This window comes from Pseudomonas sp. EZ-C24 (genome assembly GCF_014525325.1).
Classification (GTDB): domain Bacteria; phylum Pseudomonadota; class Gammaproteobacteria; order Pseudomonadales; family Pseudomonadaceae; genus Aquipseudomonas; species Aquipseudomonas shirazensis.
Map to the genome: position 1 here is coordinate 228,566 of NZ_JACDIU010000021.1, position 112,869 is coordinate 341,434.

The following is a 112,869-nucleotide window of genomic DNA, read 5'->3' on the forward strand; positions in this document are numbered from 1 at the left end:
GTGCACGCGCTTCATGAAGCGGTGGAAGTGCGTGCGCATCTTCTGTTCGAACGGCAGCGCCTCATAGAAGGTGTCGACCAGATAGGTCTTGCCGCGCCCTACCCCACCCCAGAAGTACAAGCCCTTGACCGGGGCCTGGTCCTTCTTGCCGAACAGCTTGCCGAGCACGCCGGGCTTGTTGTTCTGCGCCGCGACCAGGTCGTCGTACAGACGCTGCAGATGACGCACCGCTGTTTCCTGCGCCGCATCATGGAAAAAATCGGGACGTTTGAGATCTGCTTGATATCGTTCTAAAGGCGTCATAATTCGCTGGCGAGGTAACAAAAGCGGGCCGTCACTGTAGCGACGGGCCCGCATAATGGCAATCAGACTTGCGGCGAAATGCCTCAGTCGGCTTGTGGCTGGAGCGCTGCGTGCAAGGCTTGCACGGCAGCGTCGCGCGCTAATGCATCGGCAAACTGCGGGCCTTCCGCGACCTGCTCACCGTTCAGCCACAGGGCAAAGCTCAGGCCGTCGACGCGCACATCGGCTTGACCACCCTGCTGCAGTTGCTTGCTCACCGCACCGGCGCTCTTGCCGTCGGCGAAGCTGCGCGACAGCAGCAATTGCTCGCCATCGGCGGCCAGCAGGCGGAAGCGGAAGCTGCCGTCTTCATCACGGAAGCTGACAAAGCGGGCGCTCTTGGCGGCCTTTTTCTTCACGTCGGTGCTGGCCTGGACACTGCTGCGGAACGAGCGCAGGCCGACCGCTTCACGCAGTTGTTCAAGGAACGGCGTCGCGCTCTTGCGCGCCTTGGCCGCGCCGGCCAGAAGGATGTCTTCAAGGTCAGCAGGACGTGCGATCAGCTGATGGTAATGCTCGCGTGGCGCGGCCAGTTGGCCGTCCAGCAGTTGGAACAGGCGTTGCTTGGCCTCGCCCCAGCCCAGCCCTTGCAGCAGTGCTTCATGCAGCTCTGCGGATTGCGCCGGGGTAGCGAACGCCTGGTACAGGGTGAACAGGTGCGAGCTGTCCGGGTCTTTCGCTTCGCCGGGTGCACGGGAGTCGGTGACGATGCGCGAGATGGCGTCTTTCATGTCCTTGGCGCTGGCGAACAACGGGATGGTGTTGTCGTAGCTTTTGGACATCTTGCGCCCATCCAGACCCGGCAGGGTCGCCACGCTTTCTTCGATCACCGCCTCGGGCATGGCGAAGAATTCCTTGCCCTGGCCGAACAGGTGGTTGAAGCGCTGGCCAATGTCACGGGCCATTTCCACGTGCTGGATCTGGTCACGGCCGACCGGCACCTTGTGCGCGTTGAACATGAGAATGTCCGCCGCCATCAGCACCGGGTAGCTGAACAGGCCCATGGTCACGCCGGCATCCGGGTCTTCGCCGTTTTCCAGGTTCTTGTCTACCGACGCCTTGTAGGCGTGGGCGCGGTTGAGCAGGCCCTTGCCGGCAACGCAGGTCAGCAGCCAGGTCAGCTCAGGGATCTCGGGGATGTCGGACTGACGGTAGAAGGTGACTTTGTCCGGGTCGAGCCCGCCCGCCAGCCAGGTGGCGGCGATCTCCAGGCGCGAACGCTGGATGCGCAGCGGGTCATCGCACTTGATCAGCGCGTGATAGTCGGCCAGGAAGTAGAACGAGTCGGCACCGGGCTGCTGGCTGGCAAGGATGGCCGGGCGAATGGCGCCGGCGTAGTTGCCCAGGTGCGGGGTGCCGGTGGTGGTGATACCGGTAAGAATGCGCGTAGTCATGGGTAATCGCTTGATCAGGCTTGGCTCAATTCGAGAGGCGCGGCAGCACCAGATCCTTCAGATCGGTCAGCTTGCCATGGAAAAAGTGTCCGCATTCTGCCACTTTCAGCAGCTCATGGGGGCGCGACAGGCTGTCGGACCATTCGTAAACCAGCTGAGGATCGACGACTTCGTCGCTGTCTGGCTGGATGACGGTCAACGGGCAAACCTGCGGCAGCGGGAAGTCGTCATTCAAACGCATCACAGCAGGTGCGATCATGAACAGCTGCTGCAGCGTTGCGCCCTGGCTTTCCAGACGCCCGGCAAGACTCGCGGCAACGAAACCGCCAAACGAGAAGCCCATCAGCACCAGCGGCAGCTCGGGATAGCTGGTCCGCACCCAGGCGGCGACGGCCTCGGCATCAGCCACTTCACCCGCGCCCATGTCATGGCCGCCAGCGCTTTGGCCGACGCCGCGGTAATTGAAGCGCAGCGTATTGTAGCCAGCATCGCGAGCAGTGCGTTGCAGGGTCGAGACCACCTTGTTGAGCATGGTGCCGCCCTGCACCGGATTAGGGTGGCAGATCAGCACTACGCCACGCGGCTCGGCCACTTCCAGCTGCAAGGCTTCCAGTTGGCCGCATGGGCCATCGATGAACAAGGGGGTTTCGCGGATAAGCAAAGCACTACTCCGTGACCTCGGAAGGGGTCGACTCGTCTAGCTGATGAATTCTGTTCTGAAATATTTGCGATCGTTCGCGGTATACAGCGCAGGTCTGAGCCGTTAACGTAAAGCAAAGCCGTTTATAGAGGAAGGACTCGTGGAACTCTCGCTCCTTGTTTGGTTGTTGCCGACCCTGGCCCTGGTCGTCGGCGTAGTCGTCGGCTTCGTCGTGGCCCGCCTGCTGCCCAACGCAGCGCCCAGCAGCACACAGCGTCAACTGGATGATATCCAGCAACGTTTCGACAGTTATCAAAGTGAAGTGGTCACCCACTTCAACAGCACCGCAGCCCTGGTTCAACGCCTGACCCAGAGCTATCAGGACGTGCAGGATCACCTGGCCGACGGTGCCAACCGCCTGGCCCTGGACGAGCTGACCCGTCAGCGTCTGCTGGCAGCGCTGCATTCGGAGGCTGCGCAAAGCCATCGCGATCGCCTGACGCCGCCGAAAGACACCGCCGAAGTGCCGCGTGACTACGCGCCCAAGACGCCTAACTCGCCGGGCATGCTCGACGAGAGCTACGGCCTCAAGCGCTGATCCGAGCTGTAAGCACTGGTTCTTCAAGGTTTTATTGCTGATGTTGGGGCTGCTTTGCAGCCCTTCGCGGGTGAACCCGCTCCCACAGGTTTTTGTGGGAGCGGGTTCACCCGCGAAGGGCCGCAAAGCGGCCCCTTTTCGATTCATGAACGAAGCCTGAGCCCGCTCAAACGCTGGCGCGCAATGCCTGCTCGATATCAGCCAGCAGGTCCTCGATATCCTCAAGCCCCACCGACAACCGCACCAACCCCTCGCCTATGCCGTGCTGCGCACGCTCTTCAGGGGTGTAGCTGGAGTGGGTCATGCTCGCTGGATGCTGGGCCAGTGACTCGGCATCACCCAGGCTGACCGCGCGGCTGAACAGCTGCAGGGCATTCATGAAGCGCCGACCGGCTTCGATACCACCCTTGAGTTCGAAGGCGATCATGCCACCCGGCAAACGCATCTGCCGCTGCGCCAGCGGGTACTGGGCGAAGTTCGGCAGGCCGGGATAATGCAGCAACTCGACCTGCTGCTGGCCCTGCAGAAACGCAGCCACCTGCGCCGCATTGGCACAATGCCGATCCATGCGCAGGCCAAGCGTCTTGATTCCGCGCATCAGCAGTGACGCATCGTGCGGCGACAGCACCGCGCCAGTCATGTCTTTCAGACCTTGCAGACGAACACGGTCAATCAACGCCTTGCGCCCCGCCACCAGCCCGGCAGTGATGTCGCCATGGCCACTCAGGTATTTGGTTGCCGAGTGCACGACCAGGTCCGCGCCAAGCTCCAGCGGCCGCTGCAGATAAGGTGTACAGAAGGTGTTGTCGACCACCACATGAATGTCACGACCGTGCACGGCCTGCGCTACGGCGGCAATATCGACCAGTTCCAGAGTGGGGTTGGCGGGCGACTCGAAATAGATCATGCGAGTTTTGTCGTTGATCGCAGCGGCCAGCGCCTGCGCGTCGTTGAGGTCGACGTGCCGGATCTTGACGCCGAACTCGCCGATACCGTGGTGCAGGAAGGCAAAGGTGCAGCCATAAAGCGTCTGGCCGACAAGCAGCTCATCGCCAGGGCGCAGCAAGGTCCACAGGGTGGCGGTGATCGCGCCCATGCCTGAGGCAAGCGCCAGCCCTGCCTCAGCGCCTTCCAGTGAGGCGATGCGCTGTTCCAGCAAGTCCAGGGTAGGGTTGGAAATACGGCTATAGAAATGCCCCGGCTGCTCCCCGGCAAAGCACGCTGCGCCATATTCGACCGTGGGGAAGGCATAGGTAGCCGTCTGGTAAATCGGCGGCACCAGCGCCCCGCCATGGGCGAGCGGATCGTAGCCGTGGTGAATGGCTCGGGTGGAGAATCCGGATTGGCGCTTGGCAACGTCCATGGCTACAGCCTCTTGTGGTTTGTTATAAGCTTATGCCAACGAACCAACGGTATTTTTCCAAAGTCGCCCAGCAAAATCGGCACCTGCGGGCATAAAAACAACAATTGACTCTCTGGAAGGGCAAGCCATGCCTACGACCCTTGACCGCACCGATCGCGCCCTGCTCGGCGCCTTGCAGGACAACGCCCGCCTCACGGTTTCCGAACTCGCCGATCGGGTTTCCCTGACCACTTCGCCCTGCTGGCGGCGGGTCAAGCTGCTCGAAGACAACGGCTACATCACTGGCTATCAGGCAGTGCTCTCGCCCAAGGCCTTGGGCTTTGGCGTGACCGCGTTCGTCAGCATCATGATGGATTCACATACCAAAGAGATGGCCTTGGCATTTGAGCGGCGATTGCTGGAAATTCCCGAGATCGTCGCTTGCCATAACGTGTCCGGACGCTACGATTTTTTGCTGGAGATTCTGGCGCGGGATCTGGAATCGTTTGGGGAATTTACCCGCGAGGTGCTGCAGCGGCTGCCTGGGGTGAAGGAGATCTATTCGAGTTTTTCGTACAAGGCAGTCAAGGAGCGGCGGGTGATTCCGGTGTCCGAGAAGCATATTTGAGGGCCCCACTGCAGCCCTTGCCGATCTTCAGGCACACGCAACAAACAAAAAACCCCGCCGAAGCGGGGTTTTTCAGTTACCTCAACGGGTCTTAGATAGCACCACGCTGACGCAACACTTCCAGCACCTGCTTGACGCCGTCTTCGACGCTGCTGCTCTGGGTATCGATAACCAGATCAGCATCCAGCGGCACATCGAACGGGAAGCTTTCGCCCGGGATGTTATCGCCAGCAGCGGCGTACAGGCCCTGCGGGTCACGCTCGCGGCACGCCAGTGGCGAAGCCTGCACGTAAACCGTGATCAAGCGCTCCTTGCCGATCAGCGCCTTGGCCTGTTCGCGGCCTTCGGCATCCGGTGCGACGAACGCAGCCAGGGTCAACATGCCGGCTTCGTTGAACTGACGCGCGACATGCGCGGCGCGACGCCAGTTCTCGGTGCGCCCGGCGCGGTCCTGTGGCAGGCCCTTGTTCAGGTCATGGCGCAGGTTCTGGCCATCGAGCACGTAGACCGCCCGGCCCATGTCGAACAGCTTGCGCTCCACGGCGTAGGCCAGGGTGCTCTTGCCAGCGCCGGACAGGCCGCTGAACAGCACGGTGGCTGGCTGCTGACCAAAGCGCAGAACGCGCTCTTCGGTGGTGACATGGGCCTGCTTGCCATGCTGACCAGTGCTGCCGTGCGGCAGTACCGGCGGTGCGATGATCATGCCGGCACCAACGGTGCCGTTGGTCAGGCGGTCAATGACGATGAACGCGCCCGTAGTGCGGTTGCTGTCGTAGCCGTCCAGCGCGATGGCGGAGTCGAGGCTGACCTTGACCCGGCCGATCTCGTTCAACTGCAGCGAACTGGCCGCGCCCTTGTCGAGGGTGTTCACATCGACCCTGTGGGTGATGCTGGCGATCGAGCCCGGCACGTAGCTGGTGGCGCGCTTGATGTCGTACTTCTTGCCCGGCAGCATCGGCTCTTCGGCCATCCACACGAGCATGGCGTCGAACTGGTCGGTCACCGGCGGCACGTTGTCGGCATGCACCAGCAGGTCGCCACGGGAGATGTCGATCTCGTCTTCCATGGTCAGGGTCACGGCCTGGCCTGGGCCGGCGTGCTCCAGTTCACCTTCATAGGTGACGATGGATTTGACCCGGCTGCTCTTGCCCGACGGCAGTACGACGATCTCGTCGCCCTTGTGCACCACGCCGCTGGCGAGGGTGCCGGCAAAGCCGCGGAAGTTCAGGTTGGGCCGGTTGACGTACTGCACCGGGAAACGCAGGTCGGTGAAGTTGCGGTCGGCAGCGACTTCGACGGTCTCGAGGATTTCCATCAAGGTCTGGCCGCTGTACCACGGCGAACGCTCGCTGCGATTTACCACGTTGTCGCCCTTGAGCGCAGACATCGGCACGAAGTGCAGGCTGCTCGGGGTCAGGTCAATGGCCTGCGCAAACTTCAGGTAATCAGCCTTGATCGACTCGAACAGCTGCTCGTCGAAGCCTTTGAGGTCCATCTTGTTGACCGCAACGACGATGTGCTTGATGCCCAGCAGCGAGGCGATGTAGCTGTGCCGACGGGTCTGGGTCTGCACGCCGTAGCGGGCATCGACGAGGATGATCGCCAGGTCGCAGGTCGACGCACCGGTGGCCATGTTGCGGGTGTACTGCTCATGGCCCGGGGTGTCGGCGATGATGAACTTGCGCTTGGCGGTAGAGAAGTAGCGGTAGGCGACATCGATGGTGATGCCCTGCTCGCGCTCGGCCTGGAGGCCATCGACCAGCAATGCCAGGTCGACTTCTTCGCCCGTGGTGCCGGACTTTTTCGAGTCGCGGGTAATGGCCTCGAGGTGGTCCTCGTAGATCATTTTCGAGTCGTGCAGCAGGCGCCCGATCAGGGTGCTCTTGCCGTCATCGACGTTGCCGCAGGTAAGGAACCGCAGCAGTTCTTTGCGCTCGTGCTGAGCCAGATAAGCGACGATGTCTTCGCTGATCAAATCGGATTGATGCGACATGGAGTAACCCTGAAAATTAGAAGTAGCCCTGGCGTTTTTTGTCTTCCATGGAGCCTGCGCCATCGTGGTCGATGACCCGGCCCTGACGCTCGGAAGTGCGCGTCAGGAGCATCTCCTGGATGATGTCGGTCAGGCTGTCGGCATCCGACTCCACCGCGCCCGTCAACGGGTAGCAGCCAAGGGTACGGAAGCGCACCTTCTTCTTGACGATGCGGGCTTTCTCTTCCTCGGAGAGGTGCTCGAGAATGCGCTCGTCGTCGATCATGATCAGGGTGCCGTTCTTCTCGATGACTTCACGCTCGGCGGCGAAGTACAGCGGCACGATCGGGATGCCTTCAAGGTAGATGTACTGCCAGATGTCCAGCTCGGTCCAGTTCGACAGCGGGAAGACGCGGATCGACTCGCCTTTGTTGACCTTGCCGTTGTAGACGTTCCACAGCTCAGGGCGCTGGTTTTTCGGGTCCCAGCGGTGCTTGCTGTCGCGGAACGAATAGACCCGCTCCTTGGCCCGGGATTTCTCCTCGTCGCGGCGCGCACCACCGAAGGCGGCATCGAAGCCGTACTTGTCCAGTGCCTGCTTGAGGCCCTGGGTCTTCATGATGTCGGTGTGCTTGGAGCTGCCATGGGTGAATGGGTTGATGCCCTGCGCCACCCCTTCCGGGTTGACGTGGGTGATCAACTCCAGGCCCATTTCCTCGACCATCTTGTCGCGGAAGCTGTACATCTCCTGGAATTTCCACTGGGTATCGACGTGCATCACCGGAAACGGCAGCTTGCCCGGGAAGAAGGCCTTGCGCGCCAGGTGCAGCATCACGGCAGAGTCTTTACCGATCGAGTAGAGCATCACCGGGTTGTCGAACTCGGCGGCCACCTCGCGGATGATGTGGATGCTTTCCGCCTCCAGCTGTTTCAAGTGCGTCAGTTTGTCGACCATGGCTACTCACGTAAAACGATCTTATGAACGGCCAGCGGGCCGTGTTCGAGCGAGCCACTTTAGCACAGCGACTGCTTCTATTTAGGCAGGCGGCTAGATCGAAACGGTCTAACCATATGACTTCCGGTTTGGGGCTTCAGCAGGTGTAGGAGCACGCAATCTGGCGCTCAGATCGGATTCGGGCAGTCGATGAACAGGTGCTCGACGGCGAAGCGCCGGGCCAGATAGTCACCCAGCGCCTGCACGCCATAGCGCTCGGTAGCGTGGTGACCGGCAGCGATGAAGCTGATGCCGTTTTCGCGGGCGCTGTGAAAGGTCTGCTCGGAGGCCTCGCCACTGATGAACAGGTCGACGCCCTGGGCAATCGCCGTGTCGATGTAGCCCTGACCGCCGCCGGTGCACCAACCGATCCGCCGCACCAGTTGCTCGCCTTCGATCAGCAACGGCTCGCGACCCAGTACCTCTTGCACGCGGCGAGCGAAATCACGCGCCGAGACTGGCTCGTCGAGCGAGCCGAGCATGCCTACCACCTTGGGATTGTTTGGCTCCAGGGGGCCTTCGACGGTGATGCCCAACTGATGCGCCAGTTGCACGTTGTTGCCAACCTCGGGGTGCACATCCAGCGGCAGATGGAACGCCAGCAGGCTGATGTCATGCTTGAGCAGCGTCTTCAGGCGACGTTGTTTGATGCCGGTGATGCACGGGTCTTCGCCTTTCCAGAAGTAACCATGGTGCACCAGCACCAGATCAGCCTCGGCTTCTACTGCCGCATCAAGCAATGCCTGGCTTGCGGTAACGCCGCTGACGATGCGGCTGACCTGGGGCCGACCTTCGACTTGCAGGCCATTGGGGCAGTAATCCTGGATCCGCGCGCTGTTCAGATAGCGTTCGGCTTCGGTGACCAGCGTGGTGAGGGCGACGGCCATGAAAAATCTCCTCGCAGTGGCATGTAGGCAGGGCGCAAGGCCCTATAATGGCGGCCATTATGAGCTGTCGCCGGCGCTGCGGATACCGCTGGCAGGCGCCCGCCAAACGCACGCCGACGATGCGCCGCAGTGGCCGTCGCCGCGCGCCGTGTTCAGGTGTATCATCGCGCGCGCCTCCCCGGGCCGCTCTGCGACGGCCCTGCCCTACTCCAGGATTGATTCGATGCTCAAGGTTCTGCGTTACTTTGGCTGGCCACTGCTTACCGGCATATTGATCGCCATGCTGGTCATCCAGCGCTTTCCCGAGTGGGTCGGCCTGCCCAGCCAGGACGTCAACCTGCAGCAGGCGCCGCAGACCACGCGGATCATGCAGGGCCCGGTGTCGTACGCCGACGCCGTCACCCTGGCGGCGCCAGCGGTGGTCAACCTGTACACCACCAAAGTGGTCAACAAGAGCGCCCACCCGCTATTCGAAGACCCGCAGTTCCGCCGCTTCTTCGGTGACAACCTGCCCAAGCAACGGCGCTGGGAATCGAGCCTGGGTTCGGCGGTGATCATGAGCCCCGAAGGCTACCTGCTGACCAACAACCACGTCACCAGCGGTGCCGACCAGATCGTGGTCGCCCTCAAGGACGGCCGCGAGACCTTGGCCCGAGTGATTGGCAGCGACCCGGAAACCGACCTGGCGGTGCTCAAGATCGACCTGAAGAACCTGCCGGCGATTACCATCGGCCGCTCCGACACTATCCACATCGGCGACGTTTCGTTGGCCATCGGCAACCCGTTCGGGGTTGGCCAGACGGTGACCATGGGCATCATCAGCGCCACCGGGCGTAACCAGCTGGGCCTGAACAACTACGAAGACTTCATCCAGACCGATGCGGCGATCAACCCCGGCAACTCCGGGGGTGCGCTGGTCGACGCCAATGGCAACCTGGTCGGTATCAACACGGCGATCTTCTCCAAGTCCGGCGGTTCGCAGGGTATCGGCTTCGCCATCCCGGTAAAACTGGCGCTTGAGGTGATGAAGTCGATCATCGAACACGGCCAGGTGATTCGCGGCTGGCTGGGGATCGAGGTGCAGCCACTCAGCCAGGAATTGGCCGAATCGTTTGGCCTCGAAGGCAAACCAGGGATCGTCGTAGCGGGGATCTTCCGCGATGGCCCGGCGCAGCGCGCAGGCTTGCAGTTGGGTGATGTGATCCTGAGCATCAACGGCGAGCCGGCGGGCGATGGGCGCAAGTCGATGAACCAGGTGGCGCGGATCAAGCCGACCGACAAGGTGGCGATCGAGGTGATGCGCAATGGCAAGCAGCTCAAGCTGATCGCCGAAGTGGGCCTGCGCCCACCGCCGGCGCCGGTAGCGCCGAGCGAAGAGAAATAAACAAAAGGGGCCGCAATCGCGGCCCCTTTTTGTATCAGTGCAGGATCTGGCTGAGGAACAACTTGGTGCGGTCGCTCTGCGGCCGGTCGAAGAAGTCATCCGGCGCCGCCTGCTCTACGATCTCGCCCTTGTCCATGAAGATAACCCGGTTGGCCACGGTGCGGGCAAAGCCCATCTCGTGGGTCACGCAGAGCATGGTCATGCCGTCTTCGGCCAGGCCCACCATGGTGTCGAGCACCTCCTTGACCATCTCCGGGTCGAGCGCCGAGGTCGGCTCATCGAACAGCATGATCTTCGGCTTCATGCACAGCGCTCGGGCAATTGCCACTCGCTGCTGCTGACCACCCGACAACTGCCCAGGGAACTTGTGCGCCTGCTCCGGGATGCGCACGCGCTCCAGATAGTGCATGGCGATTTCCTCGGCCTTGCGCTTGGGCATCTTGCGCACCCACATCGGCGCCAGGGTGCAGTTCTCGAGAATGGTCAGGTGCGGGAACAGGTTGAAGTGCTGAAACACCATGCCGACTTCGCGGCGGATCGCTTCGATCTGCTTGAGGTCGTTGGTCAGCTCGACGCCGTCAACGACGATGCGCCCTTGCTGATGCTCCTCGAGCCGGTTGAGGCAACGAATGGTGGTCGACTTGCCCGAGCCGGACGGCCCGCACAAGACGATCCGCTCGCCCTGACGCACGTTCAGGTTGATGTCCTTGAGCACATGGAACTGGCCGTACCACTTGTTCACGCCCTGCATCTGGATGATGCCTTCGGGGCCGGCAGGCTGCTTGATCGCTTCACTCATTTTGAAACTCCTAACGCTTGTGGCCAGTGTCCAGCTTGCGCTCCAGGTGCATGGAGTAGCGGGACATACCGAAACAGAAAATCCAGTAAACCAGGGCGGCAAACACATAGCCCTCGGTCGCCATACCCAACCAGGCCGGGTCTGCCGTGGCTTGGCGCACGCTGTTGAGCAGGTCGAACAGGCCGATGATGATTACCAGGCTGGTGTCCTTGAACAGGGCAATGAAGGTGTTGACGATGCCCGGGATGACCAGCTTCAAGGCCTGCGGCAGGATCACCAGGCCCATCGAGCGCCAGTAACCCAGGCCCATCGCCGACGCGGCTTCGTACTGGCCTTTGGGGATGGCCTGCAAGCCACCCCGTACCACCTCGGCGATGTACGCCGACTCGAACAGGATGACGAAGATCATCGCCCGCAGCAGCTTGTCGAAGCTCATGCCTTCCGGCATGAACAACGGCAGCATCACCGAAGACATGAACAGCACGGTGATCAGCGGAATACCGCGCCAGAACTCGATGAAGGTCACCGACACCGACTTGATCACCGGCATCCGCGAGCGCCGCCCAAGTGCCAGCAGAATCCCCAACGGCAATGCCGCGGCGATACCGACGGTAGCGATCACCAGGGTCAGCATCAGCCCGCCCCACTGCGAGGTCGGTACCTGGCTCAGGCCAAAGCTGCCGCCATGCAGCAGGAAGTACGCCAGGGTCGGGTAGACCAGCAGGTAGCCAATGCCGTAGGCCACCTTGCGCGGGAAGCGACGGATGAACAGCGGCGCAGCGCCGATCACGCCCAGCCACACGGTCAGGTCGACGCGCCAGCGCAGATCGCTCGGGTAATAGCCATACATGAACTGGCCGAAGCGCTGCTGGACGAACACCCAGCAGGCGCCCTCCTTGGTGCAGTCGGCGCGGGTAGTGCCGGTCCAGTTGGCGTCGATGAACGCCCACTGCAGCAGCGGCGGCACGGCCAGCCAGACCAGGTAGATGGCAAAGAAGGTCAGCAGCGTGTTGATCCAGCTGGAGAACAGGTTGGCGCGCATCCAGGCCACCACACCAACGGTTTTCACCGGTGGTGGCATATCAGGTTTGAAAACATGGGCGTTCATGCGCGACTCCTACCGCTCGATCAGCGCAATGCGCTTGTTGTACCAGTTCATCAGCAACGAGATGCTGATGCTGATCGTCAGATAAACCGCCATGGTGATCGCCATGACCTCGACCGACTGGCCGGTCTGGTTGAGTACTGTGCCGGCAAACAGCGAGACCAGTTCCGGGTAGCCGATAACGGCTGCCAGTGAGGAGTTCTTGGTCAGGTTGAGGTACTGGCTGGTCAACGGTGGAATGATCACCCGCAGCGCCTGGGGAATGATCACCTTGCGCAACGTCGGGCCTTCGCGCAGCCCCAGCGAACGGGCGGCTTCGGTCTGGCCGTGGCTGACCGAGCGGATGCCGGCACGCACGATTTCGGCAATAAACGCAGCGGTATAGATCGACAGCGCCAGGGTCAGTGCCATGAACTCGGGGATCAGCACCCAGCCACCGGCAAAGTTGAAGCCTTTGAGCTGCGGCACTTCCCACTGCAGCGGGTTGCCGAACAGCAGCACGCACATGGCCGGAATGCCGACCATCAGCGCCAGGCCGACCCAGAACTTGTGGAACGGTTGCCCGGTTAGCTCGAAGCGCTTGTTGGCCTGGCGCACCATCAGCACCACCGCGACAATGGCGACCACCAGCGAAACCACAAACGGCCAGAAGCCATCGGCCATCGACGCGCCCGGCATGTTCACGCCGCGGCTACTGATAAAGAACAGGTCATCGATATTGATGCTGCCGCGCGGCCCAGGCAACGCAGTGAACACCGCGAAGTACCAGAACAGGATCTGCAGCAGTGGCGGGATGTTGCGGAAGGTCTCGACGTAGACCGTGGCCAGCTTGTAGACCACCCAGTTGGAGGACAGGCGGCCGACCCCCACGGTAAAGCCGATCAAGGTCGCCAGGACGATACCGATGACACTCGCCAGCAAGGTGTTGAGCAGGCCGACCAGCAGCACCCGCGAGTAGGTGTCCGCTTCGGTGTAGTCGATCAGGTGCTGGGCAATGCCGAAGCCAGCACTGCGCTCGAGAAAGTCGAAGCCCGAGGTGATGCCCCGGTGCTGCATGTTGGTTTGGGTGTTGTGGATCAGGTACCAGCCCAGACCGACCACGCAGACCACCGTGAGGATCTGGAACAGCCACGCGCGCACACGTGGATCACTAAGGGAAAAGCCCTTGGGTGCGCCGATTTGATTTTGCATGAAGTGCCCCGGAAAAAAGGGATCAGAACAGCCTGCGGCGGCAGGATGCCGCCGCAGGTGCAGCCATCAGCGCACCGGAGGTGCGTACTGGATGCCGCCGTTGTTCCACAGGGCATTCAGGCCACGATCGATCTGCAGCGGGGTGCTCTTGCCAAGGTTCTTCTCGAACACTTCGCCGTAGTTACCCACTTGCTTGACGATCTGTACCACCCAGTCCTTGGGCAACTTGAGGTCTTTGCCGTATTCGCCGTCAGCGCCGAGCAGGCGGGCGTTGTCCGGGTTCTTGCCGGATTTGGCTTCAGCCTCGACGTTTTTCGAGGTGAGGCCGGCTTCTTCGGCATTGAGCATGGCGAACAGGGTCCACTTGACGATGCTGAACCACTCTTCATCACCTTTACGCACGACAGGGCCCAGTGGCTCCTTGGAGATGGTCTCCGGGAGTACCACGTAGTCGGTCGGTGCTGCCAGCTTGGAGCGTTGTGCGTAGAGCTGCGACTTGTCCGAGGTGAGCACATCGCAACGACCCGATTCCAGCGACTTGGCGCTCTCGTCGGAGGTGTCGAAGGTGATCGGGGTGTACTTCAGGCCATTGGCGCGGAAGTAGTCGGAGACGTTCAGTTCGGTGGTGGTGCCTGCCTGGATGCAGACGGTCGCGCCGTCGAGCTCCTTGGCGCTGGAAACACCGAGCTTCTTGTTGACCAGGAAGCCGATGCCGTCGTAGTAGGTCACGCCAGCGAAGACCAGGCCCATGCCAGCATCACGCGAGCTGGTCCAGGTGGTGTTGCGCGAGAGTACATCGACTTCGCCGGACTGCAGCGCAGTGAAGCGCTCCTTGGCGTTGAGCTGGCTGAACTTGACCTTGGTGGCATCGCCGAACACTGCAGCGGCTACCGCACGGCACACATCGGCATCGATGCCGACAATGTTGCCCTTGGCGTCAGGTACCGAGAAACCCGGCAGGCCATCGCTCACGCCACACTGGACGAAGCCCTTTTTCTTTACCGCATCCAGCGTAGCGCCGGCCTGGGCAAAACTGGTTGCACCCAGCGCGGCGGCAGCGGTCAGGACTGCCAGCGTGGTTTTCAACATCTTCATCTACAACCTCCAAATCGCTCTTGTTGTGTCGAGCCGGAATTGCACCGCACCCTTATGAGGCGCATCCGACCCCTGTTGGCTTGTTTTTGGGTCACGTGGTGCAATGGGCTGTTCTGTGACAGCCTTTGATCCAAACGAGGGGTGTTACCGTCGCCGGTTAATCCCTTCGCATCGGTAGATCCATAGCAAGGCGCGTACCACAGTTGCCGGCTTAAGCGTTTAAGCGGTCGTCAAGTAGTAAAAGTTGTACAGTTGCGACATCTTGTTAAGGCATTCGCTACCCCTGCCTTTTTTTAATGCACCTAATACGTACACGCGCACAAATTCGGAGCAGTTATGACCAACCCGTTGATTATCGAACCGCAAACCACCGCTGACGCCTGTGTGATCTGGTTGCACGGCCTGGGTGCCGACCGTTACGACTTCCTACCGGTGGCCGAATTTCTTCAGGAGCGTTTGCTCAGCACGCGCTTCGTCATGCCCCAGGCGCCGACCCGCCCAGTCACCATCAATGGCGGCTACGCCATGCCCAGCTGGTACGACATCAAGGCCATGACTCCGGCGCGCGCCATCGATGAAGCGCAGTTGGACGAGTCCGCCGAGCAGATCATCCAGTTGATCAAGGCCGAGCAAGCCAAAGGCATCAGCCTGGCGCGGATCATCCTCGCCGGGTTTTCCCAGGGCGGCGCGGTGGTGCTGCACACTGCCTATATAAAGTGGCAGGAAGCGCTCGGCGGGGTCATTGCCCTGTCGACCTACGCGCCGACCTTCAGCGCCGAGCACCAACTCAGTGCCTGCCAGGAGCGCACTCCTGCACTGTGCCTGCACGGCATCCATGACCCGGTGGTGATCCCGTCGATGGGCCGCACCGCCTTCGAGTACCTGAGCCAATGGAACGTCGCCGCGCGCTGGCAGGAGTACCCGATGGAGCATGAAGTGGCCGTGGCCGAGCTTGCCGATATCCACGACTGGCTCAGCGAACGGCTGCGTTGAACCCGGCCGGCAGGCAGCTGCCGGTGCATTCTCCTACGCCGCGCCCGAATCTTGCATTACACTGGCCGGCGTATATTCCTTAATCAAATAACGAGATGACCGTGCTGAAGGCACTGAAAAAAATATTCGGCAAGGGAGACGCCGCAGCGCAAACGGCTGCTCCCCAAGCCACTGAGACAGCACCCGCACCTGCGGTTCTACCGCCTGCTACCGAGGTTAAGCCTCACCCCGAGCCTGCCGTTGCTGCTGCGCCGGTTGTATCGCCGCGCAACGAAAAGCCTGCGCAAGCCAAGCCTCGCCGCGAACGCAAGCCCAAGCCACAGGCCAGCCTGTGGAAGCCGGAAGATTTCGTCGTCGAAGCTCAGGAAGGCAAGACCCGCTTCCACGACTTCAAGCTCAGCAACGAGCTGATGCATGCCATTCAAGACCTCGGCTTCCCGTACTGCACGCCGATCCAGGCCCAGGTTCTGGGTTATACCCTGCGCGGTCAGGACGCCATCGGCCGGGCCCAGACCGGTACCGGCAAGACGGCCGCGTTTCTGATTTCGATCATTTCCCAGCTGCAGCAGACGCCGCCGCCGAAAGAGCGCTACATGGGCGAGCCGCGTGCGCTGATCATCGCGCCGACCCGCGAGCTGGTGGTGCAGATCGCCAAGGACGCCGCCGACCTGACCAAGTACAGCGGCCTCAACGTCATGACCTTTGTTGGCGGCATGGACTTCGACAAGCAGCTCAAAGCGCTTGAAGCCCGTCACTGCGACATTCTGGTGGCCACCCCGGGCCGCCTGCTGGACTTCCACCAGCGCGGCGAAGTGCACCTGGACATGGTCGAAGTGATGGTGCTCGATGAAGCTGACCGTATGCTCGACATGGGCTTCATCCCTCAGGTCCGGCAGATCATCCGCCAGACCCCGCCGAAGAGCGAACGGCAGACGCTGCTGTTCTCGGCGACCTTCACCGACGACGTGATGAACCTGGCCAAGCAGTGGACCACCAACCCGGCGATCGTCGAGATCGAGCCGGAAAACGTCGCCAGTGAAACTGTCGAGCAGCACGTCTACGCCGTTGCCGGCAGCGACAAGTACAAGCTGCTGTACAACCTGATCACCCAGCAGAAGTGGGAACGGGTGATGGTCTTTGCCAACCGCAAGGACGAAGTGCGGCGTATCGAAGAGCGCCTGGTGCGCGATGGCATCAACGCCGCTCAGCTGTCCGGCGATGTGCCGCAGCACAAGCGTATTCGTACTCTGGAGAATTTCCGCGAAGGGCGCGTCACCGTGCTGGTCGCTACCGACGTTGCCGGGCGCGGGATTCACATCGATGGCATCAGCCACGTGATCAACTTCACCCTGCCGGAAGATCCGGACGACTACGTGCACCGCATTGGCCGCACCGGTCGCGCTGGCGCCGCTGGCATCTCGATCAGTTTTGCGGGTGAAGACGACTCGTATCAGTTGCCGGGCATCGAAGCCCTGCTGGGTCGCAAGATCAAGTGCGAAATGCCGCCTGAAGAGCTGCTCCAGGCGGTGCCGCGCAAGGCGCACTGATAGTCCGATCGCAGGCTCTGCCGAACTACCAGCGTTCGGCAGCCTGCTGATCGCTGTGCCTGCCCTCGACCCAGCGTGGTCCGTCTTCGGTGGTTTCTTTCTTCCAGAACGGCGCGCGGGTTTTCAGGTAATCCATGATGAAGTTGCAGCCATCGAAGGCGGCCTGACGGTGCGCGCTGGCGACGCCGACAAAAACGATCGGCTCGCCGGGCTGAAGCGTCCCTATACGGTGCAGCACCTCGACCTTGAGCAACGGCCAACGCTGCTCGGCTTCGACGATGATCTTGGTCAGGGCCTTTTCGGTCATGCCGGGAGCGTGCTCGAGAAACATCCCCGCCACTTCGCGGCCATCGTTGAAGTCGCGCACATAGCCGACAAAACTCACCACCGCACCGACGCCGGCATTGGCTGCGTGCATGGCATTGACCTCGGCGCCGGGATCGAACGCCTGTTGCTGCACTCGTACGGCCATGTTCAGCCTCCGGTCACCGGTGGGAAAAACGCCACTTCGTCGCCATCTGCCAGTGGTTCAGCCAAACGGCAAAGGTCCTGGTTGCGCGCGCACATCAGATTCTGTTCGGCGAGCACGGCATACTCCGGGCCTTTGCCAAGCAGTGCCTGGCGGACTGCTTCGACAGATCCGAAGTCACCCTCCAGGCGCTCACCGTCGCGCCCAAGCAGCTCACGGTAACGGGCGAAGTACACCACCTCGACGCTCATTGCGCAGCCGCCTTGAAGTCGCCGCTCTTGCCGCCGACCTTCTCCAGCAGGCGCACCTGTTCAATGACCATGCCTTTGTCGACGGCCTTGCACATGTCGTAGATGGTCAGCGCGGCGACGCTGGCAGCCGTCAGTGCTTCCATCTCCACTCCGGTCTGCCCGGCGAGCTTGCAGCGGGCAACGATACGCACGGCATCAACGCCATCGGCTGTGAGCTCGACCTTGACGCTGGTGAGCATCAGCGGGTGGCACAGCGGGATCAGGTCACTGGTCTTTTTCGCCGCCTGGATACCGGCAATACGCGCCACGGCGAACACATCACCCTTGGGGTGATCACCGTCGACGATCATCTGCAGGGTCTGCGGCAACATGCGTACCCGCGCCTCGGCCACTGCCTCGCGCTGGGTCACGGCTTTTTCAGTGACGTCGACCATATTGGCGCGCCCCTGGGAATCGAGATGAGTCAGCACTGCTCTGCTCCTGTGAAGGGAGCAGAGAGTGTAAACCTGCAAGTCAGCTTTTCGCAGCGAAAATAACCGGGCGGCGAACCGCCCGGCCAGATGGTTTACATATGCGACTCGGCGTACTCGGCGAGCACCGAGCGCGGAACACCCTGCAGGGTGATGTGCACGCCGTGGGGGAAGTCCTTGAAGCGCTCGGTCAGGTAGGTCAGGCCCGAGCTGGTTGCGGACAGGTAAGGGGTGTCGATCTGCGCCAGGTTGCCCAGGCAGACCACCTTGGAGCCAGCACCGGCACGGGTGATGATGGTTTTCATCTGGTGCGGGGTGAGGTTCTGGCATTCATCGATCAGGATCAGGCTCTGCTGGAAACTGCGACCGCGGATGTAGTTCAGCGATTTGAACTGCAGCGGTACCCGTTCAAGGATGTACTCGACACTGCCGTGGGTACTCTCGTCGTCCATGTGCAGGGCTTCGAGGTTGTCGGTGATAGCGCCCAGCCAAGGCTCCATCTTCTCCGCCTCGGTACCTGGCAGGAAGCCGATCTCCTGGTCCAGCCCCTGCACGCTGCGGGTGGCGATGATGCGCCGGTAGCGTTTGCTGACCATGGTTTGTTCGATGGCTGCCGCCAACGCCAGGATGGTCTTGCCCGAACCCGCTGCGCCGGTCAGGTTGACCAGATGGATATCCGGATCGAGCAAGGCGAACAGCGCCAGGCTCTGGTGGATGTCACGCGGTTTCAGGCCCCAGGCTTCCTGGTGCAACAGCGGCTCCTGGTGCAGGTCGAGCAACAGCAGTTCGCCCTCGCGGATGCCTTTGACCCAGCCGACGAAGCCTTGCTCGTCGATGATGAACTCGTTGACGTGCACCGACGGCAACGGGTCGGTCAGTTGTACCCGGTGCCAGGTACGGCCGCGCTCCTGACGCGTGTCGACCTTGTTGACGCGGTCCCAGAAGGAACCGCTGACCGAGTGATAGCCCTTGGACAACAGCGATACGTCGTCAACCAGTTGGTCGGTGCTGTAGTCCTCGGCGGCAATGCCGCAGGCGCGCGCCTTGAGGCGCATGTTGATGTCTTTGGTGACCAGCACCACGTCCAGATCCGCACGTTTGGCGCGCAGTTCCAGCAACTGGTTGATGATGATGTTGTCAGCGAGGTTTTCCGGCAGCAGGCGATTGGGCTCGCTGCGCGGGCCCATCAGGATCGACAGGAAGCCTTTGGGTCCGCTCTTGCCACGCTGGATCGGCACGCCCTGTTCGACGTCATTGGGTGACGCGTCGGCAAGGGTCTGGTCGATCAGGCGAATGGCCTGGCGGCAGTCGGCGGCGATGGTCTTTGTGCCCGTCTTGAGCTTGTCGAGTTCCTCCAGCACCGTCATCGGGATAGCGACGTGGTGCTCCTCGAAGTTGAGCAGGGCGTTGGGATCGTGGATCAGGACGTTGGTATCGAGCACATACAGGATTGGCTTGCTGGAGGAAGGGTTGCGTCCATGGTCATCCATACTCGGGCACCTTATGTCAGAACCGCGCGACGCATTCTGGCTGCGTCGCAGAGTGACGCCGTTCTCCCCGTATCCGCGTTGTTACGGGCGGGGGGCTCACCTGGCAAAGGAGGGTCTGGATGACGCCACCTGTGCTGCAGGAATCGGCTGTCTGGTTCTTTCATACCGCAAAAACGATGAACAAAAAAAGCTTTTTTACGTGTTGATGAAGTTTATTTTTCCGAATGACGATCCGACCTTGGCGAAGCCCCGGCATGGGTCTAGAGTCATATATCAAGCTCAATCGTCATCACCCGCCTGCGCCGCTCTGCGCCATTGCGCCAGCGTCTGCGCCACGCCCGTACTCCTTGCAGTCCTGCCAACCGATACCGCTCTGCACCGTGTGCTGCAGCAGCCACTCCAGCGCCGGCTGAGCCTTGCTCTGGTTGTCATGAAACTGGATAACGCCCTTGCGCCACAACAGCATCAGCGTCACCACACGCTGGGCTGATGCCTCGGCGGTCAGTGCGCCATCGTCCATTGCGTCGATATCCCACAACGACACCTGCAGCCCTTCGCTGGCCATGAACGCCTCACCATCGCTGCGCCGCTGGCCATAGGGCGGACGGAACAGCGGCACGTACTGCTCGGGCAACTCGGCCTGCACCCACGCCTGGCTGCGCCGCAGGGAATCCTGCCAACCCTGCCATTGCGCGTGGGAGCGATACTCCCAGCCCTGGATGCCGACACACTGCTTGCGGTACACGTCCTGCAATCGGCCAGCGCCGCTGTCGCGGCGCTGCTGCAGACGGTTGCCAAGGACGAAGAAGGTGGCGTTGAGTTTCTGCCGGCGCAGGTAATCGGCCAGGTTGTCGGTGCTGCTGCCCTGCCCGCCTGGTCCGCCAACAAAGGTCAGCAGGAACATCCGGTCATTCAGTTCATCGCCGTTGCGCTCGCGGCTGGACAGCCGTTCGATCTCGCTGCTGGTCTGCGGGAACAGCGCGGCCTTGCGCAGCTGTTCATCCAGGTAACGCCGATGGAAGCTATGGCTGGGTTCGGTCCAGCCGACATAGAACTCGCCGACATCGGCATTGAACGTGGCCGCCCGGGTGCGCAATTCGGCCATCGACTCGAGCGGATAGCAGAACGACGCATCCTGCTCGCAACTGCGCTGCGCCTGCTGGTAGTTCTGCCACAGCCGCTGCCACATCCGCGCCCGCACCGCACGCACTACCGGCAGGTTGACCTGCCTGAGCTGAAGCCGTGCCGCCAGCGCCGGCTCGTCGAGCATTTCGCTCTCCTGCAGCACTTGGGCAAACGACAGGATCTCGGCCCGCGACGCCACATCGAACAGCACCGGGCTGTCCAGTTGCTCAGGCCACAGGCTGCGATCAAAGCTGGCCGGGACGACCGGGGCGGCTTGCACGGCCAGGCTCAACACACTGGCCAGCACGGCCAAGGCAATGCGCACGATCAGATTCTCCATTTCATCCTGGCCGGCACTATAGCGCGACCCTCGTCGATGTTCTGTGACTATCGTCGGCATAGTTTGGACTTGCCCGGTTCAGCCCGTAGAATCGGCCCAATTCGATTTCAGGAGCCGACCCGATGCTGACGGTGATTTCCCCCGCCAAAACCCTCGACTACGACACCCCGCCGGTGACCGAGCGTTTCACCCTGCCGCAGTATCTGGATCACTCGCAGGCGCTGATCAGCCAACTGCGCGACCTGAGCCCGGCACAGATCAGCGAGCTGATGCACCTCTCGGACAAACTCGCCGGCCTCAACGCCGCACGCTTTGGCAGCTGGAGCGCAGACTTCACCCCAGACAATGCCAAACAAGCGCTGCTCGCGTTCAAAGGTGACGTATACACCGGGCTCGACGCCGAAAGCCTCAGTGAAGACGACTTCAGCTACGCCCAGGATCACCTGCGCATGCTCTCCGGCCTGTACGGCCTGCTGCGTCCACTCGACCTGATGCAACCCTACCGCCTGGAGATGGGCACCAAGCTGGCCAACCCACGCGGCAAGGACCTGTACGCCTTCTGGGACACGCGCATCAGCGAATGGCTGAACCAGGCACTGGCCGAGCAAGGCGACGACGTGCTGCTCAACCTGGCCAGTAACGAGTACTTCAGTGCGGTCAAACGCAGCGCGCTCAAGGCACGGATCATCAGTGTCGATTTCAAGGACTGGAAGAACGGCCAGTACAAGATCATCAGCTTCTACGCCAAGAAAGCCCGTGGGATGATGAGCCGGTTCGTGATCCAGGAGCGAATCGCCGATCCGGAGCAGCTCAAGCAGTTCGATGTGCAGGGGTACTACTACAGTGTTGAGCAGTCGAAGCCGGATCAGCTGGTGTTTCTGCGGGATCACCTGTAGGAGCGGCCTTGTGTCGCGAAAGGCCCGCAAAGCGGGCCCGGCGATGTCGGCGGCGAAGCTGAAAATGAGGGCACACTACGCGCGCCTTTCCGACCGGTCCGGCGTTCCGGCAAGGCCGCTCCTACACGCCAATGGAGGTGCTGACCGCCAGCGTCTTACTCCACCCAGACCCAACCCGCCTCCAGCCCTTGAACTTCGACGCCTTGCGGCACTGCGCGAAGAGGAGTGACGACAACATTGCGCCCTGGCTGATAGTCGTCCGCGCGATACAGCACGTAGTGGCCACTGCCGTCGTCAGTACGCAGCGCCGCTGCAGGCACCGCCAGCGCTTGCTCATTGCTGTACAGCAACACGGTCACCTGCGCGCTCATCCCCAGCCGAACGCCCAGCGCGACCGGGTCTGGCTGAGTATCCAGAGCAATCAACAAATCGAACCAGGCGCCCTGCCCATCCTCGGTCCTGGCCTGCTGACCAACCGCGACGACCCGGCCGTTGAGCGTGTGCCCAGCAAACCCCTCCCCGCTTACCTGCACGAACATCCCCTCGTGAACCTTGTGCAGATCGCTTTGCTCCAGTGCGGCGCGCACCTGTAACTGGCTCAGATCGACCAGCACAAACAGCGGCGTGCCTTGACTCGCCAACTGGCCGACTTGCAGCGCAAGTTGGCGGTCCTCGCTTGGCCGAGGCACCAGCAGCCCACTGAACGGCGCGCGTACCTCGCGCTGGTTACGTAACGCCGCCAACTCGCGCTGGCGCGCTTGAGCAGCGTCGAGTTCAATGCTCGCCAGTCGCAAATCTACGCCTTGCCCGCGCTCACGGGTTTGTCGCAGATGCTGCCTGGCATCAAGCAGGTCCTGCTGCAGCATCACCACTTGTTGCTGCAAGGCCTCCACTTCCTGACGGGCGACGATACCCCGGTCGAACAGCCGCTGCGTCTGCTTCAAGGCTGCCTGCGCGAGCTCCAGGCTGCTGCTGGCCATAGCCTGCGCTCGTTTGGCCTGGGCCATCTCCGAGCCGCTTGCCCAGGCTTGCAGCTGCCGCAACGCGCGCTGGCTCTGCAGCAGCTGCGCTTCAGCTTGGCGAAGCTGCGGGTCCAGTTCAGCAGTGTCGAGTACAGCAATGATTTCTCCCGCTGCCACCTGCTGCCCCGGCGCTATCGGCAGCGCCTGAAGCAGGCCGGCAAACGGCGCCGCCACGGTCACTTGACGAACAGCCTGAATCCGCCCGAGCACGCCAAGGCGCTGCTCGATGAGTTGCGGCTCGATCCGCAGCCATGAGCCGACGCTATTCTCGCTCACCTCTGCCGGCCAAGGGCGCCATGGGCTAAGCAGAAGGCAGCCAAGCACCAGCATCGAAATTGCCAACACCTGCTGCCTAGTCATTGATGGCCACGTCCCAGCTGTCCAATGTCGTGCCCAGAATCAAGTCAAGAGCGGTCTGCGCATTCAAATAGGCGATCTGCGCGTCCAGCCGTGCACTCTGTGCGCCGCGCAGATCGCTCTCGAAACTGAGCACCTGAAAGTTGCTCGACAGGCCGAGCGCTAGCTTCTCCTGTTCGATGGCGAGCTTGCGCCGTGACAGATCCAATGCTCGCCCGGCGATTTGCAACTGGCGCCAACTGACCTGCACTTCGCGCACGCCATCGACAACCTCGCGCTGCAGTTGCTGACGGGCGTCGGCCAGTTGCAAGCGTCGACTATCAACGGCGACTTGGGCCCGTACCAGCCCTTGCCGCCGGCTCAAGTCAGCAATTGGGATTTCCAACTGCAACCCCAGATAGTGTTCCCAGACCTTGCCGGAACTTGGCCGCTCACGGGCCTGGCTGGTAGCACCGATCAACGACAAGTCCCAGCGCTGCTGATCCTTGGCAAGGCGCAGATCGAGGTCTGCCTGCTGATCGGCCAGCAACTGCAGCAGATAGATCGGCTGCAAGGCTTCAGCCTGGGCTAAAGCCCGCCTCGGATCTAGTCCGGTCGGCTCGGCTTCCGCCTCTTCGCTAACGCGCAAGGGCGTGTCCAGGTCCAGAGCCAGTGCTTGCAGCAGCGCCAGGCGGCCAGCGTGCAGGTTATTACGACTGCCCTCCAGAGCCAGTTCCTGATTGGCCAGCTCTGCTTCGGCCTGAACAATCTCGAACGCGGCCATGCGCCCGGCGTCAATCAGCTCGCGGTTGACGGCAATCAGCTGGCTGGCCCGTTGCCGTGCATCATCGGTGATGTTTAGTTGTTCCTGCGCACGTAACAGGTCGCGATACAAGCCAATGATGCTGGTGATGGTGTGTGACACTTGATCTTTGAGGGCCAGTCGATTGGCCTGCTCAGCCAGTTCCGCCTGATGCAACGGTGCCATGGCTATGTCACGCCCTGCACCTCTGAGCAGCGGCTGGATCAGCATAAGGTTAGCGCCGTCACGATAACGCGGCCCAGCTGCATTGCCCCGAGTCTGGCCGTAGGCCCAGTCGAGACTCACGCGGGTGCCGTAAGCCGTCAGCACACTCGCGCTGGGCGTTAACTCCGCCTGGCGATAGCGATCGTCCTGATTGCGGTTGGCCTGATACTGCGCCTTGAAGGAAAGTTGTGGCGCGTAGCGGTCAGCTGCAACGCGCAGCTCGAACTTGTCAGCAATGCGCTGCAAGTAAGCACTGCGAATACTGCGGTTGTCGCGCAAGGCCAAGGCAATCGCGTCGCTCAGACTCAACACCAGCTCGTCACGAGCTGTAACCGCCTTGGCCGAAACCGCCCCGGGGATGATCTGGCCAGGCGAGCGCAAGGCGGCTGCGGTGATACCAGGCAGCAGGCACAGCAGCAGGCAGCAGCGCATCATCCGGTCATTCATCACGCAGCGCTGCCACGGGTTGCAGACGCGCAGCAGCCAGCGCCGGCTGCAGGCCGAAGAACACCCCGATCAGCAGCGCACTGACCACGCCCAGCGGTATCGACCAGGGATCAAGGGCAAAATCCCAGCCCGACAGCCAAGCGAACAACCAGGCGGCCAGTACCCCAACCATCGAACCAAGCACAGCCCCGCCACTTGCCAGAATCACCGCCTCGAGCAGAAACAACCAAGCGATATCCACAGGCCGTGCGCCGAGCGCCATACGTACGCCGATCTCACGCCGCCGCTCGATGACGCTCATCAGCATTACATTCATGACGCCTACGCCGCCAACCAGCAGTGCGATAGCGCCCAGGCCTGCCAACAACCAGCTGAACAGACGCGCCTGGCTGGCCATGCCATCAAGCAACTGCTGGGGTACCTGCACTTCGACTTCAGCGCCGGGCAGTTGCATGCGCAGATCACCGGCCAATTCATCAGCAGCAACGCGCACGCTTTGTGAATCGCGCGCCAGCGCCACTACCGCGCTGATCTGCGGTGCCGATGACAAGCGGCGCATGGCTTGCAGCGGTATCAGCAAGCCGTCATCGACCGCCACTGGCAGCAACGGGTTGTAGCCAATCGGAGCAAGGATGCCGATCACTTCGAACAGATAGCGACCCAGCTGCAACTGGTCGCCCACGCACGCCTGCAGTTGCTGCGCAGCGATCGCCCCCAGCAGCAGGTAAGGGCTGTGGGCGTCATGCTCTGACAACAACCGTCCCTGGTCGGCGGTCAGGTCGAGAACAGTGGCTAACGCCGGTGTACTGCCTGTGACCATGAGCGCTTCACTGATAGCGCCCAGACGCACCTCGACCGGCGCCATCGCCAGCGGCGCTGCGCTGATCAGCAGTGGTGAAACCGCTGACAGCTGCGGCGGCTGAACCGTCATCGCCGGGGTCCCGCTATCACGCTGCAAAGTGGCGACCAGCAACTCGCTGCCCATGCCTTGAAATAACTGCCGAGATTGCAAGGCGGCGCTATGGCCGACATTGAGCAACGCCACCACTGCGGCGCAGCCCACCGCAATGCCCAATAAGCCCAGCCAGGCGCGACGCCCCATCGTGCCTAGGTTTGCTATCGATTCGGCCAGCCGCTGAGAAGCGCTCGGCCCGTAATGTTCAGCGGGCATCGCCGACCTGCCCTGCCCGCACGTTCAAGCAGCGCTGCATGTGGCTGGCCATCGCCGGATCATGAGTGACCAGCAACAGCGTCACACCGCGCTCACGATTGAGCGCTTTCAATAGCTCAAGCACATCTGCCGCCGCTTCGCCATCAAGGTTGCCGGTGGGCTCATCGGCGAGTAACAACTGCGGCTCGCCGACCAACGCGCGGGCGATCGCGACGCGTTGACGCTGGCCGCCGGAAAGCTCGGCTGGCCGATGGCTCATGCGCGCCCCCAGCCCGACCGACTGCAGCTGCCGTCGTGCAGCGCATCTGGCCCGCAGCACAGGGATGCCGCGATAAAAAAGCGGCAAGGCAACGTTGTCCAGCACAGTCAAGCGCGGCAGCAAGTGGAAGCTTTGGAAGACGAAGCCGATGCTGCGGTTACGCATCATTGCCCGTTGCGCACCGCTGGCACCGGTCATGTTCTCACCACCGATCAGCACACGGCCCTGACAGGGTTCATCGAGCAGACCGATCAGGTTAAGCAGCGTGCTTTTGCCAGAGCCTGACGGGCCAACGATGGCGCAGGATTGACCATGAGCGATCGACAGCGAGACATCACCAAGGATCACCTCGCCGCCGAGTGAATGGTGGACGTGTTCAAGCGAGATGGCGGGACTCATGAGGGACTTGCCTCGTTGCCAAGACCTTTGGCGCTGCCCTCGTCGCCGGCCGCATCCTTGCGTTCATTAGCGGGTTTCCATTCGTTGGCCAACATATCAAGAAGAGACGTATTGAATTCTGGCCAGTCAACTTCCTGCACGTCCAGCTGAAGCATGATTTCCACTTCATAATTGCCGTAACGTGATTCCTCTATTGCTGGCAGCGCCTTGTAATATGCCAAGATTTCCTTAAGACCTTCGGTGCTTTTTCCTCTCTGCTGATACTCATCCCACATTTTCCCAACAACAGACTTTGACCATTCACTGTACTGCCGACCTGACTCAATCATCGCCGCCTGACGTTCATTAGTCGTGAACGAACCTCCTTCGTCATAGGCAATAACACTCAACTGCTGTGCACTCATGCCAAAGAATGGGTTCTCACTTCGACCATTGATAAAATCCGTCGCTTGCCGGGCACTTGCAAGCCACTGAGGGTCATCGCTGCCAGGTAATTCTGCATCATGTTTTGCTTTGTTGAGATCGTAACTTGCGCCATACACTTTTTCTCTGATGGATGCAGCCAAAGCGGTCAGTTCCTTACGGCTTAATTGACTGTCACGAGCACTTGCGCGTTGTTCAGCTGCACTCAGCCTCTGAGCAAGTGATGATAGGGTTTCCTGGCTGTTTTCGCTGACAACCACACCATTTACAGGTGAGCTTTGATCACCAGTATTGCGTGCGGAAACTCGTACCTCACTGGCGCTATTCAGGGTGAATTCATTATTCTTTATTTGCATCATGCACCTGTTCATTTCGAGCGCCCGCCTTGGATTAAGCGCACGCCCAGATCATGTGCAACCCACTCGTTACACCTGAGCGGGCGGCGCTGTTGGGTAAAACGCTACTTCATCACGAACTCAACTCGCCATGAGTAATTAGCAGCAGTAGCAGTAATGATCGCCGTACAGGTGGCTCCCCCAGACGGGGTGGCCGTTTTGGTCCATTCCGGCTTTTTTATTCCCCCGGGCAACACGCGCATCTGAAACGTGGTGCCGAAAGCACACGTCTTCTGACCGATCGTGTATCGCACCATAGCCGCGTTCACGTCAGGACTAATTACTCGCTGTACCGTAAAGTTATTGCTAGCCCCAGCAGGTACTTCTTCAGCGGGCTTTGGCTTGGCAGCCAAGTAAGTGCTGGACTCATTGGAAGTAACTATTTTCAGGGTCGCTTTCGCCGACCCCATGTTTTTGAATGTTACCTCTACAGGCGGCCCAGCATGCGCCAGCCCCACAGTGGACAGGGATACAGCGCCCATGATGCCTACCATCAGATTTCTCATATTGACTCTTCCCTATTGGGCAGCTCCGTGGATCGGATCTGCTGGGTGGCAGCGCGCACCCTTCATCGGATGGGCGCTGCTCACTGGCTGCTGAAGGTGACTTCTGATCCAAGGCTGCCCACGACGCTCCATCGTTCCAGGCCAGCACCTGCAGCTCATCCATCATCTCTAACGGCACCCAGCCTCAAACCCTTAAGGTTCGTAAGGTCTTGCTCTGTTACGGCATGTGAGCCCCATTGCAGAGCACCGCGTGATAGACGGGGCGGAGCGGCATTAAACGCCAAACATCAGGCGCCAAATAATCGACAAGCCAAGCTCGACGCCCCCGCGCCAGCAGACCGTTCGTAGTTTTTTGACGAATTTTGCAATTATTTTTCCGGTGATGGCATATAACCATCCCGCTGGGTTTTCACCCTTTATATACCGGGGTGAAACCGTCGCGTGCTATCACCATGCAACTATGCGCACTTAGATAAATATTTAGAAATCTTTCATTTCGTCAGTTTCGGTTCAGGAACTTTGCCCCCCAGGTGCCCCTCATAGGACCCGTAACGAATCTTCATCGCTGCATGTGAGAGATGACTTACAGATGACAAGCGGCAGGTACCTACTACCCGGCCGAAGAACTTAGGCGGACGCCACGGTAACCACCAAGCGCGCTGCCGGCTGAAGGAGATGCAAGCCCCTTAAACGTCCTAGTGGTTGATTTCAAAGGATTTATCCACTTGAAAGAACAAGCACAGCAGTTCGCCACGTAGCGCGCTGCAGTAAAGACGGCTGCATTTCAGGGCACGTTTTTTAATGATCGGTCTTTGACTGCCTACTTAGAGTGCACACCGTTGTGCACTCCGGATTTATTCATGCCTGCGTTCGGTGAAGTGTGCACTCGCCTTGGCAAAGTGCGCCCGAATTAATGCTGGTTAATCAAACCGGCCGGCACTTCCGTGGAAGAGTCGGCGTGATAAACACTTGAGGTGAAAGCGATGCGTATCAGCATTTTTGGTTTGGGTTATGTGGGTGCAGTGTGTGCAGGCTGCCTGTCGGCACGGGGCCATGAAGTGATTGGTGTGGATGTGTCGCAGACCAAGATCGACCTGATCAACAAGGGCAAGTCGCCCATCGTCGAGCCGGGCCTTGAGCAACTGCTGCAACAGGGCATCGCCAATGGCCGTCTGCGTGGCACCACCGACTTCGCCGAGGCCATCCGCGCCAGCGACGTGTCGATGATCTGCGTGGGCACGCCAAGCAAGAAAAACGGCGACCTGGGCCTTGAGTACATCGAATCGGTTTGCCGCGAAATCGGTTACGTGCTGCGTGACAAAGCCAGCCGCCACACCATCGTGGTGCGCAGCACCGTGCTGCCTGGCACCGTCAAGAACGTGGTCATCCCGATCCTGGAAGACTGCTCGGGGAAAAAGGCAGGCGTCGACTTCGGTGTCGCGGTCAACCCTGAATTCCTGCGTGAAAGCACCGCGATCAAGGACTACGACCAGCCACCGATGACTGTCATCGGCGAGTTCGACACCGCCAGCGGCGACGTCCTGCAAGCGCTGTACGAAGAGCTCGATGCGCCGGTGATCCGCAAGGACATCGCCGTTGCCGAAATGATCAAGTACACCTGCAACGTGTGGCACGCGACCAAGGTCACCTTCGCCAACGAGATCGGCAACATCGCCAAGGCGGTCGGCGTCGATGGCCGCGAAGTGATGGACGTGGTCTGCCAGGACACCGTGCTCAACCTGTCGCAGTACTACATGCGCCCAGGCTTCGCCTTCGGCGGCTCGTGCCTGCCCAAGGACGTGCGCGCCCTCACCTACCGCGCTGCCAGCCTCGACGTACGTGCCCCGCTGCTCGACTCGCTGATGCGCAGCAACGAATCGCAGGTGCAGAACGCCTTCGACATCATCGAGAGCCACGACAAACGCAAGATCGCCCTGCTCGGCCTGAGCTTCAAGGCCGGCACCGACGACCTGCGCGAGAGCCCGCTGGTGGAACTGGCCGAGCGCCTGATTGGCAAAGGCTACCAGCTCAACATCTACGACCAGAACGTTGAGTACGCCCGTGTCCACGGCGCCAACAAAGAGTACATCGAGTCGAAGATCCCGCACGTCTCGTCGCTGCTCAACGCCAACTTCGAGCAAGTCATCAACGACGCCGAAATCATCATCCTCGGCAACCGTGACGAGCAGTTCCGCGCCCTTGCCCAGCAAGCGCCGGCCGGCAAGCAAGTGATTGACCTGGTTGGCTTCATGAGCAAGCCCACCTGCAGCACCAGCCGCACCGAAGGCATCTGCTGGTAAGCCAGCCTGACGCGGGGCCGCAAGGCCCCGCTCTCTACTGAATTTCGTGACGGATGCCGAACATGCATAGGTTCCAGACAGTACTGATGCAGTGCGCCGGATGGCTGCTCTACATGAGCTTGCTCATGTTGATCGCCCTGGCCCTGCCCAGCGACATCTTCGACTCCGAGTCGAAGCATTTCATCTTCCTGGTCGGTGCGGTCGGCATCTGGCGTTACTCGATGGGCGCCACCCATTTCATCCGCGGCATGATCTTCCTGTATGGCGTCTATCCGTACCTGCGCAACAAGGTACGCAAGCTGGGCGACGACGCCGCGCCATCGCATGTGTACCTGATGGTCACCAGCTTTCGCATCGATGCGCTGACCACCGCGCAGGTCTACAGCTCGGTGATTCGCGAAGCGATCAACTGCGGCTACCCGACCACCGTGGTCTGCTCGTTGGTGGAAAAGTGCGATGAGCTGTTGGTGAAAAGCCTGTGGGCCAAATACAACCCACCAGAGCACGTCACCCTCGATTTCGTACGTATTGCCGGTACCGGCAAGCGCGATGGCCTGGCCTTCGGCTTCCGTGCCATCTCGCGGATGATGCCCGACCAGCATGCCGTAGTGGCCGTGATCGACGGCGACACCGTGCTCGGCGACGGCATCGTGCGCAAGACCGTACCCTGGTTCAAGCTGTACCCCAATGTCGGTGGCCTGACCACCAACGAATTCTGCGAAGTGCGCGGCGGCTACATCATGAGCGAGTGGCACAAGCTGCGCTTCGCCCAGCGCCACATCAACATGTGCTCGATGGCCCTGTCCAAGCGCGTACTGACCATGACCGGGCGCATGTCGATGTTCCGCGCCAGCGTGGTGACCAACCCCGAGTTCATCGCCGATGTCGAAAGCGACTCACTGATGCACTGGCGCCTGGGCCGCTTCAAGTTCCTTACCGGTGACGACAAGTCGAGCTGGTTCAGCCTGATGCGCCTTGGCTACGACACCTTCTACGTACCGGACGCGGCGATCAACACGGTCGAGCACCCGCCGGAAAAGAGCTTCCTCAAGGCCAGCCGCAAACTGATGTACCGCTGGTACGGCAACAACCTGCGGCAGAACTCGCGCGCCCTTGGCTTGGGCCTGAAGCGCCTCGGCCCGTTCACCAGCCTGGTGCTGTTCGACCAGCGTGTGTCGATGTGGACCAGCCTGCTCGGGCTGACTGTGGCGGTGATCGCCAGCCTGAAATTCGGCATGGCATACCTGCTGGTGTACCTGCTGTGGATCGGCATCACCCGGCTGATCCTGACGATCATGCTGCTGTGCTCGGGGCACAAGGTAGGCCCGGCCTATCCCGTGATCCTTTATTACAACCAGATCGTCGGCGCGATGATGAAGATCTACGTGTTCTTCCGCCTCGACAAGCAGTCCTGGACGCGTCAGCCGACTGCCCTCAAGCGTGACCTTGCCAGCTTTCAACAATGGTTCAACACCTGGTCCTCGCGGACCATGACCTTCTCGGCGGCCAGCATCTTCGTTGCTGTGCTGTTCATGGTCGTGTGAGCCCCTCCGGATCAGAACTAACAGGAACTTGAAATCGCCATGAATAACGCCGTCAACGTCAATGTCGTGCATGAGTCCGAAGCCCAGCGCCAACACGCCCGGGTGCGTATCCCCGCCAAGCTGCGTTTTGTGGACGGCAACCGTGAGCCGCAAGAGGCCAAGGTCGATGACCTGTCTGCTGGCGGCCTGTCCTTCCAGGCCAAGCGCGCACTGCCGATCGGCGAAGTGATCCGCGGTCGCCTGCAGTTCGTGGTCGACAACCTCGGCCTGTCGATGGACATCGAGTTTTTGGTGCGCACCAGCGACGCCGCCACCGGCCGTACCGGTGCGGAGTTCCAGAACCTCGAGCCACGCGACATCGCCACCCTGCGCCACATAATCACCTCGCACCTGTCGGGCGAGTTGATCACTGCCGGTGACGTGCTCAGTACCCTGCAACGCGACAACTTCACCAAGGCGCGCAAGCAGAAGGACGGCGGCTCGGGTCTGAGCGCGTTTGGCCGCCTGCGTGCCGTGACCGTGACCCTGGGCGTGTTCGTGGTCGGTATCGCCGCCTTTGGTTTTGTCGCCAAGTCGCTGTATGGCATGTACTTCGTCAGCCACGCCGAAGCCGGTGTGGTCGCCGTGCCGACCACCACCGTGACCATGCCCCGCGACGGCACCGTCAAGAGCCTGGTCGAAAGCGGCGGGCAAGTGGTCAAGGGCGCGCCACTGGCAAGCTTCAGCACCAGCATGCTGGACATGCTCAAAGGCCACCTGGACGACTCGCAGCTGGAGCCGGCCAAGGTCGAGGAACTGTTCGGCAAGCAACTCGCCGGCACCCTGACCAGCCCGTGTGATTGCGTCGTCGCCGAGCAACTGGTGGATGACGACCAGTACGCCAGCAAGGGCCAGCCGATCTTCCACCTGGTACCGCGCACCACCAACCCGATGATCGAGGCGCGCTTCAGCTACCGCCAGTTCGACGAGGTCAAGCCGGGCACCAAGGTTAACTTCCAGATCGCCGGTGAAGACGAAGTGCGCACTGGCCAGATCGTCAGCAGCGCAAGCCTCAACAGCGAAGACCTGGCCTCCGACATCCGCGTGCAGATCAAACCCGACGGTGCCTTGCCCGCCGAACTGGCCGGTCGCCCGGCAGCGGTCAACAGCGATCGCGGCCCTTCGCTGGATTGGCTGATCAGCAAAGCTGCGGCCCGTGGGCTGTAAGAGGATCTGACCATGAGCCTGTTCAACCTACCCATGGCGTCGCCCGGCGCGCGCCCAGCCACCTGGTGCTCACTGGCGATCGCCATTGCCCTGAGTGGCTGCGCCGGCCTGCCCGATCAGCGCCTGGCCAACGAAGCGCTCAAGCGTGGCGACACCGCCACTGCCGAGCGCAACTACAAGGCCTTGGCTGATCTCGGCTACAGCGATGCGCAGGTCGGCCTGGCCGATATTCAGGTGGCCACGCGCGACCCTGCGCAGCTGCAGCAGGCCGAAGCCACCTACCGCGCCGCCGCCAGCACCTCGTCGCGGGCCCAGGCCCGCCTTGGCCGCCTGCTGGTAGCCAAACCGGACAGCACCCAGGCCGAGCGCGAAGAGGCCGAAAGCCTGCTCAAGCGCGCCGCCGCCCAGGGCGAAAGCAACACCCTGATCCCGCTGGCGATGCTGTATCTGCAATACCCGCAGAGCTTCCCCAAGGTCAACGCGCAGCAACAGATCGAACAATGGCGCGCTGCCGGCAACCCGGAAGCGGGCCTGGCGCAGATCCTCCTCTACCGCACCCAGGGCAGCTACGATCAGCACCTGGATGATGTCGAGCGCATCTGCAAAACCGCCCTGAACAGCACCGACATCTGCTATGTCGAGCTGGCCACCGTCTACCAGAAACGCAACCAGGCCGAGCAACGCACTGCCCTGCTTGAGCAGCTCAAGTCGGCCTATGCCCGCGGTAGCGTACCGGCCAGCCGGGTCGACAGCGTGGCGCGGGTACTGGCTGATCGCAGCCTGGGCCAGACCGACGAGAAAACCGCCAAGGACCTGCTCGAGCAGGTTGCCCCGGCCAACCCGGCCTCCTGGGTCAGCCTGGCGCAGTTGCTGTATGACTTCCCCGAGCTGGGCGACACCGACCAGTTGCTGGCTTACATCGACAAAGGCCGCGCCGCCGAACAGCCGCGTGCCGAGCTGCTGCTGGGCCGCCTGTACTACGAAGGCAAGACCCTGCCAGCCGATGCGGCCAAAGCCGAAACTCATCTGCAAGCCGCCGCCGCTGCCGGCGAAATCAGCGCCCATTACTACCTCGGCCAGTTGTACCGCCGTGGCTACCTCGGCCAGGTCGAGCCGCAAAAGGCGGTCGATCACCTGCTCAACGCCGCCCGCGGCGGTCAGCTCAGCGCCGACTATGCGCTGGCTCAGCTGTACAGCGAAGGCCACGGCATCCGCCAGAACCCTGGCAATGCCTGGGTATTCGCCAGCCTGGCGCAGGCCAACCCGTCGCAGCAGTCGACCGAACTGCTGCAGCAACTCGATCAGCAACTGACGCCTGAGCAGCGCAGCCAGGCCCAGCGCCTGCTTGCGCAAGAGCAGCAGGCGCGCGGCAGCATGGCCAAAGCCGGCAACAGCATGATGGCCATTGAAGCCCTGCAAGACGATGAAGACGCCGAGGATTCCTCCCTATGACGCTCAACCCCTTCGTGAAGGCCGGGATCGGCCTGAGCTTCGCCCTGCTCTGGTCGTGCCCGACCTTGGCCGATATCACCGCCGAGAAGAACTTCGGCCTCGACGTGAAAATCACCGGCCAGTCGGAAGACGACCGCGACCTCGGCACCCGCTCCGGCGGTGATGTGCAAGGCCTGGGTCTGGACCTGCGCCCTTGGGTCTACGGCGAGCGTGGCAACTGGAGCGCCTTTGCCATGGGCCAGGCGGTCGCGGCCACCGACACCATCGAGACCGACACCCTGCGCCAGTCCGACGATGGCAGCACCGTCGACACCGCTGCCGACGGCCGCAAAGCCGACAAAAGCTACCTGGCCATGCGCGAGTTCTGGGTCGGCTACAGCGGCTTCACCGCCTACCCCGGCGAGCAACTGCGGCTCGGCCGCCAGCGCCTGCGTAACGACGACGGCATGTGGCGTGACAGCAACATCGAAGCGCTCAACTGGACCTTCGACACCACCCTGCTGCGGGCCAACCTGGGCATGGCCCAGCGCTTCAGCGAATACCGCACCGACCTCACCGAGCTGGCTCCGGAAGACAAGGACCGCACCCATTTCTACGGCGACGTTGCCACGCAGTGGACCCCCGGGCACTGGGTTGGCCTGCGCGCGCACCACACCCATGACAGCGGCAGCCTGAAAAACACCGGTGAGAGCCTCGACGGCCTGGACAAGCGCCGCACCGGCGACCTGACCTGGCTGGGCCTGGAAGCCAACAGCGATGCCTACAACTGGCGCAACCAGCACACCGTCAACTACTGGGGCAGCCTGACCTGGCTGACCGGTGACCGCGACAAGCTCAACAGCGAGCTGGTCGGCAACGAGCAAGTCGCCACCGGCAAGCAGAGCGGCGACGTCAATGCCTGGGCCACCGATCTCGGTATCCGCCTGCGCCTCGACCCGCAGTGGCAAGTCGGCGCGGCCTATGCTCGTGGCAGCGGTGGCGGCGGCAGCAAGGGTTCGAACAACTACGAGCAGACCGGCCTTGAGAGCAATCGCTCCAGCTTCACCGGCACCCGCTCACGGGTGCACCGCTTCGGCGAAGCCTTCCGCGGTGAGCTGGGCAACCTGCAGGCAGCCACCCTGTTCGCCTCCTGGCAGCTGCGCGACGACTACGACGCCAGCTTGATCTACCACAAGTTCTGGCGCGTCAACGGCCAGCAGAACATCGGCTCCAGCGGCATCAATGCGGTGGTCGATGACGAAGGCGTCAACCGCCCACTGGTCAACGGCGAGAAGGACCTGGGCCAGGAGATGGACGTGGTCGTCACCAAGTACTTCAAGCAAGGCCTGCTGCCAGCATCGCTGAGCCAGTCGATCGACGAACCGTCGGCGCTGGTACGCCTGCGTGCTGGCGTGTTCAAGCCTGGCGATGCCTACGGCAAAGAGGCCGACTCGTACATGCACCGCGCCTTTGTCGACGTGATCTGGCGTTTCTGACGTGCGCCGAGGACTGGATATGAACCTGCAACCCAAGCTTCGCTACAGCCTGCTCGCCAGCGCCCTGCTGCTGGCCGCAGGCGTGGCTCAGGCCGCCGAGCCAGGCACGGCCAAGGGCCTGCAGCAGGCCAAGACCTACACCGTGACCAGCGCGCCAGTCGAGCCGCTGCACATGGAGCCGCCCAAGCTGCCTGATCTGACTGGCTACACCGCGCAAGCGGTGCAAGCCAAGATCGATCGCAGCCGCAAGGGCAAGGTCAGCGTGCGCCGCATGCTTCAGGAAGAATCGCTCAAGGAATTCATCGGCGGCGACAACAAGGCCGCCGAGTGGGTCCAGCGCCAGCAGGGTATCCCCCAGGCGATCTTTGTCGACGACGGCCATGTCGACCTGACCGAGCTGAGCAAGCAAGTGCCCAAGCAGTACCTGAGTGAAGTGTCGCCGGGCGTGTATCTGGCACGCTTGCCGATCGTGGTCGGGCAGAAGGGCGTGCTGGAAATCAACGGCAAGGTCAAAGAGCTGCGTCTGTCGCAGGAGCGCGGCGCGTTTCTGGTCAACGACGGCAAGCTGTTCGTCAGCGACACCCAGGTCACCGGCTGGCGCGAGAAGGACGACGGCCCGGCCAGCTTCCGCTCTCCCAAGGAGTTCCGCCCGTTCCTGCTGTCGTGGGGCGGCACCGAGACCTACATCGTCAACAGCAAGATGGCCAGCTTTGGCTACTCGCAGTCCAAGTCGTACGGCGTGAGCATCTCGCAGTACACGCCGAACATGGCGAAAAAGATGGGCCGCGCCGAACCGACCGGCTGGATCATCGGTTCCGAATTCAGTGACATGTGGTACGGCTTCTACTGCTACGAGACCAGCGACTTCGTGGTCAAGGACAGCACCTACCGCGACAACATCGTCTACGGCATCGACCCGCACGACCGTTCGCACCGCCTGATCATCGCCGGCAACACCGTGCATGGCACCAAGAAAAAGCACGGCATCATCGTTTCGCGTGAGGTCAACGACAGCTGGATCTTCAACAACAAGAGCTACGACAACAAGCTCTCCGGGGTGGTGATCGACCGTAACAGCGTCAACAACCTGATTGCCTACAACGAGATCTACCGCAACCACACCGACGGCATCACCGTGTACGAAAGCGGCGACAACCTGATCTGGGGCAACAAGGTCATCAACAACCGTCGCCACGGCATCCGCGTGCGCAACAGCGTCAACATTCGCCTGTACGAAAACATCGCCATGGCCAACGGCCTGGTCGGTGTTTACGGGCACATCAAGGACCTGTCCGACACCGACCGCGACATCGCCCTCGACCCGTTCGACACCAAGGTCTCGCTGATCGTGGTCGGCGGCGAGTTGACCGCCAATGGCTCCGGCCCCTTGTCGATCGACTCGCCGCTGTCGGTCGAGCTGTACAAGGTGGCCATGCTCGCCCCGCGCAAAGCCAGCGGCATCAGCCTCAATGGCGTGCTCGGCGAGCGCCAGGACGAAATCCTCGACCTGCTGGTGCGCCAGCAGAAGGCTGTGCTGATCGACCCGGTTGAACGCCAGACCGAAATGATCGATTAAGGAATGCTGACCATGACCACTGCACCTTTGATGAAACTGCTCGGCCTGACTGCCGCCCTGCTGGCGATCAGCCAGGGCGTGCGCGCCGAACAGGTCCAGGCGCCGAGCTTCACCGCCGAGCCATGCTGCCAGCTGTGCCCGGAAGCGCACGACGCCAGCCGCTACACCACCCGCTACCAGCAGAACTTCACCACCCTGGTGCAGGCGCAGGGCGACTGGTTGTTCCGTACTCGCGAAGACCTGCGCACCGAGTTCAGCACCAGCGCTGCCGGCTACCAGCGCCTGCAGCAGGTGCACGACGCCTTCAAGAAACGCGGCATCGAGCTGGTGATGGTCTATCAGCCAACCCGTGGCCTGGTTAACCGCAACATGCTCAATCCGGCCGACAAGGCCGCGTTCGATTACCAGAAGGCGCTGGGCAACTACCAGGCCATGCTCAAGCGCTTTGCCAAGATGGGCTACACCGTGCCGGACCTGTCGCCACTGACCAACGAGCAGCTGGCGGCAGCCGATCAGGGCAAGGACTTCTACTTCCGCGGCGACCAGCACTGGACGCCGTATGGCGCTGAACGAGCGGCGAAGATCATCGCCAAGAGCGTGCAGCAGATGCCGGCCTTCGCCGACATCCCGCGCAAGGAATTCGAAACCCACAAGTCTGGGCGCATGGGCAAGACCGGCACCCTGCACAACGTCGCCGGCCAGCTCTGCGGCAGCAGCTACGCGGTGCAGTACATGGACCAGTTCGCCACCGAGCCGAAAGGCGCCGCCGGCGACGACGACCTGTTCGGCGACAGCGGCAATGCCGAGATCACCCTGGTCGGCACCAGCCACAGCGGCAAGAACTACAACTTCTCGGGCTTCCTGCAGCAATACATCGGCGCCGACGTGCTCAACGTCGCCTTCCCGGGCGGTGGCCTGGAAGGTGCGATGATCCAGTACCTGGGCAGCGAAGAGTTCAAGACCCACCCGCCGAAGATCCTCATCTGGGAATTCTCGCCGCTGTATCGCCTCGACCAGGAAACCATCTGGCGGCAGATCCTCGGCCTGCTCGACAACGGCTGCGATGACCGCCCAGCACAGATGAGCGCCAGCACCACGCTCAAGCCCGGCACCAACGAAGTCATGGTCAACGGCAAGGGCGGCGTGATCAAGGACCTGGTCAACCGCAACCTGCAGATGGACATCAAGTTCGAAGACACTTCGGTCAAGGTCCTGCAAGCGACCCTGTGGTATCTGAACGGGCGCCACGAGGACATCAAGATCGAAAAACCAGAGACCTCCGACACCGACGGGCGCTTTGTCTTCCAACTGCGTGAAGACGAAGACTGGGCCAGCCAGAACCTGCTCGCGCTGGAGCTGCAAGGCCCGGAACAAGGCACCCAGAAAGTCGAAGCCAAGCTCTGCAAACGCAACAACTTCGCCAGCCCTGCGCACACAGCGCAGGCTGGCCAGTGAGGCGCACATGATCAAGCCACGCACGACCTTCGCCCCTGCCCTGCTCGCCCTGGCCCTGTTTGCCGGCGCTGCGCAGGCCGAGCTGGTACCCCCACAGGGTTACTACGCCGGCATCGAGCAGATGAAAACCACCGACGGCAAGTTCCGCTGTGAACAGACGCCCAAGCCTTACACCGGCGCCTTGCAGTTTCGCAGCAAGTACGAAGGCTCGGACAAGGCCCGCTCGACGCTCAACCTGCGCTCGGAAAAAGCCTTCCGCGACTCGACCAAAGACATCACCACCCTCGAGCGTGGCGTCAGCAAGATGGTCGGCCAGTACATGCGCGACGGCCGCCCGGCGCAGCTCGATTGCGCGCTTGGCTGGCTGAGCCAGTGGGCGCAGGCCGACGCCTTGCTCTCGACCGATTACAACCACACCGGCAAGTCCATGCGCAAATGGGCACTGGGCAGCATGAGCGGCTCCTGGCTGCGCTTGAAGTTTTCCAATTCGCAGCCGCTGGCGGCGCACAAGGCCGAAGCCGAAGCCATTGAAAAATGGTTCGCCCGCCTGGCCGAACAGACCATCAAGGACTGGAGCGACCTGCCGCTGGAGAAGATCAACAACCACAGCTACTGGGCCGCCTGGTCGGTGATGGCTACTGCCGTCGCCACCGACCGCCGCGACCTGTTCGACTGGGCCGTGAAGGAATACCGCGTCGGCGCCAACCAGATCGACGAGCAGGGCTTCTTGCCTAACGAGCTCAAGCGCCGCCAGCGCGCGCTGGCCTACCACAACTACGCTCTGCCGCCGCTGGCGATGATCGCCAGCTTCGCCAAGGTCAACGGGGTCGACTTGCGCAGCGAGAACAACTTTGCCCTGCAGCGCCTCGGCGAAGGGGTGCTGGCCGGTGCCCGTGATCCGCGTCAGTTCGTTGCCCGTACCGGCGTCAAACAGGACATGAAAGACCTCAAGGTCGACAGCAAGTACGCCTGGCTCGAGCCGTGGTGTGCGCTGTACCAATGCGTTGGCGACACGCTGTCGCGCAAGCATGGCATGCAGCCGTTCGACAGTTTCCGCCTGGGCGGCAACATGACCCGGGTGTATGACCCGAGCGCAGCTAGCAACAAGTAACACTCATCCCTATGGGAGCGGGCTTGCCCGCGAATGAGGCACCGCGTGATGCCAGGCAAAGGCTACGCCTTTGTTCGCGGGCAAGCCCGCTCCCACAGGGTATTAAGTTGCTCCCCGGTCCAGGCTGGGGGGTTTGGGGGGCTGCTGCCCCAGCTACGTACATCCATCAGGAGAACGAGGATGGTCTTCTCGTCAAATGTGTTCCTGTTCCTGTTCCTGCCGATCTTCCTCGGCTTGTACTACTTGAGCGGGCAACGCTATCGCAACCTGCTGCTGCTGGTCGCCAGCTACATCTTCTACGCCTGGTGGCGGGTCGACTTCCTCGCCCTGTTCGCCGGCGTGACCCTGTGGAACTACTGGATCGGCCTCAAAGTCGGCGCCGCAGGCGTGCGCACCAAACCCGCACAGCGCTGGCTGCTGCTCGGCGTAGGTGTCGACCTGGCCATTCTCGGCTACTTCAAGTACGCCAACTTCGGCGTCGACAGCCTCAACGCAATCATCACCTCGTTCGGTTTCGAGCCGTTCATCATCACCCACGTGCTGCTGCCGATCGGCATCTCGTTCTACATCTTCGAGTCGATCAGCTACATCATCGACGTGTACCGCGGTGATACCCCGGCGACTCGAAACCTGATCGACTTTGCAGCGTTCGTGGCGATCTTCCCGCACTTGATCGCGGGCCCCGTACTGCGCTTCAAGGACCTGGTCGACCAGTTCAACAACCGCACTCACACCCTCGACAAGTTCTCCGAAGGCTGCACCCGCTTCATGCAGGGCTTCATCAAGAAGGTGTTCATCGCCGACACCCTGGCGGTGGTTGCCGACCATTGCTTCGCCCTGGAAAACCCTACCACCGGTGACGCCTGGCTCGGCGCCCTGGCCTACACCGCGCAGCTGTACTTCGACTTCTCCGGCTACAGCGACATGGCCATCGGCCTCGGTTTGATGATGGGCTTTCGCTTCATGGAGAACTTCAAGCAGCCGTACATCAGCCAGTCGATCACCGAGTTCTGGCGGCGCTGGCACATCAGCCTGTCGACCTGGCTGCGCGACTACCTGTACATCACCCTGGGCGGCAACCGCAAAGGCACCTTCAACACCTACCGCAACCTGTTCCTGACCATGTTGCTCGGCGGCCTGTGGCACGGCGCCAACATCACCTACATCCTCTGGGGCGCCTGGCACGGCATCTGGCTCGCGATCGAACGTGCGCTGGGCCTGGACACCAACCCGCAGCGCTTCAACCCGATCAAGTGGGCGTTCACCTTCCTGCTGGTGGTGACCGGCTGGGTGATGTTCCGCTCGGAAAACCTCGACGTGGCCGGGCGCATGTACGCCGCCATGTTCAGCTTCGGCGAATGGCAGCTGTCGGAACTCAACCGCGCCAACCTCACCGGCCTGCAGGTGGCAACCATGTTCATCGCCTACGCAACCCTGGCGTTCTTCGGCCTGCGCGACTTCTACCGCAATGCCAAGCCAACGCCCAAGGCAACCCCGGTACAGATCAACAGCGACGGCTCGATCGGCCTGGACTGGAGCCGGGTCATGGCCCGCGTGCTGGTGCTGCTGTTGTTCGTTGCCTCGGTGCTGAAACTCTCGGCGCAAAGCTATTCGCCATTCCTCTATTTCCAGTTCTGAGGCACGGACGACCATGACCCGGACACTTCGCATCACCTACTCGCTGACCTTCCTTGGCCTGCTCACCGGCCTTGGCGTGTGGTCGCTGAGCGGCGCTTCGAGCTTTCAGCGCACCGAGCAGATGACGGTGCTCAACGGCAAGCTGGCCAAGGCCGCCGAGACCCATTACGACGAGCAGTTCCCGATCAAGCGCCTGAGCACCAACCTGTGGGCCGCACTGGACTACAAGCTGTTCAACGAAGGCCGCCCCGGCGTGGTGCTGGGCCGCGAGCAATGGCTGTTCAGCGACGAAGAGTTCAAACCCACCGCCGGTGCCGACCAGCTGATGCAGGACAACCTGGCGCTGATCCGCGGCGTGCGCGACACCCTGCAACGCCAGGGCGTGCAGCTGGTGCTGGCGATCATCCCGGCCAAGGCGCGGATCTACTCCGAGTACCTCGGCGAAGAGCAGCCGGCCAGCCTGCATGGTGACCTGTACAACCAGTTCCATGCCCAGGCACGCCAGGCCAACGTGTTTGCCCCTGACCTGCAGGCGCCAATGGAGCAAGCCAAAGCCCGCGGCCAGGTATTCCTGCGCACCGACACGCACTGGACCCCGCTGGGCGCCGAAGTCGCCGCACAGACCGTGGCCGAAGCCGTGTCCCGGCAAAAACTGCTGCAAGCCGAACCCCAGGCCTACGTCACCGACGCTGGCAGCAGTGCGCCGTACAAAGGCGACCTGACCAACTTCCTGCCGCTCGACCCGCTGTTCAGCGAGTTGCTGCCAGCGCCGGACAACCTGCAAAAACGCACTACCCGCCCAGCGGCCGGCAACGCCGACAGCGGTGACGCGCTGTTCGCCGACAGCCAGATCCCGGTGGCGCTGGTTGGCACCAGCTACAGCGCCAACCCGCACTGGAATTTCCTCGGCGCGCTGCAGCAGGCGCTGCACAGCGATGTCGCCAACTACGCCGAAGACGGCCATGGGCCGTTGCTGCCGATGCTCAAGTACCTGCAAAGCGACGCCTTCAAGGATGCCCCGCCGCAAGTGGTGGTGTGGGAATTCCCGGAACGCTACCTGCCGATGAAAAACGACCTCAGCGGGTTCGACCCGCAGTGGATCGCGCAATTGAAGAACACCCGTAAATCCGAAGAAAACCTGGCCCTGTCGTCCAATCGGACGGAACACTGAAAGAGAGGAACACGCACATGTCCAACAAGCCATCTTTTGCCAAAGTCTTCACCCTCGCTGCGGGCCTGTCGCTGGCCTCGCTGCAAGCCTTCGCCGGCGCCGACGCCGCACTGTACGGCCCAAGCGCACCGAAAGGCTCAAGCTTCGTGCGCCTGTACAACGCCAGCAGCGCACCGGCTGCCGCCAGTGTCGGCAACACCCAGATCAAGCAGGTCGGCGCGCAGTCCAGCAGTGACTTCAGCTTCCTCCCGGGCGGCGACTACAGCGCCCAGGTCGGTGGCAAGTCGGTGCCGGTGAAGCTCGCCTCGGACAAGTATTACACCCTGGTCAACAACGCCAGCGGCAGCCCGCAACTGATCGAAGAGCCACCGTTCAAGAACAAGCAAAAGGCTTTGGTGCGGGTGCAGAACCTCACCGACCAGGCGCTGACCCTGAAAACCGCCGACGGCAAGACCGAAGTGGTCAAGCCGGTAGCGGCCCATGCGCGCGGCGAGCGCGAGATCAATCCGGTCAAGGTCAACCTGGCCCTGTACCAAGGCGACAAGAAAGTCAGCGACATCAAACCTGTCGCGCTGGAACGCGGTGAAGCCGCCGTGCTGTACGTCACCGGCTCCGGCAGCAGCCTGGCCCCGGTGTGGGTAACCCGTCCTGTCTCGACCAACTGATTTCTGCCTCTATCAACCTTTGGAGAAACATCATGATTCCGGTAATCCTTTCTGGTGGTAGCGGTTCGCGTCTGTGGCCTTTGTCGCGTAAACAGTTCCCCAAGCAGTTCCTCGCCCTGACCGGTGAGCACACGCTGTTCCAGCAAACCCTCGAGCGCCTGGTGTTCGACGGCATGCAAGCGCCGATCGTGGTCTGCAACAAGGACCACAAGTTCATCGTCAACGAGCAGCTGACTGCACTGAACCTGCAGACCCAGGCGATCCTGATGGAGCCGTTTGGCCGCAACACCGCGCCGGCCGTGGCCATCACCGCGATGAAGCTGGTCAATGAAGGCAGCGACGAGCTGATGCTGGTACTGCCGGCTGACCATGTGATCGATGACCAGAAGGCCCTGCAACGTGCCCTGGCCCTGGCCACCGTGGCGGCCGAGCGTGGCGAGATGGTGCTGTTCGGCGTGCCGGCGACCAAACCGGAAACCGGCTACGGCTACATCCGTTCCAGCCAGGATGCCCTGCTGCCGGAAGGCGTCGCCCGGGTTGCGCAGTTTGTCGAAAAGCCTGACGAAAAACGCGCCACCGAGTTCGTCCGCAGCGGCGGCTACTTCTGGAACAGCGGCATGTTCCTGTTCCGCGCCAGCCGCTTCCTCGAAGAGCTGAAAAAACACGATCCGGATATCTACGACACCTGCCTGCTGGCACTCGAGCGCAGCGAAGAAGACGGCGACTACCTGAGTATTGACGAAGCCACCTTCGCCTGCTGCCCGGACAACTCGATCGACTACGCCGTGATGGAAAAGACCCAGCGCGCCTGCGTGGTGCCACTGACCGCAGGCTGGAGCGACGTCGGCTGCTGGTCGTCGCTGTGGGATGTGCACGAGAAAGACGCCAACGGCAACGTCACCAAAGGCGACGTGGTAGTGCAGGACAGCCACAACTGCATGATCCACGGCAACGGCAAGCTGGTCTCGGTGATCGGTCTTGAGAACATCGTCGTGGTCGAGACCAAGGACGCCATGATGATTGCCCACAAGGACAAGGTCCAGGGCGTCAAGCAGATGGTCAACACCCTCGACAAGCAAGGCCGCAGCGAGACCCAGAACCATCTTGAGGTGTATCGCCCATGGGGCTCGTACGACTCGGTGGACATGGGCGGCCGCTTCCAGGTCAAGCACATCACCGTCAAGCCCGGCGCCAGCCTGTCGCTGCAGATGCACCACCACCGCGCCGAGCATTGGATCGTAGTGTCGGGCACGGCTGAAGTGACCTGTGACGAGAACGTGTTCCTGCTCACCGAAAACCAATCGACCTACATCCCGATCGCCTCGGTGCACCGCTTGCGCAACCCGGGCAAGATCCCGCTGGAAATCATCGAAGTGCAGTCCGGCAGCTACCTGGGTGAAGACGACATCGAACGCTTCGAAGACGTCTACGGCCGTAGCGCCACGCCGATCGAGCGCGGCGTTTCGGTGAAAACCATCGCCCAGTAATCCTTCCAGCCATACACGGTCCGTGTAGGAGCGGCCTTGTGTCGCGAAAGGCCAGCGTAGCTGGCCCGGCAATGTCAGCGGCGAAGCTGAAAATGCGGGGCCGCTACGCAGCCCTTTCGCGACACAAGGCCGCTCCTACACGCGACCGCGTCGTCCATGTCGCACCGTTTTTCACCCCCACCACTATTTCAGCTAGGATGTGCAAAACCCGCACACCCAAGGCTTGCCCTTCCCATGATCATCGGCGCCCTGCTCATCCTGACCTGGCTGGTCCTGCTCATTCGCTACCCGGCCAAGGCCCTGCCGATTTCCCTGGCCGCTGTACTCGGCCTCGGTTTGATCGCCCTCTGGGTTGCCTGGCAGGACACCCGCGAATCCAACCAGCTGGCCCGCCTCGACCTGCGCCTGCAATATGCCCCTGAACTGTGCCCAGCCGACCGCAGCCTGCGCGTGAGCATGAAAAACGCCAACAGCGTGCCGCTCACCGAACTGCGCTGGCAGGTCGGCGCCTACGCCCCCGGCGACACGGTCAACCTCGCCGAAAATACCTACAGCACGCCGCGCTATCGCGGCCCCGGCGACTTGCAGCCAGGCGCCGAGTGGAACGACTGCCTGCCACTGCCGCCGTTGCGCTCCGGCTACCGCGCGCAAACCCTGGAGTTTCGTGCCGAACGCCTGCAGGGCTCGTTTGCCAACTAGCCGCAGGCTGATTTGTCTGGGGTATGATCGAGCACCTTGCACAGCCCACAGGCCCCGCCATGCCCACAGTCCTGATCACCGGTTGCTCCAGCGGCATCGGCCGCGCCCTTGCCGATGCCTTTCGTGATGCCGGTCATGAGGTCTGGGCCACCGCGCGCAAGCCCGAAGCCGTTGCCCAACTGGCTGCAGCGGGCTTTACCGCGCGACAGTTGGACGTCAATGACAGCGCCGAGCTGACACGCCTCACAGATGAGCTGCAAGCCAGCCATGGCGGCCTCGATATCCTCATCAACAATGCCGGCTACGGCGCCATGGGCCCTGTGCTCGATGGCGGTGTCGATGGGTTGCGCGAGCAATTCGAAACCAACGTGTTCGCGCTGGTTGGGGTCACTCGCACGCTGTTCCCGCTGCTACGGCGTAATCGCGGCCTGGTCATTAACATCGGTAGCGTCTCTGGCGTGCTGGTGACGCCATTCGCCGGTACTTATTGCGCGTCCAAGGCCGCTGTGCACGCGCTGAACACCGCGCTGCGCCTGGAGCTGGCGCCGTTTGGCATTCGCGTGATGGAAGTCCAGCCCGGCGCCATCGCTTCGCAATTTGCCAGCAACGCCCAGCAGCAGGCTGAACACCTGATAGCGGCGGATTCACCGTGGTGGCCGCTGCGCGAGCACATCCGCGCGCGAGCGCGCGCCTCGCAGGACAAGCCAACGCCAACCGCCGAGTTCGCCCAAGGCGTGCTGGCGGCAGCGGGCAAGTCACCGGTGCCGGCCCTGGTGCGGCTGGGCAACGGCAGCCGGGCGCTGCCACTGTTGGCGTGGCTGCTGCCGCGACGTTTGCTCGACAGCATCCTGCGCAAGCGCTTTGGCCTGTTACGACCGCTCTGACAGCCAAGCCTTCGGCGGCGCCTCGGCGAACGCTTGCCAGCCGCCACCGAGCGCCTTGTACAAGCCGACCATCGCCTGCGAGACGGCCGCCGAGCTGTCGATCCACTGCTCTTCGCTGGCCAGCAGCGCCGTCTGCACCGTGAGCACGTTGAGAAAGTCCACCGCGCCTTCCACGTACTGCTGCTGAGCGGTGTCCAGGGCGATGCGGTTTTCGCGCACGGCCTCGGCCAGGTGATCGCGGCGCAGCTGGCTGGCGTTGTACAGGCGCAGCACATCGTCGATTTCATGCCAGGCGCCGAGCACCACCTTGCGGTAGTTCAGCGCGGCCTCCTGCTGCTGCGCTTCACGCAACTGCAGCGTGCCCTTGAGCCGGCCACCTTCAAAGATCGGCAGCGACAGTTGCGGGCCAAAAGCAAACCGTCGTGAGTCCCAGCCGCCAAAGTCCGCCAATTGCAGGGCCTGCATACCGACGTTGCCCGACAGCCGAATACGCGGATAGAAGTCCGCCTTGGCCACGCCGATGCTGGCAGTTGCCGCATGCAGGCGCGCTTCGGCCTGGCGAATATCCGGGCGGCGCTCGGCCAACTCCGACGGCAAGCCAACTGCAAAGCGCTGCTGCGGCACCGGCAGTTCGCCCGGCGCCAGCAGCTCGGCCTGCAAACTGCGCGGCGGTTCGGCGGCGAGCAGGCTGAGGGCATTGATCAGGTCGTCACGCCTCGCTTGCAAGGTAGGTAAACGCGCTTCGATCGAGGCAACCTGAGCGCTGGCCTGGGCGACATCCAGGCGCGTCGCGACGCCCTCGGCCTGACGGTCGCGGGACAGTTGCAGGCTGTGCCGGGCGACCTTGAGATTGTTTGCGGTCACCTCCAGCGTTTGCTGCACGGCACGCAACTGGATGTAATCGCCGGCGGTCTCTGCGAGCAGCGCCAGCAACACGCTGCGGCGGTCCTCCTCGGCAACTGCCACGCTCGCATCGGCAGCTTCCACCTGACGGCGCACCCGGCCCCACAGATCCAGCTCCCAGCCCGCAACCAGATCGCCCTGCCAAAGGTTGTAGGCCGATTTGCCGGCATTGCCGGACGGGTCATTCAGACCCTCGGCACTGTTGCGCGCGCGACTGTAGCCGGCATCCAGACCTAACGAAGGCGTCTCGTCAGCTGCAATCGTGCTGCGCAGCGCGCGGCTTTGCAGCAGGCGCGAACTGGCAATCTGCAGATCGAGGTTGTTGGCGGCGACGCGCTGGATCAGCGCGCTCAGCCTGGCATCGTGAAAACTCTCCCACCAACGCACTTGCAGCGGTTCGGCCAAGGGCTGGCTGGCGGCGGCCTCACCTTGCACCGGCGCCCATTGCTGTGGAGCCTGGCTGGCCGGGCGCTGAAAATCAGGGCCCAGGCTGCAACCGGCCAATGCGACAGCGAGCAGCAACGGGCTGAAGCGGACAAGTGCACTCATCGCGTGCTCACCTGCTGGCTGTCGAGCGAATCGCCTTGTGTGTCGATAGTGACCACCACCGACATGCCCACGCGCAGGCGCGACAGCAACGGCTGGCCATCATCGAAAACGATCTTCACCGGTATCCGCTGCACTACTTTGGTGAAGTTGCCGGTGGCGTTGTCGGGTTTGACTGCGGCAAAGGTCACGCCGGTGGCAGGGGCGATGCTCTGCACATGGCCTTTGAGGGTCACGTCGGAATAGGTATCGACGCTGATGCTGACCGGCTGCCCCGGTTGCACATGGGTCAGCTGGGTTTCCTGGAAGTTACCGACCACGTAGGCCTGCTCCAGCGGCACCACCGACAGTAGCCGGGCGCCGGGGGTGACATAGGCGCCAACCCGCAGGGCGCGCTCGCCAACCATGCCCGCTACCGGCGCAGTAATGCGGGTGTGCGACAGGTCCAACTGGGCCTTGTCGACACCGGCTTCAGCGCGCTTGAGCTGGCCATCGGCGCTGGCGACCTGAGCCGTGAGAATATCCACCTGCTTGCGCGTCGCTACCAATGCGGCCTGGCTGTTGGCTTGCTGCGCCCGCGCCTGATCGACCCGGCTGCGCGCTTGTTGCGCGTTCTGCACGGTGCCCGCGCCCTGCTCGGCCAGGCGGCCGTAGCGTTTGACCTCCTGTTCGGCAAACGCCGCCTGCGCCTGAGCCGCCTTGAACGCGGCCTCGGCCTGGGCGATCAGCGCAGCCTGGCGTTCGAGGGTGGCGCGCGCATCGGCGCTCTGCGCCTGGGCCACCAGCACCTGTGCCTGCGCGGCGGCCAACGCCGCCTCATAGTCGCGGGCATCGATGGTGGCCAGCAGCTGACCAGCCTGGACCTGCTGGTTGTCTTCGACCAGCACCTCCTGGATAAACCCGGCAACCTTGGGCGCCACCACGGTGTAGTCCGCGCTGACATAGGCATCGTTGGTCTGCTGCCGGTGATCACTGCCCAGCAGCCACGGCCCAACCAGTGCAGCCAGGACAGCCACGGCCAGCACCGAGCCGATGACGATAGTCTTGCGATTGTTGCTCATGTTCAGTGTTCTCGAATTCAGTCGGGTTCAGGCCACCGCGCGGGGTGGGTAAACCCGGGTGGGCGCAAAAGGAATCAGGCAAATCAGGACCACGGCGACGCAGGCCAGCAGCAGGTAGAGGTCGGCCGAGGTCAGCACCAGCGCCTGCTGGTGCACGCGCTGAGCCAGCCCGGCTGTGCGGACATCAAGCAGCGGTGCATTGCCCAGGCTGTCCACCAGGTGATTGGAATGAAAGTGCCGGCGCAGCGTGCCGACGGCTTCCAGCAGGCCCGCAGCGATCACTGCGGCAAGGCCTTTGACGGTGTTGAACCAGGCCGAAGCGAACGGCCCTTCCTGCGGCGACATGCCGTTGGTGGACAGCATCAGCAACGGCAGCACGGCCATCGGTTGGCCGAACACCTGCAACAGGTAAAAGCCGTAGAAATCATTGCGAATCCACTGCGAGGTCAACTGGCTGCTGCCCACACAAGACAGCGCCAGCATGCCCAGGCCCAGCGCCAGCACCCAGCGGCAATCCACCGCGCGGATGTTGCATAGCGCGGCCGTCAACGGCAGCGCGATCAGTTGCGGCATCGCCACCAGCAGCATCAGCGGGCTGGACTGCGCCGGCCGGTAGCCCTGAATCTGCGCCAGGTACGCCGAAGGGATCGAGCCCAGCCCGGACAACACAATCAGCACCCCGGCGAGGGTCAACAGGGCAAAACTCAGGTTACGCCGCGAGAGCATGCGCAACTGAAAGAACGGCACCGGCTCGGACCACTCGTTGTACATGAACAGCAGCAACAGCAGCAGGCCGCCGCCAAGCAGCCAACAGATCAGCGGCGAGTCCAGCCAGCCCCAGCGGTCGCCCAGCGACAACCCGAGGACGATGCAGCTCAGTGCAGGCAAGCCCAGCAGCACGCCGCGCCAGTTGAACTGCTTGAAGCGCTCCAGCCGCAGCGGGTCCTGCGGCAGGCCCCAGGCCACACAGGCCATGGCCAGCAGCGACGGCAGGATGATCTGCCAGAACGCCCATTGCCAGCCGACGTATTCGGTCCAGAGGCCCGCCAGAGGCGTGCCGAGATTGGGTCCGAAGGTGGCGGTCAGGGCATAGCAGGCCAGGCCATAGACTTTGATTCCCGGTGGCAGAAAGCGCAGCGCCACGCTCATCAGCATCGGCGGCAAGGCGCCTGCGGCCAGGCCCTGAACGATCCGCAGCAGCATCAGGCTGTGCAGGTTCGGCGCGTAGGGTTGCAGCAGGCCCAGCACGGCAAACACGGCTATTGCGCAAAGGGTGAAGCGACGCAGGGAAAAGGTCGTCGCCAGCCACGGCGAAAAGGCCATCGCCGACACCGACGCAGCCGCATACACCGCCAGCAACCAGGCGCCCTCGTCGGCACCGATGCCCATCGCGCCGCGAATGTCGTTCAAGGAAATCTTGGTGACCGCCTCGTTCAACCCGGCGCAGAGCACAGCCAGCAGCACACCGAACAGCCCGACCACCACGCGCAGGCCAAATGCGGCCTGAGCGGGGGCGGTAGCCGCAGGGGTGGCGGAAAGCGAGGTCATATCAGGGAAATCTCCAGCAACAAATTGCACTGGAGGCATTTTAAAAAGATCGAATGCTTACGAAAACTGACTTATCGCCAGCTTTAAAGTGCGTCAGACGCAATCCGCTTGTGTCTCGAGTTCAAGGTTCAAGCCCGCAACAGGCCTTCAAGGTCTGGCGCAGCCAACGGTGCGCTGGGTCGCTATCAAAGCGCGGGTGCCAGGCCTGCATGACATTGACCCGCTCCAGCGCCAGCGGGATCTCGAACGAGCGCAGCGGCAGGCCGAGCTTGCTGACACTGCTGAGAATATTCGCCGGCATCGGCAGGATCAGGTCCGAATCGGGCAGAGAAAACAACGCCGAGTGGAAGCTCGGGGTGATCAGCGCCACCCGCCGCTGCACCTTGCAGTGGGCCAGTTCGACATCGATCGGCCCGTTGGCGCGCCCCCGGCGCGATACGCTGATCTGTGGATAACTGGCAAAGCTCTGCGCGGTCACCGGCTCGGCGAAGATCGGATGGTCCTGCCGCGCCAGGCCGATATAGAAGGTCTGAAACAGGCTCTGGATCTTGATCTCCGGGCCCAGATCGACAGTCGAGCTGATGATCAGGTCGGTGCGCCCGTCACGCAGCACACTGTCGTCGTCCCCGCCTGGGCTTTCCGGGATGAAGCGCAGCACCGTGCGCGGTGCCTGCTCATGCATCATGCGCAGCAACTGCGCGCCGTACAGGGCAATGAACAGGTCATTGGTGCGGATGTTGAAGGCGCGGTCGAGGTTGGCCAGATCGACCGTATCGGCACTGCGAAAGACCTGCCCGGCCTGCTCCACCAGCACGCTGACCTGCTCGCGCAGGGCGAGCGCCCGTGGCGTCGGCACCAGGCCACGACCGGCGCGGACCAGAATCGGGTCACCGAGCGCATCGCGAATTCGCCCCAGGGTCCGGCTCATCGCCGCCGGGCTCAGGTTCATCCGCTGCGCAGCACCGACCACACTGCCCTCATCAAGCAAGGCATCGAGGGCAACCAGCAGGTTCATGTCCGGGAGTTGCATGGCCGGTTTCCGTGACTGTTGTGGGAATGTGCATGTTAACAGCTCGCACGATTGCGCCAGACGCAACGACGCCGTGCGTGCGGGGCCATTTATCCACAGCTGGCGCTCAGCTCAGAATGGCCTGCCGGCCACATCGCCTCGCGAGGACCCCCTATGCTCCGCTCTGTACTGATCGCCATCGACGCATCCCCTGCCACCAGCAACCTGCTGGCCCTGGCGCAACGCTTCTGCCGCCCCGATCTGCACCAGTTGCATGTGCTGCTGGCGATCGACTCGACCTTCGCCGTGCACGAGCAACCCGCGCCCTTCACCCAGGCTGAGCGCGAGGAATACCCCGCTGCCTGCGAAGAGCAGCAACACGCAGAGGCCGCCATCGCCGCCGCGGTACAGACCTTGCGCGCTGCCGGCTTTGCAACCGACGGCAGCCTGCGCGCCGACCAACCGGTAGACGCCATCGTCGCTCAAGCCCAAGCGCTGGACTGCGAACTGATCGTCATGGGCCACCGCCACCTGTCACGGCTGGGTCGGCTGCTGGATCCATCGATCAGCGCCAAGGTGCTGGATCGGGTCGAAATACCGGTGCTGGTGGGGGTGACGGATTAGAAGCTTGCGTCTGGTTCGAGTACGCCGGGGGCGCTGCGCACCCCTTTCGCGACACAAGGCCGCTCCTACGGGGACCGCGTAAGTTGATCGTGCGCGGTCACCTGTAGGAGCGGCCTTGTGTCGCGAAAGGGCCGCGAAGCGGCCCCAGCAGTAATGGACACTATGGCGTTCGCTACTTTCCACCTGGCCTCACCACCACCGTACAAGTCGTCCCCGCAGCCAGCAGAAACCCCTCCGGCACGGCATCGATATGAATCCGCACCGGCACGCGCTGGGCCAGACGTACCCAGTTGAAGGTCGGGTTGACATCGGCGATCAGCTCACGGCTTTGTGGGTTGTCGCGGTCGTAGATGCCGCGGGCGATGCTCTCGACATGGCCGCTGAGGCGTTCGCCACTCATCATCTGCAACTCGGCCTGATCGCCGACACGCACGTGCGGCAGCTTGGTCTCTTCAAAAAAGCCGTAGACCCAGAACGAGTGCTCGTCGACCACCGCCATCACCGGCTCACCGATGCGCGCATAGTCGCCGCGGTGGACGTTGAGGTTGGTCACGTAGCCGTCGACGGTGGCAAGGATGCGCGTGCGTTTCAGGTCCAGCTCGGCGGCGGCCAGCTGCGCAAGGGCCTGCTGGTAATCGGCCTGGGCCGAGTTGGCGATGTTGCTGGCGTCGTCACGGTTTTCCTTGGAAATAACCAGGTTGTCGAGGTCGGCCCGGCGCTTGGCGTTGACCTTGCGCATCTCCCAGGTGGCCTTGCGTGAAGCCACCAGCGCCTTGGCCTGGTCGAGCGCAACCTGGTAATGCTCGGCGTCGATCTGGATCAGCACATCGCCCTTCTTGACCCGCTGGTTATCGCGCACCGGCACATCGGTGACGTAGCCCGGCACATCGGCGGCGACATTGATGATGTCGGCGCGCACGCGGCCGTCGCGGGTCCACGGGGTAGTCATGTAGTGCAGCCACAGCTGGCGGCCGATGGCCACGGCTGCGACCAGCACCAGCAGGGTGGCGATCAGGCTGAAGAACTTTTTCATCGAGGGGTTCTCACCAGTAGACAGTCAGCGCCAGCGCGCCGAAGAGGCAGATGAACAGGCACAGGCGCAGCAGCGCCGGGTGCCAGAAGAAGCGGTAGCCGTCATGGCTGGCGATAAACCGGTCGAGGCCCCAGGCCAGTCCTGCGGCAAGCAGAAACAACAAGGTCATGGTCGGCATGTACACACCATGGAAGGCAATTTCACGGGGCATGCGGCAGTCCTTGCGCCAGTGGCGATTGCGGGTCGAGCAGCGAGCTGCGGATGAAGTGCAGGTAGCTCTGCGCACGGCGCAGCAGCGAGGTGTCGAAGTGCCGGGCGAACGGCTCGTCGGTGGCCTGCACGCGGCTGATGGCGTGGTCGACGGCGACCAGCGCGCGTTCATGGTTGCTGGCGCTGGGCTGCAGGAACAACCGCGCCAGGGCACGGCCCATGACTCGGATCGCCTGGCGCCACGGCTGCGACTCGGCATAGGCCGGGTGCACGGGCGCGTTGTGTTGCTCCTTGCGCAGCTCGATCACGGCGTGGCCGATTTCCAGCACGACGAACATCCAGCGCATCAGTTGGCTCTGCACCTGCGGCTTGCCGGCAGCCAGGCCGTAGGCTTGATGGAGCAGGTCGCGGGTGCGGCTGTCGAAGGCCGAACCGAGCCCGCGCAGGCGCCCACCGATGGCGAACAGCACCTGCTCGCGCAAGTCCTGCTCCAGCCGGCTCCATAACCAGCGGCTGTTCGGCGGCAGGATGATGGCCCCGGCGGCGGCGCAGACCAGCATGCCCAGGAGCATGCCGATGTAGTCGTTGATGAAGGTGTACGGGTTGTAAACAGTCAGGTTGTTCGGCACCGAGCCGATCGCGAAGAACACCAGCAGGCCGATCCCATAACCGGCATAGGCTGGTCGCGACGAGAGAAACGCGCCAAGCACGAACACCGGCGCCAGCACCATGCACAGCAGCGGGAAACCGTCGATCCAGGGGAACACGAAAAAGGTTTCGAAAAAGCCGATGAAGGCCCCGAGCAGCGTGCCGCAGGCCATCTGGAACGACATGCGTTTGGGGTTTGGCGAAGCAGCCGATAGACCGGCGGTGACGGTCGCGATCAGGGTCATCATCGCCCCGCTCGGCCAGTCGCTGAGCAGCCAATAGCTGCCGAGCAAGAGCAGTACCGCCGAGGCGCGCAGGCCGGCCGCCAGCGACACCAGCCAGTTGGTCCGCGACACGTACGGTTCGTCCCACTGCTCGCGCTGGTGGCTGTGCGCCGACAGTGAGGCGTGGGTCTGGGCATAGCTGAACATCTCGTCGACCAGGCGATAGAGCAGCTCAAAGGCCGTATGAAAATCGAGCAGCTCGGCTTCGCTGGGATGGGTTTGCAGATACTCGCTGCGCAGGCCGCGCACCTGGGCTTGCAGGCCATCTTTGTAGGCGGCCAGTTCGAGGGTCAGGCGCAATGCGTCGGCTTCGGTCAGGGCCCGGCCCACGTAGGGTTCGAGCAGCTCGACGAGGGTTTCCAGGCCCGGCTCGATGGCGCCGACAATCTGCAAAGGGCCGCGCGCGCGCAGCCGTTCGAGCAGTTGATGAAGGGCATTGAAGCGGGTGCTGATGGCCATGAACTCGCTGTTCATGCGCACCAGTCGGCCGCTGCGACGGCGCATGTGCGGGTCTTCGAAGGCGGTGACGTTGCGCAGGCTCTCCAGGCCCACCGCCTCGGCGATGAAGCGCACATTGCTGGCCTCGAAACGGTCGCGCGGGGTGTTGCCGCGCAGCGCCTCGACCACCACCCCGGCAAACACGCCAAAGCGCTGGTACAAGGCGTTGCGCATGGCGGCGCTGGCCGACTGCGGCAGGATCGCCGCGCTGACCAGAGTCGACACGAGGATGCCCAGGGAGATTTCCAGCACCCGCCACACCGCCGCCATAAAGGCTTGATCGGGGTGCTCCAGTACCGGCAGGCCGATCATCGCTGCGGTGTAGCCGGCCAGCACGAAGCCATAGGCACGGAAGGTGCGATAGCGCATGGCCCCGGCCGAGCACAGGCCGACCCACAGCGCCAGGCTTGGCAAGAACAGCTCGCTGTTCTGCGGGAAGATCGCAATCAACGCGACCATCATCGCCGAGCCCGCCAAGGTGCCTAACACACGGTAAAAGCTCTTGGCGAAGACATGCCCACTCTGCGGCTGCATGACGATGAACACGGTGATCATCGCCGTGCGCGGCTGCGGCAGTTCCAGGCGCATGGCCAGCCACAGGGTAATGAACGCCGCCACCAGCACCTTGAAGATGTACACCCAGGTCACCCCGTCGGTGCGCGCCCAGGCAAAGAAGCCGCGGCGCCATTCCAGGCTGTGCAGCCAGTTCCAGAGCAGGCTCATCGGCGGTCGCCAAGACGATCGACTATGGCCAGGCTGGCCGGCGGTTTCGGCGCGGCCTGTTGCGCTGGCGCGGGCACGTCGTCCCCGGCCTGCAAGCCGCCGCCCAGCGCCGTGACCAGCTCGGCGTGAGCAGTCAGGCGCGCGGCCTGTACCTGCTGCTGAATCTGCTGCTGGCGAAACAGCAAGGTCTGCGCATTGAGCACGTTGACGTAGTCGGTCAGGCCGCGCTGGAAGGCCACCAGGGCGATGTCGTAGGTCTTCTGCGCGGCGGCCACCGACTGCTCGGCGAAGTGCGCCTGCTCGTGCATCGACTCACGGCGGATCAACTGGTCGGAGATGCCTTTCAACGCGCCGACCACCGTCTGGTTGTAGCGCGCCACCGCCACGTCATAACCGGCCGAAGCCACCCCCAGCTGTGCCCGCAGGCGGCCGCCATCGAACACCGGCAGGCTGATCGCCGGGCCGACGTTGTAGTTGAACTTGCGCCCGCTGAGAAACGCCAGCGCACCACCGCCGGTGGCCATGAACCCCAGGCTGCCGACCAGATCGACATTGGGCATGAAGCGGGCGTGGACGACTTCGATACCGCGCGCCTGAGCCGCCACCTGCCACCGCCTGGCGACTACATCCGGGCGCTGGCCGACCAGCTCGGCGGGCAGTGTCGAGGGCAATTGCAGCGGCGCGGCGAGGGCCAGAGTCGGCCGCTGCAACTGCGCGCCCTCGCCCGGGCCTTTGCCTGCCAACGCTGCCAGCTGGTTACGCGCCAGGGCAATCGCCTCGTTGACTGCATCCAGCTGGCGGTGGGTTTCGGGCAGCGGCGCCTCGGCCTGGCTGACTTCGAAGTGGGTCCCGATGCCGCCGTCAAGGCGACGCCTGGCCAGGACCACAAGCTGCTCCTGCTGCTCAAGCTCGGCCTGGACGATGTCGCGCTGAGCAAAGTGCAAGGCAAACTGGATGTAGACCTTGACCAGGTTGTTTTCCAGCTCGAGCTGGGCCTGCCGCGCTTCGGCCACGTTCATGTGCGCGAGGTCGAGCGCCTGCTCGCTGGCACTGCGCTCACCGCCCCACAGGTCGAGCGCGTAGCTCAAACCAAGGCCAGCGTTGTTGTCCCAGGTGTTGGCACCCGACAGCGCACCGGGGCCGTAGAACTGGTCCTCCGGCCAGTTGTGCCGTTTCAGGTTTGCCTGGCCATTGCCCTGCAGCTGCTCGGCCGCTTCGCTGACACCGGCCAGTGCCCGCGCTTCGCGGACCCGCGCGGCGGCCATGGCCAGGCTTGGGCTGCCGGCTATGGCCAGTTCCAGCCAGCGATCCAGCTGGCGATCGCCATAGGCCTGCCACCACTGCTGGCGCGGCCAGTGGGCGTCCGTGGCGGCCTCGGCGATGGCGTGGTCAGTGAGCAGGGTGTTGGCTTGCAGCGTCTGGGTTTGCGGGGCGATGCCCCAGGTTCCGATACAGCCCGACAAGGTCAGGCTCAGGGCACAGGCACTGAGCGCATTCAGCGCTCCGATGATGCGACGCGGCACAGCTGCGATTTCCCGAGAAGTGGATGAGGCCGGGCAATTCTAGGGGGCCGCCGGACTGGCGATAAGCGCATAATCCTGCGAATCTTTGTTACCAAAACAGCGATAATCCGCCTTTGGTCGAAGCAACGAATTCGTAACTTCATGTCACAATTTCGGCCTCTATTTTGAGAGTGACCCATGGACACCCTGCAAAACATGCGTGCGTTCAGCTGCGTGGCCCAGCTGGGCAGCTTCACCGCCGCCGCTGTGCAACTGGATACCACCACCGCCAACGTGTCGCGAGCGGTCTCCAACCTGGAAGCCCATCTGCAAACCCGCCTGCTCAACCGGACCACCCGGCGCATTGCCCTGACCGAAGCGGGCAAGCGCTACCTGATGCGCTGCGAGCAGATCCTTACCTACGTCGAGGAAGCCGAAGCCGAAGCCAGCGACGCCCATGCGCGGCCCGGCGGGCAGTTGAAGGTGCACTCGATGACTGGCGTCGGCCAGCACTTCGTGGTCGATGCCATCGCTCGCTATCGCGAAACCCACCCGGACGTGACCTTTGACCTGACCATGGCCAACCGCGTCCCGGACCTGCTTGACGAGGGTTACGACGTGTCGATCGTGCTCGCCAGCGAGCTGCCCGACTCCGGCTTCGTCTCGCAGCGGCTGGGCATCACCTACAGCATCGTCTGTGCCTCGCCGGAATACGTCGCCCGCCACGGCATGGCGCACAAGCCGGCCGATCTGCTCAAGCACGCCTGCTTGCGCATGGTCAGCCCGGTCATTCCGCTGGAAAAATGGCTGTTCGACGGGCCTGAGGGCCAAGAGCTGGTCAACATCAACAGCTCGCCGTTTCAGGTCAACTCAGCCGATGCGATGAAGACCGCGATCCGCTCGGGTATGGGCGTGGGCGTGCTGCCAATCTACTCGGCCATCGATGGCCTGCGCGATGGCAGCCTGGTGCGGGTGATGCCGGACTACCGCCTGCAGGAGCTGAACCTGTACGCGATCTACCCGTCCCGGCAATATTTGGATGCCAAGATCAAGACCTGGGTCGAGTACCTGCGCAACTCGCTGCCGGAGATCCTCGCCGCCCATGAAGCCGACCTGAAAACCCACGAGCTGCTGGTTGCCCACTGAAAAAGCTGCTGCATTGGGGCCGGGACCAATGGTAGGTTGCTATGCATTGTTCTGGCGCCAGCCTCGACCTACGCGGTCGAGGCCGGCATACCCGTAGCGCCTTGCAGAGAGTTGCCGATGAAAAAGACCGTCCTGGCCTTCAGCCGCATTACCCCGGCCATGGCCGAGCGCCTGCAGCACGACTTCAACGTGATCGTGCCCAACCCCAAATTGGGTGACATCAGCGCCCAGTTCAACGAAGCACTGCCAGAGGCCCACGGCCTGATCGGCGCTGGGCGCAAGCTCGGCCGCGCGCAACTGGAAGGCGCGGCCAAGCTGGAAGTGGTATCGAGCGTATCGGTCGGCTACGACAACTACGACGTCGACTACTTCAACGAGCGCGGCATCGCCCTGACCAACACCCCCGACGTGCTCACCGAAAGCACCGCCGACCTCGGCTTCTCGCTGATCATGGGCTGCGCCCGACGCACCGCCGAGCTGGATGCCTGGACCAAGGCCGGCAACTGGAAAGCCACGGTCGGCCCGGAGCGCTTCGGCACTGACGTACACGGCAAGACCCTCGGTATCATCGGCATGGGCAATATCGGCGCGGCGATTGCCCGGCGTGGCCGCTTCGGTTTCAACATGTCGATCGTGTATGCCGGCAACAGCCGCAAGCAGGCATTGGAACAAGAGCTCGGCGCGCAGTACCGCAGCCTCGAGCAACTGCTGGCCGAAGCCGACTTCGTCTGCGTGGTGGTGCCGTTGTCGGAGGCCACGCGCAAGCTGATCGGCGCCCGCGAGCTGCAACTGATGAAGCCCAGCGCGTTCCTGATCAACATCGCCCGCGGGCCAGTGGTGGATGAGGCGGCGCTGATCGAGGCGCTGCAGGCCAGGACCATTCGTGGCGCGGGCCTGGACGTCTACGAGCATGAGCCGCTGGCTGAGTCGCCGTTGTTCCAGCTGCCCAACGCGCTGACCTTGCCGCACATCGGCTCGGCCACCGCCGAAACCCGCGAGGCGATGGCCAACCGCGCGCTGGACAACCTGCGCGCAGCGCTGCTCGGCGAGCGCCCGCGGGATTTGGTCAATCCGCAGGTTTGGAAGCACTGATCACTACCGTTGGGGGCCGCTTCGCGCCCCCGGCGATCTGAAGGTTACGGCGCCACCGCTACAGCTTCGGGCCGCTTGACCTTGGGCTTGCGAAACACCAGCACGTTGCCTGCCATCACCGCCACCAGGCCCAACAACGCTGGCGTGGTCCATTGGTAGCCTTCGGCAAATGCCGACACGTTCAGCGCTACCAGCGGGAACAGCACCGTGCTGTACGCGGCCCGCTCCGGGCCTATGCGCCCAACCAGCGTCAGGTACGCGGTAAAAGCGATCACCGAACCCGGTATCACCAGGTACAGCAGCGAGCCGATGTAACGATTGTTCCACTCCATGTCGAACGGAATCCCGCGCAGCACGCAGTACATTCCCAGCATCCCGGCACCGTAGAGCATGCCCCAGGCGTTGGTGGTCAATGGCCGCAGCCCGGCTTTCTGCTGCATGCTCGAGAGCATGTTGCCTGCCGAAAAACACAACGTGCCAAGCAAGGCCAGGCCGATCCCGTACAAGGTTTCGCGGCTGGCGCCGTGGCTACTCAGTTCTGGCGAAAACAGCAGCCCCAGCCCGAGCAGGCCCAGTGCACCGCCGGCCAGCACGTTGCTGGCGATGCGCTGGCCGAAGAATATCCGCGCATTCAGCGCATTCCACAGGGTTGCCGTGGAGAACACCACCGCCAGCAGGCCGCTGGCGATCCATTGACTGGCGGTCAAAAAGCACATGAAGTTGACACAGAACAGGCACAAGCCCTGCGCCAGGCAGATCAGATGCCCGCGCCGGTTCATCGGTTGCAGGCGACGGGTGAGCACCAGGATGACGAACAGCAGCAGCCCGGCCAGGGCAAAGCGGTAGACGATCGATACCGGGATGGCGACCACCCCCAACTGCAGTTTCAGGGCGATCCAGGTGGTACCCCAGATGAGTACGGTCAGCAGGTACAGCGACAGGTTCATGGCGGGACTCTCTGGCAAGGCATGACGATGCAGGCAGTGTCCGGTTCGGCTGCTCGCGGCGCTTGCACAAACTTGCGCTTTTGCGTCGCCAGCGGCTGCCATCCGCGCGCCAGCGCAGTAGGATGGCAATCAGAGGATTTCACCATGACCCCATTCAGCCAGTTGCAAGTCTTCAACGTCATGCATGCGGCGCCCAACGCACGCCTGGAGCACAGCGTGCAGTTGGCTGACGGCCTGTCGGCGGCGGTGTGGAGCAACCGCGACGACGCCCGCGATTATCAGGCGCCGAGCCACCACACGCTGTCGTGCTACATCAGCGACGGCACCGGCACCTTTCGCCGTCAGCGCCCTTCGGACAAGGGCGCCCCGGACAAGCTGTGCATCATGCCGGCTGGCTCCGAGTCGAACTGGGTAGTCAACGGCTCGATCCGCCTGGCCCACCTGTACATCAGCGAGGAACAGTTCGCCCTCGGCTGCATTCGCCTGCTCGACCGTGAACCGCGGGAAATGCAGCTGCGCGAAGCGACCTTCGTCGATGACCGCGAGCAGGCGCAGCGCTTTCGCCAGCTGATCGGCATGGCCTGGGACGAACCCGGCGAACGCCTGCTGGCGAGCAGCCTGGCGCATGCCATCGTCGACCATGCGGTGCTCAGCCAGGCCGGGCTGCGCCAGGGCTTACGCCTCAAGGGCGGCCTGGCGCCAAGTGTGCGCCGGCAACTGGCCGAGTACATCGAAGCGCACCTGGACCAGCCGCTCAGCCTCGGCGAGCTGGCGCTGCGCTGCAACCTCTCCGAATACCACTTTGCGCGGATGTTTCGTGCAAGCTTCGGCCTGCCGCCGCATCAATACCTGCTGGCCCGCCGCCTGCAGCGTGCTTGCCAGATGTTGCGTTACGGCCAACAGCCCTTGCTGCAGATTGCCCTGCACTGCGGTTTTGCCAGCGCCAGCCACTTCAGCAACCGTTTCCGCCAGGCCTTTGCGGCGACGCCTGGCGAATACCGGGCAGCCTGGCGCGGTTAGAACTCCAGGGTGGTCGACAGGCTGACCTGGCGTGCATCGCCAACAGCAACGAAGTAACTATTCACTGCCGAGCTGTAATAGACCTTGTCGAACAGGTTCTTCACGTTCAGTTGCAGACGCACCTTGTGCTCGTCGAGCTGGGTTTCGTAGCTGGCGAAGGCATCGGCCACGGTGTAGGCCGGCAGGTCGAAGTCATTGGCCGCGTTGCCGGCACGCTCGCCGACATAGCGGGCGCCAGCGCCCAGGCGCAGGCGGTCGCCACCGAACAGGCTACCGTAGTCATACACCGCCGACAGCGAGCCACTGTTGCGCGCCACGTTCTGCAAACGCTTGCCCTTGAGCTCTGGATCCTTGGTCACTTCGGCATCGGTGAAGGCATAGCTGCCGATCAGGCTCCAGCGCTCGCTGAGCTGGCCGCTGAGGTCCATCTCAAGCCCACGCGAGCGAACTTCACCGGCGTTGCTGTAGATGATCGTGCCAGTGTCGCTGGTGCCATTGGCGACCAGGACATTGCGCTTGGTGATGTCGAACAGGGCAATGTTGCCAGTGAGCTGCCCAGGCATGTCCAGCTTGGCCCCCAGCTCCCACGACTTGCCCTCCTCCGGAGCGATGCTGCCATCCAGCGTGAGGGTCTGGCCAGCGCCGACGCTGATCGGCGCGATGGTCGAGTTTGGCTTGAACGACTCACTGTAGCTGGCATACAGCGACAACTGCTCATCGACCTTGTACACCACGCCAGCATTCGGCACCCAGGTCTGGCCATTGCTGTCGGTGTTGGCCTTGAACGGGCGGCCGCGGCCGGCGTACTGGTCATACTGCTGGAAGCGCGCGCCGGCCACCAGAATCCAGTGCTCATCGAGGTGCAGCGCGTCCTGCACGAACAGCGAGTCGGTGCGCAGCTTGTCGGTCTGGTCGCTGTCGCTGGCGCGCACGTTGCTGCCTTCCACCTCCTGGCCATACACCGGGTTCTGGTAGCTGAAGGTCGAGCGGCTGGTCTGGCGGATCAGGTCGCCGCGAAACACCTTGCGGTCTTCGTGATCAAGGCCGAGCAGCAGGTCATTGCGCAGCCCGGCCAATTCGAGGTTGCCGTTCAGGCTGACGGTGGCGAATTGGTCGCGGCTCATCGCGCCGTGGGTGCCATCGATACTCCGGGTCAAGGTGCCACGGGCCTCGTTGACGCCGGTCACGCGGACCTGGCTGGCATCGTAGGTTTCGCGGTTGAAGCTGTAGCCGGCATGGACCTTCCAGTCGTCGCTGAGCTGGTGGTCCAGCTCGAGCCGGTACAGGTCGCTGCGCCCCTGCATGTCGTTGAACGGCTCATCAAGACGCCGGGTTGCCGGGATATTCAACGGGTGGCCATTGCTGCCGAAGGCGGTACCGCGGTCGAACGGATAGAGAAACTCGCGGTGCTCGTAGGCCAGCACCACTTGCGTATCCTCGCCCAACCAAGCCAGCGACGGCGCGACCATCGACTCGCGGTGCACGCCGTAGTTGCGCCAGTAGTCTTCGTCTTCGTGGTCGACGATCAGCCGGTAGGCCAGCGGCGTGTCGCCCAGCGCGCCGGTACTGTCGAAGCCGCCGCCGCTGCCGTTCTTGCCGCTGCCGTAGGTCGAGCCGCGCAGGTTCAAGGCGTTGTACTGCTCCAGTTGCGGGCGCTTGCTGACCACGTTGATCACCCCGCCCGGGTCCTGGATGCCATACAACAGCGAGGCCGGGCCCTTGAGTACTTCGACCCGCTCGGTGCTGGCATTGAGGCTGCGCCCCTGCACCAGCGGCATGCCGTCGCGCATGATCGAGCCGTCGCGGTTGTCGCCAAAACCGCGTTTCATCACCGTGTCCGCAGTGCCGCCGAAATTGTTGCCCTGGGTGATGCCGCTGACGTTGGCCAGGGCATCGTCCAGGTTGCGCGGCGCCTGGTCGCGGATGACCTGGGCCGGGACCACGTTGATGGTGTGGGGGATGTCCTGCACCGCGCCCTGGCCGCGCATGATCGAGGCGTTGGCGGGGGGTTGATAGCTGTACAGGTCGCTTTGCGAGTTGACGTTGATCGCCTGCAGGTTGAGCGCACCGGAAGTGTCCACCGGCTCCAGCGTAAGGGTGCGTGCATCGACGCGCCGCCAGCTCAGGCCGGCATTGCCCAGCAGTTGCTGCAAGGCCTGTTCGGCGCTGAGCGAACCGCTCAAGGCCGGGGCCTGCAGGTTGGGCAGTTCGACGGTATAGACCAGGCTCTGGCCGGTGGTGCGGCTAAAGGCGTTGAGTGCCGCCGGCAACGGCTGGCTGGGCTGGGCGAAGCTGTACAGCTGTGCTTGCGCCGCAGCACTGGCAGGCGGGGCAACGACGGCGCCGGACAGGCTGGCAAGACCCAGCCAGAGGGGAACGCAACGCGAGGTGAACTTCATGGACGCTGACCTGAAAGAGGGGTGATCGCATGCGAATGAATCGCTTTTCACTCACTACACGGATGGCGTCGCCGGTTACCTCACAACAATTCGCAATTATTTTTCAGAGGCATCTGATGATTTGAGCAAAGTGAGCCGGCCGAGCAACGTCTGCCGCGAGAAACCCACCACCTGGCCCAGCGAATCCAGCGCCAGCAGCGGTTGATTGGCCGGAATGCTGGCACTGACAAGGCGCTGGCCCAGGGTGTCATCGAGCAGCACGATCCGCCCTGGGTAATAGCGACGCAGGTCTTCCAGCACGTCGGCCAACGGCACCTGTTGATAACTTAGCCAGCCCTGACGCCAGGCCAGGCGGCTGTCACTGTCGACGGCTTCGATCTGCCCGGCGCGGCCTGCGGCATAGGTCAGTTGCTGATTGGCCGTCAGCTCGCGGGCCGACTGACCTGCCGTCGGCGTTACTGCAACGCGGCCGCTGCGCACCGTGACCTGGGCGCCCTCGCCTTGCTCGCGTACTTCAAACTGAGTGCCGAGCACGCGCACTTCACCGCCAGCGGCGTCGACCAGAAAGGGTTGACCGGTGTGGGTCACCTGGAAGAACGCTGCGCCGCGCAAAAGCTGAATCCGCCGCTCACCGTGATCGAAGTCGACCGCCACCGCGCTGCCCGCATCCAGGGTCATCTGCGAGCCATCGGCCAGGGTGATTTGCTGCAACTCAGCGCCACTGCGGTAGTCGGCCTGGGCATCCTGCAACCAATGCTGCGGCTGCCAGCCGCCGACGCTGCCCAGCGCCAGCAGCAGGCAGGCGGCGGCAGCCAAAGCACCACCACGACGGCCCCAGCGCTTGGGCTGGCGAGCCTGGCGGATAGCGTCCAGGTATGGCTGCAGACTGGCCTGCTGTTCTTCGGCCAGTTTGGCCGCCGGCAGTTGGCTCAGTTGCCAGACATGCTCTGCGTGCGCATACGCCTCGCGATTGGCCGGGTCGGCCAGCAACCAGCGTTTGAACGGCGCAGCCTGGGCTTCGCCTGGATTGTGAACGATGCGGTTCAGCCAATGCAGCGCCGCCTGCTCGGGAGCCTTGGTGCTTGGCTCGGTGTGGCTGGTCATCGGCCGCCTCCTGGCCTGCGCGGCGCGGCAACGCTTGCCTTGCACGCTTCGAGGGCGCGCATCATATGCTTTTCCACAGCGCTCTGGGACAACTGCATGGCCTTGGCGATTTCGCCGTAGGTGCAGCCGTGGACGCGGCTGAGCAGAAATATCTGCCGGCTGCGCTCGGGCAGGCCGCGCAACGCGGTCTCGATCCGCTGCAGATCATGCTCGGCGGCCAGCGCCTGCTCTGGCGCCGGGCTGTCATCTGAAACCGGCAAGCCTTCGACTACTCGGCCACGGCTGCCCTCACTGCGCAGGTGGTCGATCGCCAGGTTACCGGCGCAGCGCAGCAGGTAGGTATCCAGTGCTTCGACCTTGACCTCGGGCCGGCGCCAGAAGCGCAGGAACAACTCCTGCACCAGGTCCGCCGCGGTCGCCCGGCAGCCCACCCGGCGGCTGACCAGTGCTTCCATGCGCCCGCGCTGGGCGAGAAACACCTGGACGAAGCGCGCCCGGCCACTGGCGGCGTCGGCGTCTGCCGGGTTGCTGGGCGTTGGCTCGTTCAAGCGCTCACACACCCAGCGCAGCCAGCACCGGCCCGAGCAGCACGCTGACCAGGGCCAGGCCAAGCAACAGCCGTGGCTGATAAGGCAGGTCAAACACCCACAGGGTCAGCCCGGCCATCACCAGCGCGAACCACTCAACCAGGCCGAAGGCCAGGCCGCGAACGTTGACAGCAAGGATCAGCGACAGCACCAGCAGCGCCCAGCCAGCCCAACGCAGGGCAGGTAATTGCCCAGGCTTGGGTTTGCGCTTGAGCAGCTCACCGAAGTGCTTTTCCATCGCCAGACACAGGGCCACCAGCCCGGCGAAGGTGATCAGAGCGACGCTCAGCATCAGTTCACCTCGGCCGTGGTCGAGGCGGCTTTGGCAGCACGCGGTGCGCGCTTGGCCTGCACGTTGGGCGTGCGCAGCATCTTGCCAGCGGCCCAGGCGAGGAACAGCCCGGTGCCCAGCGCGGTAAGGTCAAAGCCGGCCATGGCCCAGTCGCCACGGGCGATCGACTGATCAAGGCCGTGGCCGGTGACCACCGCGTTGAGCAGCGCCAGCCCGGCAAACGCCAGTGCCCCCAGCGCCAATTGCTCGCCCCAGGCCTTGCGCCCCGGCCGCAGCAGCGCGTGCAGCGGCGACAGGGCCCAGGCCAGGAAGAACACGTTGATCTCCCAATCAGCCCGCCCCGGCATGCCGATTGGCAGCAACCGATTGGCCCAGAAGAACCCTGCCACGCCGAGCAACAGCCCGCTCATGCTGGCGATATTGAGCACTTCGACCAGGCGCAACTCGAACGGCAAGCGGCCACTCTTGGCGTGCTTGAGCTGGCGCTTGCCCAGCCACATCACCAGGCCGGTGCCGATCACCGCAGTACCGGCCACGCCAAACACAAAGTACAACCAGCGCAGCCACGGCCCGGCAAAGTTGCCCATGTGCAGGCCGGCGATGGTGAACGAGGTCATCATCGCCGCGCTTTCCGGCTCGCCCTGGCTGAGCTGCGCGCCGCTGACGCCATCGAAGGTCCAGTTGGCGCTGCGCTGATAGGCGACGTGATCGGCGGCGGCCTGGGTCACGGTCACCCGGGCATTGCTGTCGCCGGGGTTGGCAACCTGCAGGTAGCCGATACGGGCGCCGGGCACGATGGTCTGCACCTTGGCATACAGCGCCGGCAGATCGGTCAGCGGCGCTGCCACGCCGGCGGCCTTGGGCGCTTCGTCACGGCCGAACAGCTCGCTGAAGTAAGTGTCGGATTCGCCCTTGTATGCCGCCATGATGCTCGCCGGCATGACCATGTACATGAACAGCAGCAGGCTGCTGTAGCTGATCATCAGGTGAAACGGCAGTACCAGCACGCCGATCGCGTTGTGGCCGTCCAGCCACGAACGCTGGCCCTTGCCTGGGCGGAAAGTGAAGAATTCCTTGAAGATCTTCTTGTGGGTGATGATCCCGGTGACCAGCCCCAGCAGCATGATCAGCGCGCAGAAAGTCGCCAGCCAGCGGCCCCACGGGTGCGGCATCTGCAACTGGAAGTGGAAGCGGTAGAAGAAGTCGCCACCGCGGCTGTCGCGCACCTCTACCCGCTCACCGCTGCGCGCGTCCAGCTCATGGCTGATGAAACCGCGCCGCCCGGTGGCGTTGGGGTCGCGCCAGCTGACGCTGAGGGCAGGCTCGCGGTCGCTGGGCAGGCGGATGAACCAGCTGCCGGCAGTGGCGGCGTTGCTCTGCAGATACCGCTGGGCGAGGTCAAGGCTGACAGCCGGGTCGAGCTGATGGCGCTGTACCTCGGGCTGGCTCCAGTGGGTGATCTCGTCCTTGAAGTACGACAGCGTGCCGGTCAGGAAAATCGCGAACAGCAGCCAGCCAAACAGCAGCCCAGTCCAGGTGTGCAGCCAGGCCATGGCCTGGCGAAAGCCTTCTTTCATGGGTTCTTCATCCAGTAAGCCAGCCCATTGATCAGCGCCAGCGCAAGGCTTGGCAGCAGTACACCAAGCCAGGCGCGGGCGGCCGTGCGGCAGGCGAAGCACCAGATGAACGCCAGCAGGTAAAACACGAACGACAGCATCATCCCGGTCAAGGTCGCGTCGACCGGGGTCATGGGCACCAGCAAGGTGATACAGACGCTTGCCATCGACGCCAGCAGGTAGCCGCCAAGCAAGGCCGCCAGGCAGCGCGAGGCTACAGCCAGTCGATAGCTCAGGAGAATCCCGCCAGCTTTGCGCTTCATGACAAGGTCCGCTAATTGAAGCCATCAATAATAATGATTTCAATTCTCATAAGCAAAGCTCGGCTGCGGCTCCTATCGGTTTTTTGAGGATTGCCGACATGCTGCAGGGAAATTACAATGCGAACCATTCTTACTAGCACTCGCGCCAATCAGCGCCGGAGTCGTTACGGTGTCCAGCGCCCTTTCTGCAACCGTCGAAGGCCTCTATCACGAGCATCACAGCTGGCTCACCGGCTGGTTGCGGCGTCGTTTGGGCTGCCCGCACAGCGCTGCCGATCTGGCCCAGGACACCTACCTGCGCCTGCTCCAGGCCCGCGAGACGCCGCAACTGCTCGAGCCGCGGGCGTTCCTCGCCACTGTGGCCAAGCGGGTACTGTGCAATCACTTCCGCCGCCAAGAGCTCGAACGCGCCTACCGCGAAGCTTTGGCGCAGGTGCCTGAGCAGTTCGCCCCGTGCGAAGAGCAGAAGGCGATCATCTTCGAGACCCTGCTGGAGCTGGACCGCCTGCTCGACGGCTTACCGCCGCTGGTCAAGCGCGCCTTCCTGCTGGCCCAGGTCGATGGCCTCGGGCAAAGCGAAATCGCCCGTGAACTGGGTATCTCGCTGGCCACGGTGAAGCGTTATCTGAGCAAGGCAGCCCTGCGCTGCTACTTCGCCCTGTGAACAGCAGCTTTGGCGCCGAGGTCGCCGAGCAGGCGGTGCACTGGCTGATCGAATCCCAGGGCGATGATTTCGACGCGCGCCAGCAGCATGCGCTGCAGCGCTGGCTGGAGGCTGACGGCGAGCACCAGCGCGCCTGGGCGCATATCCAACAGGTCAACCAGCGCTTGCGTGGAGTCGCCTCGCCCATTGTGCATGCGACCTTGCAGGCGCCGCCATCGCCTGCCCGGCGGCGTGCGATCAAGGCTTTGTTGCTGCTTGGTGTGGCCAGCGCAAGCGGGCTCGCTGTGCAGCAACATAGCCCCATGCCGGGGCTGCTGGCCGACTACCGCAGCCCGGTCGGCCAGCGCCGGCGGCTAACCCTCGATGACGGCAGCCAGCTGCAACTCAACACCGGCAGCGCCGCCGATGTGCGCTTCGACAGCCAGCAGCGGCTGCTGCGGTTGGTCGAGGGCGAGCTGCAAGTTGAGGTGGTCAACGATAGCCGGCCAATGCTGCTGCGCAGCGCCGAAGGCGTACTGCGGCTGGAACCGGGGCGCTTCAACCTGCGTCAGTTCAGCGGCTTCAGCCAACTGGCGGTGTACAGCGGCCGCGCCAGTCTCGACGGGCAGTCATTGCTGGCGGGCCAGCAGGCAGCTTTTGCCAACGCTGGCTGGCAGGGTATTGCGCCGTTGCAGGCGGATCGCGGTGCCTGGGTCGACGGCATGCTGGTGGCCGCGCAAATGCGCCTGGCGGACTTTCTCGACGACCTCGGTCGCTACCGCTACGGCCGCTTGAGCTGCAGCGAGCAAGTCGCCAACCTGCGTATTTCCGGCTCTTATCCGCTGGATGACAGCGAGCGGATCCTGCAGATGCTCGAAGTGGCACTGCCGGTCAGCGTGCGCCGTTTCACCCGCTATTGGGTCACGGTCGAGCGCCGCGTTGGCTAGCCAGCAAGTATTTTTCAAATAACCTGAGCCATTTCTGCAAGCTCGCGTGACAGACAAGGCAGACCCCCTCTCAAGGACCCGCTCATGCTGTTGCGTCCCAGCTCCCTCGCCCTGTTGCTTGCCTCCACCTTCAGCCTCGCCGCGCCTGCCGTGCTGGCCGCCGAGTACCACATCGCCGCCGGCTCGCTGGAGCAGGCCTTGAACCAGTTTGGCCGCGAGAGCGGTGCGCTGATTTCGTACGGTTCGCAACTCACCCAAGGCTTGCAGAGCCCGGGCTTGCAAGGCGAGTACGCGCTCGATCAGGGCCTGGAGGCACTGCTGCGCGGCAGCGGCCTGCAAGCTCGCCAAGAAGGTGCCAATGCCTTCAGCCTGCAGCCTGTCGCGGCACCTGCGGCCAGCGCGCCGATCGAGCTGGGCGCGTCCACCGTGGTCGGTGACTGGCTGGCCGAAGCGCAAGCCGACAATGTCTTCGACCACCCCGGCGCACGTGACGTGATCCGCCGCGAGCAGTTCGAACGCAGCGGCGCCAGCAGCCCGCGTGAAGTGCTCAACCGCATCCCAGGGGTGAATGCGCCGGACACCAGCGGCACCGGCGGCCACGACCTGGCGCTGAACTTCGGCATCCGCGGCCTCAACCCGCGCCTGGCCTCGCGCTCGACGGTGCTGATGGACGGCATCCCGGTGCCGTTCGCGCCGTATGGCCAGCCGCAGTTGTCGCTGGCCCCGCTGAGCCTGGGCAACATGGACGCGGTAGACGTGGTGCGCGGCGGCGGTGCGGTGCGCTATGGGCCGCAGAACGTCGGCGGCATCGTCAACTTCGTGACCCGGGCGATCCCCGAACAGGCCACGTTCAAGGCGGCCATGCAGAACCAAGTGACGCCGTCGTCCAGCCACGATGGCATCAAGAACAGCGCCAACCTGCTGGTCGGCGGCACCAACGCCAATGGCCTGGGCGGCGCCCTGCTGTATTCCGGCAGCCGCGGCGGCGACTGGCGTGAGCACAGTGATACGCAGATCGACGATTTGATGCTCAAGGGCAAGCTGCAGCTCGATGAGGCCAACAGCCTGCACGCCATGGCGCAATACTATGAAGGCGAAGCCGAGATGCCCGGCGGCTTGAGCCAGGCAGCCTACGACGCCGATCCATATCAGTCGACCCGACTCAAGGACAAGTTCTGGGGCCGGCGCACGCTGGTCAACGTCGGTTACGACTACAAGCAGGATGATCGCCAGGTCAGCATCAACAGCTTCTTCACCAAGACCCTGCGCAGCGGCTATCTGGACCAGGGCAACTTCGTCTCGCTGTCGCCACGCGAATACTGGGTACGCGGCATCGAAACGCGCTTCTCGCAAGGCCTGGCCCTGGGTGACAGCTGGCATGAAATCGGCGTCGGCTACCGTTACATCAACGAAGCCGGCCACGAGTTGCGCTACCAGGCACCGGTCAATGGCGACATGCCGACCAGCAGCAGCTTTCTCGGTCGCGACACCCGCGGCAGCACCGAAGCGCATGCGATTTACCTGGACGACCGTATCGATATCGGCCGCTGGACCATCACCCCGGGCGTGCGCTACGAGATGATCGACTCCGAGCAGAGCAACAAGATCAGCGGCCAGCGTTACCAGGGCAGTTACAACACCGCCCTGCCCGCCCTGAACGTGCTTTACCACCTGACCGACCGCTGGAATCTGTACGCCAACACTGAAGGCTCGTTCGGCAGCGTGCAGTACAGCCAGATGCCCAATCGCGTCAGCAGCGGCGAAGTAAAACCGGAAAAAGCCCGCACCTGGGAGGTCGGCACGCGCTACGACAATGGCGACCTGCAGGCGGAGATCGGCGCATTCTTGATCAATTTCGACAACCAATATGAAAGCAACCAGAGCAACGACGCGGTCATCGCACGCGGCGAAACGCGCCACCAGGGCATCGAGACCAACCTGCGTTACGCGCTCGATGGTTTGAGCCCGGTATTAAGCGGCTTCGATGTGCACCTTGGCTACGCGTTCGTCGATGCGACCATCCGTGAAGACGGCGCCAACAAGGGTAATCAGGTGCCGTTCTCGTCTCGACACAAGGGCACCCTCGGCCTGGGTTATACCGATGGGCCGTGGCAGCTGAACCTGGACAGCAGCTTCCAGAGCAGCCAGTTCGCCGACAACGCCAACACTCGCGAGGAAAGCGCCAATGGCGCCAATGGGCGCATCCCCGGCTACATGCTGGTAAGCACCCGCGCGGGCTACGACTTTGGCCCGCAGCTATCTAACCTAAAGCTCGCCGTTGGGGTGAAGAACCTGTTCAACCGCGAGTACTACACGCGCTCGTTCGACGATAACAATCGCGGCAAATATGTCGGTGAGCCACGCACGTTGTACGTTCAGACCTCGGTCGAATTCTGACGGGGTGAGGGGCGCATCGGCGCCCCAAGCCGAATCATGCTGCGCTCGGCTGCGTCCATCCAGCGCTGATTTAATTCAAAAAATTTATATTTTAAAAGGGCTTGAAATCGCCGCTCGGATGCCTGACCTTACAGTCAAGAGGCGATAAATTTCCACAGGCCTCAATGGCCTGGGCGACTCTTGCGAGCAAGCTGAATAAGGATTGAAGTCATGCAAATCCAAGTCAACAGCAGCAACCAGATCGACGGCAGCATCCGGCTTGAAGAGTGGGTACGTAGTACTCTTGAGAGCAGTCTTGAACGTTACGAGGACGATCTCACCCGCATCGAGGTGCACCTGCGCGACGACAACGGCGCCAAGCCCGGACCGCATGACAAACGTTGCCAGATGGAGGCTCGCCCCAAAGGCCATCAACCGATTTCCGTAAGCCACACGGCCACTTCGCTGGAGCAGGCTGTCGAGGGTGCCACGACCAAGCTCGACCACGCGCTGGATCACCTGTTCGGCAAACTGCGCAGCAAACGTGTAGTGCTGGAAGTGAACGAAGAAATCGAGGAGTGATGACAGCGCTGTTCGGTTAGTTGCACAAGGGCCGCTCCGCGGCCCTTTCTGATTCAACCAACTCACCACAAAGCCAGGCCGATCAGCGGCTGTGAACCATCTGCGCGGATACCCGGTCAACTTTTCCATCCAGTTAACCTGCAGATCCGCGACCATGCACAATCCATTCGATCAGATCAGCAATGCCTTCGCCCCGCGTTATCGGGTCAACCTGAGCATCACCCGCCTCGACGGCAGCATCATGCTGACCCTGTCCGACGACAGCGGCGCCGTCGCCAAGCGTTTGATCAGCCAGGCCCAACGCAACGATCCGGTACGCTTGCAGCGGGTCATCGACAGCATCCGTCTGGGCCTGGCCATCGAACAAGGCGAAAACCCGCTACAGGTACTCGCCGCCCTCACCCGCGACCCTGGCCAGCAACGTCATGCCGCCAGCCAGCTCGCCAACTGAGCGCTAGCGGCCTTCGTCGACTTCCTTGCCGTGAGCGTCCAGCGCCCGGCTTGAGGGATATCGGTACGATGCATAGCGCACCACCAGAATCGCGAAGGCCAACAGCAAGATGCCGCCGCACAAGTACAGCAGGCCGACGTCCGGCGCCTTGTGATGGGACACATCGCCGATCAGCAAGCGCGTCAGGGCCGTGATTGCCACGTACAGCAGGAAGCGGATCGGCATGTGGTTGGTCTTGAAATAGATCCCGACCATCGCCCCCAGCTCCAGGTAGATGAACAGCAGCAGAATGTCATCGACACTGACCCCGCCCTTGCTGAGCATGTCCAGAAACGCCTCGACCGCCGCCCACGCGGTAATCCCGCCGATACCGAACAACGCCAGGTAGTGAAACCCCTCGACGCACAGGTTGCCCAGCGAGTCGGCAGAGCCGTGCAGGCCCTTGCGCATTTTTTCTGCCCATTTGATGTTCACGATGCTCGATTCCCCGATACGACTGAAGGATGGTGCGCCACCTGTGTGACGCTTGTGCCATGCAGTTAAAAGGCCAGACACGAGGGTTGGAAGGCGACCGATTGCCGCAAGGCACCTATGAGCTACGCTTTCGTGCAGATAAATGGCCACTATCGGGTTGCGCTGGGGTGGCCTATGCGAGTACTGTACACCCATACAGTAAATTATTTGCATAACCCGCTATAAAGGCACAGAGGTGATGAATGGCCGTCGAAGTGGTATACCGCAGCAGTCGCGACCCGGAGCAGTTGTTCATGGATAAAGCCGAAGCGGATCGTCACGACAAGATGCTCGAGCTGGCCGAGCGCCTGGCTGATGTACTGCAAAAAGCGGTGCCGTCGCTGACCGAACAACAAGTCGAGGAAGCCGGCATTTACATGGCGAAGAATCGCGATGTGTTCGCCCGAGCGTTCAAGAGCCAGCCCGATGCCTTGGCCGAATTGCTTGAGGGCAACGCGGCAGAATAACTGCCGTCAGCCATACAGCAAACGCTCCGCCAGCATCTGCGCCACCCGCGCTGGCGAGCGTTTTTCCGCCTGGGCATGGGCGAACACTTCGGTCAGGCGTGACGGAATTCGGGCCAGATGCGCGGTAATGGTGCCGAGGCTCTCGCCACGGTGGGCCAGTGCCACGTAGATCAAGCCACCGGCATTGATGACGTAATCCGGCGCATAGAGGATCCCGCGCTTTTCCAGATGATCAGCCACCTGCAGGGTCGTCAGCTGGTTGTTGGCAGACCCCGCCACGGCAGCGCAGCGTAATTGCGTGACACTTTGGCCACTGAGTACCTGACCCACGCCACAAGGTGCGAAGATGTCGCACGGGGTGCTGACCAGCGCATCATTGGTCACTGGTTGGGCATTGAATTGCTCCACCGCCAAACGTACCTTGCCCGCGTCAAGATCGCTGACCAACAGTTCCGCGCCCGCCGCGTGCAGTTGCTCGGCCAACGCGAAGCCAACGTTGCCCAAGCCCTGTACAGCAATCCGCAAGCCTTCCAGATTATCGGTGCCCAGCCGTGCCATTGCTGTGGCCCGGATGCCAGCGAACACCCCGATGGCTGCATGTGCCGAGGGGTCTCCCGAAGCGGTGGTACTGGTAACGTGGGCAGTGCTCTGGGCAATGCAGTCCATGTCCAGGGTTGAGGTGCCACTGTCGACGGCAGTGATGAAGCGCCCATTCAAGCTGTCGAGCGCGCGGCCAAACGCCTCGAACAGTGCTGCGCGGTTTTCCACATGGGCGCCGCGCATGATCACGGCATTGCCACCGCCCTGTGCCAGGCCTGCCAGTGCAGCCTTGTAGCTCATGCCCTGAGCCAGGCGAATGGCGTCGGTGACGGCGCTTTCGTCGTCGGCATAGGCCAGGTAGCGACAGCCGCCCATGGCAGGGCCCAACTGCTCGTTGTGGATCGCCACCACGGCTCTGAGGCCGCTGGGTGGATCGACGAACAGGTGCAGTGACTGCGTGCGGGTGCTTTGCATGAGCGCGAACATCGACCGCCTCCAGCGAGGTGCTCCTGACAGTATAGGCAGCGCGATGCACAGCGCAGGCTGGTCGGACCACTGGACGAACCACGCTGTCAGAGCTAATACTCAAGCATGTCGGGGGAGAGTCTGATGAACCCACGTAAAGCCTGCCTGGCGTGCCTGGAACGCGCGCCCGTCGACCTGCTGGAAGCAACCTTGTGGATCGCCGCCGAGCACGATCCCAGTGTCGTGCCCGCCCACGCCCTCGCCCAGGTGCGCGAGCTGCACCAGCAAATCAATGCCAGCCTGCCGATGTTGCCGCTCAGTGAGCTCGCCCAGCCGCTGTTGCGCCAGCTCAACACGCTGGGCTTCCAGCAAGACGAAATGCTGCCCCTGCGTGCCCACGCAGCACTGATGGACAAAGTCTTGCAGCGCCGCCGTGGCCAGCCGCTGGCGTTGGCAATCCTCGCCCTGGAATTGGCCCGGCGTTTGTCGATCCCGCTGGAAGGGGTCAACTTCCCAGGCCATTTTCTGCTGCGCGTGCCTGGCGCGGATCACCTGCTCGACCCGTGCGGCGGTCGTCGTCTGTACCCGGCTGAGTGCCGCCAGCTACTGGCCCGTCAGTTCGGCCCACAGGTAGTGTTGACGGCTGAACATATGCAGGTGGCCAGCCCGTTGCAGATGCTGCAGCGGCTGTCACGCAACCTGCGCCAGCTGCATATCAGCAACGACAATGACCTGGCCGCATTGATCGACGCCGAACGGGTCATGCAGCTGGGGCCGGTGCTGGTCAGCGACTATCTGGCGCGAGCCACGCTGTACCAGCGCCTGGACTGCCCGCAGGCCGAGCGCTTTGACCTGGAGCGGGCATTGCTGCTCAGCGAAGACCCGGCGCAGCGCTTGAAGCTGAGCGAACGTCTTGGCCACCTGCCCGCCAGCAGCCCATCGATTCACTGAAGCGGGGTATCAGGCTGACGTGATGGATGCGCCTGGATAAACGCCGGATGCTGCGCCGCCAGCGCTGCCACCCGGTTGATCCGCGGGCAGCGGCTCAGATCGACACTGAACCGCTCGGCCGCATACAGCTGTGGCAGCAGGTAGGCATCAGCCAAACCCGGCGCAAGACCAAAGCAGAAGCCCTGATCATCGATCAACTGCTCCACCGCTGCCAGACCCTGGCCAATCCATTGGGCAATCCATAGATTGACCTGCGCCTCGTCCAGCCCCAGCTGACGCAACTGATTGAGTACGCTGACGTTGTGCAGCGGGTGCACATCGCAGCCGATGATCGCCGCGACGCCCCGTACCTTCGCCCGTGTCTCAGCCTCGGCAGGCAATAGCGGCGGCTGTGGATAAACCTCCTCCAGGTACTCGATGATCGCCGCCGATTGCACCAACACACTACCGCTGTCACAGCCCAGCGCGGGCACCCTGCCCTGCGGATTGAGCGCAAGGTAGGCATCGCCACGCTGCTCGCCCTTGAGCAGGTTGACCGGCACGTTGTCGAACGCGAGGCCCTTTAACGCAAGGGCAATCCGTACCCGATAGGACGAGGTCGAACGGTAATAGCCGAACAGCCGCATGGCCTGCCCTCTCAGTTGGCCGCGATGACTTTGCCGCGGCACTCGCCGAAGCCGATGCTGACCGCGCCGTCGCGCTTGCAGCGAGCACGCAGGATGATCTCGTCACCGTCTTCAAGGAACTTGCGCACCTCGCCGCTGGCCAGTTCGATCACCTGCTTGCCGCCATCCGTCATCTCCAGCAGGCTGCCAAATGCCCCTGGCTGCGCGCCGGACAATGTCCCCGAGCCGAACAGGTCGCCTGCTTGCAACTGGCAGCCATTGACGCTGTGGTGGGCAACCATCTGGGCCACGGTCCAGTACATGCTCAGGGTGTTGCTCAGGCTCAGGCGATGAGGCGGCAAGCCCTGTTCGCGCAGGCCTTCGGTGATCAGCAGCACTTCCAGTTCGATGTCGAGCGCACCGTTGGCCTGATCGCGTGCATCGAGCAGATACGACAGTGGCTGCGGATCACCCTCGGGACGCGCCGGCTGAGCGCAACGGAAAGGTTCCAGTGCCTCGGCAGTGACTACCCACGGCGACAGCGTGGTGATGAAGCTCTTCGACAGGAACGGCCCCAACGGCTGGTATTCCCACGCCTGAATATCGCGCGCCGACCAATCGTTGAGCAGGCAATAACCAGCGACATGCTCGGCCGCATCGCCAATCGGGATCGCTTGCCCAATGTCATTGCCCTGGCCAATCCAGATGCCCAGTTCCAGCTCGAAGTCGAGCCGGGCGCATGGGCCAAAGCTTGGCTCGGTCTGACCCGCAGGCAGGGTCTGGCCCTTTGGCCGACGCACATCGGTGCCCGACGGGCGCAGGGTCGAGGCGCGGCCGTGGTAGCCGATTGGCACGTACTTGTAGTTGGGCAGCAGCGGGTTGTCCGGGCGGAACAGCTTGCCGACGTTCTTCGCGTGCTCGATGCCGACATAGAAGTCGGTGTAGTCGCCCACCTTGGCCGGCAGGTGCATTTGGCAGTCGCTGGCGAGGTACAGCGCCGCTTGCAGTGCAGCCTGATGTTCGCTGTGCTCGCCCAGCAGTTCCAACAAACGCTGGCGCAACGCAACCCGGGCCGAACGGCCAAGGGCGAAATAGGCATTCAGCGTGGCGTCGGCGGTGGCCTCGACCGCAGTTTTGGCGTCACCCTCGAACAGGCCGGCGGCAAGCACGGCCTGCAGGTCGAGAATCGAATCGCCGATGGCCACGCCACAGCGCTGCGCTTCACCCGGCCGGCTGAAAATCCCCAATGGCAGGTTCTGCAGCGGGAAGTCGCTGTGACCGTTGGCCTGTTCGACCCAGCTACGGGCAGTCGCGGTGTGGTTCATGGGTTATCTCCGATTCGGGTTGAAGGTGCTCGGCAAGGTGGCCCAGCAGCTGTCATAGTCGGCCTGCAATTGCGGGCATTCAAGCGCACTCTGGCTCGGGCGCAGGACCTGGCTGGTCTCGAACATGAAGGCCATGGTGTTGTCGATCTTGTGCGGTGCCAGCTCGCCATTGATGGCCTTGTGGCAAGTCTCGGCATCCGGGCCATGGGCGCTCATCACCCCATGCAACGACGCGCCACCGGGCAGGAAGCCGTCGGCCTTGGCGTCGTAGGCGCCCTGGATCAGGCCCATGAATTCGTTCATCAGGTTGCGGTGGAACCACGGCGGGCGGAAGGTATTCTCGGCGACCATCCAGCGTGGCGGGAAGATCACGAAGTCCATGTTGGCCAGGCCGTGGACGCTGCTCGGTGAAGTCAGCACGGTGAAGATCGATGGGTCCGGGTGGTCGAAGCTGACCGTACCGAGGGTATTGAAGCGACGCAGGTCGTATTTGTACGGGACGTTGCTGCCGTGCCAGGCGACCACATCCAACGGCGAATGCTGCAGTTCGCAGGCCCAGTGTTCGCCGAGAAACTTCTGCACCAACTGGACCGGGCCGCTGCTGTCTTCGTAATGCGCCACGGGGGTGAGGAAATCTCGCGGGTTGGCCAGGCCGTTGCTGCCGATCGGGCCAAGATCGGGCAGGCGCAGTGGCGCGCCGTGGTTTTCGGCCAGATAACCACGCGCCTGACCGTCGAGCAGCTCGACGCGAAACTTCATGCCGCGCGGAATCACGGCGATTTCCAGCGGTTCGACATCGAGTACGCCCAGCTCGGTGGCGATACGCAGGCGGCCTTGCTCAGGCACCAGCAGCAGCTCGCCATCGGCATTGAAGAACACCCGCTGCATCGAGCGGTTGGCACTGTAGATATAGATGCTGACGCCGGATGGCTTGTCCGCCGCGGCGGTGGCAACCATCGGCCGCCAACCTTCGATGAAATCAGTGGCTTCGGTCGGTAGCGGCTGCGGGTTCCAGCGCAGGCGGTTGGGCGTCACCGCGCCCAGTGGCGCCGCCAGCGGTTGGCGCGCAAGACGTTCGAAGCGCGGGTGCAGCGCCGACGGGCGAATGCGATACAGCCAGGTGCGCCGCAGTTCGCTGCGGGCCATGGTGAACGCGGTGCCCGAGAGCAATTCGGCGTACAGGCCGTAAGGCGCGCGCTGGGGTGAGTTCTGCCCGACCGGCAGGGCGCCAGGCAGCGCTTCACTGGCAAACTCGTTGCCAAAGCCGCTGAGGTAGTCGAGGGCGGGGTCGCGGGTCATCTGTGCCTCCAGGCTCACTGAGAGCCATGCTGGCAGGGGCTGCTGGGCTGAACCGGGCCGTATCACGGTGGCTGGCAGCGCGTCTGCATTGTTATTGTCGTAATCAGATTACGAATAACGTAATTTGCTCGCCGCCCGTCGTCAAGTTATAAAGTCGCCATCTGTCAATGTGGATTCCTTTCTCCATGTCCAAAGCCAGCACCCCTGCCGACACCGGCAAGCAAAAGGTCCGCTCGGCGGAAGTCGGCACCGATATCCTCAAGGCCCTTGCCGAGCTTTCGCCGTCGACCTCGCTGTCGCGCCTGGCCGAGCACGTCGGCATGCCGGCGAGCAAGGTGCATCGCTATTTGCAGGCGCTGATTGCCAGCGGTTTCGCCGAGCAGGATCGCGCCACCAACCACTACGGCCTGGGCCGCGAAGCGTTGCGAGTGGGCATGGCCGCGCTGGGCAGCATCGATGTGCTCAAGGTGGCGGCGCTGCCGCTGTCGGCATTGCGCGACGCGCTCAACGAGAGCTGCTTCATTGCTGTGTGGGGTAATCAGGGCGCGACCGTGGTCAGTATCGAGCCGGCGGTACGCGCCGTTACCGTGGTGACGCAGATCGGCTCGGTGCTGCCGCTGCTCAGCTCATCGACCGGGCTGGTGTTCGCTGCGCATTTGCCCGAGCGCGAAACGGTTGACCTGCGTGAACGTGAGTTGGCCGCCATGACGCAGACATTCGACGCCTATCAGCCACTTTTGGCAGGGATTCGCGAGCAGGGGCTGCACCATGTGCATGGGCTGTTGATGCCTGGCGTCGACGCACTTTCGGCGCCGATCTTCAATGCCATGGGGCACATCGTAGCGGTGATGACCGTGGTTGGGCCGACCTCGATTTTCCATGCCGATGAGCATGGCCCGGCGGCGCAGCAGTTGCTGGCGGCCACCCGCGACATCAGCTGGCGGATGGGCTACGCGGCCTGAACAGTGACTCTTACTCGGCGCGTAAAGGTGAATGTCGCCTGAGGCTATTTTTCTCGCCGCAACAGCGGCTTATGCTGACTTCACTGGCCAGCACGCAGCGCACTCCCCCGCCCTGAGTGCAGGCCACGCTCGACGACGTTGATTTTGAAGCTCCTTGATCTAACGTCCAGATTGGCCACTGCACGTGCAGTGGCCTTTTTTTTTGCTCAGGTCAGCGCGGCAAAGCCTGCACGGATCTCGTCTTCGGGCAGTTCATCGCCGATAAACACCATCACACTTTCACGCGCCTCGTCGGCCTTCCATTCGCAGTCCCAGTCGAAGCCGTACAGCTTCAACACGCCCTGAAACACCAAACGGCGCTCATCCCCAGCGATATTGAGCACGCCTTTGTAGCGCAGCAACTGCTTGCCGTGGTTTTCCAGCAGCTCGTTCATGAACTCGCTGAGTCGATCAATATCCAGCGCAGTGCTAGTACGCAAAACCAGCGTCGAGATGCGATCCGGGGTCGCCGGCTTGAGCACCGGGCGCAGGCTGCGGGTGATACTCGCGCCCAGGTCAGGATTGAGATTGAAGCCGCGCACATCAAGCAACTCAGCCAGGTCGATGCGGCCCTGCTCGACGATGCGAATCGCCGCGCGGCCGTTGATCCGCGCCAGGCGCTCCTGCAAGGCCTCGACAGCCTCAGCCGTGACCAGATCGGTCTTGCTCAACAGCAAGCGGTCGGCAAAGCCGACCTGAGCCTGGGCAATGGCCTGGGTCAGGTGGACATCGGCGTGGGCGGCGTCGACCAGGGTGATGATGCCGTCGAGGATGTAGCGATCGCGCAGCTCTTCTTCGATGAAGAAGGTCTGCGCGACTGGCGCCGGATCAGCCAGACCGGTGCATTCGATCACCAGCCGGTCAAACGCGATGTCGCCGGCATCCAGCCGCTCCAGCAGCAGGTACAGGGCTTTGGTCAGGTCAGTGTGGATAGTGCAGCACACACAACCGTTGGCCAGGGTCATGACCTGCACCGGCTCGTCTCCGAGCAATTGGCTGTCGATGCCGGCTTCGCTGAATTCGTTTTCGATCACGGCGATCTTCAGGCCATGCTCGGCCTTGAGCATGTGCTTGAGCAGGGTGGTCTTGCCCGCACCGAGAAAACCGGTGAGGACCGTTACAGGAATAGGCGTTTGCACGCAGACATCTCCTTTGGCCATAAATGAAAGTGGGAGCCCGGTTGCCCGGGCTCCCACTCGATCACACTTGCCGCTGGTTCAACAGCACTTGGGCCCGGACTTGCCGCCGTAACGGGCTTCCTGTCGCTCGCGGAAGAACTCCTCGTAGCTCATCATCGGCTTGTCCGGGTGCTTGCCCTGCATGTGCTCGACATAATTGTCGTAGTCGGGCATGCCGACCATCAGCCGGGCAGCTTGCCCCAGGTACTTACCCAGGCGACCCAGGTCGTTGAACATGGCTGCAGTCCTCTCGTTTACGCGTCAGGCAGCGCCTGGAACGGGGTTTCTTTATCGCTGCGCTCTTTGCGACCCAGTGCCGAGTAACCGACTCTGAGGGCGAAGAACAGGATGCTGAACACCACCACCAGGAACAGGATGGTCAAGCCAGCGTTGGTATAGGCGTTGAAGATCACGTGCTGCATCTGACCAACGTCCTTGGCCGGGGCCAATACCTGACCGGCGTCCAGCGCGACGCTGTACTTGTTCGCCAGGGCCAGGAAGCCAACAGCCGGGTTCGGATCGAACAGCTTGATGAAGCCTGCAGTAGTGGTGCAGATCAGCAGCCATACCGCCGGTACCAGGGTGACCCACATGTAGCGCTGGCGCTTCATCTTGATCAGCACCACGGTGCCGAGCATCAGCGCGATACCGGCCAGCATCTGGTTGGAGATACCGAACAGCGGCCACAAGGTGTTGATGCCACCCAGCGGATCGATCACGCCTTGATACAGCAGGTAGCCCCACATCGCCACACAGCCAGCAGTGGCAAGCAGGTTGGCGCCCCACGATTCGGTGCGTTTGAGTGCAGGCACGAAGCTGCCGAGCAGGTCCTGCAGCATGAAGCGCCCGGCACGGGTACCGGCGTCCACTGCGGTGAGGATGAACAGCGCCTCGAACAGAATCGCAAAGTGGTACCAGAAGGCCATGGTGTTTTCACCCGGCAATACCTGGTGCAGGATCTGCGCGATACCGACTGCCAGCGTTGGCGCACCACCGGCACGGGCCAGAATGGTGTGCTCGCCAATGTCGCGGGCAACCGCTTCAAGTTGCTCAGGGGTGATCAGGAAGCCCCAGCTGCTGACCGTCTGCGCGACGCTTACCACGTCGGAGCCGACCACTGCTGCCGGGCTGTTCATGGCGAAGTACACGCCTGGCTCGATTACCGAAGCAGCAACCATGGCCATGATAGCCACGAACGACTCCATCAGCATGCCGCCGTAACCGATGTAACGGGCGTTGGTTTCGTTGTCGAGCAGCTTGGGCGTGGTGCCCGAGGAGATCAACGCATGGAAACCGGATACCGCACCGCAGGCGATGGTGATGAACAGGAACGGGAACAGCGTGCCCTTCCAGACCGGGCCAGTGCCGTCAGTGAACTGGGTCAGCGCAGGCATCTTCAGTTCAGGCGCGAGGATCAGGATGCCCAGCGCCAGCGCGACGATGGTACCGATCTTGAGGAAGGTCGACAGATAGTCACGCGGCGCCAGTACCAGCCATACCGGCAGTACAGCGGCAACGAAGCCATAGCCCACCAGCATCCAGGTGATCTGCACACCGGTGAAGGTGAACGCCGGGCCCCAGACCGGGTCGGCAGCCACCAGGCCACCGATCCAGATCGACAGCAGCAGCAGGACCACGCCGATGATCGAGATCTCACCAATCCGCCCCGGGCGGATGTAGCGCATATAGATGCCCATGAACATCGCGATCGGGATGGTCGCCATCACCGTGAACATGCCCCACGGGCTTTCAGCCAGGGCCTTGACCACGATCAGCGCCAGCACCGCGAGGATGATGATCATGATCAGGAAGCAGCCGAACAGGGCGATGGTGCCCGGGATCCGGCCCATTTCTTCACGGACCATGTCACCCAGCGAGCGGCCATTGCGGCGGGTGGACATGAACAGGACCATGAAGTCCTGAACGGCACCTGCCAGGACCACACCGGCAATCAGCCACAGCGTACCGGGCAAGTAACCCATCTGCGCGGCGAGTACCGGACCGACCAGCGGCCCCGCGCCAGCGATGGCGGCGAAGTGGTGACCGAAGAGGATGTGCTTGTTGGTCGGCACATAGTCCAGACCATCGTTGTTGAGTACCGCAGGGGTTGCCCGACGTGAGTCGAGCTGCATCACCTTGGTGGCGATGAACAGGCTGTAGTAGCGATAGGCGACCAGATACAAGGCCACTGCCGCAACCACAATCCACAAGGCGTTGACTGCCTCGCCGCGACGCAGGGCAACTACACCCAGCGCACAGGCTCCCAGTACTGCCAACACCAGCCACGGAATGTGGCGTAGCAGGCTATTATTGTTGTTCATGGTTTACTTCCAGCTGGTGGATTGGAAAGACCGCCAAGCGAGTCTAGGGCCAGTCAAGGCGCATTGCCACATTTGCTTTGTTCTAGAGCCTTTGCCGCCCGATTGCGCAAGCACATACGCCCATACCTTCAACTATAGTCAGGATGTCTTGCAGAGGGCTTTGACCATGAGCGATCACGACGAACGTCGGCGTTTCCAGCGAATTGCTTTCGATGCCACCGCAGAACTGCGCCAAGGCTCGCGAAAATGGCAGGTAAAGCTGCTGGATATCTCCCTGAAGGGCATTCTGGTCAGCCGCCCCGAGCGCTGGGAGCCAGATGCCACGCAGGATTTTGAAGCGACGGTACACCTCAGCCCTGAGGTGCAACTGGAAATGCAGGTCGAGCTGCGTCATGAAGAAACCGGCAAGCTGGGCTTCGTCTGCCTCCACATCGACCTCGACTCGATGAGCCATCTGCACCGTCTTGTGGAATTGAACCTGGCTGATCGCACCGAAATGATGCGCGAACTGCGCGAACTCATCGAATAATACTATCTGTTAGCTAGCTAACCTGCCCCTCCTCAATGTGTTTCCTGTCTACCCAGACAGCTTCTTGCAAGCGGTCTGGGGACTTGTACACAACTTTATAATCACGCTTGCGCTCTGTTGGAACGCTTTCTGCATTCAGCTAAGACGCTGTTTACGGGCACTCTTGTGCGCGCTCCGATCAAAATATTGTATACAATTTTTGTGGCCATCCTTTGTAGGAAGTGTCTACAGTAGCCCCACAACAATAAACAGAGAGCCTGCTCCATGACGACGCCCCCTGGAACATCTGCGACCCAACGTCCCGAGGACGAAAACCTCGGCCTTGGCGCCAACCTGGCCTACGGTCTGCAGCATGTGCTGACCATGTATGGCGGGATCGTTGCGGTCCCGCTGATCCTGGGCCAGGCAGCGGGCCTGAACCCCGCCGAGATCGGTCTGTTGATCGCCGCCTCACTGTTTGCCGGTGGCCTGGCGACCTTGCTGCAAACACTTGGTTTACCGTTTTTCGGCTGCCAGCTGCCGCTGGTTCAAGGTGTGTCCTTCGCCGGTGTGGCGACCATGGGCGCGATCCTCAGCAGTGAAGGTGGCGGTGGCCTGCCGGGGGTGCTCGGCGCAGTGATGGCGGCCTCGGTGCTCGGCTTTTTGATCACGCCGGTGTTCTCGCGGATCACCAAGTACTTCCCACCGCTGGTGACCGGCATCGTCATCACCACCATCGGCCTGACCCTGATGCCGGTTGCGGCGCGCTGGGTCATGGGCGGCAACAGTGCCTCGCCAGAGTTCGGCAGCATGGCCAACATCGGCCTGGCCGCGCTGACCTTCGCCATCGTGCTGGTGCTGAGCAAACTCGGCAGCGCGACCATCTCGCGACTGTCGATCCTGCTGGCGATGGTGGTCGGTACGTTGATTGCCTGGTCGCTGGGCATGGCCGATTTCAGCAAGGTCGCCGAAGGCCCGATGTTCGACATGCCCTCGCCGTTCCACTTCGGCATGCCGACCTTCCATATCGCCGCGATCCTGTCGATGTGCATCGTGATCATGGTGACCTTGGTCGAAACCTCGGCAGACATCCTTGCGGTCGGTGAGATCATCGATACCAAGGTTGACTCCAAGCGCCTGGGCGACGGTCTGCGCGCCGACATGGCCTCCAGCATCCTGGCACCGATCTTTGGCTCCTTCACCCAGAGTGCCTTCGCCCAGAACGTCGGCCTGGTGGCTGTGACCGGAGTCAAGAGCCGCTATGTGGTGGCTACCGGCGGCCTGATCCTGGTCGTGCTGGGCCTGCTGCCGGTGATGGGCCGAGTGATCGCCGCAGTGCCGACGCCAGTACTTGGCGGTGCTGGCATCGTGCTGTTCGGCACCGTGGCTGCGAGCGGGATTCGCACCTTGTCCAAGGTCAGCTACAAGAACAACGTCAACCTGATCATCGTCGCCGCCTCGCTGGGCTTTGGCATGATCCCGATTGCCGCACCGAACTTCTACCACCACTTCCCGAACTGGTTCGAGACCATCTTCCACTCCGGCATCAGCTCGGCGGCGATCATGGCGATTCTGCTCAACCTGATGTTCAACCACTTCACCACCGGTAACTCGGAGAACCAGTCGGTGTTCGCCGCAGCCTACGAGCGCACCATCCAGTACTCGGACATCTCCGCCCTGCGTGATGGCGACTACTTCAAGGACGGCAAACTGTTCGACGCCGAAGGCAACGAGGTGCCACTGCAAGAGGGCGCAGAGCAGGACGGCGCGGCGCGACGGCGCAACGCGGTGGCCGAGCACTGACGCCTGGCCGAGCTGTAACAAGGGGAGCCGACGCGCATCGTCGGCTCCCCTTTTTTATGTCGCGGTTTTACCTGGTTACTCGAACAGCGCGTCGAGGGCCTGTTCAAGCCGGGTCACGGCAATCACCTGCAGCCCCGGCGGAGACTCCTTGGGCGCATTGCCCTTGGGCACGATGGCACGCTTGAAGCCATGCTTGGCGGCTTCCTTCAAACGCTCCTGGCCGCTGGGCACCGGCCGTACTTCGCCAGACAGGCCGATTTCACCGAACACCAGCAGGTCATGGGCCAGGGGCCGATTGCGCAAGCTCGACATTACTGCGGCCAACAACGCCAGGTCAGAGGCCGTTTCCAGTACCTTGACCCCGCCGACTACGTTGAGGAACACGTCCTGATCGTGGGTCGGGATGCCGCCGTGCCGGTGCAAGACGGCCAGGAGCATGGCCAGGCGGTTCTGGTCCAGGCCCAGGGTGACCCGGCGCGGGTTGGCCAGATGGCTGTCGTCGACCAGCGCCTGCACCTCGACCAGCATCGGTCGGGTGCCTTCCCAGGTCGCCATGACCACACTGCCGGGGACTTCTTCCTGAGTGCGATTGAGGAAAATCGCCGACGGGTTGGAGACCTCTTTCAAGCCGCGATCGGTCATGCCGAACACGCCCAGTTCGTTGACCGCGCCAAAGCGGTTTTTCACCGCACGCAACAAGCGCAGACGACCATCGGACTCGCCCTCGAAATACAACACGGTATCGACCATGTGCTCGAGCACCCGCGGCCCGGCCAGCGAGCCTTCCTTGGTCACGTGACCAACGAGGAAGATCGCCGTGCCGCTCTGCTTGGCGTAACGCACCAGCAATGCCGTGCTCTCACGGACCTGGGCGACCCCGCCTGGTGCGGATTGCAGCTGTTCGGTGAAGATGGTCTGGATCGAGTCGATGACCATGACCCGCGGCTGCTCGACGCGAGCGGTGGCGATGATGGTCTCGATGCAGGTTTCGGTCATGACCTTGAGCTTGTCCTGCGGCAGGCCCAGACGCCGTGAGCGCATCGCTACCTGCTGCTGCGACTCTTCGCCGGTGACATACAGTGCCGGCATGGCGGCGGCCATGTGGCACAGGGTCTGCAACAGGATGGTCGATTTGCCGATACCCGGGTCACCACCGATCAGCACCACCGAACCATCGACCAGACCGCCACCGAGCACCCGGTCGAGTTCGCCGCTGCTGGTGCTGAAACGGGGGATTTCTTCGACGCTGACTTCGGCCAGGGTCTTGAGCTGGGCCTGCTGGCCAGTCCAGCCGGCACGCCCGCTGGGCGCCGCGGCGCCACCGCTCTCGATCATGCTCTCGACCAAGGTGTTCCAGGCGCCGCACTCGCCGCACTGGCCCGCCCATTTGGGAAAGGTCGCGCCGCACTCGGTGCAGCCATACAAGCGCTTGGCTTTGGCCATAAGGCAGTCTCCCGGAAAAAAGTGGTCATGATAGCCGAGCCAGACGTGTCTCGAACGCTGCAGGATGCGACAAAACTATTCGATCTAACCGCAGTCACTTACTAACCTCAGTCACTGCAGCGTCACGCATGAAGCGTTTTAGTGGCTTACACTGCGTTTTACTTATCCATTTGTTACAAGGAATAAACCATGGGCATGATCAGTGAATTCAAGGCATTTGCCGTCAAAGGCAATGTGGTCGATATGGCGGTCGGTATCATCATCGGCGCCGCCTTCGGCAAAATCGTTTCGTCGTTCGTTGGCGACGTGGTGATGCCGCCACTGGGCCTGCTGATCGGTGGCGTCGACTTCAGTGACCTGGCAATCACCCTGAAAGCCGCGCAAGGGGATATCCCGGCTGTCGTGCTGGCGTATGGCAAGTTCATTCAGACCGTGATCGACTTCGTCATCGTCGCATTCGCCATCTTCATGGGCGTCAAGGCGATCAACCGCCTCAAGCGCGAAGAAGCCGTGGCGCCTACCACGCCACCGGTGCCAACCCCTCAGGAAACCCTGCTGACCGAGATTCGCGATCTGCTCAAGACGCAGAATCAGAACCGTCTGCCCTGATTGAAACAAAGGGGCGCGGTGCGCCCCTTTACCAGTAGTTTTCCACCGCAACCTGGCCTGGACGCTTGCTCAGGTTGAGTTGCAGATCGCGCGTCTTCAGTACCTGACGCGTGTCGTCGATCATCTGCGGGTTGCCGCAGAGCATGATCCGCGAATGCTCGGGGGATAATTCAAGCCCCGCCGCCCGCTCCAGCTCGCCGCTTTCAATCAACTGGGTAATCCGGGCATTCAGTGCACCCGGATACGCTTCGCGCGTGACGACTGGAATGAACTGCAACTTGCCGGCATATTCGGCCAGATAGTCGCGCTGCTCCAGCCCGGCAATTTCATCGACGTAGGCCAATTCCGCGGCCTCGCGTACCGAATACACCAGTTTGATGTTGTCGAAGCGTTCCCAGACTTCGAAGTCCTGCAGGATCGACATGAACGGTGCAATGCCGGTGCCGGTTGCCAGCAGCCACAGATCGCGGCCAGCTGGCAGTCGATCAAGGGTCAGATAGCCGAACGCCTGGCGATCGATAAGCAAGCTGTCGCCCTGCGCCAGGCGGCTGAGCTCGCTGGTGAATTCGCCGCCAGGCACAACGATCGAGAAGAAATCCAGATACTCGTCATGCGGCGCACTGACCATCGAGTACGCCCGCCAGACCACGCTGCCATCGGCTTTGCTCACGCCCAACCGAGCGAACTGCCCTGCGCGAAAACGAAAGCCTGGATCGCGCGTCACGCGCAGGGAAAACAGGTTAGGCGTCAACGGCCGAACGTCGAGCAGAGTCTGGCGGGTGAACTTGTCGGCGCTGGCGGTCATGACGGGCTCCATAAATCAGATGCGCCCAGTTTCGCCTAAAGCTGACTGAATGAACACCGACGGTTTGCAGGGGCAAGGCGCGAAATGAATGGCGGGAACAGCGTTAATGAGAAAGAAAACAAACAAGAGGACGACTCTTTTCCTACACTGAGTCAGGCAGGTTGAGCAACGCCTCCAACAAAGCCGGCGCCATCGCCATCGCAGCCAGCCGTGGGCTGTTCTGAGCGCAACCTCCCCCCCGTGGATAAAGCCCTGTAGAATCTCGCCCCTCAAGCTCGTCGTGGTCTGCGCCGAGCAGATTCATAGCTGAGCCCCACGCCATGCCCCTGCTGACCAGCCCCTTCGCCGAACTCGATCTGATCCGCCAACCGGAACAGGCCGACGACCCGCTGCAAGCGTTCGACGCTGCCGACCAGTACCTGCTCGAGCACCTCGCCAGCCAAGGTTTGCCCGCCGACTGCCGTGTGCTGGTACTCAATGACAGCTTTGGCGCATTGGCGGCCAGCCTGTGCGACAGCCTGCAAGTGACCAGCAGCGGCGATTCGCACCTGGCCCGCATGGCTCTGGAAAAGAACCTCGTGCGCAACGCCAAGGCGTTCGACAGCGTGCCGTTCGTGCCGTCCAACCAGGTCTGGCAGGGGACGTTCGATCGGGTGCTGGTGCGGGTGCCGAAAACCCTGGCCTTGCTTGAAGAGCAGTTGATCCGCCTGCGAGGCCACCTGGCACCGGGCGCCGAGGTGATCGCCACGGCCATGATCAAGCACTTGCCGCGTGCCGCTGGCGACTTGCTGGAAAAGTACATCGGCCCGGTGCAGGCCTCGCTGGCGCAGAAAAAAGCGCGCCTGCTGACGGCCAGCTTCAGCAAACGGGCTCCGGCTCAATCGCCCTACCCTAGCCGTTACACCTTGGATCAACCGCCCCTGGAGCTGGTCAACCACGCCAATGTGTTCTGCCGCGAAGGACTGGATATCGGCACCCGTGCGTTTCTCCCGCACCTGCCGCGCGATCTTGGTCAGGCCCGGGTCGCCGACCTGGGTTGCGGTAACGGCGTGCTGGCGATCGCCTGTGCGCTGCTCAACCCACAGGCGCAGTTCAGTCTGGTCGATGAGTCGTACATGGCCGTGCAGTCGGCACTGGAAAACTGGCAGGCGGCATTGCCCGAGCGGCCGGTTGAGGTGCTCGCGGCAGACGGCCTGGCCGGGTTCGAGAAGCAATCACTGGATGTGGTGCTGTGCAACCCACCGTTCCACCAACAACAGGTGGTCGGTGACTTCCTCGCCTGGCGCATGTTCCAGCAGGCCCGCGATGCGCTGGTGGTGGGCGGCGCACTGTACATCGTCGGCAACCGCCACCTGGGCTATCACAGCAAGCTGGCGCGGTTGTTCCGTGGGGTCGAGCAAGTTGCCGCGACCCCCAAGTTCGTCATCCTCAAAGCGCGCAAGTAATTCGCCCGGTCAATGCGTGCTCAGCCCGGCTGCGCTCATGAACATGCGCATCAGCCAAGCCAGCACACCCAGGGCGGCGACACTCGCCGCCCAGATCATCACCAGCCAACCTAGCCGCTGCCACAGTGGCTTCTTCTGTTCGACACCGGTCATGCCGCGCACCTCCTAGTGATAGCCCTGGTCATGGGTGACTTTGCCGCGGAACACGTAATAGCTCCAGAACGTGTAACCGAGGATCAACGGCAGGATGAACAGCGTCCCCACCAGCATGAAGCCCTGGCTCTGCGGCGGTGCGGCGGCCTCCCAGATCGAGATCGACGGCGGGATGATGTTTGGCCAGACGCTGATCCCCAGGCCGCTGTAGCCCAGGAAGATCAACACCAGGGTCAGCAGAAACGGCGTGTAGTGCGCTGAGCGGGCAATCGCCTTGAACAAGCCATAGAACGTCACCATGACCAGAATCGGCACCGGCATGAACCACAGCAGGTTAGGCATGCTGAACCAGCGCTCGGCAATCTGCGGGTAAGCGATCGGCGTCCACAGGCTGACGATGCCGATGACCGCCAGCAGTACCAGAGCCAGGGGCCGGCCAAGCACATGCATCTGCTGTTGCAGCGGGCCTTCGGTTTTCATGATCAGCCAGGTGCAACCCAGCAAGGCGTAGGCGACGATCAGGCCCAGCCCGGAGAACAGGCTGAACGGCGTGACCCAGTCCCAGGCGCCGCCGGCATAGTGGCGGTCGACCACCTTGAAGCCCTCGATGAACGCGCCCAATGCCACACCCTGAAAGAACGTCGCCAGCAGCGAGCCGCCGATGAACGCCTTGTCCCACACGTGGCGCTTGGCAGCAGTGGCCTTGAAGCGGAATTCGAAGGCCACACCGCGGAAGATCAACCCGATCAGCATCAGGATCAGCGGCAGATACAGTGCCTCCAGCACCACCGCGTAGGCCATCGGAAACGCCCCGAACAAGCCCGCTCCGCCCAGCACCAGCCAGGTTTCGTTGCCGTCCCAGACCGGCGCGACGGTGTTCATCATCACGTCGCGGTCATGCTCGGCCTTGACGAACGGGAAGAGAATGCCGATGCCCAGGTCGAACCCGTCCATCACCACATACATCATCACGCCAAAGATGATGATCACAGCCCAGATCAGCGGAAGATCGATACCCATGGCTCAGTTCCTCTCGGTCAGGCTGGAGTTGGCCTCATGGCCGTCATCGGCAGCGGACAAGGGCCGCGCCGGGGTCCGTTTTTGCCCTGGGCCGCCAGGTGGCTGCTCTTCTTCACCGGTATGCGGGCCTTTGCGCACCAGGCGCATCATGTACGCCAGGCCGGTGCCGAACACCGCAAAGTAGACCACCACGAACATCACCAGAGTGAAGCCAAGCTGGCCGTAGCTGTGGTTGGAGACGCCATCGGCCGTGCGCATCAAGCCATACACCACCCACGGCTGGCGGCCGATCTCGGTGGTGAACCAGCCAGCCAGGATGGCGATCAGCCCGGATGGCCCCATCCACAACACGAAGTACAGGAACGGCCGCGAATGGTAGATCGCGCCGGTTCTACGCAGCCACAGGCTCCACAGGCCAGCGGCAATCATCAGCATGCCCAGCGCAACCATTACCCGGAACGACCAGAAGATGATCGTCGAGTTGGGCCGATCCTCTTTGGGGAATTCCTTCATGGCCGGCACTTGCTTGTCCAGGCTGTGAGTCAGGATCAAACTGCCGAGCACCGGAATCTCGACCTTGAAGCGGGTGGTTTCGGCTTCCATGTCGGGGATGCCGAACAGAATCAGCGGGGTCGCCTCACCGGGCTTGTTCTCCCAATGGCCTTCGATGGCGGCGATTTTCACCGGCTGATGCTTGAGCGTATTGAGCCCATGGAAGTCGCCGATAATAGCCTGCACCGGGGCCACGATCAGGGCCATCCACATCGCCATCGAGAGCATCTTGCGCACGGCCGGGTTGTCGCGCCCGCGCAGCAGATGCCAGGCCGCCGAAGCGCCGACGAAGAACGCCGTGGCGACGAAGGCGGCGGTGGCCATGTGCGCCAGGCGGTAGGGGAACGACGGGTTGAAGATCACCGCCAGCCAATCCACCGGGATTACCCGGCCATCGATGATTTCGTGGCCCTGTGGGGTCTGCATCCAGCTGTTGGAAGCCAGGATCCAGAAGGTCGAGACCAGTGTGCCCAGCGCCACCATCAGCGTCGAGAAGAAGTGCAGGCCGCGGCCTACTCGGCTCCAGCCAAACAGCATGACGCCAAGGAAGCCCGCTTCGAGGAAGAAGGCAGTGAGCACTTCGTAGGTCAGCAATGGCCCGGTGACGGCGCCGGCAAAATCAGAGAAGCGGCTCCAGTTGGTGCCGAACTGATAGGCCATGACCAAACCCGAGACCACGCCCATACCAAAGTTGACGGCGAAGATCTTCGACCAGAAATGGTAGAGATCGCGGTAGATGCGGTTGTCGGTTCTCAACCACAGGCCTTCGAGAACGGCCAGATAACTGGCCAGGCCAATGGTGATGGCCGGGAACAGGATGTGAAAGGACACGGTAAAGGCGAACTGGATTCGGGCGAGCTCTAGGGCTTCTAAGCCGAACATGGTGCTTCCTCTTCAGGTGAACCGGCATTTCGGGCTTGTGGCCCTGATGCCCACTGCCCCCACGGTTATCGAGTGCGACCTGTTGGAATTGTTCTATTCGATTGCAGGGATTCACGCCGCACAGGCCGATCAATGCATTTGCAACGATTGACCCAGATCAATGGCTGTATCCAGCATAGCCCCGAATTCCGCCCCAGGGCCTGTGGCTGGATGCCGCGTGGCGCATTGCCCCACCCTCTTCCATGCAATGGCAAAAGGTGCTTGAGCAGGACTTATGCAACTCTTTGTTACAAACAGATGATAGGCTGCAGAGCCCCGGGTTTCTTATAGGTCGCAGGCTGCCGATGTCCGACTCTGCTCCGCTGTTGTTGCGTCACCACCGCCCCTTTCTCGCGTTCTGGCTGGCCCGCGTGTTTACCGCGAGCGGCTTTCAGATGCTCACTGTGGCGATTGGCTGGCAGCTCTATCAGCTGACCGGCAACGTGCTCGATCTGGGCCTGGTCGGCCTGGTCGAATTCGCCCCGCGGGTGTTGTTCATGCTGCATACCGGGCACGTGGCCGACCGCTATGACCGGCGCCGGGTGGCGGCGCTGTGCCAGAGCCTGCAAGCGCTGATTGCGCTGGCACTGGTGCTCGGCAGTGCCACCGACAACGTCAGCCGTGAGCTGATCTTCTGCCTGGCCTTCCTGCTCGGCGCCGCACGTTCGTTTGAAATGCCGGCGACTCAGGCCCTGCTGCCCAACGTGGTCCCGCCCGGACTGTTCCCGCGGGCCGTGGCAGCCTCGGCATCGGCGACCCAGGCCGCTACTATCGTCGCCCCTGCGGTCGGCGGCTTGTTGTATGCGCTGGGCAGCATCTGGGTGTACGGCCCGACCGTGGCGCTGTATGTGATCGCCTGCGGCCTGACCCTGAGCCTGGATGCCCGCCAGCAGGTCCAGCAGCGCGGCCGGGCGACGCTGGAGTCTCTATTGGCCGGGATACGCTTCATCCGTAGCCGGCCGGACATCCTCGGTGCCATCTCGCTGGACCTGTTCGCCGTGCTGCTGGGCGGCGCCACGGCGTTGTTGCCGGTGTTTGCCAAGGACATCCTGTTGACTGGCCCGTGGGGCCTGGGCCTGCTGCGTTCGGCGCCGGCAGTCGGCGCGCTGTTGATGTCGGTATGGCTGGCGCGCTTCCCGTTCGAGCGCAAGGTCGGCCGGACCATGTTCACCGCAGTCGGCGTGTTCGGCGTGGCCACCATCGCCTTTGGCCTGTCGACCTCGTTCTGGTTCTCGCTGGCGGTGCTGGTGGTACTGGGCGCGGCAGACATGATCAGCATGGTCATCCGCAGCGCTTTCGTGCAGCTGGAGACGCCTGACGAAATGCGCGGCCGGGTCAGCGCGGTAAATGGATTGTTCATCGGGGCTTCGAACCAGCTCGGGGAGTTCGAGTCAGGTATTACCGCGCACTGGTTCGGCACCGTACCGGCAGTGGTGCTGGGCGGCGTCGGCACGCTGGTGGTGACCGGGGTGTGGATTAAGTTGTTCCCGAGCCTGGCCAACCGCGATCAACTGCACAGCCAGCCGGTAGCAGAAGCGCCAGCGGCGTCAGCTGCACCGATCAAAGGTTGACCCCGCCAGCAGCAGGCTCATCTGCTGCTCGTAGCCGACCCGGGCGCGAAAGCCGTTGCCGCTTTCGCGCCAGCCGGTTGCACGGTACAAGGCCAAAGCGCCGAGGTTGGCGCGGTCCACTGACAACTGCAGGCGCCTGAGATCAGGCCACATGGTGCGCAAAAGAGCCGGTAGCGCCTGCATGCAAAAGCGCCCAAGGCCCTGCCCCTGAAACCTGCGATCGACCTGCAACGCAGTCATCATCGCTGCATCAGGTTGACCCCAGGCGGGCAGAAATGCGCCACGCTGAAGCAGCAGAAACGCTCTGGGCACATCATCGAGCAACAGCGCGACGCCGCGGCGCTGATCAGAGCCGCAACCGAGTAACAGATACAAGGCATCAGCGATATCGCCGGCGAAGCACTGCTGCTCTGACGGCAGCTGGATCTCCAGCAGTTGCCCACGCTGGGCCGGGGTTAGCTGCGAGTAGTCAATCAGCTGCACAGCGGCATCTCGGCGGCGGCCGTCTGGGTGATCGGCACTGAATGCGCAGTGTATCGCGACATTGATTACCGCTCAGCAAGCATGCTGGTATGATGCGCGGCTTTTTTCTACCCCAGATAAAACCACGGCATCCGGTACGGTCTGTGCTTTGCTGATGAGGTCGATACATTAACGGCGCCCCGGAGGCGTCTTTGGGAGCGGGCATGCTGGAAAGGCTGTTTCAACTAAAAGCACACAACACCAACGTGCGCACCGAGATACTTGCGGGCGTGACCACGTTCCTGGCCATGGCCTACATCCTCTTCGTCAACCCGAGCATCCTCGGCGAGACCGGTATGGACAAGGGCGCGATCTTTGTCGCGACGTGCCTGGCTGCGGCCATCGGCTCGGCGACCATGGGCCTGATCGCCAACTACCCGATCGCACTGGCGCCGGGCATGGGCCTGAACGCCTTCTTCACTTACACCGTGGTCCTGCACATGGGCCATACCTGGCAGGTGGCGCTGGGTGCGGTGTTCATCTCGGCGGTGTTGTTCTTCCTGCTGTCGATCTTCCGCATCCGCGAGTGGATCGTGAACAGCATTCCGCTGCCGCTACGCTCGGCCATCGCCGCCGGTATCGGCCTGTTCCTCGCGCTGATTGCGCTGAACAATGCCGGCATCGTCGTTGATAACCCAGCCACCCTGGTTGGTTTGGGCGACCTCAAGAAGCCTGCTCCGGTGCTCGCTGCACTGGGCTTCTTCCTGATCGTCGCGCTGGAAGCAATGAAGGTTCGCGGTGCAGTACTGATCGGCATTCTAGCCGTCACCGTAGCCTCGATCCTGATGGGCGTGACGCCGTTTGCCGGTGTAGTCTCGATGCCGCCATCGCTGGCGCCGACCTTCCTCCAGCTGGACATCGCTGGTGCTTTGGATGTGGGCCTGGTCAGCGTGATCTTTGCCTTCCTGTTCGTCGACCTGTTCGACAACTCCGGCACCTTGATCGGCGTCGCCAAACGCGCAGGCCTGATGAGCAAGGACGGCCACATGCCGAAAATGGGCCGGGCACTGATCGCCGACAGTACCGCAGCCATGGCCGGCTCGCTGCTGGGTACCTCGACCACCACCAGCTACATCGAGTCGGCAGCAGGCGTTAGCGCCGGTGGCCGTACGGGCCTGACCGCCATCGTGGTCGCGGTGTTGTTCCTGCTGGCGCTGTTCTTCGCGCCGTTGGCCGGCAGTGTGCCGGCCTTCGCCACCGCACCGGCGCTTTTGTTCGTCGCCGTGCTGATGGCCTCGGGCCTGGCTGAAATCAACTGGGACGACGTCACCGAGGCAGCCCCTGTGGTGGTGACTGCCCTGGCCATGCCGCTGACCTACTCGATCGCCAACGGCATCGCCTTCGGCTTCATTGCCTGGACCGCGATCAAGCTGCTGTCGGGCCGCCGCCAGGACCTGAACCCGGCGCTGATCATCCTGTCGATTCTGTTCGTTATCAAGCTGGGCTGGTTCAACGCATGAGTTCTGTTTTCGATCCATCTGCCTACCAAAGCCTGCTGGCGCCAAAAGTCGAGCGCCTGCGCGAGCTGCTGGCGCCGTTCAGCGCGCCCGAGCCTGTGGTGTTCGAGTCGCCGCGCGAGCACTACCGCCTGCGCGCCGAGTTTCGCCTGTGGCGTGAAGACGGCCAGCGTCACTACGCCATGTTCGCCCCGGGCGAAAAGCACAAGGCGATCCTGATCGAGGATTTCCCGATTGCCAGCCAACGCATCAATGCGCTGATGCCGCGCCTGAAAGCGGCCTGGCAGGCGAGCGAGACGCTGAGCAACCGGCTGTTCCAGGTGGAGTTCCTGACCACCCTGGCCGGCGATGCGATGATCACCCTGTGCTATCACCGCCCGCTCGACGACGAGTGGGAAGCTGCCGCCCGCGAGCTGGCCGCCGAGCTCGACGTGAGCCTGGTCGGCCGCTCCAAAGGTAAACGTCTGGTGATTGGCCGTGACTATGCGGTGGAAAAACTCGACGTCGCCGGCCGCACCTTCAGCTACCGCCAGCCCGAGGGTGCTTTTACCCAGCCCAACGGCGCGGTCAACCAGAAGATGCTCAACTGGGCCTTTGAGGCCATCGGCGAGCGCGACGACGACCTGCTCGAGCTGTACTGCGGCAACGGCAACTTCACCCTGCCGCTGGCAACCCGCGTACGCCAGGTGCTGGCCACCGAGATCAGCAAGACCTCGGTCAATGCCGCCTTGCACAATCTCGACGAAAACGGCGTGGATAACGTGCGCCTGGTGCGCCTGTCGGCCGAAGAGCTGACCGAGGCACTGAACGAGGTGCGCCCGTTCCGCCGCCTGCAGGGCATCGACCTGAAGAGCTATCAGTTCGGCACGGTGTTCGTCGACCCGCCGCGCGCGGGGATGGACCCGGATACCTGCGAGTTGACTCGACGCTTCGAGCGTATCCTGTACATATCCTGCAACCCGGAAACTCTGGCGGCCAACATCGCCCAGTTGCACGATACGCACCGGATCGAACGCTGCGCCCTGTTCGACCAGTTCCCCTATACCCACCATATGGAAAGCGGTGTGCTGCTGGTCCGACGCTGAACCGACCTCTGCCGGGGCTGCAATGCTTCGGCACGGCCACCCCACCAGCATCGAGCAACTGGCCAGCCAGGCCCTGCTCGGCTACAGCCGCCTGACCCACCCGCAGCGCTTGCAGCTGCGCAGCCCGGCAGACGAGCAGTGCGATGTGCTGATGCCGGCGCCAGCGAGGCTTTTGGGGGCCTCGCTGGCGTAGGCTGGTTTCAGGCTTGTATCAGAAGTCGAAGAACACCGTCTCGCCTTCGCCCTGAATCCGCATGTCGAAGCGATAGGCAGTCTTGCCGTCGACTTCGCAGCGTTTGGCAATCAGCGTCTCGCGCCGTTGCGGCTGCTCGATCAGGTTGAGCACCGGGCACTTGGCGTTGGCCTCGGCTTCGTCATCAAAGTACAGCCGCGTGTGCAGTTGGATATTGATGCCGCGGGCAAACAGGCTGATGTTGATGTGCGGCGCCATTGGCACGCCGGCGGCATTCTTGACCACACCCGGTTTGACCGTGTGCAGCGTCCAGTCACCGGAGTCGAAGGTGGTGGCGGTACGGCCAAAGCTGTTGAACGGGTTTTCCAGGTTGTACTGATCCTGGTACTGGCCGTCGGCATCGGCCTGCCACACTTCCAGAAACGAATCACGCACCAGATGGCCATTGCCATCGTAGACCTGACCGATCAGCAGGATGTGCTCGCCGGCGGCTTCAGGGCGCGCCAGGGTGTTCCAGATTTCGGTCGGCCGAACCGGGTTGCCCGCTGCTTGCAGGGCCAGGCCGATGTGCACGTAAGGGCCGGCAGTCTGCGACGGGGTTTCCGGCAGCAATTCAATTGGCATGTCGCGGCTCCTCAGCGGTTTTCGAAGTGGGTCTGGCGCTGACCGCGCAGAACGATGTCAAAACGGTACGCCAGGCAATCCATCGGATTGGCGTTGCTCATGTCGAGCTTGGCAATCAGTTGCTGCACCGCTTGCGGGTTGGCGATCGACTTGACGATCGGGCACAGCGGGATCAGCGGATCACCTTCGAAGTACAGCTGGGTAATCAACTTGGTCGAGATCGACGGGCCGCTGATCGAGAAGTGAATGTGCGCCGGGCGCCAGTCATTCGGGCCGTTGCGCCATGGGTACGGGCCGGGCTTGATGGTGCGGAAGCTGTAATAGCCATCGCGGTCGGTCAGGGCCCGGCCGACACCGCCGAAGTTGGGGTCCAGCGGCGCCAGGTAACGGTCGTTCTTGTGGCGGTAACGGCCGCCGGCGTTGGCCTGCCACATTTCCACCAAGGTGTTTGGCACTGGTTTGCCGTACTGGTCGATCACTCGGCCGGCGACGATGATGCGCTCGCCGATCGGCAGGCCACCGTTGTCGAAGTTGAGCAGCAGGTCGTTGTCGTGCTGGCCAAAGCCCAGGTGAGTGAAGTCCGGGCCGGTGGTTTCACTGATCGACTGCGGGATGCTGACCAGCGCCTGGCGCGGCGAGCGGGCAATCGACGTCTTGTAATCTGGGGTCAGCGCTTTCGGGTGCCAGTTGCGATCACGGATCACGAAGCGGCTGGTGTCCTCGGCAGGCATACCGGTGTTCCTCTTATTGGAGTTGTGCGAGCGCCCGTGCGTGGCGGGCGGACTTGCAGTTTCCGATAGCCTGGATGGGATGAATATTGAAATCAGCGGTCTTAGCCATAACTGTTTGGTTATGCCTTGCAGCGTGCCTGCACAAGGCAGCAGCACTGAACTAATCTATACCCTCAACCTCGCGGTTTGGAGAAGCTCGATGGAATGGCGAAAAGGTCGGCGTAGCGACAATGTGGTCGATGCTCGCGGTGCAGGCGGCGGCGGTGGCATGCGCTTTGGCGGCGGCAAGGGGCTGGGCCTGGGCGCCATCCTGCTGATCGTCGGCATCGGCTGGATGACCGGCCAGGACCCGCTGCAGATTCTCGGCCAACTGACCGGGCAGATGCAGCAAAGCGCGCCGGCCAACGTCGAAGGCAAGGCGCCGCCGGCCAATGATGATCAGGCAGCGTTCGTTGCCTCGATCCTGGGTGACACCGAAGACACCTGGAAGGCGCTGTTCGCCCAGGCCGGCAAGCAATACCGTGACCCCAAGCTGGTGCTGTTCAGCGGCCAGGTCAATTCGGCCTGCGGCTTCGCCTCCTCGGCGGTCGGGCCATTCTACTGCCCGGCTGACCAGCGGGTGTACCTGGACATGACCTTCTTCCGCGAAATGGAAACGCGCTTTGCCGCCGCCGGCGACTTCGCCCAGGCCTACGTCATCGCGCACGAGATCGGCCATCATGTGCAGACGCTGCTCGGCGTCTCCAATCAGGTCCAGGCCGCTCGCCAGCGCGGGCAGAAGATGGAAGGTGACAACGGCCTGCTGGTGCGTCAGGAATTGCAGGCCGACTGTTTTGCCGGGGTCTGGGCTTATCAGGCGCAGAAACGCCTGAACTGGCTGGAACCGGGTGACATCGAAGAGGCACTTAACGCCGCCAACGCCATCGGTGATGACCGCTTGCAACAGCAAGGCCAAGGTCGCGTGGTGCCGGATTCGTTCACACACGGCACGTCGGCGCAGCGCGTACGCTGGTTCAAGACCGGCTTCAGCGACGGTGACGTCAACCGCTGCGATACCTTCAACGCACGCACGCTGTAATTCCCCGCCAATCTGCATGCAACAACGCCTCTTGAGCACTTTGCGCTCAGGAGGTGTCGTTGAATGCGCCGCTTTTTAACGCCAATGCCGCAGTAAAACCCTCGGATTTTCAGACAGTTACAAATCTGCTGAAAAAGCGTTTCAGCTAGCCCGATTGTGGCCGATAACTCATGCACGAATCAGCGGGCCCCGGGAAGAATAACGCCAGCGATTGACAACAACTGAGCGAATGATCTTTATGGAGTGCGTGCATGAACAGTTGGTTTGCCAACATCAGCGTCAACCTCAAACTGGGCCTGGGCTTTGGCCTGGTCCTGCTTTTGACCGGCCTGCTGGCCCTGACCGGCTGGAACAGCCTGGGCAGCTTGATCGACCGCAGTAACTGGATGAGCGACATCAGCCAGCTCAACAAAGACCTCACCGACCTGCGCGTAGCACGTCTGCAGTACATGATCGCCAACGGCGATGACGCCGCTGCGGCCAACACCCAGACCAAACTGGACACCTTCAGTGCCCAGCAGCAGCGCTTGGTGGCCTCGTTCAAGAGCCCTGAAAACGTCAAGCTGCTCAACGAGCTGGGCGCGATCATCAGCGACTACAAACTGTCGCTGAGCAAGATGCGCGCGGGCTACAAGACCACCCTCGCCAACCGCGAGAACATGAACCAGACTGCCGCCAAGTCCGATCAGATCCTTGATGCGATCAGCCGCGACGTGTTGGCCCAGCCGGAAGTCGACAGCGTACGCCTGGCCCAGTATCAGGCCATCAGCAAGACGCGTCAGCAGTTGCTGCAAGTGCGCGTCGATGTACGCGGCTACATCGCTGACAACAGCGCGGCCAATGAACAGGCCGCCCTGCGCCAGCTCGACGCGGCCCTGGTCGAGATCGACAACCTCAAGCGCCAGCTACCCAACGAAAGTACCCGCCTGCAACAGTTCGACCAGAGCGTGCAGGCTTACCGCTCGGCCGTGCGCGACTTCCGCGACGCCACCGCCGCCATCGCCGTGGCCCGCGCCGAGATGACCGTGCAAGGTGCCGACATCGTCAAGCGCAGCGACGCCCTGTACAAGATCCAGCTCGAGCGCCGCGACATCGAAAGCGACCAGGCGCGCCATCTGCAGATCATCTCGACCCTGCTGGCATTGTTGGTCGGGGTATGCGCCGCGATCATCATCACCCGCCAGATCACCCGCCCGCTGCGCGAAACCATGGACGCCGTCGAGCGTATTGCCGGTGGCGACCTGTCCAGTGAGCTGCGGGTCACCCGCCGTGACGAGTTGGGCGTGCTGCAACAAAGCATCAGCCGCATGGGCAGCACCCTGCGCGAGTTGATCGGTGGTATTCGTGATGGCGTAACGCAGATTGCCAGCGCCGCCGAAGAGCTGTCGGCCGTGACCGAGCAGACCAGCGCCGGTGCCAACAGCCAGAAAGTCGAGACTGACCAGGTTGCCACTGCCATGCACGAGATGGCTGCGACCGTGCAGGAAGTCGCCCGCAACGCTGAACAGGCTTCGCGCGCGGCAACGGGTGCCGATGATGAAGCGCGTGCCGGTGACCGGGTGGTGGGCGAGGCGATCAACCAGATCGAACGCCTGGCCGACGAAGTCCAGCGCTCGACTGACGCAATGAACCTGCTGCAGCAGGAAAGCCAGAAGATCGGCAGTGTCATGGACGTGATCAAGTCGGTTGCCGAGCAGACCAACCTGCTGGCATTGAACGCGGCCATCGAAGCTGCCCGCGCCGGTGAAGCCGGGCGTGGTTTTGCCGTGGTCGCCGACGAAGTGCGCGGCCTGGCGCAGCGCACGCAGAAGTCCACCGAAGAGATCGAAGAGCTGATCGCCAGCCTGCAGAACGGCACCCAGCAAGTGGCCAACGCCATGCTGGGCAGCCGCAACCTGACTGAAAGCAGCGTCGAGCTGGCGCGCAAGGCCGGTGGTTCGCTGGAGAACATCACCCGCACTGTGTCCAACATCCAGTCGATGAACCAGCAGATCGCCGCAGCCGCCGAGCAACAGAGCGCGGTTGCCGAGGAGATCAGCCGGAGCATTCTCAATGTACGCGATGTGTCGGAACAGACAGCCGCAGCCAGTGATGAAACCGCCGCGTCGAGCGTCGAGCTGGCACGCCTTGGCAGTCATCTGCAGACGCTGGTAAGCAAGTTCCGCGTGTGACCGCTGCCTTGTGAACTGCTCAGCCCGGCCAGCGCAATGCTGGCCGGGCTGAGCAGCACTGGCGTTACTTGACGACCATGCCAACACCACGACCGCGCGGGTCGGAGGCGGTTTCAAGCTTGCCATCGGTGACGCGAATGGCCTGGATATCGCCCATCTCCCAGCCCTGATCCTCAAGCACATAGCCCATCTTTTTCAGCTCGTCGGCGACCTTGCCGGTCAACGGTGCATAGCTGTCGAAGTAGATAGTGTCCTTGGGCAGCAGCTGGTGATGCACGCGCTGCGCTGCAACGGCCTTGGCCAGCGGCATGTCGTAGTCGTAGAGGTTGTTCATTACCTGGAAGATCGAGGTGAAGATGCGCGAGCCGCCCGGCGTACCGATGACCAGGCTGACCTTGCCGTCGCGGGTCACCAGGCTTGGGCTCATCGACGACAGCATGCGTTTGCCCGGAGCAATCGCGTTGGCATCGCCGCCGACCACGCCAAAGGCATTGGCGGTACCGGGCTTGCTGCTGAAGTCATCCATCTCGTCGTTGAGCAGGAAGCCTGCGCCCTTGACCACCACACCACTGCCGTAGTCGAGGTTGAGGGTGTAGGTGTTGCTGACCGCGTTGCCCTGTTTGTCGACGATCGAGAAGTGCGTGGTTTGATGCGGCTCCAGCCCCGGGCGGACCTTGTCGGTGGCGGAGATGGCGGTTGGGTTGACCTGCTCGGCGCGCTTTTTCAGGTAGTCCTTGGCCACCAGCTTGTCTACCGGTACCTCGGTGAAGGCCGGGTCGCCAAGATAGTCGGCGCGGTCGGCGAACACGCGTTTTTCAATCTCGGCCAGCAGGTGGATGTAGCGCGCCGAGTTCTGCTCGACGCCCTTGAAGTCTGCCGCGCGGTTTTCCTTGATCCCGAGCAACTGCGCCAGTGCTACGCCGCCTGAGCTTGGCGGTGGCGCGGTGTAGACCACGTTGCCGCGCCAGTCGATGGCCATCGGCTCGCGCCAGAGGGCTTTGTAGTCCTTCAGGTCGTCTTTGCTGATCAGGCCGTTATCGGCCTTCATCTGCGCAACCAGCAGATCGGCGGTCTTGCCTTGATAGAACTCGCTGACGCCTTTGTCGGCGATGCGTTCGAGGGTCTGCGCCAGCTCCGGCTGCTTGAACAGCTCGCCGACTTTCATGCTGCCGAAATAATCGTTGAAGTTGGTCGCGGTCTTGAACAGGCCTTGGGCATCGTCGCGATACTGGTACTGCTTCTGGGCGATCTTGAAGCCGTTGTTGGCGTAACCGATGGCCGGAGTCAGCAGCTCGCTCCAGGGCAACTTGCCGAACTTTTGATGCGCCTCCCACAAGCCCATTACTGTGCCCGGTACGCCAGCGGCGCGCACGCCGACCAGGCTGAGGTTCTCGATGACCTCGCCTTTTTCGTCCAGGTACATATTGCGGGTGGCCGCCTTGGGCGCCACTTCGCGGTAGTCGAGGAAGTACGCTTTGCCGTCCACGTACAGGGTCATGAAGCCACCGCCGCCGATGTTGCCGGCTTCTGGATAGGTGACTGCCAGGGTGAAGGCAGTGGCCACGGCGGCATCGACGGCGTTGCCGCCTTTTTTCAGGATATCGGCGGCGACCTGTGCGCCATATTGATCGGGCGCGGCCACTGCGCCGCCTTCAAGAGTCACCGCGAAGGCCGACGAACAGCTCAGAATCGCGGCCCCGAGGGCCATGGACTGGAACATGACGAGACGCATGAGCACTTCCTTGGTGTTGTTTTTGTTGATCACTTATTAACACTGAAGCGTTTTGACTAAGCAAACGCACCAGACACAGGACGACGGCATTGCGTCATTCGTGTCGTTTTTAGAACGGTTCTTAGGATCGAGATTGCTGGGGCCGCGTCAGCCTGAGTGGACGCGGTCGGCGTAGGAGCGGCCTTGTGTCGCGAAAGGGGTGCGCGGCACCCCCGGCAATCCCGGACCAGTACCACGCGCTCAGCAGGCATACGCCGCCAGCTTGGCCTGGATGAAATCAAGGAAGCACTGAATCCGCAGCGCCAGCTGGGTGTTGCGGTAGTAAACCGCATGAATCGGCTGCCGGTACCCATTGTTGGCCTCGCTCAACAGCACGTGCAGGCGCCCGGCGCGGATATCTTCGTGGGTCATGAAATGCGACAGGCAGACGATACCCTGCCCGGCCAGCGCCAGCTGGCGCAGGGTCTCGCCACTGGATGCGGTCAACTGCGGGCGGATTCGCCAACTGTCGCCGTCGGCGTGGCGCAGCGGCCATTGGTTGAGGCTGTCGACGGAGCTGAAGCCGAGCAGGCAGTGCTCGCTCAAGTCACTGACCTTGCGCGGTACGCCGTGGCGTTGCAGGTATTCGGGGCTGGCCAGAATCTGGATCGGGCTGCAGCCCAGCGAGCGCGCATGCAGGCTGGAGTCGGCCAGCTCGCCGATGCGGATGGCGACGTCGGTGCTTTGCTGGAGCAGATCGATGATCAGGTCATCGGTGTTCAGCTCCAGCTCGATGGCCGGGTACAGCGCGCGAAACTCAGCGATCCAGGGCACGATCGCGTGCAGCATGAATGGTGCTGCAGCGTTGATGCGCAGGCGCCCCGACGGCGTCTGCCGGTGCAGCGACAGGCGCTCTTCGAGCTCGCTCATCTGTTCGAGGATGGTCCGCGCGTGCAGTACAAAGAACCGCCCTTCTTCGGTCAGGTCCATGCGCCGCGTGGTGCGGTTGATCAGCGTGGTGCCAAGCTTGCCTTCCAGCCGCGCCAGGGTGCGGCTGACCGCAGACGGAGTTTGCCCGAGTTGCTCGGCAGCGGCGGAAATCGAGCCGCAGTCGATCACGCTGACGAATACCTGGAGTTCTTCTGAGCGGGTTTTCACGGCAGTGCCTGGGCCAGGATGAGGCCTGGATTGTCGGCCGTTTATTGCCGGGCAAGCAACTGCCGCGTCGGTCACGCCGCGCATCGCTTACCGGGCCTGGCCGAACACCTTGGCCAGATGCGCCTCGTAGGCTGCCACGGTAGCGGCCACATCCGGGCGCTTCATCACATCGACGGCGAGGAAGGTTGGCAGGCCGCTCATGCCGAGGAACTGGTTGGCCTTGTGGAACGGGAAGTACACCGCATCCACGCCCTTGCCTTCAAAGAAGTCGTTGGGGTCGTCGAAGGCCTGTTGCGGCGCGTTCCAGGTGGCCGAAATCATGTACTGCTTGCCCTGGATCAGGCCGCCACTGCCGTACTTCTGCGAAGCGTCGGAGCGGGTCCGGCCGTCGCTGGCGTAGAGGCTGCCGTGGCCTTCGGTGAACACTTCATCCAAGTACTGTTTGACGGTGTACGGGGCACCCATCCACCAGCCGGGCATCTGATAGATGATCACGTCGGCCCAAAGGTATTTCTGCACTTCTTCCTTGATGTCGTAGCCGCCGTCGATGAAGGTTTGTTTGACATCGAAACCGGCCCGGTCCAGGTAGGCCAGCGCGGCATCGTGCAGGGTTTCGTTCAAGCGGCCGTCGGAGTGGGCGAACTGTTTGCCGCCATTGAGCAGAAGAATCTTTTTCATATCGAGCCTCTAAGGTTCTGTGTCGATCCGCAGACCGATGCACTTCAGATGGCTGCAGGTTAGAGGCTCGCCCGTGGCAGAAACAGCCAGCCTTGGGCAAATCAGTTTTGCCTTGTAATCACGAATCATCACCAGACTGTTGCTTTAAAATCGCTTCTCCACTTATTTGCAAGGTGCAGTCATGAACGCTCAATACGCCTTTATTCTCAAAGCCAAGACCCGCCCGGAAAAGGCCGAAGCATTCGAGCAACTGTTCCGCGCCTACGTCGAACCAAGCCGCCAGGAGCCGGGCTGCGTCGAATACCACATGTTGCGCGATCAGCAGGACCCGAGCCTGTTCTTCTTCTATGAGGTGTGGGCCGATCAGGCGGCGTTCGATGCGCACTGCGCGCTGGCCCATATGCAGCAGTTTGCCGCGCAGCGCATGGACTATCTGGAGCGCGATTTCGAGGTGCAACGCATCGACATGCTCAGCGCCGCCTCGGGTAAACGTTGAGCCGTTCAAATAGCTGACAAATGTCGCTTGCCGCCAGCCGCCGGGCTTCTCACAATCCACCGATTGGCTTTCATTGCGCACCCGATAAGGATCTCCCCGTGCCGTCCATCTATCAGCTCAAACCCCGCTTCCAGGCCCTGCTGCGGCCCACCGTGCAGCGCCTGTACGACCGCGGGGTGACGGCCAATCAGGTCACGGTTGCCGCTGGGATAGTCTCGCTGCTGCTGGGCCTGCTGCTGGCCTGCTTTGCCGACATCCACGGGCTGTTCATCCTGCTGCCGATCTGGATGCTGCTGCGCATGGCGCTCAACGCGGTGGACGGCATGCTCGCCCGCGAGTTTGGCCAGCAGTCCAGGCTTGGTGCCTACCTCAATGAACTGAGCGACGTGATCGCCGACGCTGCGCTGTACCTGCCGTTTGCTCTGCTGGTCGGGGTATCGCCCGTGCTGGTGGTGCTGCTGGTGTTGAGCGCACTGATCAGCGAATACGCGGGGGTGATGGGCCCGCTGGCCGGTGCAGCGCGGCGCTACGACGGGCCGATGGGCAAGAGCGATCGCGCGTTTGCCTTTGGCCTGCTCGGTACCGGTGTCGCCTTTGGCCTGCTCGATCCAACCTGGATCAACGGCCTGCTGCTGGTGATTCTGCTGCTCTCGCTCTATACCCTCTACAACCGGGTACGTCAGGGCCTGGCCCACGCCAACTGATCGTCGCCACTGACCGCACCGCCGCCAGCCAAAAGGACCTTTGCCATGCGCCAGGCGCAATCGCTGCACTTCTCTACCCATGACGGCGTCGAGCTGCACTATCGCTACTGGCCGGCCATCCGCAGCGAGCATCAGCCGCGTCGGGCGGTGGTGATGTTCCACCGCGGCCATGAGCACGGCGGGCGCCTGGCGCACCTGGCAGACGAACTGGACATGCCCGGCTATGACTTCTTTGCCTGGGACGCACGTGGCCACGGCCAGTCGCCAGGGGCGCGCGGCGACAGCCCGAGCTTTGCCACCAGCGTGCGCGATGTGCAGACCTTTATCGAGCACATTCAAACCCGCCACGGCATCGCCGAAGACAACACCGTGGTGCTGGCGCAAAGCGTCGGTGCCGTGCTGATTGCCACCTGGGCGCATGACTACGCGCCCAAGGTACGCTGCCTGGTGCTGGCCTCGCCGGCGTTCAAGGTCAAACTCTACGTGCCGTTCGCCCGCCCTGGCCTGAAGCTGATGAAAGCCGCGCGCGGCAACTTCTTCGTCAACAGCTACGTCAAGCCACGGCTGCTCACCCACGACCCGGAGCGGGTGGCTTCGTATGTGGCCGACCCGCTGATCAGCCGGCCCATCTCGGTGACCATGCTGCTCGGCCTGTATGAAGCCGCAGACCGGGTAGTGGCGGACGCTCAGGCGATCCAACTGCCGACCCAATTGCTGGTTTCGGGCGCCGACCTGGTGGTCGAGCGGGCACCGCAGGAGCAGTTCTTCGAGCGCCTGGGCAGTGCCCGCAAAGAGCTGCACCTGCTGCCTGGGTTCTTCCACGACACCCTTGGCGAGCGTGACCGCAGCCATGTACTGCCGCGCATCAAGCGCTTCGTCGAGCACTGCTTCGATGCCCCGCTGGCGGCACCTTCGCTGCTCGATGCCGACCAGTCCGGCGCCAGCTGCGCCGAAGCCGAAAGCCTCGCAGCAAAGCTGCCGCGCAACTCGCCACGGGATCTGTACTGGCGCGCCACCCGCGCCGGCCTGCGTCTGGGCAAAGGCATGGCAGACGGGGTCAAGCTGGGTTTTGATACCGGCTTCGACTCCGGCAGCACCCTTGACTATGTCTATCGCAACCAGGCCACTGGCAAGGGCAAGCTGGGCCAGATGATCGACCGCAACTACCTCGACGCCATTGGCTGGCGCGGTATTCGCCAGCGCAAGCTGCATGTCGAAGAGCTGCTGCGCGAAGCGATCCGGCGCCTGCGCGAGCAGGGCCGCACAGTCGATATCGTCGACATCGCCGCCGGCCATGGCCGCTACATTCTTGAAGCCTTGCAGGAACTCGAGCAACTGCCGGACTCGATCCTGCTGCGCGACTACAGCGAACTGAATGTGCAGCAGGGCACGGCGCTGATTGCCGAAAAGGGCTTGGGCGATATCGCGCGTTTCGTCCAGGGCGACGCCTTTGACCGGCAGAGCCTGGCCACACTCGAGCCGCGCCCGAGCCTGGCTGTGGTTTCCGGGCTGTACGAACTGTTCGCCAGCAACCAGATGGTCAGCACCTCGCTGGCCGGCCTGGCTGATGCCGTCGAAACGGGCGGCTATCTGGTCTATACCGGCCAGCCGTGGCACCCGCAGCTGGAGATGATCGCCCGCGCCCTGACCAGCCACCGTGGCGGTCAGGCCTGGGTCATGCGTCGACGCAGCCAGGCCGAAATGGATCAGCTGGTTGCCGCCCCTGGTTTTCGCAAGATCACCCAGCGCATCGACGAATGGGGCATCTTCAGTGTCAGCCTGGCGCAGCGGGTCGAGTGATGGCGCGTGAAGCCGGGCTGATCCGCCGTGGGGTCTTGTGGCTACTGCTGCTCGGGCCGTTTTTCTTTCTCAGCTACGGCCTGGCCAACACCTACACGGCGGGCCGTGCCGATGTCGGCAGCCTGGTGTTCGGCTGGGAGAGCCAGATGCCGTTGTGGCCGTGGACGATCATCCCGTACTGGTCCATCGACCTGCTCTACGGCCTGTCGTTTCTGCTGCCACGCAACCGCCGCGAGATGGATCGCCACGCCCTGGCCTTGTTGAGCGCGCAGCTGATCTGCGTGGCCGGCTTTCTGCTCTGGCCGCTGCGCTTTACCTTCGAGCGACCGGAGCTGAGCGGCCTGTTCGGCTGGCTGTTCGATGTGCTGATGGGCTTCGACAAACCGTTCAATCAGGCGCCCTCGCTGCACATCGCCCTGCTGGTGATCATCTGGACGATGTTCGCCCGCCACCTGCGCAACCCGCTTGGGCGCTGGCTGATGCACGGCTGGATGGCGCTGATCGGGGTGTCGGTGCTGACCACCTGGCAGCACCACTTCATCGACTTGCCGAGCGGTGCGTTGGTCGGGCTGCTATGCGTCTGGCTGTGGCCTCGCGACGGTCAACCGCCGTTGCAGGCTGCGCGTCTGGCGCAGGATCCCAAGCGCTGGCGGCTGGCGCTTTACTACACCCTGGGCGCTGCCCTGTGCACCGGTTTGGCGAGCTGGGCCGGCGGCGCCTGGCTGTGGCTATTGTGGCCGGCACTGGCGCTGCTGCTGGTGGCCTTGAGCTACGCGGTAGTCGGTGCCAGCGCGTTTCAAAAAGGCGCTGATGGGCGCCTGTCGATGGCCGCCAGCTGGCTGTTTGCACCCTACCTGCTCGGCGCCTGGATCAACTCGCGGCTGTGGACGCGACGCCATCCGCAGGCGGACGAAATCTGTGACGGGGTCTTCCTCGGCCGTATTCCGGCAGCCGGTGAGGCGGGGCAGTTTTCGGCGATTGTCGACCTGTGTGCCGAACTGCCATGCCTGGCAGCCAAACCATTGGCAAACCATTACCGTAGCCTGCCGACCCTGGATCTGGTGGTCGCCGATCTACAGCTATGCCGCGCCGCCGCCGACGCTATCGAGACGCTGCGCCAGCAAGGGCCGTTGCTGGTCTGTTGCGCGCTGGGTTACTCGCGCAGCGCCACCGCCGTCGCCGCTTGGTTGCTGCTCAGTGGCCGCTGCACGAGCCTGGCTGAAGCCGAACTGCGCTTGCGCCAGGCGCGCCCGGGCATCGTCCTGCGCAGCGCACACCAGCACATGCTCAGGCAACTGGAGGGGCAAGCATGCACCTGCGCGTAACCGCCAGCCTGCTCGGCCGCGGCCAGCAACTGGAGCGACTGTCCGACGGCATCAGCCTGATCGCGCTGGGCTATGGCCTGGCGCCGCTGCTGGGCGCCCCACTGCCGCTGCTGGGCAGTGGGTTATGCGCCCTGCTGGTGATACTCGGCCTTGTGCATAAATACCTGGCGGTGCGAGTCGCGCTGGATGCCGAGCTTTTTGCCGAGCTGGCTTCGCGGAGCGACCTGCCAGCCGCTACGGGCCAGCTCGACCGCGCCTTGTTCGACCTCAACCTCAAACCCAGCGCCAGCGACCCGCGCGACTGGCCCGCTCGTAGCCAGGCTGCGCTCGGCCTGTTACGCCGCCAAGGCCTGTGCCTGGCGCTGCAGATCGCGCTGTGCCTGACTACGCTGCTGACACTCCCTTTGATCGGATAAGACCCGTGCCATGCTCACCGCCCTGACTGCCTTTGCCATCACCTCCGCCGCGCGCCTGATCACCGGCGCCCGCGCCCTCTGGCTCGGCTGCACGCCGCAGCCGGTGCAGCGCCTGTACTTCGCCAACCACAGTAGCCACGGCGACTTCGTCCTGCTCTGGGCCTCGCTGCCGGGGCCGCTGCGCCAGCGCACGCGACCGGTTGCAGGCGCCGACTACTGGGCCAAACCGGGCCTGCGCAACTTCGTCATCCGCAAGGTATTCAACGGTGTGCTGATCGACCGGCAGCGCAGCGAAGTCCAGGCCAACCCGCTGCAGCCGGTGCTTGATGCGCTGTCCGGTGGCGATTCGTTGATCTTCTTCCCCGAGGGCACGCGCAATCTCGGCGATGAGCCACTGCTGCCGTTCAAGAGCGGTTTGTTCCACCTCGCCGTCGCCAACCCCGACATGGAAGTGGTGCCAGTGTGGATCGCCAACCTCAACCGGGTCATGCCCAAGGGCCGCGCCCTGCCGCTGCCGCTGTTGTGCACCTTGAGCTTTGGCGAACCGCTGCAGGTGCAGGCCGCTGAAGACAAGCACGCGTTTCTCGAGCGGGCCCGCCAGGCCCTGCTGAACCTGGCCCCCAAGGAAGCCTGAGATGGACCACAACACTGTTTTGCTGTTTGCCGGGATCGGCGCGCTGCTGCTGCTCGCCAGCGTCATCGGCCGCCTGCTCAAGTGGCGCGCCGGCGCCGGCCCCCATGCGGTGATCGACAACCTCAATGCGCGGATCAACGCCTGGTGGGTGATGGTGCTGGTGATCGGCATCGCCTTCCTGTTCGGCAAGTACGGCGTGATCGTGCTGTTCTACTGCGTGTCGTTCTATGCCCTGCGCGAGTTCATGACCCTGACCCCGACCCGGCGCAGCGACTACCCCGCGCTGGTCGCAGCGTTCTATGTGGCATTGCCGCTGCAGTATCTGCTGATCGCGATGGACTGGTACGGCCTGTTCAGCATCTTCATCCCGGTGTACCTGTTCCTGCTCCTGCCGATCCTGGCCAGCTTGGGCGGCGACACCACGCGCTTTCTCGAACGCGCCTCGAAAGTGCAGTGGGGGCTGATGATTGCCGTCTACTGCGTGTCGGCGGTGCCGGCGCTGATGACCCTCGACATCCCCGGTTTCGAAGGCCGCAACCTGCTGCTGATCGCCTGGCTGATCCTGGTAGTGCAGATCAGCGATGTGCTGCAGTACGTCTGCGGCAAGCTGTTCGGCAAGCGCAAAGTGGCACCCAACCTGTCGCCGTCGAAAACCCTCGAGGGCCTGCTCGGCGGTGTAGCCCTGGCCACCCTGATCGGCGCCTCGCTGTGCTGGATCACCCCGTTCAGCTTCTGGCAGGCGGCGTTGATGGCGCTGACCGTGAACGCCATGGGCTTCTTCGGCGGGCTGGTGATGTCGGCGATCAAGCGCGACCGCGGGGTCAAGGACTGGGGGCACATGATCGAAGGCCACGGCGGCATGCTCGACCGCATCGACTCGGTGTGTTTTGCCGCGCCGGTGTTCTTTCACTTTGTGCGTTACTGGTGGGCATAACCGCGCGGCGATAGCGCGGGCAGGCAGGTAGAGGTCGAGCGCAGGCAACTGGGCCACGCGCGATAGCCCTATGGTGATGCGTCCATAAGCATCCCAAAGGGAACACCTGCCATGTCCGATTTCATTACCGTCCTGCGTGAAACCTGCCCGATCCCGGTAGTCGACGCGACCAAGTGGAAGCGCATTGGCGGTGACCCGCACACGGTCAACCTCAACGCCTACCTGTCGGCTGACGGCAGCAAGATCATGGGCACCTGGATCTGCACCCCGGGCAAGTTCGAGGTCAACTACGACAAGTGGGAATTCTGCCACTTCCTCGACGGCTACTGCATCATCACCCCGGAAGGCGAAGAGCCCAAGCACCTCAAGGCCGGCGATGTGTTCGTCATCGAGCCGGGCATGAAAGGCACCTGGGAAGTGGTCGAAACCGTGCGCAAGTATTTTGTCTTTGCCTGATCAAAGATTGAGTTGATCGGCTAAGCGCAAGGCAAAAAAAATCGCGACTCGAACCGCCCTCCCCCAGGTGCGCAGTTACAGTGGGAGGGTGCTTCGAGCCACGATCAAGACACGTGACGCTCAATCCTTCTTGCGATAGCCCTCGACGATTGCCGAGAAGTCCTTGCCGCCATCGCCGCGCAGGCTCATCGCCTGATACAGCTGCTGCGCCACGGCACCGAGAATCACCGGCTGATGCGCCTGTCGCGCAGCTTCAGTGGCCAACCCCAGATCCTTGAGCATCAGCTCGGCACCAAAGCCGCCGGTATAACCGCGCGCGGCAGGCGCCGTGTCGATCACACCCGGCCATGGGTTGTAGGTATCCGAACTCCAGCAACGGCCTGTGGAACTGTTGATGATGCCGGCCAGCACCTGGGTGTCGATGCCCAACGCATTGCCCAGCGCCATCGCCTCGGACACGCCGATCATCGAGATGCCCAGCAGCAGGTTGTTGCAGATCTTGGCGATTTGCCCGGTACCGACTTCGCCGCAATGGACGATGTTGCGG

General features: G+C 62.8%; 107 protein-coding genes (2 of these 107 only partly in view). 50 read left to right on the forward strand and 57 right to left on the reverse strand.

Annotated features, from left to right (window positions below; genetic code table 11):
* The 3 genes from zapE to IDM28_RS18445 form a co-directional block, all read right to left on the reverse strand.
* On the reverse strand, positions 1-303 hold the beginning of the coding sequence (zapE, locus tag IDM28_RS18435) for a cell division protein ZapE (RefSeq protein ID WP_101322014.1). The gene continues 792 nt to the left of window position 1, outside the view; the window shows 303 of its 1,095 coding nt (coding positions 1-303); its start codon is at positions 301-303; its stop codon lies beyond the left edge, outside the window.
* A gap of 83 nt (positions 304-386) precedes the next feature.
* Positions 387-1,736: a tryptophan--tRNA ligase gene (locus tag IDM28_RS18440; protein WP_188036617.1), complete on the reverse strand. Its 1,350-nt coding sequence runs from the start codon at positions 1,734-1,736 to the stop codon at positions 387-389.
* Positions 1,737-1,761: 25 nt separating this feature from the next.
* Positions 1,762-2,397 carry an alpha/beta hydrolase gene (locus IDM28_RS18445; protein ID WP_188036618.1) on the reverse strand — a complete coding sequence of 212 codons (636 nt, stop codon included), beginning with the start codon at positions 2,395-2,397 and terminating at the stop codon, positions 1,762-1,764.
* A gap of 139 nt (positions 2,398-2,536) precedes the next feature.
* On the opposite strand from IDM28_RS18445, the gene IDM28_RS18450 reads away from it, so the two are divergent.
* Positions 2,537-2,974: a YhcB family protein gene (locus IDM28_RS18450; RefSeq protein ID WP_101322017.1), complete on the forward strand. Its 438-nt coding sequence runs from the start codon at positions 2,537-2,539 to the stop codon at positions 2,972-2,974.
* 166 nt (positions 2,975-3,140) lie between these two features.
* On the opposite strand, the gene IDM28_RS18455 is transcribed toward IDM28_RS18450, so the two are convergent.
* Complete coding sequence (locus IDM28_RS18455) at positions 3,141-4,337, reverse strand: methionine gamma-lyase (protein ID WP_188036619.1); 1,197 nt, start codon at positions 4,335-4,337, stop codon at positions 3,141-3,143.
* 127 nt (positions 4,338-4,464) lie between these two features.
* Between IDM28_RS18455 and IDM28_RS18460 the strand changes: the two genes are divergently transcribed.
* The gene (locus IDM28_RS18460; RefSeq protein ID WP_101322019.1) at positions 4,465-4,944 is read left to right on the forward strand and encodes an Lrp/AsnC family transcriptional regulator; all 480 of its coding nucleotides are present in this window, start codon (positions 4,465-4,467) and stop codon (positions 4,942-4,944) included.
* A gap of 91 nt (positions 4,945-5,035) precedes the next feature.
* Here IDM28_RS18460 and cysN read toward each other — a convergent pair whose 3' ends face one another.
* The 3 genes from cysN to IDM28_RS18475 all read right to left on the reverse strand — a co-directional run bounded on the left by cysN (position 5,036) and on the right by IDM28_RS18475 (position 8,797).
* The gene (gene cysN / locus IDM28_RS18465) at positions 5,036-6,937 is read right to left on the reverse strand and encodes a sulfate adenylyltransferase subunit CysN (RefSeq protein ID WP_188036620.1); all 1,902 of its coding nucleotides are present in this window, start codon (positions 6,935-6,937) and stop codon (positions 5,036-5,038) included.
* A gap of 16 nt (positions 6,938-6,953) precedes the next feature.
* Positions 6,954-7,871, reverse strand: coding sequence for a sulfate adenylyltransferase subunit CysD (gene cysD, locus IDM28_RS18470; RefSeq protein WP_101322023.1), 918 nt, complete (start codon positions 7,869-7,871; stop codon positions 6,954-6,956).
* Positions 7,872-8,038: 167 nt separating this feature from the next.
* Positions 8,039-8,797 (reverse strand): Nif3-like dinuclear metal center hexameric protein, encoded by a 759-nt coding sequence (locus IDM28_RS18475; RefSeq protein ID WP_188036621.1) that lies wholly within the window; start codon positions 8,795-8,797, stop codon positions 8,039-8,041.
* 223 nt (positions 8,798-9,020) lie between these two features.
* On the opposite strand from IDM28_RS18475, the gene algW reads away from it, so the two are divergent.
* Positions 9,021-10,181 carry a Do family serine endopeptidase AlgW gene (algW, locus tag IDM28_RS18480; RefSeq protein ID WP_101322025.1) on the forward strand — a complete coding sequence of 387 codons (1,161 nt, stop codon included), beginning with the start codon at positions 9,021-9,023 and terminating at the stop codon, positions 10,179-10,181.
* Positions 10,182-10,215: 34 nt separating this feature from the next.
* Here algW and IDM28_RS18485 read toward each other — a convergent pair whose 3' ends face one another.
* The 4 genes from IDM28_RS18485 to IDM28_RS18500 form a co-directional block, all read right to left on the reverse strand.
* Positions 10,216-10,980 (reverse strand): amino acid ABC transporter ATP-binding protein, encoded by a 765-nt coding sequence (locus tag IDM28_RS18485; protein WP_103438495.1) that lies wholly within the window; start codon positions 10,978-10,980, stop codon positions 10,216-10,218.
* A gap of 10 nt (positions 10,981-10,990) precedes the next feature.
* The gene (locus tag IDM28_RS18490; RefSeq protein ID WP_188036622.1) at positions 10,991-12,088 is read right to left on the reverse strand and encodes an amino acid ABC transporter permease; all 1,098 of its coding nucleotides are present in this window, start codon (positions 12,086-12,088) and stop codon (positions 10,991-10,993) included.
* Between the two features lie 9 nt (positions 12,089-12,097).
* Positions 12,098-13,276 (reverse strand): amino acid ABC transporter permease, encoded by a 1,179-nt coding sequence (locus IDM28_RS18495; protein WP_101322028.1) that lies wholly within the window; start codon positions 13,274-13,276, stop codon positions 12,098-12,100.
* Positions 13,277-13,342: 66 nt separating this feature from the next.
* A complete protein-coding gene (locus IDM28_RS18500) occupies positions 13,343-14,371 on the reverse strand; it encodes an amino acid ABC transporter substrate-binding protein (RefSeq protein ID WP_101322029.1) in 1,029 nt (342 codons plus the stop codon).
* Between the two features lie 336 nt (positions 14,372-14,707).
* Here IDM28_RS18500 and IDM28_RS18505 point away from each other — a divergent pair, with 336 nt between their 5' ends.
* Complete coding sequence (locus IDM28_RS18505) at positions 14,708-15,364, forward strand: alpha/beta hydrolase (RefSeq protein ID WP_101322030.1); 657 nt, start codon at positions 14,708-14,710, stop codon at positions 15,362-15,364.
* A gap of 101 nt (positions 15,365-15,465) precedes the next feature.
* Complete coding sequence (gene rhlB / locus IDM28_RS18510; RefSeq protein WP_316937016.1) at positions 15,466-16,911, forward strand: ATP-dependent RNA helicase RhlB; 1,446 nt, start codon at positions 15,466-15,468, stop codon at positions 16,909-16,911.
* A 25-nt stretch (positions 16,912-16,936) separates the two neighbouring features.
* Here the strand turns inward: rhlB and moaE are convergent, their stop codons facing one another.
* From moaE to IDM28_RS18535, 5 genes are all read right to left on the reverse strand, one after another.
* Complete coding sequence (moaE, locus tag IDM28_RS18515; protein WP_101322031.1) at positions 16,937-17,383, reverse strand: molybdopterin synthase catalytic subunit MoaE; 447 nt, start codon at positions 17,381-17,383, stop codon at positions 16,937-16,939.
* 2 nt (positions 17,384-17,385) lie between these two features.
* On the reverse strand, positions 17,386-17,631 hold the full coding sequence (locus IDM28_RS18520) for a MoaD/ThiS family protein (RefSeq protein ID WP_181089681.1): 246 nt from the start codon (positions 17,629-17,631) through the stop codon (positions 17,386-17,388).
* Positions 17,628-18,101 (reverse strand): cyclic pyranopterin monophosphate synthase MoaC, encoded by a 474-nt coding sequence (gene moaC / locus IDM28_RS18525; protein ID WP_150570652.1) that lies wholly within the window; start codon positions 18,099-18,101, stop codon positions 17,628-17,630. The genes IDM28_RS18520 and moaC overlap by 4 nt, the downstream gene beginning before the upstream one ends.
* A gap of 95 nt (positions 18,102-18,196) precedes the next feature.
* The gene (locus IDM28_RS18530) at positions 18,197-19,591 is read right to left on the reverse strand and encodes a PhoH family protein (RefSeq protein ID WP_101322034.1); all 1,395 of its coding nucleotides are present in this window, start codon (positions 19,589-19,591) and stop codon (positions 18,197-18,199) included.
* Positions 19,592-19,880: 289 nt separating this feature from the next.
* Positions 19,881-21,041: a polysaccharide deacetylase family protein gene (locus tag IDM28_RS18535; protein ID WP_188036669.1), complete on the reverse strand. Its 1,161-nt coding sequence runs from the start codon at positions 21,039-21,041 to the stop codon at positions 19,881-19,883.
* A gap of 137 nt (positions 21,042-21,178) precedes the next feature.
* On the opposite strand from IDM28_RS18535, the gene yaaA reads away from it, so the two are divergent.
* Entirely contained in the window at positions 21,179-21,952 is a 774-nt protein-coding gene (gene yaaA, locus IDM28_RS18540; RefSeq protein WP_188036624.1) for a peroxide stress protein YaaA, read from the forward strand.
* Positions 21,953-22,107: 155 nt separating this feature from the next.
* Here the strand turns inward: yaaA and IDM28_RS18545 are convergent, their stop codons facing one another.
* The 6 genes from IDM28_RS18545 to IDM28_RS18570 all read right to left on the reverse strand — a co-directional run bounded on the left by IDM28_RS18545 (position 22,108) and on the right by IDM28_RS18570 (position 27,937).
* The gene (locus tag IDM28_RS18545; protein WP_188036625.1) at positions 22,108-23,250 is read right to left on the reverse strand and encodes an efflux RND transporter periplasmic adaptor subunit; all 1,143 of its coding nucleotides are present in this window, start codon (positions 23,248-23,250) and stop codon (positions 22,108-22,110) included.
* 76 nt (positions 23,251-23,326) lie between these two features.
* The gene (locus tag IDM28_RS18550) at positions 23,327-24,772 is read right to left on the reverse strand and encodes a TolC family protein (protein ID WP_223175986.1); all 1,446 of its coding nucleotides are present in this window, start codon (positions 24,770-24,772) and stop codon (positions 23,327-23,329) included.
* A gap of 4 nt (positions 24,773-24,776) precedes the next feature.
* Positions 24,777-25,886, reverse strand: coding sequence for an ABC transporter permease (locus IDM28_RS18555; protein ID WP_262500164.1), 1,110 nt, complete (start codon positions 25,884-25,886; stop codon positions 24,777-24,779).
* A gap of 58 nt (positions 25,887-25,944) precedes the next feature.
* Complete coding sequence (locus IDM28_RS18560; protein ID WP_150570657.1) at positions 25,945-26,613, reverse strand: ABC transporter ATP-binding protein; 669 nt, start codon at positions 26,611-26,613, stop codon at positions 25,945-25,947.
* Positions 26,610-27,395 carry a hypothetical protein gene (locus tag IDM28_RS18565; RefSeq protein ID WP_150570658.1) on the reverse strand — a complete coding sequence of 262 codons (786 nt, stop codon included), beginning with the start codon at positions 27,393-27,395 and terminating at the stop codon, positions 26,610-26,612. Before IDM28_RS18565 ends, IDM28_RS18560 begins: the two co-directional genes overlap by 4 nt.
* Before the next feature lie 101 nt (positions 27,396-27,496).
* Complete coding sequence (locus tag IDM28_RS18570) at positions 27,497-27,937, reverse strand: hypothetical protein (RefSeq protein WP_188036628.1); 441 nt, start codon at positions 27,935-27,937, stop codon at positions 27,497-27,499.
* A gap of 983 nt (positions 27,938-28,920) precedes the next feature.
* Between IDM28_RS18570 and IDM28_RS18575 the strand changes: the two genes are divergently transcribed.
* The 14 genes from IDM28_RS18575 (at position 28,921) to IDM28_RS18640 (ending at position 46,600) form a co-directional block, all read left to right on the forward strand.
* Positions 28,921-30,237 (forward strand): nucleotide sugar dehydrogenase, encoded by a 1,317-nt coding sequence (locus tag IDM28_RS18575; protein ID WP_101322042.1) that lies wholly within the window; start codon positions 28,921-28,923, stop codon positions 30,235-30,237.
* 53 nt (positions 30,238-30,290) lie between these two features.
* On the forward strand, positions 30,291-31,781 hold the full coding sequence (locus IDM28_RS18580) for a glycosyltransferase family 2 protein (protein ID WP_101322043.1): 1,491 nt from the start codon (positions 30,291-30,293) through the stop codon (positions 31,779-31,781).
* Between the two features lie 39 nt (positions 31,782-31,820).
* A complete protein-coding gene (locus IDM28_RS18585; protein ID WP_101322044.1) occupies positions 31,821-32,987 on the forward strand; it encodes an alginate biosynthesis protein Alg44 in 1,167 nt (388 codons plus the stop codon).
* A gap of 33 nt (positions 32,988-33,020) precedes the next feature.
* Positions 33,021-34,439: an alginate biosynthesis TPR repeat lipoprotein AlgK gene (gene algK / locus IDM28_RS18590; RefSeq protein ID WP_188036670.1), complete on the forward strand. Its 1,419-nt coding sequence runs from the start codon at positions 33,021-33,023 to the stop codon at positions 34,437-34,439.
* Entirely contained in the window at positions 34,436-35,914 is a 1,479-nt protein-coding gene (locus IDM28_RS18595) for an alginate export family protein (protein ID WP_101322045.1), read from the forward strand. Before algK ends, IDM28_RS18595 begins: the two co-directional genes overlap by 4 nt.
* Before the next feature lie 19 nt (positions 35,915-35,933).
* The gene (gene algG, locus IDM28_RS18600; protein WP_188036629.1) at positions 35,934-37,490 is read left to right on the forward strand and encodes a mannuronan 5-epimerase AlgG; all 1,557 of its coding nucleotides are present in this window, start codon (positions 35,934-35,936) and stop codon (positions 37,488-37,490) included.
* Positions 37,491-37,502: 12 nt separating this feature from the next.
* Entirely contained in the window at positions 37,503-38,945 is a 1,443-nt protein-coding gene (locus IDM28_RS18605; RefSeq protein ID WP_101323103.1) for an alginate O-acetyltransferase, read from the forward strand.
* A 7-nt stretch (positions 38,946-38,952) separates the two neighbouring features.
* Positions 38,953-40,056: a mannuronate-specific alginate lyase gene (locus IDM28_RS18610; protein ID WP_150572151.1), complete on the forward strand. Its 1,104-nt coding sequence runs from the start codon at positions 38,953-38,955 to the stop codon at positions 40,054-40,056.
* A gap of 180 nt (positions 40,057-40,236) precedes the next feature.
* Positions 40,237-41,694, forward strand: a complete 1,458-nt coding sequence (locus IDM28_RS18615) for an MBOAT family O-acyltransferase (RefSeq protein WP_101322048.1) — start codon at positions 40,237-40,239, stop codon at positions 41,692-41,694.
* 13 nt (positions 41,695-41,707) lie between these two features.
* Complete coding sequence (locus IDM28_RS18620) at positions 41,708-42,865, forward strand: alginate O-acetyltransferase (protein ID WP_150570661.1); 1,158 nt, start codon at positions 41,708-41,710, stop codon at positions 42,863-42,865.
* A 17-nt stretch (positions 42,866-42,882) separates the two neighbouring features.
* Positions 42,883-43,530, forward strand: coding sequence for an alginate O-acetyltransferase AlgF (locus IDM28_RS18625; protein ID WP_101322050.1), 648 nt, complete (start codon positions 42,883-42,885; stop codon positions 43,528-43,530).
* A gap of 32 nt (positions 43,531-43,562) precedes the next feature.
* Positions 43,563-45,017, forward strand: a complete 1,455-nt coding sequence (locus tag IDM28_RS18630) for a mannose-1-phosphate guanylyltransferase/mannose-6-phosphate isomerase (RefSeq protein WP_101322051.1) — start codon at positions 43,563-43,565, stop codon at positions 45,015-45,017.
* A gap of 234 nt (positions 45,018-45,251) precedes the next feature.
* On the forward strand, positions 45,252-45,716 hold the full coding sequence (locus IDM28_RS18635) for a multidrug transporter (RefSeq protein WP_101322052.1): 465 nt from the start codon (positions 45,252-45,254) through the stop codon (positions 45,714-45,716).
* 59 nt (positions 45,717-45,775) lie between these two features.
* Positions 45,776-46,600: an SDR family oxidoreductase gene (locus tag IDM28_RS18640; protein WP_103438516.1), complete on the forward strand. Its 825-nt coding sequence runs from the start codon at positions 45,776-45,778 to the stop codon at positions 46,598-46,600.
* Here the strand turns inward: IDM28_RS18640 and IDM28_RS18645 are convergent.
* The 4 genes from IDM28_RS18645 to IDM28_RS18660 all read right to left on the reverse strand — a co-directional run bounded on the left by IDM28_RS18645 (position 46,586) and on the right by IDM28_RS18660 (position 51,688).
* Positions 46,586-48,052, reverse strand: a complete 1,467-nt coding sequence (locus IDM28_RS18645; RefSeq protein ID WP_188036630.1) for an efflux transporter outer membrane subunit — start codon at positions 48,050-48,052, stop codon at positions 46,586-46,588. The two genes, IDM28_RS18640 and IDM28_RS18645, sit on opposite strands and share 15 nt — an antisense overlap.
* Positions 48,049-49,110, reverse strand: coding sequence for an HlyD family secretion protein (locus IDM28_RS18650; protein WP_101322055.1), 1,062 nt, complete (start codon positions 49,108-49,110; stop codon positions 48,049-48,051). Before IDM28_RS18650 ends, IDM28_RS18645 begins: the two co-directional genes overlap by 4 nt.
* Positions 49,111-49,137: 27 nt before the next feature.
* Positions 49,138-50,658 carry an MFS transporter gene (locus IDM28_RS18655; RefSeq protein ID WP_188036631.1) on the reverse strand — a complete coding sequence of 507 codons (1,521 nt, stop codon included), beginning with the start codon at positions 50,656-50,658 and terminating at the stop codon, positions 49,138-49,140.
* Positions 50,659-50,779: 121 nt separating this feature from the next.
* Positions 50,780-51,688, reverse strand: coding sequence for a LysR family transcriptional regulator (locus IDM28_RS18660; protein ID WP_101322057.1), 909 nt, complete (start codon positions 51,686-51,688; stop codon positions 50,780-50,782).
* Between the two features lie 153 nt (positions 51,689-51,841).
* On the opposite strand from IDM28_RS18660, the gene IDM28_RS18665 reads away from it, so the two are divergent.
* Entirely contained in the window at positions 51,842-52,291 is a 450-nt protein-coding gene (locus IDM28_RS18665; RefSeq protein WP_101322058.1) for a universal stress protein, read from the forward strand.
* A gap of 172 nt (positions 52,292-52,463) precedes the next feature.
* Here IDM28_RS18665 and IDM28_RS18670 read toward each other — a convergent pair whose 3' ends face one another.
* Genes IDM28_RS18670 through IDM28_RS18685 form a run of 4 tightly spaced genes read right to left on the reverse strand, consistent with a single transcriptional unit; the run spans position 52,464 to position 57,210 of the window.
* Positions 52,464-53,324: an HlyD family secretion protein gene (locus tag IDM28_RS18670; protein WP_150573823.1), complete on the reverse strand. Its 861-nt coding sequence runs from the start codon at positions 53,322-53,324 to the stop codon at positions 52,464-52,466.
* Positions 53,325-53,334: 10 nt separating this feature from the next.
* Positions 53,335-53,535, reverse strand: coding sequence for a DUF1656 domain-containing protein (locus IDM28_RS18675; protein ID WP_101322060.1), 201 nt, complete (start codon positions 53,533-53,535; stop codon positions 53,335-53,337).
* Positions 53,525-55,687 (reverse strand): FUSC family protein, encoded by a 2,163-nt coding sequence (locus tag IDM28_RS18680; RefSeq protein ID WP_188036632.1) that lies wholly within the window; start codon positions 55,685-55,687, stop codon positions 53,525-53,527. Before IDM28_RS18680 ends, IDM28_RS18675 begins: the two co-directional genes overlap by 11 nt.
* Positions 55,684-57,210 carry an efflux transporter outer membrane subunit gene (locus tag IDM28_RS18685; protein ID WP_188036633.1) on the reverse strand — a complete coding sequence of 509 codons (1,527 nt, stop codon included), beginning with the start codon at positions 57,208-57,210 and terminating at the stop codon, positions 55,684-55,686. The genes IDM28_RS18680 and IDM28_RS18685 overlap by 4 nt, the downstream gene beginning before the upstream one ends.
* Positions 57,211-57,387: 177 nt before the next feature.
* Between IDM28_RS18685 and IDM28_RS18690 the strand changes: the two genes are divergently transcribed.
* Together IDM28_RS18690 and IDM28_RS18695 are read left to right on the forward strand one after the other, a co-directional pair.
* Positions 57,388-58,335 (forward strand): LysR family transcriptional regulator, encoded by a 948-nt coding sequence (locus IDM28_RS18690; protein ID WP_101322063.1) that lies wholly within the window; start codon positions 57,388-57,390, stop codon positions 58,333-58,335.
* 117 nt (positions 58,336-58,452) lie between these two features.
* Positions 58,453-59,427 (forward strand): 2-hydroxyacid dehydrogenase, encoded by a 975-nt coding sequence (locus IDM28_RS18695; RefSeq protein ID WP_188036634.1) that lies wholly within the window; start codon positions 58,453-58,455, stop codon positions 59,425-59,427.
* A gap of 44 nt (positions 59,428-59,471) precedes the next feature.
* Here IDM28_RS18695 and IDM28_RS18700 read toward each other — a convergent pair whose 3' ends face one another.
* Positions 59,472-60,374 (reverse strand): DMT family transporter, encoded by a 903-nt coding sequence (locus IDM28_RS18700; RefSeq protein WP_188036635.1) that lies wholly within the window; start codon positions 60,372-60,374, stop codon positions 59,472-59,474.
* Between the two features lie 144 nt (positions 60,375-60,518).
* Here IDM28_RS18700 and IDM28_RS18705 point away from each other — a divergent pair, with 144 nt between their 5' ends.
* Entirely contained in the window at positions 60,519-61,394 is an 876-nt protein-coding gene (locus IDM28_RS18705; RefSeq protein WP_101322066.1) for a helix-turn-helix domain-containing protein, read from the forward strand.
* On the opposite strand, the gene IDM28_RS18710 is transcribed toward IDM28_RS18705, so the two are convergent.
* The 6 genes from IDM28_RS18710 to IDM28_RS18735 all read right to left on the reverse strand — a co-directional run bounded on the left by IDM28_RS18710 (position 61,391) and on the right by IDM28_RS18735 (position 67,655).
* Positions 61,391-63,793: a TonB-dependent siderophore receptor gene (locus IDM28_RS18710; protein ID WP_188036636.1), complete on the reverse strand. Its 2,403-nt coding sequence runs from the start codon at positions 63,791-63,793 to the stop codon at positions 61,391-61,393. The genes IDM28_RS18705 and IDM28_RS18710 overlap by 4 nt on opposite strands.
* Positions 63,794-63,889: 96 nt before the next feature.
* The gene (locus IDM28_RS18715) at positions 63,890-64,897 is read right to left on the reverse strand and encodes a FecR family protein (RefSeq protein WP_188036637.1); all 1,008 of its coding nucleotides are present in this window, start codon (positions 64,895-64,897) and stop codon (positions 63,890-63,892) included.
* A complete protein-coding gene (locus IDM28_RS18720) occupies positions 64,894-65,445 on the reverse strand; it encodes an RNA polymerase sigma factor (protein WP_188036638.1) in 552 nt (183 codons plus the stop codon). The genes IDM28_RS18715 and IDM28_RS18720 overlap by 4 nt, the downstream gene beginning before the upstream one ends.
* A gap of 4 nt (positions 65,446-65,449) precedes the next feature.
* On the reverse strand, positions 65,450-65,776 hold the full coding sequence (locus IDM28_RS18725; RefSeq protein WP_188036639.1) for a DUF3325 domain-containing protein: 327 nt from the start codon (positions 65,774-65,776) through the stop codon (positions 65,450-65,452).
* A complete protein-coding gene (locus IDM28_RS18730; RefSeq protein ID WP_188036640.1) occupies positions 65,776-67,353 on the reverse strand; it encodes a PepSY-associated TM helix domain-containing protein in 1,578 nt (525 codons plus the stop codon). Before IDM28_RS18730 ends, IDM28_RS18725 begins: the two co-directional genes overlap by 1 nt.
* On the reverse strand, positions 67,350-67,655 hold the full coding sequence (locus IDM28_RS18735; RefSeq protein WP_101322071.1) for a DUF3649 domain-containing protein: 306 nt from the start codon (positions 67,653-67,655) through the stop codon (positions 67,350-67,352). The genes IDM28_RS18730 and IDM28_RS18735 overlap by 4 nt, the downstream gene beginning before the upstream one ends.
* A gap of 169 nt (positions 67,656-67,824) precedes the next feature.
* Here IDM28_RS18735 and IDM28_RS18740 point away from each other — a divergent pair, with 169 nt between their 5' ends.
* From IDM28_RS18740 to IDM28_RS18760, 5 genes are all read left to right on the forward strand, one after another.
* Complete coding sequence (locus tag IDM28_RS18740; RefSeq protein ID WP_150573023.1) at positions 67,825-68,319, forward strand: sigma-70 family RNA polymerase sigma factor; 495 nt, start codon at positions 67,825-67,827, stop codon at positions 68,317-68,319.
* Entirely contained in the window at positions 68,316-69,245 is a 930-nt protein-coding gene (locus IDM28_RS18745) for a FecR domain-containing protein (protein ID WP_188036641.1), read from the forward strand. Before IDM28_RS18740 ends, IDM28_RS18745 begins: the two co-directional genes overlap by 4 nt.
* Positions 69,246-69,329: 84 nt before the next feature.
* Entirely contained in the window at positions 69,330-71,642 is a 2,313-nt protein-coding gene (fecA, locus tag IDM28_RS18750; protein WP_188036642.1) for a TonB-dependent Fe(3+) dicitrate receptor FecA, read from the forward strand.
* Positions 71,643-71,852: 210 nt separating this feature from the next.
* A complete protein-coding gene (locus tag IDM28_RS18755; protein ID WP_101322075.1) occupies positions 71,853-72,203 on the forward strand; it encodes an HPF/RaiA family ribosome-associated protein in 351 nt (116 codons plus the stop codon).
* A gap of 154 nt (positions 72,204-72,357) precedes the next feature.
* Positions 72,358-72,654: a DUF3509 domain-containing protein gene (locus tag IDM28_RS18760; protein ID WP_101322076.1), complete on the forward strand. Its 297-nt coding sequence runs from the start codon at positions 72,358-72,360 to the stop codon at positions 72,652-72,654.
* 3 nt (positions 72,655-72,657) lie between these two features.
* Here IDM28_RS18760 and IDM28_RS18765 read toward each other — a convergent pair whose 3' ends face one another.
* The gene (locus IDM28_RS18765) at positions 72,658-73,128 is read right to left on the reverse strand and encodes a phosphate-starvation-inducible protein PsiE (RefSeq protein ID WP_101322077.1); all 471 of its coding nucleotides are present in this window, start codon (positions 73,126-73,128) and stop codon (positions 72,658-72,660) included.
* Between the two features lie 242 nt (positions 73,129-73,370).
* Here IDM28_RS18765 and IDM28_RS18770 point away from each other — a divergent pair, with 242 nt between their 5' ends.
* A complete protein-coding gene (locus IDM28_RS18770) occupies positions 73,371-73,634 on the forward strand; it encodes a YebG family protein (RefSeq protein WP_101322078.1) in 264 nt (87 codons plus the stop codon).
* A 6-nt stretch (positions 73,635-73,640) separates the two neighbouring features.
* Here the strand turns inward: IDM28_RS18770 and IDM28_RS18775 are convergent, their stop codons facing one another.
* A complete protein-coding gene (locus IDM28_RS18775; protein ID WP_188036643.1) occupies positions 73,641-74,660 on the reverse strand; it encodes a Glu/Leu/Phe/Val dehydrogenase family protein in 1,020 nt (339 codons plus the stop codon).
* Between the two features lie 123 nt (positions 74,661-74,783).
* Here IDM28_RS18775 and IDM28_RS18780 point away from each other — a divergent pair, with 123 nt between their 5' ends.
* Complete coding sequence (locus tag IDM28_RS18780; protein ID WP_188036644.1) at positions 74,784-75,590, forward strand: SirB1 family protein; 807 nt, start codon at positions 74,784-74,786, stop codon at positions 75,588-75,590.
* On the opposite strand, the gene maiA is transcribed toward IDM28_RS18780, so the two are convergent.
* Genes maiA through hmgA form a run of 3 tightly spaced genes read right to left on the reverse strand, consistent with a single transcriptional unit; the run spans position 75,584 to position 78,819 of the window.
* A complete protein-coding gene (gene maiA / locus IDM28_RS18785; protein ID WP_188036645.1) occupies positions 75,584-76,216 on the reverse strand; it encodes a maleylacetoacetate isomerase in 633 nt (210 codons plus the stop codon). The genes IDM28_RS18780 and maiA overlap by 7 nt on opposite strands.
* A gap of 11 nt (positions 76,217-76,227) precedes the next feature.
* Positions 76,228-77,520 carry a fumarylacetoacetase gene (gene fahA / locus IDM28_RS18790; protein ID WP_150570682.1) on the reverse strand — a complete coding sequence of 431 codons (1,293 nt, stop codon included), beginning with the start codon at positions 77,518-77,520 and terminating at the stop codon, positions 76,228-76,230.
* A 3-nt stretch (positions 77,521-77,523) separates the two neighbouring features.
* Entirely contained in the window at positions 77,524-78,819 is a 1,296-nt protein-coding gene (hmgA, locus tag IDM28_RS18795) for a homogentisate 1,2-dioxygenase (RefSeq protein WP_188036646.1), read from the reverse strand.
* Between the two features lie 185 nt (positions 78,820-79,004).
* On the opposite strand from hmgA, the gene IDM28_RS18800 reads away from it, so the two are divergent.
* A complete protein-coding gene (locus IDM28_RS18800; protein ID WP_101322084.1) occupies positions 79,005-79,781 on the forward strand; it encodes an IclR family transcriptional regulator in 777 nt (258 codons plus the stop codon).
* Between the two features lie 206 nt (positions 79,782-79,987).
* Here the strand turns inward: IDM28_RS18800 and yjiA are convergent, their stop codons facing one another.
* From yjiA to IDM28_RS18815, 3 genes are all read right to left on the reverse strand, one after another.
* Positions 79,988-80,959 (reverse strand): GTPase, encoded by a 972-nt coding sequence (gene yjiA / locus IDM28_RS18805; protein ID WP_188036647.1) that lies wholly within the window; start codon positions 80,957-80,959, stop codon positions 79,988-79,990.
* 78 nt (positions 80,960-81,037) lie between these two features.
* Positions 81,038-81,235, reverse strand: coding sequence for a YbdD/YjiX family protein (locus IDM28_RS18810; RefSeq protein ID WP_101322086.1), 198 nt, complete (start codon positions 81,233-81,235; stop codon positions 81,038-81,040).
* Between the two features lie 17 nt (positions 81,236-81,252).
* Positions 81,253-83,319, reverse strand: coding sequence for a carbon starvation CstA family protein (locus IDM28_RS18815; protein ID WP_101322087.1), 2,067 nt, complete (start codon positions 83,317-83,319; stop codon positions 81,253-81,255).
* 166 nt (positions 83,320-83,485) lie between these two features.
* Between IDM28_RS18815 and IDM28_RS18820 the strand changes: the two genes are divergently transcribed.
* The gene (locus IDM28_RS18820; protein WP_150570684.1) at positions 83,486-83,848 is read left to right on the forward strand and encodes a PilZ domain-containing protein; all 363 of its coding nucleotides are present in this window, start codon (positions 83,486-83,488) and stop codon (positions 83,846-83,848) included.
* 264 nt (positions 83,849-84,112) lie between these two features.
* A complete protein-coding gene (locus tag IDM28_RS18825; protein WP_188036648.1) occupies positions 84,113-85,630 on the forward strand; it encodes a nucleobase:cation symporter-2 family protein in 1,518 nt (505 codons plus the stop codon).
* Positions 85,631-85,705: 75 nt separating this feature from the next.
* On the opposite strand, the gene radA is transcribed toward IDM28_RS18825, so the two are convergent.
* Positions 85,706-87,073, reverse strand: coding sequence for a DNA repair protein RadA (gene radA / locus IDM28_RS18830; RefSeq protein WP_101322090.1), 1,368 nt, complete (start codon positions 87,071-87,073; stop codon positions 85,706-85,708).
* A gap of 189 nt (positions 87,074-87,262) precedes the next feature.
* On the opposite strand from radA, the gene mscL reads away from it, so the two are divergent.
* Positions 87,263-87,682 carry a large-conductance mechanosensitive channel protein MscL gene (gene mscL / locus IDM28_RS18835; protein WP_101322091.1) on the forward strand — a complete coding sequence of 140 codons (420 nt, stop codon included), beginning with the start codon at positions 87,263-87,265 and terminating at the stop codon, positions 87,680-87,682.
* 28 nt (positions 87,683-87,710) lie between these two features.
* Here the strand turns inward: mscL and IDM28_RS18840 are convergent, their stop codons facing one another.
* On the reverse strand, positions 87,711-88,487 hold the full coding sequence (locus IDM28_RS18840) for a ferredoxin--NADP reductase (protein WP_150573012.1): 777 nt from the start codon (positions 88,485-88,487) through the stop codon (positions 87,711-87,713).
* A gap of 320 nt (positions 88,488-88,807) precedes the next feature.
* On the opposite strand from IDM28_RS18840, the gene IDM28_RS18845 reads away from it, so the two are divergent.
* Positions 88,808-89,932, forward strand: a complete 1,125-nt coding sequence (locus IDM28_RS18845; RefSeq protein ID WP_188036649.1) for a methyltransferase — start codon at positions 88,808-88,810, stop codon at positions 89,930-89,932.
* A gap of 9 nt (positions 89,933-89,941) precedes the next feature.
* Here IDM28_RS18845 and IDM28_RS18850 read toward each other — a convergent pair whose 3' ends face one another.
* From IDM28_RS18850 to IDM28_RS18860, 3 genes are read right to left on the reverse strand one after another with little or no spacing between them, the layout of a single operon-like run.
* Positions 89,942-90,085, reverse strand: a complete 144-nt coding sequence (locus IDM28_RS18850) for a DUF2474 domain-containing protein (protein ID WP_150570687.1) — start codon at positions 90,083-90,085, stop codon at positions 89,942-89,944.
* Between the two features lie 12 nt (positions 90,086-90,097).
* A complete protein-coding gene (gene cydB, locus IDM28_RS18855; RefSeq protein WP_150570688.1) occupies positions 90,098-91,105 on the reverse strand; it encodes a cytochrome d ubiquinol oxidase subunit II in 1,008 nt (335 codons plus the stop codon).
* 3 nt (positions 91,106-91,108) lie between these two features.
* A complete protein-coding gene (locus tag IDM28_RS18860) occupies positions 91,109-92,539 on the reverse strand; it encodes a cytochrome ubiquinol oxidase subunit I (RefSeq protein ID WP_188036650.1) in 1,431 nt (476 codons plus the stop codon).
* A 344-nt stretch (positions 92,540-92,883) separates the two neighbouring features.
* Between IDM28_RS18860 and IDM28_RS18865 the strand changes: the two genes are divergently transcribed.
* Positions 92,884-94,149 (forward strand): MFS transporter, encoded by a 1,266-nt coding sequence (locus tag IDM28_RS18865; protein ID WP_150570689.1) that lies wholly within the window; start codon positions 92,884-92,886, stop codon positions 94,147-94,149.
* On the opposite strand, the gene IDM28_RS18870 is transcribed toward IDM28_RS18865, so the two are convergent.
* Positions 94,126-94,632 (reverse strand): GNAT family N-acetyltransferase, encoded by a 507-nt coding sequence (locus IDM28_RS18870; protein WP_188036651.1) that lies wholly within the window; start codon positions 94,630-94,632, stop codon positions 94,126-94,128. The genes IDM28_RS18865 and IDM28_RS18870 overlap by 24 nt on opposite strands.
* Positions 94,633-94,835: 203 nt before the next feature.
* On the opposite strand from IDM28_RS18870, the gene IDM28_RS18875 reads away from it, so the two are divergent.
* The 3 genes from IDM28_RS18875 to IDM28_RS18885 are packed head-to-tail and all read left to right on the forward strand — an operon-like array spanning position 94,836 to position 97,406.
* A complete protein-coding gene (locus tag IDM28_RS18875; RefSeq protein ID WP_101322099.1) occupies positions 94,836-96,131 on the forward strand; it encodes an NCS2 family permease in 1,296 nt (431 codons plus the stop codon).
* On the forward strand, positions 96,128-97,213 hold the full coding sequence (gene trmA, locus IDM28_RS18880; protein ID WP_101322100.1) for a tRNA (uridine(54)-C5)-methyltransferase TrmA: 1,086 nt from the start codon (positions 96,128-96,130) through the stop codon (positions 97,211-97,213). The genes IDM28_RS18875 and trmA overlap by 4 nt, the downstream gene beginning before the upstream one ends.
* A 22-nt stretch (positions 97,214-97,235) precedes the next feature.
* Positions 97,236-97,406: a hypothetical protein gene (locus IDM28_RS18885; RefSeq protein WP_181107799.1), complete on the forward strand. Its 171-nt coding sequence runs from the start codon at positions 97,236-97,238 to the stop codon at positions 97,404-97,406.
* 18 nt (positions 97,407-97,424) lie between these two features.
* Here IDM28_RS18885 and pcaG read toward each other — a convergent pair whose 3' ends face one another.
* Positions 97,425-98,030 (reverse strand): protocatechuate 3,4-dioxygenase subunit alpha, encoded by a 606-nt coding sequence (gene pcaG, locus IDM28_RS18890; protein WP_150573010.1) that lies wholly within the window; start codon positions 98,028-98,030, stop codon positions 97,425-97,427.
* Positions 98,031-98,041: 11 nt separating this feature from the next.
* Positions 98,042-98,761, reverse strand: coding sequence for a protocatechuate 3,4-dioxygenase subunit beta (gene pcaH, locus IDM28_RS18895; RefSeq protein WP_101322102.1), 720 nt, complete (start codon positions 98,759-98,761; stop codon positions 98,042-98,044).
* A 199-nt stretch (positions 98,762-98,960) separates the two neighbouring features.
* On the opposite strand from pcaH, the gene IDM28_RS18900 reads away from it, so the two are divergent.
* Entirely contained in the window at positions 98,961-99,839 is an 879-nt protein-coding gene (locus IDM28_RS18900) for a neutral zinc metallopeptidase (RefSeq protein ID WP_188036652.1), read from the forward strand.
* A 251-nt stretch (positions 99,840-100,090) separates the two neighbouring features.
* Entirely contained in the window at positions 100,091-102,010 is a 1,920-nt protein-coding gene (locus IDM28_RS18905) for a methyl-accepting chemotaxis protein (protein WP_150570694.1), read from the forward strand.
* Positions 102,011-102,074: 64 nt separating this feature from the next.
* Here the strand turns inward: IDM28_RS18905 and ggt are convergent, their stop codons facing one another.
* The 3 genes from ggt to IDM28_RS18920 form a co-directional block, all read right to left on the reverse strand.
* A complete protein-coding gene (gene ggt / locus IDM28_RS18910; protein WP_188036653.1) occupies positions 102,075-103,742 on the reverse strand; it encodes a gamma-glutamyltransferase in 1,668 nt (555 codons plus the stop codon).
* Between the two features lie 240 nt (positions 103,743-103,982).
* Positions 103,983-104,879, reverse strand: coding sequence for a LysR substrate-binding domain-containing protein (locus tag IDM28_RS18915; protein WP_188036654.1), 897 nt, complete (start codon positions 104,877-104,879; stop codon positions 103,983-103,985).
* 87 nt (positions 104,880-104,966) lie between these two features.
* Complete coding sequence (locus tag IDM28_RS18920) at positions 104,967-105,557, reverse strand: NAD(P)H-dependent oxidoreductase (protein ID WP_101322106.1); 591 nt, start codon at positions 105,555-105,557, stop codon at positions 104,967-104,969.
* Positions 105,558-105,738: 181 nt separating this feature from the next.
* Here IDM28_RS18920 and IDM28_RS18925 point away from each other — a divergent pair, with 181 nt between their 5' ends.
* From IDM28_RS18925 to IDM28_RS18960, 8 genes are all read left to right on the forward strand, one after another.
* A complete protein-coding gene (locus tag IDM28_RS18925; protein WP_188036655.1) occupies positions 105,739-106,053 on the forward strand; it encodes a putative quinol monooxygenase in 315 nt (104 codons plus the stop codon).
* Between the two features lie 98 nt (positions 106,054-106,151).
* Entirely contained in the window at positions 106,152-106,757 is a 606-nt protein-coding gene (locus tag IDM28_RS18930) for a CDP-alcohol phosphatidyltransferase family protein (protein WP_188036656.1), read from the forward strand.
* 45 nt (positions 106,758-106,802) lie between these two features.
* Positions 106,803-108,557 carry a bifunctional alpha/beta hydrolase/class I SAM-dependent methyltransferase gene (locus IDM28_RS18935; RefSeq protein WP_188036657.1) on the forward strand — a complete coding sequence of 585 codons (1,755 nt, stop codon included), beginning with the start codon at positions 106,803-106,805 and terminating at the stop codon, positions 108,555-108,557.
* Positions 108,557-109,882 carry a phosphatase PAP2/dual specificity phosphatase family protein gene (locus IDM28_RS18940; protein ID WP_188036658.1) on the forward strand — a complete coding sequence of 442 codons (1,326 nt, stop codon included), beginning with the start codon at positions 108,557-108,559 and terminating at the stop codon, positions 109,880-109,882. The genes IDM28_RS18935 and IDM28_RS18940 overlap by 1 nt, the downstream gene beginning before the upstream one ends.
* Complete coding sequence (locus IDM28_RS18945) at positions 109,867-110,298, forward strand: hypothetical protein (RefSeq protein WP_188036659.1); 432 nt, start codon at positions 109,867-109,869, stop codon at positions 110,296-110,298. Before IDM28_RS18940 ends, IDM28_RS18945 begins: the two co-directional genes overlap by 16 nt.
* 10 nt (positions 110,299-110,308) lie before the next feature.
* Positions 110,309-110,932 carry a lysophospholipid acyltransferase family protein gene (locus IDM28_RS18950; protein ID WP_101322112.1) on the forward strand — a complete coding sequence of 208 codons (624 nt, stop codon included), beginning with the start codon at positions 110,309-110,311 and terminating at the stop codon, positions 110,930-110,932.
* Position 110,933: 1 nt separating this feature from the next.
* On the forward strand, positions 110,934-111,866 hold the full coding sequence (locus tag IDM28_RS18955) for a phosphatidate cytidylyltransferase (protein ID WP_188036660.1): 933 nt from the start codon (positions 110,934-110,936) through the stop codon (positions 111,864-111,866).
* A 111-nt stretch (positions 111,867-111,977) separates the two neighbouring features.
* Positions 111,978-112,322, forward strand: a complete 345-nt coding sequence (locus tag IDM28_RS18960) for a cupin domain-containing protein (protein WP_101322114.1) — start codon at positions 111,978-111,980, stop codon at positions 112,320-112,322.
* A 120-nt stretch (positions 112,323-112,442) separates the two neighbouring features.
* Here the strand turns inward: IDM28_RS18960 and mmsB are convergent, their stop codons facing one another.
* Positions 112,443-112,869, reverse strand: the final stretch of a protein-coding gene (mmsB, locus tag IDM28_RS18965; protein WP_150573003.1) for a 3-hydroxyisobutyrate dehydrogenase. It continues 461 nt past the right edge of the window; the window shows 427 of its 888 coding nt (coding positions 462-888); its start codon lies beyond the right edge, outside the window; it ends in the stop codon at positions 112,443-112,445.

What these genes read in the sequence shown, in the direction of transcription:
- IDM28_RS18440 (WP_188036617.1), bottom strand. Translation starts at nt 1,736, where the DNA reads ATGACTACGCGCATTCTTACCGGTATCACCACCACCGGCACCCCGCAC.
- IDM28_RS18455 (WP_188036619.1), bottom strand. Translation starts at nt 4,337, where the DNA reads ATGGACGTTGCCAAGCGCCAATCCGGATTCTCCACCCGAGCCATTCAC.
- IDM28_RS18460 (WP_101322019.1), top strand. Translation starts at nt 4,465, where the DNA reads ATGCCTACGACCCTTGACCGCACCGATCGCGCCCTGCTCGGCGCCTTG.
- cysN (WP_188036620.1), bottom strand. Translation starts at nt 6,937, where the DNA reads ATGTCGCATCAATCCGATTTGATCAGCGAAGACATCGTCGCTTATCTG.
- cysD (WP_101322023.1), bottom strand. Translation starts at nt 7,871, where the DNA reads ATGGTCGACAAACTGACGCACTTGAAACAGCTGGAGGCGGAAAGCATC.
- IDM28_RS18475 (WP_188036621.1), bottom strand. Translation starts at nt 8,797, where the DNA reads ATGGCCGTCGCCCTCACCACGCTGGTCACCGAAGCCGAACGCTATCTG.
- algW (WP_101322025.1), top strand. Translation starts at nt 9,021, where the DNA reads ATGCTCAAGGTTCTGCGTTACTTTGGCTGGCCACTGCTTACCGGCATA.
- IDM28_RS18485 (WP_103438495.1), bottom strand. Translation starts at nt 10,980, where the DNA reads ATGAGTGAAGCGATCAAGCAGCCTGCCGGCCCCGAAGGCATCATCCAG.
- IDM28_RS18490 (WP_188036622.1), bottom strand. Translation starts at nt 12,088, where the DNA reads ATGAACGCCCATGTTTTCAAACCTGATATGCCACCACCGGTGAAAACC.
- IDM28_RS18495 (WP_101322028.1), bottom strand. Translation starts at nt 13,276, where the DNA reads ATGCAAAATCAAATCGGCGCACCCAAGGGCTTTTCCCTTAGTGATCCA.
- IDM28_RS18500 (WP_101322029.1), bottom strand. Translation starts at nt 14,371, where the DNA reads ATGAAGATGTTGAAAACCACGCTGGCAGTCCTGACCGCTGCCGCCGCG.
- IDM28_RS18505 (WP_101322030.1), top strand. Translation starts at nt 14,708, where the DNA reads ATGACCAACCCGTTGATTATCGAACCGCAAACCACCGCTGACGCCTGT.
- moaE (WP_101322031.1), bottom strand. Translation starts at nt 17,383, where the DNA reads ATGGCCGTACGAGTGCAGCAACAGGCGTTCGATCCCGGCGCCGAGGTC.
- IDM28_RS18520 (WP_181089681.1), bottom strand. Translation starts at nt 17,631, where the DNA reads ATGAGCGTCGAGGTGGTGTACTTCGCCCGTTACCGTGAGCTGCTTGGG.
- IDM28_RS18530 (WP_101322034.1), bottom strand. Translation starts at nt 19,591, where the DNA reads ATGGATGACCATGGACGCAACCCTTCCTCCAGCAAGCCAATCCTGTAT.
- yaaA (WP_188036624.1), top strand. Translation starts at nt 21,179, where the DNA reads ATGCTGACGGTGATTTCCCCCGCCAAAACCCTCGACTACGACACCCCG.
- IDM28_RS18550 (WP_223175986.1), bottom strand. Translation starts at nt 24,772, where the DNA reads ATGATGCGCTGCTGCCTGCTGCTGTGCCTGCTGCCTGGTATCACCGCA.
- IDM28_RS18555 (WP_262500164.1), bottom strand. Translation starts at nt 25,886, where the DNA reads ATGGGGCGTCGCGCCTGGCTGGGCTTATTGGGCATTGCGGTGGGCTGC.
- IDM28_RS18560 (WP_150570657.1), bottom strand. Translation starts at nt 26,613, where the DNA reads ATGAGTCCCGCCATCTCGCTTGAACACGTCCACCATTCACTCGGCGGC.
- IDM28_RS18565 (WP_150570658.1), bottom strand. Translation starts at nt 27,395, where the DNA reads ATGATGCAAATAAAGAATAATGAATTCACCCTGAATAGCGCCAGTGAG.
- IDM28_RS18570 (WP_188036628.1), bottom strand. Translation starts at nt 27,937, where the DNA reads ATGAGAAATCTGATGGTAGGCATCATGGGCGCTGTATCCCTGTCCACT.
- IDM28_RS18575 (WP_101322042.1), top strand. Translation starts at nt 28,921, where the DNA reads ATGCGTATCAGCATTTTTGGTTTGGGTTATGTGGGTGCAGTGTGTGCA.
- IDM28_RS18580 (WP_101322043.1), top strand. Translation starts at nt 30,291, where the DNA reads ATGCCGAACATGCATAGGTTCCAGACAGTACTGATGCAGTGCGCCGGA.
- IDM28_RS18585 (WP_101322044.1), top strand. Translation starts at nt 31,821, where the DNA reads ATGAATAACGCCGTCAACGTCAATGTCGTGCATGAGTCCGAAGCCCAG.
- algK (WP_188036670.1), top strand. Translation starts at nt 33,021, where the DNA reads ATGGCGTCGCCCGGCGCGCGCCCAGCCACCTGGTGCTCACTGGCGATC.
- IDM28_RS18595 (WP_101322045.1), top strand. Translation starts at nt 34,436, where the DNA reads ATGACGCTCAACCCCTTCGTGAAGGCCGGGATCGGCCTGAGCTTCGCC.
- algG (WP_188036629.1), top strand. Translation starts at nt 35,934, where the DNA reads ATGAACCTGCAACCCAAGCTTCGCTACAGCCTGCTCGCCAGCGCCCTG.
- IDM28_RS18605 (WP_101323103.1), top strand. Translation starts at nt 37,503, where the DNA reads ATGACCACTGCACCTTTGATGAAACTGCTCGGCCTGACTGCCGCCCTG.
- IDM28_RS18610 (WP_150572151.1), top strand. Translation starts at nt 38,953, where the DNA reads ATGATCAAGCCACGCACGACCTTCGCCCCTGCCCTGCTCGCCCTGGCC.
- IDM28_RS18615 (WP_101322048.1), top strand. Translation starts at nt 40,237, where the DNA reads ATGGTCTTCTCGTCAAATGTGTTCCTGTTCCTGTTCCTGCCGATCTTC.
- IDM28_RS18620 (WP_150570661.1), top strand. Translation starts at nt 41,708, where the DNA reads ATGACCCGGACACTTCGCATCACCTACTCGCTGACCTTCCTTGGCCTG.
- IDM28_RS18625 (WP_101322050.1), top strand. Translation starts at nt 42,883, where the DNA reads ATGTCCAACAAGCCATCTTTTGCCAAAGTCTTCACCCTCGCTGCGGGC.
- IDM28_RS18630 (WP_101322051.1), top strand. Translation starts at nt 43,563, where the DNA reads ATGATTCCGGTAATCCTTTCTGGTGGTAGCGGTTCGCGTCTGTGGCCT.
- IDM28_RS18635 (WP_101322052.1), top strand. Translation starts at nt 45,252, where the DNA reads ATGATCATCGGCGCCCTGCTCATCCTGACCTGGCTGGTCCTGCTCATT.
- IDM28_RS18640 (WP_103438516.1), top strand. Translation starts at nt 45,776, where the DNA reads ATGCCCACAGTCCTGATCACCGGTTGCTCCAGCGGCATCGGCCGCGCC.
- IDM28_RS18645 (WP_188036630.1), bottom strand. Translation starts at nt 48,052, where the DNA reads ATGAGTGCACTTGTCCGCTTCAGCCCGTTGCTGCTCGCTGTCGCATTG.
- IDM28_RS18650 (WP_101322055.1), bottom strand. Translation starts at nt 49,110, where the DNA reads ATGAGCAACAATCGCAAGACTATCGTCATCGGCTCGGTGCTGGCCGTG.
- IDM28_RS18655 (WP_188036631.1), bottom strand. Translation starts at nt 50,658, where the DNA reads ATGACCTCGCTTTCCGCCACCCCTGCGGCTACCGCCCCCGCTCAGGCC.
- IDM28_RS18660 (WP_101322057.1), bottom strand. Translation starts at nt 51,688, where the DNA reads ATGCAACTCCCGGACATGAACCTGCTGGTTGCCCTCGATGCCTTGCTT.
- IDM28_RS18665 (WP_101322058.1), top strand. Translation starts at nt 51,842, where the DNA reads ATGCTCCGCTCTGTACTGATCGCCATCGACGCATCCCCTGCCACCAGC.
- IDM28_RS18670 (WP_150573823.1), bottom strand. Translation starts at nt 53,324, where the DNA reads ATGAAAAAGTTCTTCAGCCTGATCGCCACCCTGCTGGTGCTGGTCGCA.
- IDM28_RS18675 (WP_101322060.1), bottom strand. Translation starts at nt 53,535, where the DNA reads ATGCCCCGTGAAATTGCCTTCCATGGTGTGTACATGCCGACCATGACC.
- IDM28_RS18680 (WP_188036632.1), bottom strand. Translation starts at nt 55,687, where the DNA reads ATGAGCCTGCTCTGGAACTGGCTGCACAGCCTGGAATGGCGCCGCGGC.
- IDM28_RS18690 (WP_101322063.1), top strand. Translation starts at nt 57,388, where the DNA reads ATGGACACCCTGCAAAACATGCGTGCGTTCAGCTGCGTGGCCCAGCTG.
- IDM28_RS18695 (WP_188036634.1), top strand. Translation starts at nt 58,453, where the DNA reads ATGAAAAAGACCGTCCTGGCCTTCAGCCGCATTACCCCGGCCATGGCC.
- IDM28_RS18700 (WP_188036635.1), bottom strand. Translation starts at nt 60,374, where the DNA reads ATGAACCTGTCGCTGTACCTGCTGACCGTACTCATCTGGGGTACCACC.
- IDM28_RS18705 (WP_101322066.1), top strand. Translation starts at nt 60,519, where the DNA reads ATGACCCCATTCAGCCAGTTGCAAGTCTTCAACGTCATGCATGCGGCG.
- IDM28_RS18710 (WP_188036636.1), bottom strand. Translation starts at nt 63,793, where the DNA reads ATGAAGTTCACCTCGCGTTGCGTTCCCCTCTGGCTGGGTCTTGCCAGC.
- IDM28_RS18715 (WP_188036637.1), bottom strand. Translation starts at nt 64,897, where the DNA reads ATGACCAGCCACACCGAGCCAAGCACCAAGGCTCCCGAGCAGGCGGCG.
- IDM28_RS18725 (WP_188036639.1), bottom strand. Translation starts at nt 65,776, where the DNA reads ATGCTGAGCGTCGCTCTGATCACCTTCGCCGGGCTGGTGGCCCTGTGT.
- IDM28_RS18730 (WP_188036640.1), bottom strand. Translation starts at nt 67,353, where the DNA reads ATGAAAGAAGGCTTTCGCCAGGCCATGGCCTGGCTGCACACCTGGACT.
- IDM28_RS18735 (WP_101322071.1), bottom strand. Translation starts at nt 67,655, where the DNA reads ATGAAGCGCAAAGCTGGCGGGATTCTCCTGAGCTATCGACTGGCTGTA.
- fecA (WP_188036642.1), top strand. Translation starts at nt 69,330, where the DNA reads ATGCTGTTGCGTCCCAGCTCCCTCGCCCTGTTGCTTGCCTCCACCTTC.
- IDM28_RS18755 (WP_101322075.1), top strand. Translation starts at nt 71,853, where the DNA reads ATGCAAATCCAAGTCAACAGCAGCAACCAGATCGACGGCAGCATCCGG.
- IDM28_RS18760 (WP_101322076.1), top strand. Translation starts at nt 72,358, where the DNA reads ATGCACAATCCATTCGATCAGATCAGCAATGCCTTCGCCCCGCGTTAT.
- IDM28_RS18770 (WP_101322078.1), top strand. Translation starts at nt 73,371, where the DNA reads ATGGCCGTCGAAGTGGTATACCGCAGCAGTCGCGACCCGGAGCAGTTG.
- IDM28_RS18775 (WP_188036643.1), bottom strand. Translation starts at nt 74,660, where the DNA reads ATGTTCGCGCTCATGCAAAGCACCCGCACGCAGTCACTGCACCTGTTC.
- IDM28_RS18780 (WP_188036644.1), top strand. Translation starts at nt 74,784, where the DNA reads ATGAACCCACGTAAAGCCTGCCTGGCGTGCCTGGAACGCGCGCCCGTC.
- maiA (WP_188036645.1), bottom strand. Translation starts at nt 76,216, where the DNA reads ATGCGGCTGTTCGGCTATTACCGTTCGACCTCGTCCTATCGGGTACGG.
- fahA (WP_150570682.1), bottom strand. Translation starts at nt 77,520, where the DNA reads ATGAACCACACCGCGACTGCCCGTAGCTGGGTCGAACAGGCCAACGGT.
- hmgA (WP_188036646.1), bottom strand. Translation starts at nt 78,819, where the DNA reads ATGACCCGCGACCCCGCCCTCGACTACCTCAGCGGCTTTGGCAACGAG.
- IDM28_RS18800 (WP_101322084.1), top strand. Translation starts at nt 79,005, where the DNA reads ATGTCCAAAGCCAGCACCCCTGCCGACACCGGCAAGCAAAAGGTCCGC.
- IDM28_RS18810 (WP_101322086.1), bottom strand. Translation starts at nt 81,235, where the DNA reads ATGTTCAACGACCTGGGTCGCCTGGGTAAGTACCTGGGGCAAGCTGCC.
- IDM28_RS18815 (WP_101322087.1), bottom strand. Translation starts at nt 83,319, where the DNA reads ATGAACAACAATAATAGCCTGCTACGCCACATTCCGTGGCTGGTGTTG.
- IDM28_RS18820 (WP_150570684.1), top strand. Translation starts at nt 83,486, where the DNA reads ATGAGCGATCACGACGAACGTCGGCGTTTCCAGCGAATTGCTTTCGAT.
- IDM28_RS18825 (WP_188036648.1), top strand. Translation starts at nt 84,113, where the DNA reads ATGACGACGCCCCCTGGAACATCTGCGACCCAACGTCCCGAGGACGAA.
- radA (WP_101322090.1), bottom strand. Translation starts at nt 87,073, where the DNA reads ATGGCCAAAGCCAAGCGCTTGTATGGCTGCACCGAGTGCGGCGCGACC.
- mscL (WP_101322091.1), top strand. Translation starts at nt 87,263, where the DNA reads ATGGGCATGATCAGTGAATTCAAGGCATTTGCCGTCAAAGGCAATGTG.
- IDM28_RS18840 (WP_150573012.1), bottom strand. Translation starts at nt 88,487, where the DNA reads ATGACCGCCAGCGCCGACAAGTTCACCCGCCAGACTCTGCTCGACGTT.
- IDM28_RS18845 (WP_188036649.1), top strand. Translation starts at nt 88,808, where the DNA reads ATGCCCCTGCTGACCAGCCCCTTCGCCGAACTCGATCTGATCCGCCAA.
- IDM28_RS18850 (WP_150570687.1), bottom strand. Translation starts at nt 90,085, where the DNA reads ATGACCGGTGTCGAACAGAAGAAGCCACTGTGGCAGCGGCTAGGTTGG.
- cydB (WP_150570688.1), bottom strand. Translation starts at nt 91,105, where the DNA reads ATGGGTATCGATCTTCCGCTGATCTGGGCTGTGATCATCATCTTTGGC.
- IDM28_RS18860 (WP_188036650.1), bottom strand. Translation starts at nt 92,539, where the DNA reads ATGTTCGGCTTAGAAGCCCTAGAGCTCGCCCGAATCCAGTTCGCCTTT.
- IDM28_RS18865 (WP_150570689.1), top strand. Translation starts at nt 92,884, where the DNA reads ATGTCCGACTCTGCTCCGCTGTTGTTGCGTCACCACCGCCCCTTTCTC.
- IDM28_RS18875 (WP_101322099.1), top strand. Translation starts at nt 94,836, where the DNA reads ATGCTGGAAAGGCTGTTTCAACTAAAAGCACACAACACCAACGTGCGC.
- trmA (WP_101322100.1), top strand. Translation starts at nt 96,128, where the DNA reads ATGAGTTCTGTTTTCGATCCATCTGCCTACCAAAGCCTGCTGGCGCCA.
- IDM28_RS18885 (WP_181107799.1), top strand. Translation starts at nt 97,236, where the DNA reads ATGCTTCGGCACGGCCACCCCACCAGCATCGAGCAACTGGCCAGCCAG.
- pcaG (WP_150573010.1), bottom strand. Translation starts at nt 98,030, where the DNA reads ATGCCAATTGAATTGCTGCCGGAAACCCCGTCGCAGACTGCCGGCCCT.
- pcaH (WP_101322102.1), bottom strand. Translation starts at nt 98,761, where the DNA reads ATGCCTGCCGAGGACACCAGCCGCTTCGTGATCCGTGATCGCAACTGG.
- IDM28_RS18900 (WP_188036652.1), top strand. Translation starts at nt 98,961, where the DNA reads ATGGAATGGCGAAAAGGTCGGCGTAGCGACAATGTGGTCGATGCTCGC.
- IDM28_RS18905 (WP_150570694.1), top strand. Translation starts at nt 100,091, where the DNA reads ATGAACAGTTGGTTTGCCAACATCAGCGTCAACCTCAAACTGGGCCTG.
- ggt (WP_188036653.1), bottom strand. Translation starts at nt 103,742, where the DNA reads ATGCGTCTCGTCATGTTCCAGTCCATGGCCCTCGGGGCCGCGATTCTG.
- IDM28_RS18920 (WP_101322106.1), bottom strand. Translation starts at nt 105,557, where the DNA reads ATGAAAAAGATTCTTCTGCTCAATGGCGGCAAACAGTTCGCCCACTCC.
- IDM28_RS18925 (WP_188036655.1), top strand. Translation starts at nt 105,739, where the DNA reads ATGAACGCTCAATACGCCTTTATTCTCAAAGCCAAGACCCGCCCGGAA.
- IDM28_RS18935 (WP_188036657.1), top strand. Translation starts at nt 106,803, where the DNA reads ATGCGCCAGGCGCAATCGCTGCACTTCTCTACCCATGACGGCGTCGAG.
- IDM28_RS18940 (WP_188036658.1), top strand. Translation starts at nt 108,557, where the DNA reads ATGGCGCGTGAAGCCGGGCTGATCCGCCGTGGGGTCTTGTGGCTACTG.
- IDM28_RS18945 (WP_188036659.1), top strand. Translation starts at nt 109,867, where the DNA reads ATGCACCTGCGCGTAACCGCCAGCCTGCTCGGCCGCGGCCAGCAACTG.
- IDM28_RS18950 (WP_101322112.1), top strand. Translation starts at nt 110,309, where the DNA reads ATGCTCACCGCCCTGACTGCCTTTGCCATCACCTCCGCCGCGCGCCTG.
- IDM28_RS18955 (WP_188036660.1), top strand. Translation starts at nt 110,934, where the DNA reads ATGGACCACAACACTGTTTTGCTGTTTGCCGGGATCGGCGCGCTGCTG.
- IDM28_RS18960 (WP_101322114.1), top strand. Translation starts at nt 111,978, where the DNA reads ATGTCCGATTTCATTACCGTCCTGCGTGAAACCTGCCCGATCCCGGTA.